Source organism: Azospirillum rugosum (assembly GCF_017876155.1).
Taxonomy (GTDB): Bacteria; Pseudomonadota; Alphaproteobacteria; order Azospirillales; family Azospirillaceae; genus Azospirillum; species Azospirillum rugosum.
In genome coordinates this window covers 54962-165594 of the sequence record NZ_JAGINP010000017.1, presented here as the reverse complement: position 1 = coordinate 165594, position 110633 = coordinate 54962, and the positions used below count along the sequence as shown (strand labels likewise).

At 67.9% G+C, this 110633-nt stretch carries 113 protein-coding genes, 4 tRNA genes and 1 riboswitch (1 of these 118 cut by a window edge); of the genes, 48 read left to right on the top strand and 69 right to left on the bottom strand.

The annotated features are described in order from the left end of the window. The 14 genes from J2851_RS22510 to J2851_RS22445 form a co-directional block, all read right to left on the bottom strand. Positions 1–386: the 5' portion of an MBL fold metallo-hydrolase gene (locus tag J2851_RS22510; protein WP_209769033.1), read on the bottom strand. The gene continues 406 nt to the left of window position 1, outside the view; only the first 386 of its 792 coding nucleotides appear in the window; its start codon is at positions 384–386; its stop codon lies beyond the left edge, outside the window. Then, the gene (locus tag J2851_RS22505) at positions 383–1180 is read right to left on the bottom strand and encodes a TatD family hydrolase (RefSeq protein ID WP_209769032.1); all 798 of its coding nucleotides are present in this window, start codon (positions 1178–1180) and stop codon (positions 383–385) included. Before J2851_RS22505 ends, J2851_RS22510 begins: the two co-directional genes overlap by 4 nt. 6 nt (positions 1181–1186) lie before the next feature. Continuing rightward, complete coding sequence (gene metG / locus J2851_RS22500) at positions 1187–2737, bottom strand: methionine--tRNA ligase (RefSeq protein WP_209769031.1); 1551 nt, start codon at positions 2735–2737, stop codon at positions 1187–1189. 81 nt (positions 2738–2818) lie between these two features. Then, the gene (locus J2851_RS22495; RefSeq protein WP_209769030.1) at positions 2819–3937 is read right to left on the bottom strand and encodes a DNA polymerase III subunit delta'; all 1119 of its coding nucleotides are present in this window, start codon (positions 3935–3937) and stop codon (positions 2819–2821) included. Between the two features lie 100 nt (positions 3938–4037). Continuing rightward, the gene (locus J2851_RS22490) at positions 4038–4493 is read right to left on the bottom strand and encodes a DUF2147 domain-containing protein (protein WP_209769029.1); all 456 of its coding nucleotides are present in this window, start codon (positions 4491–4493) and stop codon (positions 4038–4040) included. Positions 4494–4533: 40 nt separating this feature from the next. After that, positions 4534–5178, bottom strand: a complete 645-nt coding sequence (gene tmk, locus J2851_RS22485; protein WP_209769028.1) for a dTMP kinase — start codon at positions 5176–5178, stop codon at positions 4534–4536. Positions 5179–5183: 5 nt separating this feature from the next. Continuing rightward, positions 5184–6320 carry a D-alanyl-D-alanine carboxypeptidase family protein gene (locus J2851_RS22480; RefSeq protein ID WP_417281619.1) on the bottom strand — a complete coding sequence of 379 codons (1137 nt, stop codon included), beginning with the start codon at positions 6318–6320 and terminating at the stop codon, positions 5184–5186. Between the two features lie 103 nt (positions 6321–6423). Beyond that, a complete protein-coding gene (locus tag J2851_RS22475; protein ID WP_246500845.1) occupies positions 6424–7359 on the bottom strand; it encodes a septal ring lytic transglycosylase RlpA family protein in 936 nt (311 codons plus the stop codon). Between the two features lie 131 nt (positions 7360–7490). After that, positions 7491–8282 (bottom strand): YdcF family protein, encoded by a 792-nt coding sequence (locus J2851_RS22470; RefSeq protein WP_246500844.1) that lies wholly within the window; start codon positions 8280–8282, stop codon positions 7491–7493. A 241-nt stretch (positions 8283–8523) separates the two neighbouring features. Further along, positions 8524–11175, bottom strand: a complete 2652-nt coding sequence (locus J2851_RS22465; RefSeq protein ID WP_209769025.1) for a valine--tRNA ligase — start codon at positions 11173–11175, stop codon at positions 8524–8526. Positions 11176–11232: 57 nt separating this feature from the next. Beyond that, positions 11233–11934, bottom strand: coding sequence for a DUF2497 domain-containing protein (locus J2851_RS22460; protein ID WP_209769024.1), 702 nt, complete (start codon positions 11932–11934; stop codon positions 11233–11235). A 97-nt stretch (positions 11935–12031) separates the two neighbouring features. Beyond that, positions 12032–13441 (bottom strand): TolC family outer membrane protein, encoded by a 1410-nt coding sequence (locus J2851_RS22455; protein ID WP_209769023.1) that lies wholly within the window; start codon positions 13439–13441, stop codon positions 12032–12034. A 2-nt stretch (positions 13442–13443) separates the two neighbouring features. Further along, a complete protein-coding gene (locus J2851_RS22450) occupies positions 13444–13770 on the bottom strand; it encodes a rhodanese-like domain-containing protein (RefSeq protein ID WP_209769022.1) in 327 nt (108 codons plus the stop codon). Positions 13771–13864: 94 nt separating this feature from the next. Further along, the gene (locus J2851_RS22445; RefSeq protein ID WP_209769021.1) at positions 13865–14521 is read right to left on the bottom strand and encodes a protein-L-isoaspartate O-methyltransferase family protein; all 657 of its coding nucleotides are present in this window, start codon (positions 14519–14521) and stop codon (positions 13865–13867) included. 213 nt (positions 14522–14734) lie between these two features. Between J2851_RS22445 and J2851_RS22440 the strand changes: the two genes are divergently transcribed. The 3 genes from J2851_RS22440 to J2851_RS22430 all read left to right on the top strand — a co-directional run bounded on the left by J2851_RS22440 (position 14735) and on the right by J2851_RS22430 (position 15484). Further along, positions 14735–14808 (top strand) — tRNA-Cys (locus J2851_RS22440). Positions 14809–14997: 189 nt separating this feature from the next. Beyond that, positions 14998–15073 (top strand) — tRNA-Asn (locus J2851_RS22435). A 186-nt stretch (positions 15074–15259) separates the two neighbouring features. After that, positions 15260–15484, top strand: coding sequence for a hypothetical protein (locus J2851_RS22430; protein WP_209769020.1), 225 nt, complete (start codon positions 15260–15262; stop codon positions 15482–15484). 32 nt (positions 15485–15516) lie between these two features. Here J2851_RS22430 and J2851_RS22425 read toward each other — a convergent pair whose 3' ends face one another. Beyond that, a complete protein-coding gene (locus J2851_RS22425; protein WP_209769019.1) occupies positions 15517–15753 on the bottom strand; it encodes a hypothetical protein in 237 nt (78 codons plus the stop codon). Between the two features lie 156 nt (positions 15754–15909). Then, on the bottom strand, positions 15910–16086 hold the full coding sequence (locus J2851_RS22420; protein WP_209769018.1) for a hypothetical protein: 177 nt from the start codon (positions 16084–16086) through the stop codon (positions 15910–15912). A 188-nt stretch (positions 16087–16274) separates the two neighbouring features. On the opposite strand from J2851_RS22420, the gene J2851_RS22415 reads away from it, so the two are divergent. The 8 genes from J2851_RS22415 to J2851_RS22380 all read left to right on the top strand — a co-directional run bounded on the left by J2851_RS22415 (position 16275) and on the right by J2851_RS22380 (position 22840). Further along, complete coding sequence (locus J2851_RS22415) at positions 16275–17300, top strand: S1C family serine protease (protein WP_209769017.1); 1026 nt, start codon at positions 16275–16277, stop codon at positions 17298–17300. Positions 17301–17388: 88 nt separating this feature from the next. Further along, positions 17389–18015: an NUDIX domain-containing protein gene (locus J2851_RS22410; RefSeq protein WP_209769016.1), complete on the top strand. Its 627-nt coding sequence runs from the start codon at positions 17389–17391 to the stop codon at positions 18013–18015. A 118-nt stretch (positions 18016–18133) separates the two neighbouring features. Next, the gene (locus J2851_RS22405; protein WP_209769015.1) at positions 18134–19138 is read left to right on the top strand and encodes a cysteine synthase A; all 1005 of its coding nucleotides are present in this window, start codon (positions 18134–18136) and stop codon (positions 19136–19138) included. Positions 19139–19164: 26 nt separating this feature from the next. Beyond that, positions 19165–19872 carry an alanyl-tRNA editing protein gene (locus tag J2851_RS22400; RefSeq protein WP_209769014.1) on the top strand — a complete coding sequence of 236 codons (708 nt, stop codon included), beginning with the start codon at positions 19165–19167 and terminating at the stop codon, positions 19870–19872. Between the two features lie 27 nt (positions 19873–19899). Continuing rightward, positions 19900–20772 carry a 3-mercaptopyruvate sulfurtransferase gene (gene sseA / locus J2851_RS22395; RefSeq protein WP_209769013.1) on the top strand — a complete coding sequence of 291 codons (873 nt, stop codon included), beginning with the start codon at positions 19900–19902 and terminating at the stop codon, positions 20770–20772. A gap of 2 nt (positions 20773–20774) precedes the next feature. After that, positions 20775–21227, top strand: coding sequence for a GNAT family acetyltransferase (locus J2851_RS22390; RefSeq protein WP_209769012.1), 453 nt, complete (start codon positions 20775–20777; stop codon positions 21225–21227). Next, positions 21203–21835 (top strand): GNAT family N-acetyltransferase, encoded by a 633-nt coding sequence (locus J2851_RS22385; protein ID WP_209769011.1) that lies wholly within the window; start codon positions 21203–21205, stop codon positions 21833–21835. Before J2851_RS22390 ends, J2851_RS22385 begins: the two co-directional genes overlap by 25 nt. A 90-nt stretch (positions 21836–21925) precedes the next feature. Beyond that, complete coding sequence (locus J2851_RS22380; RefSeq protein WP_209769010.1) at positions 21926–22840, top strand: DMT family transporter; 915 nt, start codon at positions 21926–21928, stop codon at positions 22838–22840. A 7-nt stretch (positions 22841–22847) separates the two neighbouring features. Here the strand turns inward: J2851_RS22380 and J2851_RS22375 are convergent, their stop codons facing one another. From J2851_RS22375 to J2851_RS22355, 5 genes are all read right to left on the bottom strand, one after another. After that, positions 22848–23936 carry a pyridoxal phosphate-dependent aminotransferase gene (locus J2851_RS22375; RefSeq protein WP_209769008.1) on the bottom strand — a complete coding sequence of 363 codons (1089 nt, stop codon included), beginning with the start codon at positions 23934–23936 and terminating at the stop codon, positions 22848–22850. A gap of 130 nt (positions 23937–24066) precedes the next feature. After that, entirely contained in the window at positions 24067–24849 is a 783-nt protein-coding gene (locus J2851_RS22370; protein WP_281416073.1) for an amino acid ABC transporter ATP-binding protein, read from the bottom strand. Between the two features lie 19 nt (positions 24850–24868). Further along, positions 24869–25972: an amino acid ABC transporter permease gene (locus tag J2851_RS22365; protein ID WP_209769007.1), complete on the bottom strand. Its 1104-nt coding sequence runs from the start codon at positions 25970–25972 to the stop codon at positions 24869–24871. A 5-nt stretch (positions 25973–25977) separates the two neighbouring features. Beyond that, positions 25978–27174 (bottom strand): amino acid ABC transporter permease, encoded by a 1197-nt coding sequence (locus J2851_RS22360; RefSeq protein WP_209769006.1) that lies wholly within the window; start codon positions 27172–27174, stop codon positions 25978–25980. Positions 27175–27371: 197 nt separating this feature from the next. Then, positions 27372–28394 (bottom strand): amino acid ABC transporter substrate-binding protein, encoded by a 1023-nt coding sequence (locus J2851_RS22355; RefSeq protein WP_209769005.1) that lies wholly within the window; start codon positions 28392–28394, stop codon positions 27372–27374. 254 nt (positions 28395–28648) lie between these two features. Here J2851_RS22355 and metC point away from each other — a divergent pair, with 254 nt between their 5' ends. Together metC and hisI are read left to right on the top strand one after the other, a co-directional pair. Beyond that, complete coding sequence (gene metC / locus J2851_RS22350) at positions 28649–29827, top strand: cystathionine beta-lyase (RefSeq protein WP_209769004.1); 1179 nt, start codon at positions 28649–28651, stop codon at positions 29825–29827. 35 nt (positions 29828–29862) lie between these two features. After that, on the top strand, positions 29863–30291 hold the full coding sequence (gene hisI / locus J2851_RS22345; RefSeq protein WP_209769003.1) for a phosphoribosyl-AMP cyclohydrolase: 429 nt from the start codon (positions 29863–29865) through the stop codon (positions 30289–30291). 461 nt (positions 30292–30752) lie between these two features. Here hisI and J2851_RS22340 read toward each other — a convergent pair whose 3' ends face one another. Beyond that, the gene (locus tag J2851_RS22340; RefSeq protein ID WP_209769002.1) at positions 30753–31019 is read right to left on the bottom strand and encodes a DUF6460 domain-containing protein; all 267 of its coding nucleotides are present in this window, start codon (positions 31017–31019) and stop codon (positions 30753–30755) included. 567 nt (positions 31020–31586) lie between these two features. Then, positions 31587–32933 carry a tyrosine-type recombinase/integrase gene (locus J2851_RS22335; RefSeq protein ID WP_209769000.1) on the bottom strand — a complete coding sequence of 449 codons (1347 nt, stop codon included), beginning with the start codon at positions 32931–32933 and terminating at the stop codon, positions 31587–31589. A 124-nt stretch (positions 32934–33057) separates the two neighbouring features. On the opposite strand from J2851_RS22335, the gene J2851_RS22330 reads away from it, so the two are divergent. Beyond that, the gene (locus J2851_RS22330) at positions 33058–33654 is read left to right on the top strand and encodes a hypothetical protein (RefSeq protein ID WP_209768998.1); all 597 of its coding nucleotides are present in this window, start codon (positions 33058–33060) and stop codon (positions 33652–33654) included. A 23-nt stretch (positions 33655–33677) separates the two neighbouring features. Further along, complete coding sequence (locus J2851_RS22325; RefSeq protein WP_209768996.1) at positions 33678–34070, top strand: helix-turn-helix domain-containing protein; 393 nt, start codon at positions 33678–33680, stop codon at positions 34068–34070. Positions 34071–34129: 59 nt separating this feature from the next. Here J2851_RS22325 and J2851_RS22320 read toward each other — a convergent pair whose 3' ends face one another. Both J2851_RS22320 and J2851_RS22315 read right to left on the bottom strand, forming a co-directional pair. After that, entirely contained in the window at positions 34130–38275 is a 4146-nt protein-coding gene (locus tag J2851_RS22320) for a hypothetical protein (RefSeq protein ID WP_209768994.1), read from the bottom strand. A 14-nt stretch (positions 38276–38289) separates the two neighbouring features. Continuing rightward, positions 38290–40821, bottom strand: coding sequence for a hypothetical protein (locus tag J2851_RS22315; RefSeq protein WP_209768992.1), 2532 nt, complete (start codon positions 40819–40821; stop codon positions 38290–38292). A 176-nt stretch (positions 40822–40997) separates the two neighbouring features. Between J2851_RS22315 and J2851_RS22310 the strand changes: the two genes are divergently transcribed. Further along, complete coding sequence (locus tag J2851_RS22310) at positions 40998–41681, top strand: hypothetical protein (protein ID WP_209768991.1); 684 nt, start codon at positions 40998–41000, stop codon at positions 41679–41681. Positions 41682–42758: 1077 nt separating this feature from the next. Here the strand turns inward: J2851_RS22310 and J2851_RS22305 are convergent. The 6 genes from J2851_RS22305 to J2851_RS22280 form a co-directional block, all read right to left on the bottom strand. Continuing rightward, positions 42759–43061 carry a hypothetical protein gene (locus J2851_RS22305; RefSeq protein ID WP_209768990.1) on the bottom strand — a complete coding sequence of 101 codons (303 nt, stop codon included), beginning with the start codon at positions 43059–43061 and terminating at the stop codon, positions 42759–42761. 16 nt (positions 43062–43077) lie between these two features. Continuing rightward, a complete protein-coding gene (locus tag J2851_RS22300) occupies positions 43078–43263 on the bottom strand; it encodes a hypothetical protein (protein ID WP_209768989.1) in 186 nt (61 codons plus the stop codon). A 5-nt stretch (positions 43264–43268) separates the two neighbouring features. Continuing rightward, positions 43269–44117: a helix-turn-helix domain-containing protein gene (locus J2851_RS22295; RefSeq protein ID WP_209768988.1), complete on the bottom strand. Its 849-nt coding sequence runs from the start codon at positions 44115–44117 to the stop codon at positions 43269–43271. 12 nt (positions 44118–44129) lie between these two features. Then, on the bottom strand, positions 44130–44387 hold the full coding sequence (locus tag J2851_RS22290) for a hypothetical protein (protein ID WP_209768987.1): 258 nt from the start codon (positions 44385–44387) through the stop codon (positions 44130–44132). Between the two features lie 119 nt (positions 44388–44506). Continuing rightward, positions 44507–45187 carry a recombinase family protein gene (locus J2851_RS22285; RefSeq protein ID WP_209768986.1) on the bottom strand — a complete coding sequence of 227 codons (681 nt, stop codon included), beginning with the start codon at positions 45185–45187 and terminating at the stop codon, positions 44507–44509. Between the two features lie 788 nt (positions 45188–45975). Continuing rightward, positions 45976–46284 (bottom strand): hypothetical protein, encoded by a 309-nt coding sequence (locus J2851_RS22280; RefSeq protein ID WP_209768985.1) that lies wholly within the window; start codon positions 46282–46284, stop codon positions 45976–45978. Positions 46285–46444: 160 nt separating this feature from the next. Between J2851_RS22280 and J2851_RS22275 the strand changes: the two genes are divergently transcribed. Continuing rightward, a complete protein-coding gene (locus J2851_RS22275) occupies positions 46445–46969 on the top strand; it encodes a YgjV family protein (RefSeq protein WP_209768983.1) in 525 nt (174 codons plus the stop codon). Beyond that, complete coding sequence (locus J2851_RS22270; protein ID WP_209768981.1) at positions 46969–47721, top strand: hypothetical protein; 753 nt, start codon at positions 46969–46971, stop codon at positions 47719–47721. The genes J2851_RS22275 and J2851_RS22270 overlap by 1 nt, the downstream gene beginning before the upstream one ends. On the opposite strand, the gene J2851_RS22265 is transcribed toward J2851_RS22270, so the two are convergent. The 4 genes from J2851_RS22265 to J2851_RS22250 all read right to left on the bottom strand — a co-directional run bounded on the left by J2851_RS22265 (position 47665) and on the right by J2851_RS22250 (position 51938). Further along, the gene (locus J2851_RS22265; RefSeq protein WP_209768978.1) at positions 47665–48171 is read right to left on the bottom strand and encodes a hypothetical protein; all 507 of its coding nucleotides are present in this window, start codon (positions 48169–48171) and stop codon (positions 47665–47667) included. The two genes, J2851_RS22270 and J2851_RS22265, sit on opposite strands and share 57 nt — an antisense overlap. Beyond that, complete coding sequence (locus J2851_RS22260; RefSeq protein WP_209768976.1) at positions 48171–50477, bottom strand: hypothetical protein; 2307 nt, start codon at positions 50475–50477, stop codon at positions 48171–48173. The genes J2851_RS22265 and J2851_RS22260 overlap by 1 nt, the downstream gene beginning before the upstream one ends. Before the next feature lie 83 nt (positions 50478–50560). Beyond that, positions 50561–50770 carry a hypothetical protein gene (locus J2851_RS22255; protein ID WP_209768975.1) on the bottom strand — a complete coding sequence of 70 codons (210 nt, stop codon included), beginning with the start codon at positions 50768–50770 and terminating at the stop codon, positions 50561–50563. Positions 50771–50807: 37 nt separating this feature from the next. Beyond that, a complete protein-coding gene (locus J2851_RS22250; protein WP_209768973.1) occupies positions 50808–51938 on the bottom strand; it encodes a hypothetical protein in 1131 nt (376 codons plus the stop codon). 89 nt (positions 51939–52027) lie between these two features. On the opposite strand from J2851_RS22250, the gene J2851_RS22245 reads away from it, so the two are divergent. Continuing rightward, complete coding sequence (locus J2851_RS22245; RefSeq protein ID WP_209768971.1) at positions 52028–52288, top strand: helix-turn-helix transcriptional regulator; 261 nt, start codon at positions 52028–52030, stop codon at positions 52286–52288. Positions 52289–52290: 2 nt separating this feature from the next. Here J2851_RS22245 and J2851_RS22240 read toward each other — a convergent pair whose 3' ends face one another. The 4 genes from J2851_RS22240 to J2851_RS22225 all read right to left on the bottom strand — a co-directional run bounded on the left by J2851_RS22240 (position 52291) and on the right by J2851_RS22225 (position 53474). Continuing rightward, complete coding sequence (locus tag J2851_RS22240) at positions 52291–52692, bottom strand: hypothetical protein (RefSeq protein ID WP_209768970.1); 402 nt, start codon at positions 52690–52692, stop codon at positions 52291–52293. A 270-nt stretch (positions 52693–52962) separates the two neighbouring features. Then, positions 52963–53039, bottom strand: a tRNA-Arg gene (locus tag J2851_RS22235). A gap of 11 nt (positions 53040–53050) precedes the next feature. Continuing rightward, complete coding sequence (locus J2851_RS22230; protein ID WP_209768969.1) at positions 53051–53347, bottom strand: ETC complex I subunit; 297 nt, start codon at positions 53345–53347, stop codon at positions 53051–53053. Between the two features lie 50 nt (positions 53348–53397). Further along, positions 53398–53474 (bottom strand) — tRNA-Pro (locus J2851_RS22225). A 160-nt stretch (positions 53475–53634) separates the two neighbouring features. On the opposite strand from J2851_RS22225, the gene J2851_RS22220 reads away from it, so the two are divergent. Continuing rightward, positions 53635–54147, top strand: coding sequence for a hypothetical protein (locus tag J2851_RS22220; RefSeq protein WP_209768968.1), 513 nt, complete (start codon positions 53635–53637; stop codon positions 54145–54147). Here the strand turns inward: J2851_RS22220 and J2851_RS22215 are convergent. The 5 genes from J2851_RS22215 to J2851_RS22195 form a co-directional block, all read right to left on the bottom strand. Continuing rightward, positions 54109–54948: an FtsX-like permease family protein gene (locus tag J2851_RS22215; protein WP_307420082.1), complete on the bottom strand. Its 840-nt coding sequence runs from the start codon at positions 54946–54948 to the stop codon at positions 54109–54111. The two genes, J2851_RS22220 and J2851_RS22215, sit on opposite strands and share 39 nt — an antisense overlap. 69 nt (positions 54949–55017) lie before the next feature. After that, positions 55018–55473 carry a DUF192 domain-containing protein gene (locus J2851_RS22210; protein ID WP_246500843.1) on the bottom strand — a complete coding sequence of 152 codons (456 nt, stop codon included), beginning with the start codon at positions 55471–55473 and terminating at the stop codon, positions 55018–55020. Positions 55474–55572: 99 nt separating this feature from the next. Next, on the bottom strand, positions 55573–56127 hold the full coding sequence (locus J2851_RS22205) for a hypothetical protein (protein WP_209768967.1): 555 nt from the start codon (positions 56125–56127) through the stop codon (positions 55573–55575). Further along, a complete protein-coding gene (locus J2851_RS22200) occupies positions 56124–56699 on the bottom strand; it encodes a hypothetical protein (RefSeq protein WP_209768966.1) in 576 nt (191 codons plus the stop codon). Before J2851_RS22200 ends, J2851_RS22205 begins: the two co-directional genes overlap by 4 nt. Positions 56700–56819: 120 nt before the next feature. Further along, positions 56820–57959 (bottom strand): acetoin utilization protein AcuC, encoded by a 1140-nt coding sequence (locus J2851_RS22195; RefSeq protein ID WP_209768965.1) that lies wholly within the window; start codon positions 57957–57959, stop codon positions 56820–56822. 101 nt (positions 57960–58060) lie between these two features. Here J2851_RS22195 and J2851_RS22190 point away from each other — a divergent pair, with 101 nt between their 5' ends. From J2851_RS22190 to J2851_RS22170, 5 genes are all read left to right on the top strand, one after another. Beyond that, positions 58061–58807, top strand: a complete 747-nt coding sequence (locus tag J2851_RS22190) for a DUF1194 domain-containing protein (protein ID WP_209768964.1) — start codon at positions 58061–58063, stop codon at positions 58805–58807. 37 nt (positions 58808–58844) lie between these two features. Further along, positions 58845–58951: riboswitch (TPP riboswitch) on the top strand. Further along, positions 58945–59709: an ABC transporter ATP-binding protein gene (locus J2851_RS22185; protein ID WP_209768963.1), complete on the top strand. Its 765-nt coding sequence runs from the start codon at positions 58945–58947 to the stop codon at positions 59707–59709. Its footprint overlaps the riboswitch before it by 7 nt. Then, the gene (locus J2851_RS22180; RefSeq protein ID WP_209768962.1) at positions 59706–60467 is read left to right on the top strand and encodes an ABC transporter permease; all 762 of its coding nucleotides are present in this window, start codon (positions 59706–59708) and stop codon (positions 60465–60467) included. Before J2851_RS22185 ends, J2851_RS22180 begins: the two co-directional genes overlap by 4 nt. A gap of 4 nt (positions 60468–60471) precedes the next feature. After that, positions 60472–61416 carry an ABC transporter substrate-binding protein gene (locus tag J2851_RS22175; RefSeq protein WP_209768961.1) on the top strand — a complete coding sequence of 315 codons (945 nt, stop codon included), beginning with the start codon at positions 60472–60474 and terminating at the stop codon, positions 61414–61416. A gap of 243 nt (positions 61417–61659) precedes the next feature. After that, a complete protein-coding gene (locus tag J2851_RS22170; RefSeq protein ID WP_209768960.1) occupies positions 61660–62484 on the top strand; it encodes a universal stress protein in 825 nt (274 codons plus the stop codon). A gap of 16 nt (positions 62485–62500) precedes the next feature. Here J2851_RS22170 and J2851_RS22165 read toward each other — a convergent pair whose 3' ends face one another. The 8 genes from J2851_RS22165 to J2851_RS22130 all read right to left on the bottom strand — a co-directional run bounded on the left by J2851_RS22165 (position 62501) and on the right by J2851_RS22130 (position 70994). Further along, the gene (locus J2851_RS22165) at positions 62501–63475 is read right to left on the bottom strand and encodes a branched-chain amino acid ABC transporter permease (RefSeq protein WP_209768959.1); all 975 of its coding nucleotides are present in this window, start codon (positions 63473–63475) and stop codon (positions 62501–62503) included. Positions 63476–63478: 3 nt separating this feature from the next. Further along, entirely contained in the window at positions 63479–64366 is an 888-nt protein-coding gene (locus J2851_RS22160) for a branched-chain amino acid ABC transporter permease (RefSeq protein ID WP_209768958.1), read from the bottom strand. A 91-nt stretch (positions 64367–64457) separates the two neighbouring features. Beyond that, positions 64458–65675, bottom strand: a complete 1218-nt coding sequence (locus tag J2851_RS22155) for an ABC transporter substrate-binding protein (protein WP_209768957.1) — start codon at positions 65673–65675, stop codon at positions 64458–64460. Positions 65676–65742: 67 nt separating this feature from the next. After that, a complete protein-coding gene (locus J2851_RS22150) occupies positions 65743–66465 on the bottom strand; it encodes an ABC transporter ATP-binding protein (protein ID WP_209768955.1) in 723 nt (240 codons plus the stop codon). Then, positions 66458–67213 carry an ABC transporter ATP-binding protein gene (locus tag J2851_RS22145; protein ID WP_209768954.1) on the bottom strand — a complete coding sequence of 252 codons (756 nt, stop codon included), beginning with the start codon at positions 67211–67213 and terminating at the stop codon, positions 66458–66460. Before J2851_RS22145 ends, J2851_RS22150 begins: the two co-directional genes overlap by 8 nt. Positions 67214–67314: 101 nt before the next feature. Then, entirely contained in the window at positions 67315–68643 is a 1329-nt protein-coding gene (locus J2851_RS22140; RefSeq protein ID WP_209768953.1) for a cation:proton antiporter, read from the bottom strand. Between the two features lie 276 nt (positions 68644–68919). Continuing rightward, positions 68920–69393, bottom strand: coding sequence for a MarR family winged helix-turn-helix transcriptional regulator (locus J2851_RS22135; RefSeq protein WP_014240398.1), 474 nt, complete (start codon positions 69391–69393; stop codon positions 68920–68922). Positions 69394–69932: 539 nt separating this feature from the next. Further along, a complete protein-coding gene (locus J2851_RS22130) occupies positions 69933–70994 on the bottom strand; it encodes an enoyl-CoA hydratase/isomerase family protein (protein ID WP_209768952.1) in 1062 nt (353 codons plus the stop codon). A gap of 375 nt (positions 70995–71369) precedes the next feature. On the opposite strand from J2851_RS22130, the gene J2851_RS22125 reads away from it, so the two are divergent. From J2851_RS22125 to hemB, 3 genes are read left to right on the top strand one after another with little or no spacing between them, the layout of a single operon-like run. After that, entirely contained in the window at positions 71370–72278 is a 909-nt protein-coding gene (locus tag J2851_RS22125) for a diacylglycerol/lipid kinase family protein (protein WP_209768951.1), read from the top strand. 17 nt (positions 72279–72295) lie between these two features. Further along, positions 72296–73144 (top strand): metallophosphoesterase family protein, encoded by an 849-nt coding sequence (locus tag J2851_RS22120; protein ID WP_209768950.1) that lies wholly within the window; start codon positions 72296–72298, stop codon positions 73142–73144. Positions 73145–73204: 60 nt separating this feature from the next. Next, positions 73205–74218: a porphobilinogen synthase gene (hemB, locus tag J2851_RS22115; protein ID WP_209768949.1), complete on the top strand. Its 1014-nt coding sequence runs from the start codon at positions 73205–73207 to the stop codon at positions 74216–74218. A gap of 6 nt (positions 74219–74224) precedes the next feature. Here hemB and J2851_RS22110 read toward each other — a convergent pair whose 3' ends face one another. The 3 genes from J2851_RS22110 to dapA all read right to left on the bottom strand — a co-directional run bounded on the left by J2851_RS22110 (position 74225) and on the right by dapA (position 76756). Beyond that, positions 74225–75253, bottom strand: a complete 1029-nt coding sequence (locus tag J2851_RS22110; RefSeq protein ID WP_209768947.1) for a class I SAM-dependent methyltransferase — start codon at positions 75251–75253, stop codon at positions 74225–74227. A gap of 116 nt (positions 75254–75369) precedes the next feature. Continuing rightward, a complete protein-coding gene (gene smpB, locus J2851_RS22105; RefSeq protein WP_209768945.1) occupies positions 75370–75846 on the bottom strand; it encodes an SsrA-binding protein SmpB in 477 nt (158 codons plus the stop codon). Between the two features lie 34 nt (positions 75847–75880). Then, positions 75881–76756, bottom strand: coding sequence for a 4-hydroxy-tetrahydrodipicolinate synthase (gene dapA / locus J2851_RS22100; protein WP_209768943.1), 876 nt, complete (start codon positions 76754–76756; stop codon positions 75881–75883). A 30-nt stretch (positions 76757–76786) separates the two neighbouring features. Here dapA and J2851_RS22095 point away from each other — a divergent pair, with 30 nt between their 5' ends. The 3 genes from J2851_RS22095 to J2851_RS22085 all read left to right on the top strand — a co-directional run bounded on the left by J2851_RS22095 (position 76787) and on the right by J2851_RS22085 (position 79960). Next, positions 76787–78811: a lytic transglycosylase domain-containing protein gene (locus tag J2851_RS22095; protein WP_209768941.1), complete on the top strand. Its 2025-nt coding sequence runs from the start codon at positions 76787–76789 to the stop codon at positions 78809–78811. Then, complete coding sequence (locus tag J2851_RS22090) at positions 78808–79497, top strand: haloacid dehalogenase type II (RefSeq protein ID WP_209768938.1); 690 nt, start codon at positions 78808–78810, stop codon at positions 79495–79497. The genes J2851_RS22095 and J2851_RS22090 overlap by 4 nt, the downstream gene beginning before the upstream one ends. A gap of 235 nt (positions 79498–79732) precedes the next feature. After that, positions 79733–79960 carry a hypothetical protein gene (locus J2851_RS22085; RefSeq protein WP_209768937.1) on the top strand — a complete coding sequence of 76 codons (228 nt, stop codon included), beginning with the start codon at positions 79733–79735 and terminating at the stop codon, positions 79958–79960. A 34-nt stretch (positions 79961–79994) separates the two neighbouring features. On the opposite strand, the gene mltG is transcribed toward J2851_RS22085, so the two are convergent. The 5 genes from mltG to fabD form a co-directional block, all read right to left on the bottom strand. Continuing rightward, entirely contained in the window at positions 79995–80987 is a 993-nt protein-coding gene (gene mltG / locus J2851_RS22080; RefSeq protein ID WP_209768935.1) for an endolytic transglycosylase MltG, read from the bottom strand. 22 nt (positions 80988–81009) lie between these two features. Further along, positions 81010–82275 (bottom strand): beta-ketoacyl-ACP synthase II, encoded by a 1266-nt coding sequence (gene fabF / locus J2851_RS22075; RefSeq protein ID WP_209768933.1) that lies wholly within the window; start codon positions 82273–82275, stop codon positions 81010–81012. An 88-nt stretch (positions 82276–82363) separates the two neighbouring features. Then, on the bottom strand, positions 82364–82603 hold the full coding sequence (locus J2851_RS22070; protein ID WP_014240383.1) for an acyl carrier protein: 240 nt from the start codon (positions 82601–82603) through the stop codon (positions 82364–82366). A 171-nt stretch (positions 82604–82774) separates the two neighbouring features. Further along, a complete protein-coding gene (fabG, locus tag J2851_RS22065; RefSeq protein WP_209768931.1) occupies positions 82775–83512 on the bottom strand; it encodes a 3-oxoacyl-[acyl-carrier-protein] reductase in 738 nt (245 codons plus the stop codon). Between the two features lie 8 nt (positions 83513–83520). Beyond that, a complete protein-coding gene (gene fabD, locus J2851_RS22060; RefSeq protein ID WP_209768929.1) occupies positions 83521–84462 on the bottom strand; it encodes an ACP S-malonyltransferase in 942 nt (313 codons plus the stop codon). 378 nt (positions 84463–84840) lie between these two features. On the opposite strand from fabD, the gene rpsF reads away from it, so the two are divergent. From rpsF to J2851_RS22005, 11 genes are all read left to right on the top strand, one after another. After that, the gene (rpsF, locus tag J2851_RS22055) at positions 84841–85278 is read left to right on the top strand and encodes a 30S ribosomal protein S6 (protein WP_209768927.1); all 438 of its coding nucleotides are present in this window, start codon (positions 84841–84843) and stop codon (positions 85276–85278) included. Next, a complete protein-coding gene (gene rpsR / locus J2851_RS22050; RefSeq protein WP_014240379.1) occupies positions 85279–85551 on the top strand; it encodes a 30S ribosomal protein S18 in 273 nt (90 codons plus the stop codon). Between the two features lie 36 nt (positions 85552–85587). After that, entirely contained in the window at positions 85588–86559 is a 972-nt protein-coding gene (locus tag J2851_RS22045; RefSeq protein ID WP_209768925.1) for a YybS family protein, read from the top strand. Then, entirely contained in the window at positions 86559–87125 is a 567-nt protein-coding gene (gene rplI / locus J2851_RS22040; RefSeq protein ID WP_209768923.1) for a 50S ribosomal protein L9, read from the top strand. Before J2851_RS22045 ends, rplI begins: the two co-directional genes overlap by 1 nt. A gap of 239 nt (positions 87126–87364) precedes the next feature. Further along, positions 87365–88624, top strand: coding sequence for a cyclopropane fatty acid synthase (locus J2851_RS22035; protein ID WP_209768921.1), 1260 nt, complete (start codon positions 87365–87367; stop codon positions 88622–88624). A 176-nt stretch (positions 88625–88800) separates the two neighbouring features. After that, positions 88801–90333 (top strand): replicative DNA helicase, encoded by a 1533-nt coding sequence (locus tag J2851_RS22030; RefSeq protein ID WP_209768919.1) that lies wholly within the window; start codon positions 88801–88803, stop codon positions 90331–90333. Beyond that, positions 90311–91444 carry an alanine racemase gene (gene alr / locus J2851_RS22025; protein ID WP_209768917.1) on the top strand — a complete coding sequence of 378 codons (1134 nt, stop codon included), beginning with the start codon at positions 90311–90313 and terminating at the stop codon, positions 91442–91444. Before J2851_RS22030 ends, alr begins: the two co-directional genes overlap by 23 nt. Continuing rightward, on the top strand, positions 91444–92220 hold the full coding sequence (locus J2851_RS22020) for an MlaE family ABC transporter permease (protein WP_209768916.1): 777 nt from the start codon (positions 91444–91446) through the stop codon (positions 92218–92220). The genes alr and J2851_RS22020 overlap by 1 nt, the downstream gene beginning before the upstream one ends. A 10-nt stretch (positions 92221–92230) precedes the next feature. Then, positions 92231–93034: an ABC transporter ATP-binding protein gene (locus tag J2851_RS22015; protein ID WP_209768915.1), complete on the top strand. Its 804-nt coding sequence runs from the start codon at positions 92231–92233 to the stop codon at positions 93032–93034. Positions 93035–93104: 70 nt separating this feature from the next. Beyond that, positions 93105–93605 carry a DUF29 domain-containing protein gene (locus J2851_RS22010; RefSeq protein ID WP_209768914.1) on the top strand — a complete coding sequence of 167 codons (501 nt, stop codon included), beginning with the start codon at positions 93105–93107 and terminating at the stop codon, positions 93603–93605. A gap of 62 nt (positions 93606–93667) precedes the next feature. Continuing rightward, positions 93668–93883 carry a hypothetical protein gene (locus J2851_RS22005; protein ID WP_209768913.1) on the top strand — a complete coding sequence of 72 codons (216 nt, stop codon included), beginning with the start codon at positions 93668–93670 and terminating at the stop codon, positions 93881–93883. Positions 93884–93917: 34 nt separating this feature from the next. On the opposite strand, the gene J2851_RS22000 is transcribed toward J2851_RS22005, so the two are convergent. Both J2851_RS22000 and map read right to left on the bottom strand, forming a co-directional pair. Beyond that, the gene (locus J2851_RS22000; RefSeq protein WP_209768912.1) at positions 93918–94502 is read right to left on the bottom strand and encodes an NUDIX hydrolase; all 585 of its coding nucleotides are present in this window, start codon (positions 94500–94502) and stop codon (positions 93918–93920) included. A gap of 11 nt (positions 94503–94513) precedes the next feature. Continuing rightward, entirely contained in the window at positions 94514–95350 is an 837-nt protein-coding gene (gene map / locus J2851_RS21995; protein WP_209768911.1) for a type I methionyl aminopeptidase, read from the bottom strand. Positions 95351–95499: 149 nt separating this feature from the next. On the opposite strand from map, the gene radA reads away from it, so the two are divergent. The 4 genes from radA (at position 95500) to J2851_RS21975 (ending at position 99985) form a co-directional block, all read left to right on the top strand. Beyond that, entirely contained in the window at positions 95500–96897 is a 1398-nt protein-coding gene (gene radA / locus J2851_RS21990) for a DNA repair protein RadA (protein ID WP_209768909.1), read from the top strand. A 91-nt stretch (positions 96898–96988) separates the two neighbouring features. Beyond that, complete coding sequence (locus tag J2851_RS21985; protein WP_209768908.1) at positions 96989–97675, top strand: CvpA family protein; 687 nt, start codon at positions 96989–96991, stop codon at positions 97673–97675. A 70-nt stretch (positions 97676–97745) separates the two neighbouring features. Continuing rightward, on the top strand, positions 97746–99194 hold the full coding sequence (gene purF / locus J2851_RS21980; RefSeq protein ID WP_209768906.1) for an amidophosphoribosyltransferase: 1449 nt from the start codon (positions 97746–97748) through the stop codon (positions 99192–99194). An 86-nt stretch (positions 99195–99280) separates the two neighbouring features. Beyond that, entirely contained in the window at positions 99281–99985 is a 705-nt protein-coding gene (locus J2851_RS21975) for an SDR family NAD(P)-dependent oxidoreductase (RefSeq protein WP_209768904.1), read from the top strand. Positions 99986–100132: 147 nt separating this feature from the next. On the opposite strand, the gene der is transcribed toward J2851_RS21975, so the two are convergent. The 5 genes from der to J2851_RS21950 all read right to left on the bottom strand — a co-directional run bounded on the left by der (position 100133) and on the right by J2851_RS21950 (position 105170). After that, complete coding sequence (gene der / locus J2851_RS21970; RefSeq protein WP_209768903.1) at positions 100133–101530, bottom strand: ribosome biogenesis GTPase Der; 1398 nt, start codon at positions 101528–101530, stop codon at positions 100133–100135. A 40-nt stretch (positions 101531–101570) separates the two neighbouring features. Continuing rightward, positions 101571–102941, bottom strand: coding sequence for a PQQ-like beta-propeller repeat protein (locus tag J2851_RS21965; protein WP_209768902.1), 1371 nt, complete (start codon positions 102939–102941; stop codon positions 101571–101573). Beyond that, positions 102941–103585, bottom strand: coding sequence for a tetratricopeptide repeat protein (locus tag J2851_RS21960; RefSeq protein WP_209768901.1), 645 nt, complete (start codon positions 103583–103585; stop codon positions 102941–102943). The genes J2851_RS21965 and J2851_RS21960 overlap by 1 nt, the downstream gene beginning before the upstream one ends. A gap of 200 nt (positions 103586–103785) precedes the next feature. Then, positions 103786–104337, bottom strand: a complete 552-nt coding sequence (locus J2851_RS21955) for a thioredoxin family protein (RefSeq protein ID WP_209768900.1) — start codon at positions 104335–104337, stop codon at positions 103786–103788. Between the two features lie 185 nt (positions 104338–104522). Further along, positions 104523–105170 carry a response regulator transcription factor gene (locus tag J2851_RS21950; RefSeq protein ID WP_209768899.1) on the bottom strand — a complete coding sequence of 216 codons (648 nt, stop codon included), beginning with the start codon at positions 105168–105170 and terminating at the stop codon, positions 104523–104525. A gap of 736 nt (positions 105171–105906) precedes the next feature. Between J2851_RS21950 and J2851_RS21945 the strand changes: the two genes are divergently transcribed. After that, complete coding sequence (locus J2851_RS21945) at positions 105907–106647, top strand: response regulator transcription factor (protein ID WP_246500842.1); 741 nt, start codon at positions 105907–105909, stop codon at positions 106645–106647. A gap of 250 nt (positions 106648–106897) precedes the next feature. Here J2851_RS21945 and J2851_RS21940 read toward each other — a convergent pair whose 3' ends face one another. Then, positions 106898–107587 (bottom strand): LuxR C-terminal-related transcriptional regulator, encoded by a 690-nt coding sequence (locus J2851_RS21940; protein ID WP_209768897.1) that lies wholly within the window; start codon positions 107585–107587, stop codon positions 106898–106900. Between the two features lie 564 nt (positions 107588–108151). Between J2851_RS21940 and J2851_RS21935 the strand changes: the two genes are divergently transcribed. Continuing rightward, positions 108152–108325 carry a hypothetical protein gene (locus J2851_RS21935; RefSeq protein WP_209768895.1) on the top strand — a complete coding sequence of 58 codons (174 nt, stop codon included), beginning with the start codon at positions 108152–108154 and terminating at the stop codon, positions 108323–108325. Positions 108326–108413: 88 nt separating this feature from the next. On the opposite strand, the gene J2851_RS21930 is transcribed toward J2851_RS21935, so the two are convergent. After that, the gene (locus J2851_RS21930; protein WP_246500841.1) at positions 108414–109865 is read right to left on the bottom strand and encodes an ATP-binding protein; all 1452 of its coding nucleotides are present in this window, start codon (positions 109863–109865) and stop codon (positions 108414–108416) included. Between the last annotated feature and the right edge of the window lie 768 nt (positions 109866–110633).

Here is a 110633-nt window from a genome sequence, read left to right as displayed (position 1 = left end):
CGCAGCGGATCGAAGCAATAGCCGAACCGGGTTTTCAGCTCCGCAAGGTGTTCCGGAAAGGCGTGGGCGGCGATGGGCGCGTGCATGGCCCGGCACAGCTCGCGCAGCTCGTCGATTCCGTGGCTGTGGTCCGCGTGCGCGTGGGTCCACAAAACGGCGTCCAGGCGGCGCACGTCGGCGGCCAGGAGTTGCTGGTGCAGGTCCGGCGACGTGTCGATCAGGATGCTGACGGCGCCCTGCCCGCCCAGGTCTTGCTCCACGAGAACCGACGGGCGCAGGCGCCGGTTCTTCGGGTTCGTAGGATCGCAGTTGCCCCAGCCCTGGGCGATCACCGGAACGCCGCGCGAGCCACCGCAGCCGAGGACCGTGACCCGCAGGGACGTCATGCGGCGGCCTGCCGGGACGGATCGGCGCGGTCGAACAGGCGGAAAAAGTTTTCGGTGGTGCGGCGCGCCAGCTCGGCCGCGTCGACTCCCTTCACCTCCGCCACGCAGGCGGCGGTGTGGGCGACGTAGGCCGGCTCGTTGCGCTTGCCGCGGAACGGCACCGGCGCGAGGTAGGGCGCGTCGGTTTCCACCAGGATGCGGTCGAGCGGCACGTCGCGAACGATGTCCCGCAGTTCCTCCGACTTCTTGAAGGTGACGATGCCGGACAGCGACAGCGAAAAGCCGAAATCCAAAGCATCCTCAGCGAGTTGCCGGCCGGAGCTGAAGCAGTGCAGCAGGCCCTTCACCGGTTGACCGGCCGCCTCTTCCCGGACGATCCGCATGGTGTCGTCGTCGGCGTCGCGGGTGTGGATGATCAGCGGCAGGCCGGTCTCGACGCTGGCGCGGATGTGCCGGCGGAAGCACTCCTGCTGAATGTCGCGCGGGCTCTTGTCGTAGAAGTAGTCGAGACCCGTTTCGCCGAGGCCGATCACCTTCGGGTGCCTCGACAGCTCCACCAGCCGCTCCACGGTCACACCGCCGATCTCCTCCGCGGCTTGGTGCGGATGGACGCCAAGCGAGCAGAGCACGTCGTCGTACCGTTCCGCCACCGCCAAGATGCGGTCGAAGCGCGACAGGTAGGTGCAGATGGTGACCATCCGCCCCACCCCCGCCTGCCGGGCGCGGTCGACGACCGCGTCCAGCTCCTCGGCGAAGTCGGGGAAGTCGAGATGGCAGTGGCTATCGACCAGCATCGTTCGTCAGCTCTTCGCTTCGTCCACATAGCGCGGGAAGACGCCCTGCGGCGCCGGCAGCGCCGTTCCGGCGACCAGCGCGCCGCCGGGGCCCAACCGGTCGAACCCGCGCGCGTCCGGCCCCTGCCCCAGCTGCTCCAGGATCTTCGCCGACGCGTCGGGCATGATCGGCTGGGTCAGGATGGCGAGGTGGCGCACCGTCTCCGCCAGCACATAGAGGACCGTGCCCATGCGCGCCGGGTCGGTCTTCTTCAGCGCCCAGGGGGCCTGCTCGTCCACATAGCGGTTCGCGTCGCCGATCACCGCCCAGATCGCGTCCAGCGCCTTGTGGAAGGCCTGCTGGCCGATCTCCGCCCGGACGATGGGCAACAGGTTGTGCGCGGCGCCCAGCAGCGCGTTGTCGGCCTCCGTGAAGGGGCCGGGCTGCGGCACGGCCGCCCCGCAGTTCTTGTTGATCATCGACAGGGACCGCTGCACCAGGTTCCCGTAATCGTTGGCCAGATTGCCGTTGATGCGCTGGACCATCTGCTTGTGCGAGAAGTCGCCGTCGTTTCCGAACGGCACCTCCCGCAGAAGGAAATAGCGGGTCTGGTCGAGGCCGTAGGTGTTGACCAGCGTGTCCGGCGCGATGACGTTGCCCAGCGACTTCGACATCTTCTGGCCTTCGATCGTCCACCAGCCATGCGCGAAGACGCGCTTCGGCGGCGCGAGCTTCGCGGCCATCAGGAAGGCCGGCCAGTAGACGGCGTGGAAGCGCAGGATGTCCTTGCCGACCATGTGCAGGTTGGCCGGCCAGTATTTGGCGAACTCCCCGCTCTCGTCGGGATAGCCGACCGCGGTGATGTAGTTGGCAAGCGCGTCGAGCCACACATACATGATGTGGTCGGGGTTGCCGGGGACCGGGATGCCCCACTTGAAGGTCGTGCGGCTGACCGACAGGTCCTTCAGCCCCGACTTCACGAAGGCGATCACCTCGTTGCGCTTGCCGGCCGGGGCGATGAAGTCGGGGTTCTTCTCATAGAACTCCAGCAGGCGGTCCTGCCAGGCGGACAGGCGGAAGAAGTAGGACGGCTCCTCCACCCACTCGCACTCGGCGCCGGTCGGGGCGATCTTCTTGCCGGTTGGCGAGGTGGTCAGTTCGTCCTCGCCGTAGAAGGCCTCGTCACGGACCGAGTACCAGCCGGCGTAGGAGCCGAGGTAGATCTCCCCCGCGGCCTCAAGACGGCGCCACAGGTCCTGGACGGATTTGATGTGGCGCGGCTCCGTCGTGCGGATGAAGTCGTCGTTCGAGTAGTTCATCAGCGAGACGAGGTCTCGGAAGTTCTTCGACACGCGGTCGGTGAACTCCTGCGGCGGAATGCCGGCGTTCATGGCCGACTTTTCGACCTTCTGGCCGTGTTCGTCGGTGCCGGTCAGGAACTTCACGTCATAGCCGTCGAGCCGCATGAAGCGGGCCAGCACGTCGCAGGCGAGCGTGGTGTACGCGTGCCCGATGTGCGGCACGTCGTTCACATAATAGATCGGAGTCGTCAGGTAATAGGTCTTCGACCCGGTCATGTCCGATGCTCTCCCGAGAGTTCGCCGGCCCGGCCCTGGGCCGGATCGGAGTAGCGTGTCGTTGTCGTTTAAGTGGCGTCTTTATGTGGCCGCCGCTTCGAGCGTCGCCAAGGCGTTCAGGACCACCTGCTTGCGATCGAGGTTGGCCGATTCCGCACGAGCGAAGAGGCGCTGGACCTTTTCCCACACCTCCACCCAACGTTCAAGGCCGCGGGCGTTGGCCAGCCGGGTCATCAGCGCGGCCTCCCCGGCCACCACCTCCGCCGGCCAGGCGCCCCGCGCCAGGGAACGGGCGAAGCGGGCCAGCCACCAGACCAGCAGCTCGGTCGCCGTCTCGTACAGCCCCTCGTCCTGCTTGCGGGTCAGCTTGTCGCCGAAGGCATGGGCGGCGGCGATGTCCAGGCGCGGCAGCGTTCCGAGCAGACCCATCAGCTCGCGGTAGAGGTCCAGCCCGCCGGCGTCTGCAAGGTCGATGGCGCGGCCCACGCTGCCCTCCGCCAGGCGGGCAAGCGCCGCGCGGTCCTCGTCGATCAGGTCGGGCCTGTGCTGTCTCAACAGGTTGAGGACCGTTTCCTCAGGCAGAGGATGAAGGTTGAGCTTGCGGCAGCGCGACCGGATCGTCGGCAGCATGCCGCCCGGATTGTCGCTGACCAGCAGCAGCAGGGCGCCCGGCGGCGGCTCCTCCAAAATCTTAAGAATGGCGTTCAAGCCACTGAGATTCATGCGATCTGCGCCGTCGATCACCGCCACGCGCCAACCACCCTCGGCGGAGGTCTTGCGCAGGAACGGGCCGATCTTGCGGACATCGTCCACGGCGATGTCGCGCTTCAGCCGGTCGCGCTTCTCGTCGCGCTGCCGCTCCACGGTCAGCAGGTCGGCGTGGCCGCCGGACGCGACGCGGCGCGCGACGGGGTGGTCGGGCGCCAACGCCAGCGATATGGGCGCCTCCGGCGCACCGAACAGCCCGACCTCCGCCGCGCCCTGCCCCTGGGCCAGGACGAAGCGGGCAAAACGGAAGGCCAGCGTGGCCTTGCCGATTCCCGGCGGCCCGCCGATCAGCCAAGCGTGTGGCAGTCGCCCGGAGTTCCAGGCGTCGAGCAGAAGCCGCTCGGCGTCCTCATGGCCGGTCAGGTCGGGGTTTCGGCGCGGCACGAGGGCATCATCCTCGACCACCGGCTCCGGTGCACGGGCGCGGCTCACCTCAGTGGACCTTTTCGAAAGGGATCATGATGTTGCGCACAGTGGCTCATCCGGCACGTCCGGTCCAGCCCCGTCTCGCGGGATGGTTCTAGCGGGATGGTCATCGGCAGCGCTGCTGGGTGGCGGGCGCGCGGGTCCAGCGCTCGGTCCGGCCGAGGAGCGGAATGCCGATGTAGCCGCGCAGGCTGAGATGGTCCGGCCCTTCCGGCGTGATCGTCCCGCTGTAGGTGTTCCCCGATTCCGGATCGTAGAGCCACCCGCCGGTCCAGCCGTCGCCCTTGCGCCGGAAGTTGCCCAGCATGAGCACGCCGCACAGTCTCCGCGCCTGTTGCGTCTCATCGGGGTTCTTGCTGTCCAGCCCGGCGTCGGGGCCCGTCCGCTTCTCGACGTACCAGACCAGCCGGCCGCACAGGTCGGGGCCGCAGGGGGACAGTTCCACCGCCGCCTGCTGGTCGGACGTGCGCCAGAGCCCGTAAACATCCTCCGGGGCCGCGACGGCGGCCATAGGGGGGACGAACACCAGGAGGGAAACGCCGATGGCCGTTCTGATTCCCATGCCCACCCCCATGACCGCGCCACCCCAACCAGGAGCGCTATCAGGAGATGGTGACTCCGAGCCGGCGGGTCACGGCGTCAAGAACGCTGGCCTGCACCGCCTCGACGGGATGGGACGCGTCGATGACCGCGCAACGCCCAGGCTCCCGCGCTGCAATGTCGAGGAAGCCGTCGCGCAGCCGGCGGTGAAAGTCGAGATCCATGCGCTCATACCGGTCCTCGCCGCCGCGCCGCGCGTTCGCGCGGGCGAGGCCGCTTTCCACCGGGATGTCGAGGATCAGCGTCAGGTCCGGGCGGAAGTCGCCCAGCGCCGTGGCCTGGAGCACGCCGATCAGCTCGCGCCCGAGGCCGAGGCCATAGCCCTGGTACGCCATGGTGCTGTCGAAGAAGCGGTCGCAAATCACCCACCGGCCGGCGTCGAGCGCCGGCCAGACGGTGCGCTCCAGGTGGTCGCGCCGGGCGGCGGTGTGCAGCAGCGCCTCCGTCACCGGTCCCCAGCGCCCGGTCTCGCCGGACACCAGCAGGGCGCGGATTTCCTCCGCGCCCTTGGAGCCGCCGGGTTCGCGGGTCACCACCACCTCCTTGCCGCAGCCGGCCAGGGCGTCGGCGAGCAGCCGGATCTGGGTCGATTTCCCGGCCCCCTCGCCGCCTTCCAGCGTGATGAAGCGCCCGCGCGTCACAGCCATGGCAATCAGCTCGCGCCGAAGACGAGGAACTTGGCGGCGGCGAGCGCCCGGCCGACGAAACCCAGCTTTTCGACGTCCTGGGCCGCGATGACCGGCACCTCCTTGCCCGGGAAGCCGGGGGCCGAGATGACGACCTTGCCGATCACGTCACCCTTCTTGACCGGGGCGGCGACCGGGGCGCTGCTGACCAGGGACACCTTCATGCCGGCGCGGTCGGCGCGGGCCATGGTGACCTTCATGTCTTCCGGCACGGTGGCCGGGACGGTGTCCTGCGCGCCCAGCCACACGGGCACCTGCTCGATCGTCTCGCCGGCCTTGAACAGCGCGTAGCTGGCGAACTCGCGGAAGCCCCACTCGATCAGGCGGGCGGACTCGTCGGCGCGTGCCTGCATGCTCGGCAGGCCGTTGACGACCAGCACGAGGCGCCGCCCTTCCCGCTCGCCCGACGCGGTCAGGCCGTAGCCGCCGGCATCCGTGTGACCGGTCTTCATTCCGTCGACGTTCATGCCGCGGTACAGCAGCGGGTTGCGGTTGCCCTGGGTGATGCCGTGGTACTTGAACTCCCGGATGGAATAGTAGTGGTAGTATTCCGGGAAGTCCCTGATCAGCCGTTCCGCGACGATGGAAATGTCGCGCGCCGTCATGTAGTGGCTCGGGTCAGGCCAGCCGGTGGCGTTGGTCAGGTTGCTGTCCTTCAAGCCCAACTCCTTTGCGCGCTTGTTCATGCGCTCGGCAAAGGAGGGCTCGGACCCGGCCAGACCTTCGGCCAGCACGATGCAGGCGTCGTTGCCGGACTGGACGATCACACCCTTGATCAGGTCATCGACCTTGATGTTGTTGTGCAGCTCCACGAACATCTTGGAGCCCTGCATGCGCCACGCGCGCTCCGACACCGGAAGCGTGCTGTCGAGCGAGAGGCGGCCTTCCTTGATGCCTTCGAAGACCATGTACATGGTCACGATCTTGCTCATCGACGACGGCGGCATGCGCTGGTCGGCGTTCTTCTCGAACAGGACGGTGTTCGACGTGACATCGACCAGGATCGCCTGCTTGGCGATGGTCTCGATGCTGGCGGCCTGAGCCACCGGCCCCAGGCCCGCCGCGAACAGCGCAACCGCCAGACCCGTCGCGATACGGCCCATCGCGACGCGTGACGGGGACAAACGGCGGCGGGCGACGCGGCTGCGGACGACAGCGACCATGACAACTCCCTTTGGAACTCCAGAACGCTCAGGTAACGAGCGATCAATCAACCACGATTTTGGCGTCGGTAAGGCCGGCCTGAATGACTTGGTTCAGGACGGCGTCTGCGGATTCCACGCTGTTCAGCGGGCCGACCCGAACCCGCTGCAGCTTCTGCCTCCCGGTGACGGTCGGCGTGACCTGGGCCACCTGCCCCATTGCGGCCAATTTGGCGCGCGCGCGGGTCACATTGTCCAGATTGCCGAAGGCGCCGACCTGAACATAGATCTGCTCGTACGGCTTGACCGGCAACTCCGCGACGACCGGGGCGGGGACGAAGCGGCCTTCCACCACGCTGCCCGGCACGGTGCTCGGCACCGGAACGGGCGCGGCGGCGACCGCGGCGGGGCTCGGCCGGGCGGGGCCGCTGCCTTCGGCAAGCTCGACGCGCCCGCGGGGGGCGGGCTTCGGCGCGGGACCGTCGGTTTCGGCCAGAATGGTGGCGGGCGTGCCCTGGCGCGCGGCGGCCGCGATGGCGCGGCTTTCCTCCGCCAGGATCTGGACCCGCACCTTGGCGGTGCCGACCCCGTCGAACCCCAGCAGCTGGGCGCCGCGCCGCGACATGTCGATGATGCGACCGTTGGCGTAGGGGCCGCGGTCGTTGACGCGCACGACGATCGACCGGCCGTTGTCGAGGTTGGTCACCCGGACAAGGCTCGGCATCGGCAGCGTCTTGTGCGCCGCGGTCAGCTCGTTCTGGTCGTACTGCTCGCCGTTGGCGGTGATCTTCTCGTGAAAGCCCGGCCCGTACCAGGAGGCGATGCCGGTCTCGTCGTAGGAAAAGTCCTCCGACGGATAGTACCAGACGCCAGCCACCTGGTAGGGTTTCCCGACTTTGTAGATGCCGCTCTTCGGCAGTCCCGAGGAGGGCGAAGGCGGCTTCGACGCGCACGCGGCGAGCGACAGTGCCCCCAGGAGCACCACCGTCCCTCTCAGCATGTGCGCCCGACGCATCCCTTCACCCCGCAAAATCTAGTGGCGGCACTCTAACCGAGTTACTCCGGAACGCCAACAGCGCAGCGGCGGCGTCCCATCGAAGTCGCAGGGAGTCCGGGGGGAAGGCGTGGGTTTTAGGGGCCGGGGAACAGGCTGTCGGTGCGCCCCATCGCCCGGTAGGCGACCAGCCCGATCCACTCCCGCACCGAGTCGCGAAGCGTCTCCATCTGCAAGTCGAGGTCGAACCGGGTGTAGGGACGCGCGCCCGGCCGCGTGCGGTAATCGACGGGATAGGGAATGACCGGCCAGCCGACTGTGCGGAAAATGCCGACCGCGCGCGGCATGTGCATGGCGGAGGTCACCAGCAGCCACGTCTCGCCCGGCCTGGGCTGTACCATGCGCTGGCTGAAGACCGCGTTCTCCCAGGTGTTCCGGGACTGGTTCTCATAAGTCACGCTGTCCGGATCGATGCCGGCCTGCACGAGCGCGGCCCGCAGCGGAACGTCCTCGGTCGCCTCCTGCGCGAACAGCTGCCCGGTCCCCCCGGTGAAGACATGGCGGGCTGCCGGAAAGCGCCGGACAAGGTCGGCGAAGGCCAGCACGCGCTCCGCGGCGTTGTTCAGCGACGGCTCGTTCCGGTCGAGCGATAGGTGCGGATTGACGCCGCCGCCCAGCATGATGATGCCGTCGACCTGGTCGGGCAGCGACGTCTTGGGGAACCGCTCCTCCAGCGGCAGGGCGACCATGGACGAGAGCGGCGTGAAGGTGATCAGCAGGAACCCGAACGCCGCACCCACGACGAATCGCCGGCCCAGACGGGCGTGCCGGCGGCTGAACAGGAGGATCGTCCCGGCGGTGAGCACCAGGACGAGAAAGTTTCCGGGCGAAACCAGCGGCCAGAGCAGTTTCGACAGAACGAACGACAAAGCGGCCCCCTGCCCCCCTTCAGCCTCGCAGCGGAATGCGCGCGCAGCGACCATCATGCCCGCAAAGCATGCTCAACACAAAGAACGCACAACGAAGTCTGGGCAGCGGTGATACGGACGGCGCCTGAAGGCGCCGCCGGTATGACACCGCGGGCGCGGGGATGTCCACAGGTCCAAAGAAAAAGGGCAGTGGCCGAAGCCCCTGCCCTCCTTCATCAGTGGGTCAACCGGCGGCGCGGCATCACGCCGCCAGCATCTCCAGCGCCTTCTGCAGCTTGTCGCGGGCCTGCTCGGCCGCCTCGCGGCGGTCGCGCTGTTCCTCAATCACCTCTTCCGGCGCCTTGGCGACGAACTGCTCGTTGGAGAGCTTGGCGTCGATCTTCTTGATCTCGCCGGAGAGCTTTTCGATCTCCTTGGTCAGGCGCCCGCGCTCCTTGTCCAGGTCCACGATGCCTTCCAGCGGCAGGATCAGCGTGGCCTCGTCCAGCACGGCCTGGACCGCACTCTTCGGCACGGCGCCGGACAGCGGCTCGGCGCCGGCGAGGCGGCCCATGCGCAGGATCAGGTCGCGGTGGGTGTCGAGCCGCTTCAGGCTCTCCGGACCGGCGTCCTTCAGCTTCAGGTCGATCTGCGCCGCCGGCGGCACGTTCATCTCCGACCGCATGGAGCGGACCGAGGAGATCAGCCGCACCACCCAGTCCATCTCGTCACGGGCGGCCGGGTCGATCAGGTCCGCGCCATGCTGCGGCCATTCGGACGAGATCAGCCGGTTGGCCCGCTCCGGCGACAGCTGCTCCCACAGCTCTTCCGTGATGTAGGGCATGACCGGGTGGAGCATGTGCAGGATTTCGTCCAGCACCCAGGCCGTCGTGGCGCGCGTCTCGGCGATCGCCGCCTCGTCGGAGCCGTTCAGGATCGGCTTGGTGAACTCCAGATACCAGTCGCAGAAGGTGCCCCAGGTGAAGGCGTAGGCGGTGTTGGCGGCCTCGTTGAACTTGTAGGCCTCGATCGACTCGCCGACCTTCTTCGCCGCCTCGGCGAGTGCGCCGACGATCCAGCGGTTGACCGTCTGCGTCAGGCCGACCGGCTTGAAGCCGGCCACGGGCGCCACGCCGTTCATCTGGGTGTAGCGCGCGGCGTTCCACAGCTTCGTCGCAAAGTTGCGGTAGCCTTCCACGCGGCTGACCGCCAGCTTGATGTCGCGGCCCTGGGCGGCCATCGCCGTCAGGGTGAAGCGCAGCGCGTCGGTGCCGTACTGGTCGATCAGCTCCAGCGGGTCGATGACGTTGCCCTTGGACTTCGACATCTTCTGGCCCTTCTCGTCGCGGACCAGGGCGTGGATGTAGACCGTCCGGAAGGGCACGTCCTTCATGAAGTGCAGGCCCATCATCATCATCCGGGCGACCCAGAAGAAGATGATGTCGAAGCCGGTGACCAGGACGTCGGTCGGATAATAGCGCGCCAGCTCCGGGGTCTGGTCCGGCCAGCCCAGCGTGGAGAAGGGCCAGAGCGCCGACGAGAACCAGGTGTCCAGAACGTCCTGGTCGCGCGTCAGCTCGACGTCCTTGCCATAGTGCGCCTTGGCCGCGGCGACGGCCGCCTCCTCCGTCTCCTCGACGAAGAAGTGCCCGTCCGGACCGTACCAGGCCGGAATTTGGTGGCCCCACCAGATCTGCCGGCTGATGCACCAGGGCTGTATGTTGCGCATCCACTCGAAGTAGGTGTTCTCCCACTGCTTGGGCACGAACACGGTCTTGCCGGTCTCCACCGCCTCGATGGCCGGCTTGGCCAGGGTGGCCGCGTCCACGTACCACTGGTCGGTCAGCCAGGGCTCGATGGCGACGCCGGAGCGGTCGCCGTGCGGCACCATGTGCGTGTGCGGCTCGATCTTCTCTAGAAGGCCGAGCGCCTCCAGCTCCGCGACGACCTTCTTGCGCGCCTCGTAGCGGTCGAGGCCGCGGTAGGCCTCCGGCACGTCCTCGCCGGTGATGCGGGCGTCGCGGTCCATGATGTTGATGGCGGCCAGCCCGCAGCGCTTCCCGACCTCGAAGTCGTTGAAGTCGTGGGCCGGCGTGATCTTCACGGCACCCGAGCCCGTTTCCGGATCCGCATACTCGTCGCCGACGATCGGGATGCGGCGGCCGACCAGCGGCAGGAGCACATGCTTGCCGATCAGGTCCTTGTAGCGCTCGTCCTCCGGATGCACGGCGACGCCGGTGTCGCCCAGCATCGTTTCCGGACGCGTGGTCGCGACGACGATGAAGCGGTCCGATTCGCCTTCAATCGGATAGCGGAAGTGCCAGAGGTTGCCCTTGATCTCCTTCTGCTCGACCTCGAGGTCGGAGATCGCCGTGTGCAGCTTCGGGTCCCAGTTGACCAGCCGCTTGTCCTTGTAGATCAGCCCCTGCTTGTGCAGTTCCACGAACACCTTGCGGACGGCACGGCTCAGCCCCTCGTCCATGGTGAAGCGTTCCTTCGCCCAGTCGGGCGAGGCGCCGAGGCGGCGGAGCTGGCGGGTGATGGTGCCGCCGGATTCGGCCTTCCACTCCCAGACCTTGTCGATGAAGGCGTCGCGGCCGAAGTCGTGGCGCGTCTTGCCGTCCTTGGCCAGATTGCGTTCCACCACCATCTGCGTCGCGATGCCGGCGTGGTCGGTGCCCGGCTGCCAAAGCGTGTCGCGCCCGCGCATGCGGTTGTAGCGGATCAGCACGTCCTGGAGCGTGAAGGTCAGCGCGTGCCCCATGTGCAGGCTGCCGGTCACGTTCGGCGGCGGCATCATGATCGTGTAGGGCGCGCCGTTCGATTCGGTGTTCGCCGCGAAGGCGCCGGACTCTTCCCACAGACGGTAGTGCTTTTCCTCGACCTCGGCGGGGCGATACGTCTTTTCCAACATCACCAGGAACTTTCGCTTACGATCTTGACCGGAAAATAGGGCTGGGCGGATCGCCCTCTAGAATTTCTGGGACCGCCGGATCATCCGGTCGATCTCCTGCTGCACGAGCCGCTCGACGATGGTCGGCAGGTTTTCGTCCAGCCATTCCTTCAGCAGCGGCTTCAACAGCTCGCGGACCACTTCCTCCACGGTCCGAACGCCGACCGGCATCGGGCCGATGGACAGGTCGTCGCCGAGCTGGCGCGCCAGATGCGTGAAATGGTGCGACGACTCCTCCGCGACCCGGCGGGAGATCAAGCCGTCGTCGATGTCCTGCGCGCGCGGGCGGTGGCGCGGCGGCGGCGGCGGCTCGTCGTCCTCGAAATCGTCGAAACTCGGGACCGGACGGCGCGCGGCCGGGCGCGGAGGCGGCGGGGGCGGCGGCTCAGGCTCATCGTCGTGGAAATCCGGCTCCGGAACGGCAAGAGGTTCCGGAAAGGCCGGTTCATCGCGCCACGGGTCGGGTTCGAGGTCGGACTCATCCACGTCCACCACCGACCCGTCGTCGCGGACCATCTGCGTCAGTTCGAGGACGTCGTCCTCTTCCGGAAGCGGAGGCGGCGGGGGCGGCGGTGGAGGAGGTGGGGGTGGCGGCGGAGGAGGAGGCGGTGGGGGTGGTGCCGCTTCCGCCTTCGCCGGTTCGCCGTCCTCGGAGATGATGCGGCGGATGGAGGCGAGGATCTCCTCCATCGACGGTTCTTGCTGGCCTTTATCGCTCATCGTGGCAAATCCGGGACGTCATCCTGTGCGGACACTAGGGCAGGCTCCGGTAAAAAGCCACCAGACAAAAACGGCCCGCCGGGGCGGGCCGCTTCCATCACTCCGGCACGCCGGTGCCGGTCCACTTGTTCCGCACCTGCTGGTAATGCGTGTCCGGATTGTAGTACTGGACCGGAAGGCTGAGCTGCCGTGCGGTCAACTGTCCGATCGCGCCCAGGACGGTGAAGGCCTGGACCATTTCGTTGCGCTGTGCCTGCACGAGGTTCACGCGGGCGTTGAGCAGCTCCTGCTCCTGGTTCAGCACGTCGAGCACGGTGCGCGAACCGACCTGCGCTTCCTGGCGCACGCCTTCCAACGCGATTTCCGCCGCGCGGATCTGCGAATTGAACGATTCGATGCTGGCGCGGGCGGCCTGGAGGCCCTGCCACGCGCTGATCGCCGACTGCACGGACTGGGCCCGCGCGTCCTCGATCTGCAGACGCGCCTGATTCGCGGTGTGCTTCGCCTCGCGGGTCAGCGCCTCAGGAAGGCCGGCCTGGTACAGCGGGATCGTCACCTGGGCGGTGAACTGGGCGCTGTCCAGCCGGCGCGTGTCGATTCCGCTCGACGTCGAGGCATCCCACGAGCGCTGGGCCTGCGCCGACAGGTTGGCCGACGGCAGCAGCCGGCCGAACTGCTGGTCGACCGCTTCGCGCTGCGCCTGCTCGGTGTAGGATGCGGCGAGGACCGACGGGTTGTTCGACCGCGCCATCTCGACCACCTCGTCCAGGGTGGCCGGCAGCTTGAAGTTCGGCTTGGGCGCCTTGAGATTGCCGGGCATCGAGCCGATGGTGCGCTCGTAGGCGGCGCGCGACGCCTGGAGGGTGCCTTCGGCGGAGATGCGCGAGGCGATCGAGGCGGCCAGACGCGATTCGGACTGGCTGACGTCGGTGCGGGTGTACTCGCCGACGCGGAAGCGGTCGCGGGCGGCGTCGAGCTGACGGCGCAGCACCTGCTCGTTGTTCGCCTGGAGCTGCAGGAGCGCCTGGTTCTGGACCACGTCCAGGTAGGCGGTCGCGGCGGTGAGCAGCGTCTGCTGTTCCGTGGCAAGGGTGTTGGCGCGCTGGGCTTCGACGGTGCGCTCGGCCCGGCGGACCGCGGGGCCTACCGTGGCATCGTAGAGCGGCTGGGTCGCGCTAAGACCTACGGATTTCGGGTTGACCTGCGTTCCGATCGTCTGGGACGCGCCCGCCGCCCGGCTGTAGACATCCTGGCTCGTGATGTTGCGACCGACGTTGGCGGTCGCCCGGACGGTCGGACGATAGCCGGAAAGCGCCTGCGGAACGCTTTCGTCGACCGCCCGCTGGCGTGCGCGCTGGGCGCCGAGCGCCGGGTTGCTGGCGTAAGCCTGGGCGAGCGCCTCCTGGAGCGTCTGGGCGGATGCGCTTTCCATGGCACCCGCGAACAAGACGCCCAGGGTCAGGGTCGTCGTCAGCAAATGGCGCGCGAAACGGCTTCGCACAGTCATGTTCAGTAGACCTTCATGTTCGGGTCGATTCGGCGCGCCCAGGCGTCGACACCGCCGCTCAGATTGCTGGCGCGGTCGAACCCCTGGGAACGCAACCACATGGTCACCTGCGCGCTCCGGCCCCCATGGTGGCATACGACCACGATGTCGCGATCCGTCGGCAGTTCCCCGACCCGCCGCGGCACGGAGCCCATGGGGACGTGCAGGCTGTCGGGGATTGCGCAGATGGCCACTTCATGGGGCTCGCGAACGTCGAGCACCAGCGGGTCTCCTCCGGATTTGCGGATTCGGTCGAGGTCTTCGACCTCCATCTCAATCGGCGCCGGCATGGGTCGGTTCTCCGCTGCGTGCCGCCGTGACGCGGCCGTTGCAAGGCGAGGTGATCGGTTACAAACGTGATGATCTTAGAATGAAAAACGTGGTTTAGAAAACGAACTTGGGTTTTGCCTCGAATCCAGGCAACGGGCGCGAATGCGCCTCGAACAGGATCCGGCCCGACACGACGCCGCCGATGCGCTGGTAGAGCTTCACCTCGCCCACCCCGCGATCGCCCATGACCGTCGCGATGAGCCGGCCGCCGTCGGCCAGCTGCGCGGTGATCGCTTCCGGCACCTCGGCGACGAGGCCTTCGAAGACGATGACGTCGTAGGGCGCCTTGGCGGCGTGCCCCTCGGTGAGCGGGCCGGTCACGACGGTTGCGTTGACCGCGCCGACCTCGGCGAGCGCCTCGCCGGCACGCTGCGCAAGGGAGGCGTCCGACTCGACGCCGACCACGGTCGCGGCCAGCCGCGCCAGCACGGCGGTCGAGTAGCCGGTGGCGCAGCCGATGTCGAGGACGACGTCGGTCTCCTCCACGCCCACTTCCTGGAGCATGCGGGCGAACACCATCGGCTCCATCAGATAGCGGCCGCCACCGATGGCGATGTCTTCATCCACATAAGCGATGCCCCGCGCCGCCTGCGGCACGAACACCTCACGCGGGATGTCGAGCATGGCTTCGACCAAGCGGTGGTCGGTGACCTTGTTCGGGCGAATCTGCCCCTCGACCATGTTGAGACGGGCGGCGGCGTATTCTGACATGGCGGTCGCTTATTGATTTGGTGGATGGGCCCGGCACCAAGCCATGCGGGACGGCTCCGTTGCCTTGTCGCGTATATATCTTCAAAGCGGCATGAACACAACGCTACACGGGATCCTGGCTGGATCGCAGCAAGGCGCTTGACCGCCCCTGCGAAGCGCAGTATACGTCCGCTCCCACGCTGCGGCGCCCTTTCACGGGGTGCCAACAAGGATGGCGCGGTGGCAGAGTGGTGATGCAGCGGACTGCAAATCCGTCAATGCCGGTTCGATTCCGGCCCGTGCCTCCATCCTTCTTTCCTTGAACGATCCGTCGACGTGTCTTCGCCGTGCAGGCATCACCTGCAGCGGCGCGTTTTCGCGTCTTCACGGTCCGCTCCGGCGATGAAAAATCGATCCGCATTTTTTGTCATCAAAAGGCTTGGCAAGCGTCCGAGGGTTCGCTATAACGCCGCCCACGCCGACAACGGCGCGACTGATCCCGGTTAGCTCAGTCGGTAGAGCAGCGGACTGTTAATCCGCGTGTCGCTGGTTCGAGTCCAGCACCGGGAGCCACTTTGAAAAGGCCAAGTTCCTTTGCGGAACTTGGCCTTTTTGCTTTTCTCATACTCCGATCGGCGTGGGCCGAAAGATCAGGCCGCACTGTCCGGCCGTCGGATGCGGCTCCCCTGCCCCATACCCACATACATTCACAGGGCTGTCGACTTCGGTACCTGGGCGTGTATGGCGGCGGAGGGGCCCGTGACACTTCAGGACGAACACACTCATTCCAATGGGCCGGCCAACGGACCGGCCAACGGACCGGACGGCAACTGGGGTGCCGTCAGCGCCATGCTCGTCGTTTTGGTCGTCATGATCGTCGTCGTGGCGATCCTGGAGGCGGACCGGCGTCAGACGCAGGTGGGCGGCGAATTCCTTCTTTTGGAAAGCCGGCGCACGATGGTGATGGCGCCACTGCCCCGCTGACGGAGGGCAGGCGCCACATCCTTACTGACCGTTCAGGCGTCCTGGTCGTCGTAGATGATGCGGTCGTCCGCTGAGTCGCCCACCGGCTCGCCGATGTCCCGCTTCCACTCGCCGCACCAATCGGTGGACAGCGTGATCGGGAACCGGCCTTCCGGGTCGCGGGGGGTCACGACGGGCGGGAAGCGCCGGCACAACCCCTTCGGGCCGCGCTGGCGGATCCCCTGCCCTTCCCAGAACAGGCACGTGTAGCAACTGTCGATTCGCTTCATCGCGGGGGCGCTCTCCTGAACAAGCGGCGCCGGCTGAGCGGCCGGCGCGCAACGTCGCCAGTGTCGGCCAGCCGGCGCCCCCGCGTCGATGGAGAAATGGCCACATGTCCGGTTCCAGGGTCCGGTTCCCTGGCCCGGCGTCAGCGGAACGCGCGGTTACTCGTGCCGGGGCTTGGCGACGCGCAGCTCATCCATGTTCTGGACGTAGAAGGCCTTGATTTCCGCGTCCAATTCACGGCGGCGCCTTTCGTCCGGCGAGCCGGCCGGCGCGTCGGACAGGCGCTGGAACTCCTCGACGGCCCTTTCGAGGTCGCGTTCGTTGTTGATGGGCATGTCGGCTTCCTCCGTTGTCTCAGTCCCGGGTAACACCGGCGAGGGGCCGCTGGTTTCATTTCTAGACGTTCCGGTGCGATCTCCACTTGATGGCCCCACTTGATGGCGGCGTTCCCGCTCTCATCTCATTCCTGTGGACCGCGTGACGGCCGTCCGGCCCGACTCGGATCCCGGTGAAGGAGGGACGCATGACGGGTCGCTGGCGCCGCATCTCCTGGTCCATGGCACTCCTAGCCGGAGCCCTTCTCGCCGGTCCGGAGCTGGTCATCGGGGCAACGTCGCCGGCCTTGGCGGACGAGTTGAACGCGGAAGCGCTGGCCCGCGCCGTCGTGCGGATCAACGCCACCATCCTCCCCGACGCGCAGAGCGCCCAAACCCTCGGGACCGAGCGGGAGGGCACCGGTGTGGTCATCGACGGATCCGGCCTGATCCTCACCATCGGCTACACGGTCGTGGAGGCGGCGCAAATCCAGGTCACCGCCGGCGATGGCCGCGGATATCCAGCCGAATTGGTCGCCTACGACCAGTCGACCGGATTCGGGCTCGTCCGCGCCGGCCTGGACTTCGCCGCGTCCCCCATGCGGATCGGCGATTCGGAGTCGCTGAAGGAAGGCGATGCCGCGCTGATCCTGAGCCGGCACGGTCCGCAGCCGGCCCAGCCGGTGCTGGTCGTGGGCAAGCGGGAGTTCGCCGGCTATTGGGAATATCTGCTGGACGAGGCGATCTTCACCAGCCCGCCCATCGCCGGCTTCAACGGCGCCGCGCTGGTTGACCGCAAGGGCCAGCTGGTCGGCGTCGGTTCGCTGATCGTGCGCGACGCCATGCCCGGGCACGCGGCGGTGGCCGGCAACATGTTCGTGCCGGTGTCCGCGCTGAAGCCGATTCTGTCCGATCTCCTGGCCTACGGGCGCCGGCAGGACCCGCCTCGCCCCTGGCTGGGCGTGACCCTGCGCGAGGAGCAAGGCCGCTTGCTGGTCGAACGGGTCACTCCGCAGAGCCCAGCCGAATCGGCCGGGGTGAAGGCCGGCGACCAGATCGTCGGGGTGGGCGGGCAACGCTTCTCCAGCCTCGCCGACTTCTACCGAAAGCTTTGGGGCCTCGGTCCGGCGGGCGTCGCCGTCCCGCTGGAGGTGATGCGCGGCCCGAAGCTTGAACCCGTCACCGTTCGGTCGGTCGACCGGTATCGGACGCTGAAGCTCAATCCGACGTTCTGACGCAGCCACGGCTGCTCGCCCATCACCGATTGATGCGCTACATCCTTGGCTCGACCAGCCGCAGACCGCGCCAAGGAGACGAGCGCCCATGAGTGATCGGGGAATCGGCAACCACCCGGACATCGACGTCGTTGAGAAGAAGACCGCCTACGACGGCTATCTCCAGATCGACGTCTACCGCCTGCGTCACAAGAAGTTCGACGGAGGCTGGACCGACCTGCTGCCCCCGCGGGAGGTCTGCGTCCGCGGGCAGGCCGTCGGTGTGCTGCTCTACGACCCCGACCGCGACAGCGTCGTGCTGATCGAGCAGTTCCGGGTCGCTGCCGCCGCGGCCGGAGGTCCGGCATGGCTGACCGAGATCGTCGCCGGCCTGCTGGACGAGGGCGAAACGCCCGAAGACGTGGCGCGGCGCGAGGCCCGGGAGGAGGCCGGCTGCACCGTGCAGGAGATCGAGACGATCTGCGACTACTTCCCCAGCCCCGGCGCCTATGACGAGCACGTCACCGTCTTCTGCGGCCGCGTGGACTCGGGCGGCATCGGCGGCATCGGAGGCCTGGAGGAGGAGCACGAGGACATCCGCATCAGCGTCGTGCCCGCGGACGAGTCCATCCGCCTGCTCGACGAAAACCGGCTGAACAACTCGATTGCCATCATCGCGCTGGGCTGGTTCGCCCGCCACCGCGAGCGTCTGCGCGCGCAATGGCGGCGGGTATAAGTCCCGGAATTTACAGCACGACTTTGTTCAATGCTGCATTTCACGAGGTCTGCTTGAATTCCCCGAACGGGGTGCCGATAGTGTTGTGGAGATTTTCATTCGACTCGGGAGAGACTCCGTGGACATCCGCACCGGCTTCATCGGCTCGATCGGCAACACGCCGCTGATTCGGCTGGAAGGCCCATCGAAGGCCACGGGATGCGAGATCCTTGGCAAGGCGGAGTTCCTGAACCCTGGCGGATCGGTGAAGGACCGCGCGGCCCTGGCCATCGTCCGCGACGCCGAACGCCGGGGCCTTCTGCGCCCCGGCGGCACCATCGTGGAAGGCACGGCAGGCAACACCGGCATCGGCCTGGCGCTGGTCGGCAACGCCCTGGGGTACCGCACCGTCATCGTCATGCCGGAAACGCAGAGCCAGGAGAAGAAGGACATGCTGCGCCTGGTCGGCGCCGACCTTCGCCTGGTTCCCGCGGTCCCCTATTCCAACCCCGACAACTACGTCCGCTACTCCGGCCGCCTGGCCGAGGAGTTGGCGAAGACGGAGCCGAACGGCGCCGTCTGGGCCAACCAGTTCGACAACGTCGCCAACCGCGAAGGGCACCGCCTGACCACCGGGCCGGAAATCTGGTTCCAGACGGAAGGCCGGATCGACGCCTTCACCTGCGCGGTGGGCAGCGGCGGCACGCTGGCCGGTGTCGGGCTTGCGCTGAAGGAGCGCGACCCGAACGTCCGCATCGTCCTGGCCGACCCGATGGGCGCCTCGCTCTACAATTTCTACGCCCATGGAGCGCTGAAGGCCGAGGGCAGCTCGATCACCGAAGGAATCGGCCAGGGCCGCATCACCGCGAACCTGGAAGGCGCGCCGGTCGACCAGGCGATCCAGGTCACCGACGAGGAAGCTCTGCCGGTCATCTTCGACCTGATCAAGACGCAGGGCCTCGTGCTCGGCGGCTCGTCAGGCATCAACGTCGCGGCGGCCATCCGCATCGCCCGCGAAATGGGGCCGGGCCACACCATCGTGACGATCCTGTGCGACGGAGGGCAGCGGTACCAATCGAAGCTCTTCAATCCGGCCTTCCTGCGTGAGAAGAATCTCCCCGTGCCCGACTGGCTGGACTCCTGACGCACCCGAGGGCCCCCCGAGGAATCATGCAGCTGATCTTCCGCGAAGACGCCTACGCCAAGTCCTGCTCCGCCGTCGTCGCGTCGGTGGATGAGCGGGGGATTCGCCTGGACCGCACGGTCTTCTACCCCAACGGCGGTGGGCAGCCGGGCGACACCGGCGTGCTGCGCCACGCGGACGGTGCGGTGCGGATCGTCGACACGGTCAAGGGCGACGGGATCGACGACGTGGTCCATGTGCCGGAGCCCGGCGCCGCCCTGCCCGCCCCCGGCACGCCGGTTGAGGCGGAGATCGATTGGGACCGGCGCCACCGCCACATGCGCATGCACACGGCGCTGCACCTCGTCTGCGCCGTGCTGCCCGGCGCGTCGATCACCGGCGCGCAGGTGGGCGCGGAGCGCAGCCGGGTCGACTTCAACCTGCCCACCGGGGCGCTGGACAAGGACGACATCGCCGCAGCGCTGAACGCCCTGATCGCCGCGGACACGCCGGTCGGCTTCCTGTGGATCACCGACGATGAGCTGGACGCCAACCCGGAGCTGATCCGCACGCTGACGGTGAAGCCGCCCCGCGGCTATGGCCGCGTGCGCCTGGTGGACATCGCCGGCGTCGACCGCCAGCCCTGCGGCGGTACGCACGTGGCGCGGCTGGGCGAGATCGGTATGCTCGACGTCCTGAAGATCGAGAACAAGGGCAAGCAGAACCGGCGCGTCGTCGTCGCGCTGAGGGACTGACGAAAGAATCGAGAGGAAGACCGCGCCATGACCGAATCGCTTCCCGGCCCGATCGTGTCCACGGACTGGCTCAGCCGCAACCTGGGCGCCGCCGACCTGCGCATCCTCGACGCGTCCTGGTTCATGCCGGGATCCGATCGCGATCCCCGCGCCGAGTTCGCGAAGACCCACATCCCCGGCGCCGTGTACGTCGACATCGACGAGGTGGCCGAGCCCAACACCCACCCGCTGCCGCACATGGTGCCGGACGAGGCGACCTTCGGCGCCAAGGCCGGGGCGCTGGGCGTCGGGAACGACGACACGGTGGTGGTCTACGACAGCGCTGGCATGGCCACGGCGGCGGCCCGCGTGTGGTGGCTGTTCCGTCTGTTCGGGCACAGCCGCGTCGCCGTCCTGGACGGCGGCTTGCCGAAATGGCTCGGCGAGAGGCGCGAGACGGCATCCGGGCCCGCCGCCCCGGTTCCGAAATCCTTCGTCGCCAAATTGCAGCCCGCGTTGCTCCGCCGTGTGGACGACGTGCTCGCCAACATTGACCGCCGTGACGATCAGGTCGTGGATGCCCGTGCGGCCAACCGATACGAAGGCGCGGTAACGGAGCCCTGGCCGGGCCGCCGCAGCGGCCGCATCCCCGGCAGCCTGAACCTGCCCTTCAACGAGCTGATCGATCCGTCGTCCAAGACGCTGCTTCCCGCCGACGCGATCGCGGAGCGGGCCAAGGCCGCCGGCATCGACCTCGGCCGCCCGGTGGTTGCCTCCTGCGGCAGCGGGGTCACCGCCTGCGTGATCGCGCTCGGCCTCGCGGCGGCGGGCAAGGACGACGTCGCGGTCTATGACGGCTCCTGGGCGGAATGGGGGCTCCGTCCGGACCTGCCGCTGGAAACCGGACCGGCGGCGCGCTGACCATGACCGCGCCGGCAGACTGGCCAGCCGGTTGGACCATCCGCCCGTTCGCCGAGGGCGACCAGGACGCCGTCGTCGCTCTGTGGGACGCTTGCGGCTTGCTGGTTCCCTGGAACGATCCGGCGGCGGACATCGCCCTGGCCCTGTCCAGGCCGAGTTCGACCATCCTGGTGGGCACGGAGGATGACCGGCTCGTGTCCTCTGTCATGGTGGGGCACGACGGGCACCGCGGCTGGTTCTATTACCTGGCGGTCGACCCGGCCTGCCGGGGCCGCGGCTATGGCGCCGCCATGGTCGCGGCGGCGGAGCGCTGGCTGGCGGATGCAGGCATGCCCAAAGCGCAGTTGCTTGTGCGCGAGACGAACCGCAGGGTGATGGCCTTCTACGAGCGGCTGGGCTACGCCGCGTCGCCCGTTACCATGATGCAGAAATGGCTAAAGACACCTTCTCCCTGACGCCGTCGTCCCTGGCCTCCTCGCGGATTCCCGTCGCGGTCCCGCCCGGCTGCCTGTCGGTCATCGTCACCTACCTGGAGATGACCGCTCCGCCGACCCACGCGCCGCTGCCGCGGCCGGCTGGCGACGTGGCGCTGGTGCGGGCGAATCCGCCGACGGCGTCCTTCTACCGCTATCTCTACGACACCGTGGGCGAGCCCTGGCTGTGGCACGAACGCCGGCGCATGCCCATGCCGGACCTCGGCCGCGTCGTCACCGACCCGCGCGTCGAGGTGTGGGTGCTGTACGTGAACGGAGCCCCCGCCGGCTTTGCCGAGATCGACCGGCGGGAGGCCGACACCGACCTCGCCTATTTCGGCCTCATTCCGGATTTCATTGGCCTGAAGCTCGGCCCCTGGCTGCTCGACACGGCGATTCGCCTGGCTTGGCAGGGCAACACGAAGCGCCTGCTGGTCAACACCTGCACCTTCGACCACCCGAAGGCTCTGCCGCTCTACCAGTCCATGGGGTTCGTTCCGGTGCGCCATGTGACGCGCGAGATTCGGGATCCGCGCCTTCAGGGATGGCTGCCGCGCACGGCTGCCCCGCACATCCCGATCATCGAGTAGCGTTCGTCCCATCGGCCGAGTATCGATCGTTCATCCGCGCGGCCCCGCAAGGCGGGCGGCGTGGCGTGCTCTTTTCTTGGATCGCTCCTCATGCTCAAAGGTACCCTGTTCGCCTTCCTGGCCTTTGCGGTCTTCGCCTGGGGCGACGCCGTGGTGAAGGCGATCGGGCATGGGCTCGACCCCTTCGAGGTGACCTTCATCGGCTATCTCCTGCCGTTCCTCCTCTCGCCCGTCTTCATGAGGAAGGGTGACCGGCTCGACCATCTGTTCCGGTGGAAGCGGCCCTGGCTGATGGCGCTGCGGCTGCTGTTCGTGGCCATCTCGACTCCGCTCAGCGTCATGTCCTTCCGCAGCCTGCCCTTTGCGGAGGCCTTCGCGCTGCTGTTCCTGATGCCCAGCCTCGTGACGGTGATGTCCATCCTGGTGCTGAAGGAACCGGTGCGCTGGCGCCGCCGGCTGGCGGTCTGCGCGGCGTTCGTGGGCGTGCTGATCGTGGCGCGCCCGGGGTTCCGCGAATTGCTGCCCGGCCATTTCGCGGCGATCGGCTGCGCCTTCGCCTCGGCCGCGACCGTCATCACCGGCCGGATGATGGGACAGACGGAGCGGCGCTTCACGCTGATCGGGACGGTCTTCCTGTCCACCGCCCTGCTGTCCGGCGTGCTGATGGTGCCGAACTTCACCTGGCCGACGCCCACCCAGTGGGTCCTCGCCCTGTCCTTCGCCGTGACGACCTTCGCCGCCCAGGCCCTGTTCACTCTGGCCGCGACCTACGCTCCGGCGGAGCGGGTCGGCGCCGCGCAGTACAGCCAGATCCTCTGGGCGCTGGCGATCGGGGCGGCCTTCTTCGACGAATGGCCGGACGTCTGGTCGCTGGTCGGCATCACCATCGTGGTGGGCTCGGGCTTGTTCATCTTCGCGCGCGAACAGGCGGTGCACCACACGGCCGAGACAAATCCTGCCCCCGAACCCGGCCCGGTGCCGGTCCCGGTGAGCGGCAAGCCCTGAAGCCCCCTCAGCTGAGGATTTCGCCGAGAGCCGCAACCAGTGCGCGGTTCTCCTCCTCCCGGCCTACGGTGATGCGCAGGCAGTCGATCAGCCCGTAGTCGTGCACCGGCTTCACCAGGATCCCCCGCCGAGCCAGATGATCCAGGACGGCCTGCACGCCGAGCGACGGGTCGGTGGGGATGCGCGCCAGGATGAAGTTGCAGACGCTGGGGTAGACCCGCACGCCCACCTGCTCCAGCTCATGGCTCAGCCAGGGCAGCCACGCGCTGTTGTGGGCGTAGGTCGCCTCCTCATGCTCCGTGTCGAGCACGGCGGCAGCGGCGGCGGCCTGGGCGGCGATGCTGACGTTGAAGGGACCGCGCGCCTGATTGATCGCCTCGATGACCGCGGCCGGACCGTAGGCCCAGCCGACCCGCAGCCCGGCGAGCCCGTGCATTTTGGAGAAGGTGCGGACCATCAGCACGTTGTCGCAGTTCTCCACCACCTCGGTGCCGTCGCTGTAGTTGTCGCGCCGGCAATAATCGGCGTAGGCCGAATCGAGCACCAGAAGCGTGTGTGGCGGCAGGCCGGCGCGCAGGCGCTGCACGGCCTCGGTCGGAATGTAGGTGCCTGTGGGGTTGTTCGGGTTGGCGAGGAAGCAGATCTTCGTCTTCGCGTTCGCCCGGTCGATCATCGCCTCCACGTCCACCACGAGATCGCGCTCCGCCGCGATGACCGGCGTGGCGCCGGCGGCGCGGATGGCCTTCATGAAGCCGCGGTAGCCGTGCTCGTGGCACAGCACCTCGTCGCCCGGCCCGGCAAAGGCCTGTGTGACGAGGTGGATCATCTCGTCGGACCCGGCGGCGCAGGTGATGCGGTGGGGATTGATGTCGTAGCGCTGGCCGATGGCCCGGCGAAGCTGGTCCTGCGCCCAATCCGGGTAGCGGTGGATCTGCCCGGCGGCGTGCCGGTACGCGTGGAGAGCCTTCTGGCCCGGTCCCAGCGGATTCACCGTCAAGGACAGATCGACCCAGGCAGCACCCCCGTCCTGCGGCGGGCGGGCGGGCCGGTAGGGCTTAATCTGCCCAATGCCGGGACGTGGGCTCAGCAGCTCCATGACGCGGTCTCCGTTGTGCAACGCATCGAAAGCACGAACGGGCCGCATTCAACCGGAAAACGGCGCAACCCGCCAGTGCTCAGTGCGGGTTGCGCCGGTTTACCGCGCCGCGATCAGCGGCGTATCGCGATCAATGGTTCAGGATCTGGCTGAGGAACAGCTTGGTGCGGTCGGACTGCGGGCTGTTGAAGAACTCGTTCGGCGTGTTCTGCTCGACGATCTCGCCGCGGTCCATGAAGATGACGCGGTCGGCGACCGACTTGGCGAAGCCCATCTCGTGCGTGACGCAGAGCATGGTCATGCCGTCCTCGGCCAAGCCGATCATGACGTCCAGCACCTCCTTCACCATCTCCGGGTCCAGCGCGGAGGTCGGCTCGTCGAACAGCATGACTTTCGGGTTCATGCAGAGCGACCGGGCGATGGCGACGCGCTGCTGCTGGCCGCCGGAGAGTTGGCCGGGGTACTTGTGCGCCTGCTCGGCGATGCGCACCCGCTTCAGGTACTTCATCGCCAGTTCTTCCGCCTCCGCCTTCGGCTTCTTGCGGACCCAGATCGGCGCCAGGGTGCAGTTCTCCAGCACCGTCAGGTGCGGGAACAGGTTGAAGTGCTGGAACACCATGCCGACTTCGCGGCGGACCAGCTCGATGTTCTTCAGGTTGCCGGTCAGCTCGATGCCGTCGACGATGATGTTGCCCTTCTGGTGCTCCTCCAGCCGGTTCAGGCAACGGATCAGCGTGGACTTGCCGGACCCCGACGGGCCGCAGATGACGATGCGCTCGCCCTTCTGGACCGACAGGTTGATGTTCCGCAGGACGTGGAACTCTCCGTACCACTTGTGCACGTCCTGGCACCGGATGACTTCCCCGCCCGCCGGGAAGGTGCGCTTGGTGCTCACGGCTTCGGCCATGCTCATGTCTAACCCCTTTCCCTTTTTAGCGGCGGTGACCGCGACGCAGATCGCGTTCAAGCTTTTGGCTGTACTTGGACATCGAGAAGCAGAAAACCCAGTAGATGACGCCGATGAACAGGTACGCCTCGCGGTAGAAGCCGCGCCACGCCGGATCGGACAGCGCCGCCTTCGCGGTGCCGAGCAGGTCGTACAGGCCGATGATGATCACCAGCGAGGTGTCCTTGAAGAAGCTGATGAAGGTGTTCACCAGCGGCGGGATGGAGATGGCGAGCGCCTGCGGCAGGATGATCTTGCGCATCCCCTGCCAGTAGTTCAGGCCCAGCGCGTCGGCCGCCTCGTACTGCCCCTTCGGGATCGCCTGCAGGCCGCCGCGGATGGCTTCGGCCATGTAGGCCGCGGCGAACATGATGAAGGCGATCTGCGCGCGCAGCAGCTTGTCGATGTTCACGCCGGTCGGCAGAAACAGCGGGAACATGACCGACGCCATGAACAGCAGGCTGATCAGCGGGACGCCGCGGATCAGCTCGATGTAGGTCACCGACACGACGCGGATCGCCGGCAGCTGCGACCGGCGGCCGAGCGCCAGCAGGATCGACGCCGGGAAGGCGACGGACAGGCCGATCACCGACAGCATCAGCGTCAGCGGCAGGCCGCCCCACAGCGTGTTCTCGACGTAGCTGAGGCCGAACACCCCGCCCCACATCAGGATCGCCACGGCGGCGATGCCGGCGACCCAGGCCAGACCGAGCCACGGCTTCCAGAAGCGGCGGTCGCAGCTGATCAGGACCAGCGCGATGATGATGGCGATGGTCACCAGCGGGCGCCACTGCTGCTCGTACGGGAAGGTGCCGAACAGGATGAAGCGCAGCTTCTCGCTGACGAAGGTCCAGCAGGCGCCGCCGTTCGCCCGGCATTCCTGGGGCGTCGTGCCGATGGCGTTGGCGTGGAAGATCAGCCAATCCAGCAGCGGCGGAATCGCCCGCGCCAGCCCATAGATGATCAGGATCGTGAGGAGCGCGTTGTACCAGCTGTTGAACAGGTTGTTGCGCAGCCACGCGATGGGGCCGACGGTGTTGGCCGGCGGCCGCTCGTCGGGGATGCTTCCGGTGTGGACGTTCTCGGTCATGGCCGTCAGCGCTCCACCAGCGCGATGCGCTTGTTGTACCAGTTCATGAAGATCGAGATGCCGAGGCTGATCGTCAGGTAGGTGCCCATGATCATCGCCACGCCTTCGATCGCCTGGCCGGTCTGGTTCAGCGTCGTGTTGGCGATGGAGACGAGGTCCGGGTAGCCGATGGCGAGCGCCAGCGAGCTGTTCTTGGTCAGGTTCAGGTACTGGCTGGTCAGCGGCGGCACGATCACCCGCAGCGCCTGCGGCAGGACCACGAGGCGCAGCGTACGCCCGCTGTTGAGGCCGAGCGCGCGGGCGGCCTCCGTCTGGCCCCAGTTCACGGCGACGATGCCGCTGCGCACCACCTCGGCGATGAAGGCTGCGGTGTAGACGGTCAGGCCGGTCAGGATCGCGAAGAACTCCGGCGAGATCACGGCACCGCCGCGGAAATTGAATCCCTGCAGCTGCGGGACGTCCAGCGCCGTCGGCGCGCCGCCCGCGATGTAGGCGATCAGCGGGAAGCCGACCACGAGGCCCAGCGTCGTCAGGCCCGTCGGAAACGGCAGGCCGGTCCGCGCCTGGCGCGTCCTCGCCCAGCGGTGCACGAAGATCGCCACGATCACCGCCAGGGCGAGCGCGAATGCCATCTCACCCCAGACGGGGTCGGCGACGGGAACCGGCACGAACAGCCCGCGCTGCGACAGGAACACGCCCGGAATCGGGTTCAGCGCCTGGCGCACCGGCGGCATGCTGTCCGACACGATCGCGTACCAGAAGAACAGCTGCAGCAGCGGCGGGATGTTGCGCACGATCTCGACGTAGGTCGAGGCGATCTTGGCGATCAGCCAGTTGCTCGACAGGCGCGCGACGCCGACCACCGTTCCCAGCACGGTCGCCAGGACGATGCCGATGATCGACACCTTCAGCGTGTTCAGCACCCCGACCAGGAAGGCCCGCCCGTAGGTGTCGCGCGGCGAATAGTCGATGAGGCTCTCGCCGATGCCGAAGGACGCCTCCCGTTCCAGGAAGCCGAAGCCCGTGGCGATGGAGCGCCGCGACAGGTTGTCGAGCGTGTTGTGAATCAGATACCAGCCCACCGCGACGACGATGCCGACCACCAGAACCTGGTAGAAAACGGCACGCACCGTCGGGTCGCTGAGGGAAAACGATGAACCACCCTGCGCGCCGCGCACGGTGTCCCGGGTCTCGCTGGCCACGGTTCTCTCCCCTCACCATCGTGCCGTTGCCCGCAGGCCGCCTCCCAAGGTCAGCCACGGTCACGCGCGACGATACGGACATCTCCCAAACGGAGGGCGACGCAGGCCTTGTTTTTAGCGCCTTTTGCGCCGTCGCATCCGTAATCAAAAGGCGAACCGCCCGCCTCCCTGCAGGCGGGCGGTTCCAGACCAGATCCTTACCGAACCGGCATCGCGTACTGAAGGCCGCCGTTGGTCCACAGCGCGTTCAGGCCGCGCTCCAGCTTCAGCGGGGTCTTCGGACCGACGTTGCGATCGAAGATCTCGCCGTAGTTGCCGACCTTCTTGATCACGTTGTAGGCCCACTTCTCGTCGAGGCCGAGCGCCTTGCCCATGCCCGGCGACACGCCCAGAAGGCGCTGGATCTCCGGGTTCTTGGTGTTCAGGAACTCGTCGACGTTCTTCGAGTTGATGCCCGACTCCTCCGCCTGGATCGACGCGTAGACGACCCACGTGACGATGTCGAGCCACTGGTCGTCACCGTGACGGACCGCCGGGGCCAGCGGCTCCTTGGAAATGATCTCCGGCAGGATGACGTAGTCGTCCGGGACCGGCGCGACACCGGCGCGGGTGCCGGCGAGGCCCGACGCGTCGGTCGTCAGCACGTCGCAGCGGCCGGCGAAGAAGGCGGCGTTCACCTCGTCGTTCGACTCGATGACGACCGGGTTGTAGGACATGTTGTTGGTGCGGAAGTAGTCCGCCAGGTTCAGCTCCGTCGTCGTGCCGGACTGGACGCAGACGGTGGCGCCGTTCAGCTCCTTCGCGCTCTTCACGCCGAGCTTCTTGTTCACCATGAAGCCCTGGCCGTCATAATAGGTGACGGGCGCGAAGTTCAGGCCGACGGAGGTGTCGCGGGTCAGCGTCACCGTCGTGTTGCGCGACAGCAGGTCGACCTCGCCCGACTGGATGGCCGGGAAGCGCTGCTGCGCCGACAGCGGGGTGAACTTCACCTTGGTCGGATCGTTGAAGAGAGCGGTCGCGACCGCTCGGCAGTAATCGACGTCCAGGCCGGTCCAGTTGCCAGCGCTGTCGGGGTTGCCGAAGCCCGGAAGGCCGGCGTTCACGCCGCACTGAACGAAGCCGCGCCCCTTGACGGCATCCAGCGTCGGACCGGCCTGCGCGGTGGTCACGGCGCCGAACACCAGTGCCGCGGCGGCCGCGGCGAAAAGTCCCGATTTCATCGTTAAGCTCCACCCTGTTTATGCGTTTTTACGCTTTCGGTGTTTGCAATGCCGGCCCCCTGCGGGGGTCACGCGCATATCACAAGAGTGCACCAACAGGATCGGATTTGTCCAATCCTCCGTGGGCGGCACAGTAAGTTTAGCCATCCCTTACAGAGGCTTAAGACACCATCCCTGGGTTCGATTCTTCTATGGCCGATGGCTTCCCGGGATGCCAAGATGGTCCAACCATCGCCGTTATTGCGGAAAGACCCATGAAGGACGCACAAAAAGATACGATTCTGAGTCACGCCGGGCGCGACCCGCGTGGGAATCATGGAATCGTCAATCCGCCGGTCTATCACTGCTCGACCGTCCTCTTCCCGACACTGGCGGAACTGGAAGCGAGCGACCGGACGCCGTTCGAAGGTGTCCATTACGGCCGCATGGGCACGCCGACCTCCTACGCCTTCGAAGAGGCGGTGGCCGAACTGGAAGGCGCCTTCAAGTCGGTCAGCGTCGGGTCGGGCCTGAACGCCATCGCCACCGCGCTTCTGGCCTTCACCAAGGCGGGCGACCACGTGCTGATCACCGACAGCGTCTACGGGCCGACCCGGCGCTTCGCCAACGACAGCCTGGCCGCCTACGGCGTCGAGGTGGAGTTCTACGATCCGACCATCGGCGAGGGCATCGCGCGCCTCCTGAAGCCGAACACCAGCGTCGTCTTCCTCGAATCGCCGGGGTCCCTGACCTTCGAGGTGCAGGATGTCCCGGCGATCGCGGCGGCGGCGAAGGCGGTCGGCGCCACCGTCATCATCGACAACACCTGGGCGACGCCGCTGCTGTTCCAGCCGCTGCGCCACGGGGTGGACGTGTCGATCCATTCCGCGACCAAATACATGGTCGGGCACGCCGACGCCATGCTCGGCGTCATCTCCTGCGCCGACGAGGCGCATTGGCTGGCCGTGAAGAAGGCGGCGACGCGCACCGGCGCCTGCGCCGGTCCTGACGACCTCTTCCTCGGCCTGCGCGGCCTGCGGACGCTGTCCGTGCGGCTGAAGCAGCACGAGGCGAACGCGCTGGCGCTGGCGAAATGGCTGTCCGACCGGCCGGAGGTGACCCGCGTCCTGCACCCCGCCTATCCCGACTGCCCGGGCCACGCGCTGTGGAAGCGCGACATCGGCGGGTCGTCCGGCCTGTTCTCCGTCGTCATGAAGCCCGTGCCGAAGGTGGCGCTGGCTGCGATGCTCGACCATATGGAGCTGTTCGGCATGGGCTACAGCTGGGGCGGCTTCGAAAGCCTGATCCTGCCGGTCCGTCCGGGCGCCATCCGAACCGCGACGCGCTGGGACGATCCGGGCATCGTCCTGCGCCTGCACGCCGGGCTGGAAGCGGCCGACGACCTGATCCGGGATCTCGACGCCGCCTTCGTCCGTCTGAACGCCGCTCTGTAAGGGCCCTGCCAGGGCCGATGAACGAGGAACTCTCCATGACGGACGCCCCCATGAGGGACGCCAAAGCGTTCGACGACGTGATCGCCGCCATCGCCTTCAACGCCGACGGGCTGGTGCCCGCCATCGCGCAGGCCGAGGGAACGGGCGAGGTGCTGATGATGGCGTGGATGAACCGCGACGCGGTGCTGGAAACGCTGGAGACCGGCCGGGTCTGCTATTGGTCGCGCTCGCGCGGCGGGCTGTGGCGGAAGGGCGAGACGTCCGGCCAGGTGCAGCGCCTGAAGGATTTCCGGATCGACTGCGACGGCGACACGCTTCTGCTGATCGTAGAACAGGACGGCGTCGCCTGCCACACCGGCCGGCGGAGCTGCTTCTTCCGCTCCGTGCGCGGCGAGGCGCTGGAAACCAACCAGGAGGTCCAGACCGATCCGTCGGTCCTCTACGGCCACGGCCACAAGCATTGAACGGATTTCGCTGCAATGCCGAAGAACCTTTGATCTATGTCAAGGTTCCAGGCCGGGTGGCTGGGGTACAATCCTCTTGTCTCTAACCCTCCCTGTATTCGCCTATGCCGGAGGTTCCCATGGAACCTCCGGCTATTTTTTGTGTGCGAACGGACCTCGCCGCGCAGCGAAATTTCAAAACAGCATGCGTTTTGATATAGATCAACGAACCGGATATGCCGATCGGCTAGATAAGGGTTGTCTCTAACCCTCCCTGTATTCACTTAACCGGAGATTCCCTGGAATCTCCGGTTTTTTCTTGTCCGCGTCGGGATTGACTGATGCGGTGCGCTTTCGGGACTTTTGTTGATTTGGATCAAGGCTGAGGGGCTGGTGAAAGGCCTAAACCACTCAGGTCTCTAACCCTCCTTTCTTTATTCTTGGAGGCTTCGGCAACGAAGCCTCCAATTTTTTTTGCCATATCAGGGGCGGTGGCGGCTGCGCGACCAGCGCAACACGACACCGAGGAGGGACAGAGGCACGACGATCACCGCGCCGATCAGGATGTAGGGCACGGCCCAGCGGAAGGCGTCCAGAAGCGAGGCGAGCGCATCGCGCGCCAGCGTGGCAATGTCCCGGATCGTCGCCCAGGTGTTGGTCAGGATGTTCGCCGGCGTGATGTCCAGGAAGGACAGCACGAGGCCGACCACGAAGCAGAGCAGCAACGTTCTGACGATCCAACCAAACAAGACACTGTTCCTCCAACCAAGCGCGCCGCCTCTTCCCGACGCAGGGTGGGTCCCCGCTGGTTAAACGCGGGTGCCCGGCGGCTGTTCCGGGTTCGATCCACCGGAAGCTCGGCGGGTGCTTGGACATCATCCGCGTTCCCCGAAGGGAGGCACACGCACCGGCACTCCTCAAAAGTTGTTTGTCATCATCCCTTTCGGCTTATCCCCAGAATCTGTGGATAACTTTGTGGACGAGCGTGAAAGTATGATGCCCACGCCGGGAGTTGACCCTTCTGCCACCAATTTGGGCAACGCAGCATCCGCTCAATCGGGCCGGAATACCGCCGGTTTTGTCAATGTACCGGTCACGGACAGGGTGTCGCGCGGCAATAACGCCCACTCCGCGTCGTATGGGGATAACTGTGTTACCAAATGCGGAATCGCGAACGCGCCCAAGGGCGGCTGCCCGTGCGCGCAGGAATTTTTAAATGTGAGTTTTTCAACCGGCACGCGCCGGATTCCGGGATGGCGACCCCAGCAGGGCTCGAACCTGCGACCTATCGCTTAGAAGGCGAGTTTCGCGCATCACTAAGGCATTGAAACTACTTTCCCTTTTTCCTCCACCACCTCAGCGGTGTTGCATTCTGTTGCATCCCCCATCACGGAGCGTTCGGCCGCTTCGATGTGGGTGCGGTCGTGCCGCCGCGCTTGGAAGAGGTGATAGTAGGTCTTCAGCGTGAACTCAACGCTTTCGTGGCCGGCCCATTCGGACACCTGCTTCACGTCGGCGCCCTGGTCGATCCAGAGCGATACGGCGAAGTGCCGGAACTCATGAGGGGTATAGCGCGCCCGGCCGGTATGATCGGTCATCCCGGCGACGATCTGCAACGGCTTCAGGCCGCGGTTGACGATGTTGGAGTAGGTCAGCACCGTACCCGCCTCCGAAGGGAAGGCAAGCCCGTCATGCCCCTTGGTGGCCACCTTCCACGCGCTGAGGGTGTTGCGCAGATACGGGCCGATGGGAATCGACCGGACGGCGCCCGCGGTCTTCACCTCGCCTTCGACGTTGAACCGGTCGGCGGCCCTGGTGACGTGGATCCGATCTTCCTCCACCTCGGGCCAGCGCAAGCCGCGGGCCTCGCCGATTCGAAGGCCGGCGAATGCCCACGCGATGATCAGAGGGCGCAGCCAGGGCTGGGGGGTGAACAGCTCTACCTCGGCCGTCGGATCGGCCTGGTACTTCGCCTTTGCCTCGGCGAGTCGCTTCCGGGGCGTGTCCTTCGCGTCGAACTCGTGCAACTCCGCCATGGCCCAACCATCAGCCATCCGCCGGCGCACGATGATCCAGGCCCGATCGGTCCGCCCGGCCTGCTCGATCAGGGTGCGCACCTCCGCCCGCTCGGGCACGGAGACACGGGCACGGGCCTGCTCCCGGATGATTGCGCGACGGGTCCGGCGCCGCGGGCGGAGCGAGCGGACGGGGTTGGAGCCGACAAGGTGCTGGCGCAACGCCTCATCGAACAGCGCGCCCAGCACGTTCCGCGCCCGGCGCACGGTGTCGCTCGTGCGGCCCTGGGCCTTGAGCTGGTCGAGGTAGGATTGCACGTCCGCCGGCCGCACCTTGGTCAGCAGCCGGGCGCCAAGAAATGGCGCGACGTGGTTCCGGTAATAGGACTCGTGATTCTCGATGGTCGATCGGGCCGCGCCGTCCGCCTTCAGGGCCGTGATCAGCAGCTCTTTCGCGCGGGCCACCGTGACCGACGCCGAGTCGGCAACATGGGTGCCGGCCTTCTTCTCGCCGTGCACCTGGGCCTCGTAATCCTTGGCATCCTTCTTCAGCGCGAACTGCTTCGACCGACGGCGGCCCTCCCCGTCCCGGTAATCCACCTGCCAACGGATTTCCCCGCTGGGCAGCACGCGCTTGCGAACGCTCATGCCTTGTGCCTCCTCTTGGTGCTCCGTGCAGTATCCCCCATTGCACGGAGTTTCGGCAACAGTTACCATTACCACCTCTGAAAAGGGGGTGGTTTTGGTGTTTAGTTCGGAAACGTCAGGAAGTATGGCGAAGCTAAGCACCCTCGTTCCGGCGCTGGCGGAAGTGCTCGGGCTACCCGAGCCGTCCGTCGCCCTGCCCGCCCGTCGGCTGCGCGAAGCCCGGGTGATCTCGACCGGCGGGCGCGGCCCTGGCGGTGCCGACATGACCGCGTCGGACTGCGCTGCCCTGCTGGTTGCCGTGCTGGCCTCCGAGTCGGCCAGCGCTGCGCCGGCCGTCGTTCAGGAGTGGCGACGGCTGCAAAGCCGCTTCGGTGAAGGACGTAGCCGAATGGATGCCGGGATGGCTGCTGTTCTGGACCCGTCAGCCGGGTTCCTGGATCAGCTCTCCAGCATCATCGACCTGGGGCGCTCTGGTGTAATTGAACGCATGTTCTCGCACATGATGGCGCCACAGATTGTTGTTCACCTCGGGATGCCAGTACGCAGCGCCTTCATCTCCATACATTCCGGAAATGAAGATGGCGAACTCTCCGTTGTGTTCATGTGCGAATACGGAGTGATGCCCGATGAACCAGACGATGAACAAAGCGGTGATTTAACGGTCAGTAAAGTCATTACGGACAAGACGCTCCTGCGGCTTGGTCTCCTACTTCGAACATAACGACTTCTGCAATGGGGGATGCCATGAGTAAGACGGACGCGGGAAATTCCGCGAGTGCGCTTGAAATCTGCATGGGGCTGGCCCGGGCAACCGTTCAGGGTCCGATCGCACCCGGCGGAGCGCCGCTCGCCACGATCCTGGGGCCGCACTTCGCCGAAACGGTGATTCGCGAACTCGGGGAAAAGCTGGCGAACGTGATGCCGGCCGCAGTCGTGGATACCATCGGACGCGACGTGCTGCGGGGCGGTGAGGAGATCTCGAACTTCCTCTACGGCACCCCGGAAAGCGCGACCCTGGTCTATCAGCTCGCCCGCGAGGGCCGCATTCCGGTGTTCAAGATCGGCCGCGCCACCTGCGCCCGAAAGTCCACGCTCCTGCGCTGGATCGAGGATCAGGAGCAGCGCAAGGTCGGCTGAGCGCCGGCCGCATAGGATGAAGGCCCCGCCCTGGTCGCGGGGCCTTCCTGCTTTCTGGCCTACCGCCGGCCCCCTGCCCGCTCCTCCGGTAGACCCAGCTCCATCGCGGCGTTCCCTTCGGCCTTGTCGAACAGCCACCGGAGGAAGAACAGGTTCTGGAAGGGCAACAGCCGTCGGGCCTTGGACACGTCGCCCCGGCTCCATTCCCCGGTGACGGTCGCCCCGGTCACGGCGCCGATGTCCCCCACCAAGCCGGCGGTCGGGCCAAGCAACGCCTCCAGCGGGTTCTGCCCGGCGTAGCGCCCCACCTCGCCCCCGCCGGTCAGCACCTCGGGGCTGGTGAGGCCGCGGGTGAACTTGCCGGTGAGGTTCGCAGCGTCGAACAGCCATCCCAACGCGCCCGACTTGTCCAGGCCCTTCACGATCCAATAGCCGGGGTCGTCCTTCGGCTCCCGGCCGGCCAGAGTGTCGACGCAGAGCTGCGCCACCATGCCCAAGCCGACGGCCAGCATCAGCCCGTTCAGGATCGCCGCGTCGCGCCGCTGTAGGCCGGCGATCGCGATCTGCTGCGTGGTGGCGAAGCTGAAGCTCTTGAACTGGCCCACCAGCTTCCCGACGGGGGAGGACATCCACAGCGGCTTGATGCCGGCGGATGGCGTGTTGATGGTCCGGTCCACCTCGCGCACGATCGCGGCGCGGAACGTCTCCAGCGCCTGGCGGTCGGTCCACCGGTCGGTGTGGGCGATGTGCACGCCGTCCTGGCTCTCGCCATGCTGGGCGAACTGCTGGGCGATGCGCTGCGCAAGCTCGTGGTCGATCCCGGCGGCGGCAAGGCGGGTGATCCGGTCCCGCCCCAGCTTGCCGGCCGCCAGCGCCTGGGCGTCGCGGATCAGGTTGGTGGCGGTGATCACGCCGCTGAACTGCTTCAGTGCGGCGTTCCAGGGGGCCATGATGGCGATTGCCCCGAAGTGATTCGCCGTGGCGCTCAAGCCCCGCTCGAACCGGGTGCGCCGGCCGAACTCGTCGCCGATGTCGGCAAGGCTCATGGCGCGGGAATGCAGCACCATGTCGAGCGCGGTCCCGGCAGCCTTCACCTCCTCGGCGCTGGCGCGGAAGGCCGCGAAGTTCCGGACGAGCGGGGCCAAGCCGTCCCCGAACACGCGGGTGATGCCGTGCACGGCAACGGGCCGGGACAGGTCGCCAATGCTGGAAACGGTCATCTGCCCGAGCAGGCGGACATAGTTGAAATTGGCGATGACCGGCACGGCGCGGTGGAAGATGGAGTCGGGGTCGGCCGGCGCGCGATAGGTGCCGCGCACCCGGTCGCGCATGGCCTCCAGGTCGCGGACGTCGGCGCGGCGCTGGGCGTCGAGGCGGCGGAGCTGCCGCGAGTCCGTCGTGGCGCGCATCTTCTGCACGTAGTCGTCACCCACCTTCGCGATCTGGTCCGCAAGGTCGGCGCGGCCGAAGGTGCGGGCCAGTTCCACGTCCGGCGCCATCGTGTGGCGGTAATGCTTCGCCACGGCCTCCACGTCCGACTCAAGCCACCGCTCGATCAGCTCGTCGGGGATGTTGAAGGTCCGTTCCTTCAGCGGGCCGCGGGCCAGCGGCACCACGTCGTAGGGGATTCGGCCGGCCGGCGCGCCAAGGATCCGGTCGGTGATCTGCTGGGCGATGTCCTCCAGCTCCACGTCCTCGGCGCGGGCAAAGTCCACCGCCTCTTTCACCTTCGCCTCGGCCTTGGCAAGCCCGGCCTCGGTGTCGCGAAGGGCCTCCTTCCGGTTCGCCAGCCACATTTCCATCTCGTCACGCTTGGTCCGGGCCTCCGCCACCCGGGCGCGGATGTCCTCCAGGCGCTTTCCGGCGGCGGCGGTGCGGGCCTCCGCGACCTTCACCCGGTCGGTGGCCAGCGCCGCGTCGATCTCCAGCCGGCGGGCCTCCGCCTCGCTGATCGGCCCTTCGCGCTCCAGGGCGACGCGGGCCTCAAGCTCGGCGTCGGTCATCTTCGCAAGGTCGAGGCCTTCGCGGTCGAGGTCTTCCCGGAATCGGTCGATCTCCTGCTGCTGCATCAGGTAATCGAGGTCGTCCTCCCGGTAGACCTTGCCCCGGCCGGACACGTCGGAATGCAGGGCGTCCAGCAGCTCCTGAATGTCGGGCCGCTCGTCGCGGGCGCCGATGTAGCCTTCCTCCCACGCGGCGCGGGCGGCCTCGTCCAGGGGCATGCCGTTCTTGTTGATCAGGCCGGGCCGGGTCTTGTGGTCGATGCCCAGCGCGCGCAACTCGCCGCCCTGATTCTGCACGCCGCCCTTCTTCGCCAACCATGCCGAGAGGGAGAGGGGCGGCTTGCCGGCGGGGCGGCCCCGGCGCACGTCCTTCATGAACTCGCCGAACTGCGGTGTTCCGGCGCTGGTCCGCTTCGCGTCGTTGATGGCGCGGCGGTGCTCGTTGACGGCGGCGCGCCGATCAGCGCGAAGGCGGTTCAGCTCGGTCTGTGCCTTGGTCAGCGCGGCGGACGTCTCCGCCACCTGGGCGCGCTCCCGCTCGGCCTGCGGGGTCAGCGCCTCCACCTTCGCGCGGTGCTCCTCCAGCCGGTCGGCGGCGCCGTCGCGCTGGCCGGTCAACCAGTCGGTGACGGTGCGCACGAATTGCGGCCGCTCGGCCTTGATGCGCTCATGGCTGTAGACGCGGGTGAGATAGGAGACGGCGGTTTCCGGCTTCACGTCCTCGGGCAGAAGCCCGGTTTCGATGGCGCGTTCCTTCAGCGGGTCGAACAGCTTGGAGCGGAAGGCGCGCGCGGCCTCCGCCACCTCGGGCACCTGGTGCTCGTCGCCCCGGCGCATGGCCTTGCCCACCTCGCGCTTGAACTGGTCGAAGGTCAGTCGGTCGGCGCGGCGGGCTCCGCCGAACAGGTCGCCGGCCTTCACCGCTTTCATGGAAGCGTCGGGCCGCCCCGTCCGGTACTTCAGGAAGGCGGCTTCCATGCCCTCGATCGCGGACGCCAGCGGCGCGTCCCACATCTTCACGCGCGTCTCGACGGCGACGGGGGACGCCACGCCAAGGGCGTTCTTCTCGTACGTGTACGGCGTCTCGATCAGCTCCTGCGCGACGCGACGCGTCTCGATGCTGGGGGAGGTCGCGAGGCGGAGCATGGGCGCGGTCTGCGCGATTCCCTTTTCCAGGCCAAGGGCGGAAACAAGCCGCTCCTCCGCCACCGACGCGCGGGCCTGGGCGGCGCCGACGGATGACACACCATCGCGCGGGCCGGCGCTGGCCGGGTCGATCCGGCCCCCGGTGTCGCGGGCCAAGTCCTCGGCGGTCAGCTTGATCTGGCCGGGCAGCATGGGGTCGATGGGTTCGGCCCCGGGCGATATCGGATTTCCGATATCGGGTTGCCCTCGCTCGCCCGCTGGGGTGAGGTCGCGCGCGGCCTGGGCCTCCAGGTCGTGCCACGATCCATGCACGGCCCCGACGGCACCGCCAAGGATGCCGCTGAGAAGCGCCGACACGCCGACGGATGCGGGAGTCGCGTCTGGATTGATGACCAGCTCGGACGCTCCGCCCACGGCGGCGCCGGCTACCGCCCCGCGGGCCGCGTTGACGGCGCGGCTACCCGCCCCCATGGCTCCGCCAACGGCGCCGCCGAACGCCACGGCGGTTCCGACGTTCCGAAGCGATTCCTCGGGGGAGCGGGTTTCCTGCAGATCCTGCAACGCCGCTTCCTGGGCCGCTGCCCCGGCGCCGGCGCCAAGCGCCCCGGTGACGATCCGGGCGGGCACGGCGGCCCCGCGGACGGCGTTGGCGGTCACGCCAAGGGGCAACAGGTTCACCGGGTCCACGAAGCCGGCAACGAGCCCGGCCGCGAGGCCGGCGGTCCCCGATGCCGCGAGGGTCCGGCGGTCGTCCAGTTCCTGGTCGATCTGCCGCTTGATGCGCAGCACGTCGGCCGGGCCCTCGGCGTCGATGAACGAGCGGGCATAGGGCCGGTACCGGTCGCCCAGCTCGGCGAACGGGTCGAAGTCGGGGTTCGGCTCCGACGGCAGGGACCATTCCCGCGACAGGGCGGCGCCGACGGTGTTCCCCTGGCGGAAGGCGGCGGGAACCGTCTCGGTGAGGAAGGCCGGCGCCGGCTCCTGCTGGTGCTCCGGAAGGCGGGGCGGAAGGAGGCTCGCGTCCCGCTCGGCCTCGGTCGTGGTGATGAACGGCATGAAGCAGCTCCGGATCAGCGGGGGTTGAACAGGCCGGCGGTGCTGTTGGCCGGCACCTCGGACTTCAGGTCGCGGAAGTCGCGAAGGACGCGGGCGCGGTCCACGGTCTGCGCGATGCCCCGGCGTTCCTCGTCGGCCGCGGGGGAGCTGTTCCAGTCGGGCCGCCAGCGCATGGGCTTCCCGTCGGGTCCGAGCAAGGGCTTGCCATCCTTGCCGCGAACCGGCCCCCACACGCCGTTGTCGTCCTGCTCCAGCACCTGATAGGAGGGCCGGTCTTCGTGTCCGCTGGTCCGGTCGGCATGCAGCTGAACGCGGCCCTTCAGGTTTGCGATGGGCGCCGCGGTCCCGGCCTGCTCCAGGTCGTGGTACAGCTGACCTTCGATCCATGACGAGTCCCGGCCGTTGGCGTACATCGCCTCCGGGGCATAGCGGGCGAAGCGCTTCCCGCCGATCTTCGTTTCAGCCCAGACTTTCGACAGGTCGTTCCACGCGACCTTGCGGGCAACGTCGATGTCCCCGGTGGCAAGGAACCGGTCCTTCACCAGATCCTCGAACTCGCCAGCCAGCGCGTCGGGGACGGCGGTGTTGGTGCCAAACCAGTCCCGGCCCTGCTTCTTCAGCCACGACCGATTCCCTTCGGTGATCTTCTTGTCGCCGAACATCGCTTCCCGCCGCACCCGCTCAGCCGGGTCCTGGCGCATGGCGGCGTCGACGCGCTGCACGGCGATATCGGCCGGCACGCCCGCGTTGATCTGGTCGTTGAGCATGTGGGCAACGGTGTAATCGTCGGTGCCGAGGTCGCGCGCGGCCTGCGGAGCGGTGGCCTCGATGCTGCTGACGAACCGGGCGGCCTCGATCTTGTCGGCTGGCAATCCATTCCGGAGCTTGCCGCGGATGTCGCCTGCCACGTCGCTGGGCAGGAACCCGTATTTCTGGACGGCCGTCAGCGTCACGGCCTGGCGCTCGGCGGGAGGGGCGCTGCGCTGGTCGAGCCCGGCCTTGATCGCCCCGAAATGCAGGTCAACGGCGTCCCGGTCATCCTTGTTGCGGGGGTCCAGGTAGGGGACGTGCACCGCGATGGTTGCCGGGGTGGGGTCGAGCGGTTTCACGCCCATCTTCTCGGCGGCCCATGCGTGCAACTCGCCTGCGGTCCAATCGGCGAACGCCTTGCCGCCCCGCTTCATGCCGCCGTTGGCCTTGATCACGTCGGCGGACAGGACGTCGCGGACGGGGGTGTTCGGGTCCGCCTGAAGGATCGCCAGCGCCCCGGCCGGGCCGGCGAAGTGCGCAAGGTACTTCTCGCCGTCGCCAACCCGATCAACGCCGTTGGCCTTCAGGAAGGCGGCGTTTTCATTGCCGTAGGCGTCGACCATGCGGGCGTGCAGCGCGCGCCGTTCCTGCGGGGTGCCGCTGTCGCGCAAGGCCAGTACCTGCTCATCCGTCTTGCCGGCGGCGAGCTGGGGCGCGTGCTTGCGCATCACCTCCAGCCACGTCCCGTCGGTGAACTGCCCTGGGCCGGTGGCGCTGCTGGCCGGGTTCTTGTCGCGTCCGGCCGGGGACCATTCGGCCCCGATGGTGCGGTCTGCGAAGGAAGGCGCCGGCGCCGCGACCGTCTGTCCGGCTCGGTCCACACGCTGAAGGGCGAGCTGCTGGCGCGCGGCCTCCTCCGTCACCTTGTCGAGGGCCAGCGTCAGGCGCGTGTAGTCGTGCGGCTGAAGCCACCCGGCGCCGTTCTGATAGGCGTCCTCCACCTCCACACGCCCCAGCGCCCCGCGGCTGGCCCGAATGGTGAGGTCGGCATTTCTCCGGGCGTAGGTCTCGGCGTCCTGGCGGGCGGCCTCGGCGGTCTTCTGGGCGCGCGTGCGCTCCAGGTCGCCGATCATGGTGTCACTCCGGTTCTGTAGCCGGATGCGCTCCTCTGCGGAAAGGGCGAGGGTCGGGTTGCTGACGATCTCCTGATGAACCATCGCCCGCGCGAAGTCGGGGCCGCCGGCCTCATACGCCTTCGCGACGCTGAACAGGGTCAGCTCGGAACGTCCACGGCTCTCGGTGTGGTGGCGCATCAGCTGCGCCTCGTCGGGAGTGACGAACCCAAGGCCGGTCGCCGACTGCAAAATCTGGTCGTACTCGCCAAGGGCTCCGGCCATGGCGTCAACGTTGCCACCCATGGCGTGCGCCGCGATCTGGTCGCTCGCCAAGGCAAGACGGGCCTTCATGGACGTGTTGGCGTCGCTCTGCTGACGGTTCAGGTGCTCGACGGAGAGCCGACGGAAAACCGTCTGCCCGTCCCTGGAAAGCTTCGTGTCGAGGTGCGATGCGAAAAAGGCCGGCGATCCCTTGATCACGCCTTTCTTGTAGCCGTCCCATTCGCTGGAAAAGCCCTGCGGATCATTGCGGTGCTTCAGTTCCAGCTCGGTCAGCTTCTGGCCGGCTTCGAGTTCCATGTCGGCCAGCTTCCCGGCCACGATCTGCCTCCCTACTTGGGTGGCCGTGTCGGTGATCTGGTCGCCAACGCGGGCTACGGTCGCCCACAGGTCCATCGTCATGTTCACACCCTTCCGCGCATGCTTGCGGGCTTGCTCAGGGCGACTTCTTCCCACCGGCGAGAAGCGCCCCAGTGTTGCCGCCTGCCTCGGGCTACTGTATCACAACGCACAACGGTTGTTGCTTCGTGAGGCTTTTTGTTTCACGCACGCCAACAAACAGCGCAAGTGGGGGCGGTATGGCGGTGTCACCCCTGTACATCGAGTTGATGCAGGCTTTCGACGCGCGGCGGCGCGGCTTGGGCTGGTCCATGGCGAAGATGGACGACATGAGCGGGCTGCAAGACGGCTATTTCGCGAAATGCCTGCATGCCGGCAGGCCTTCCGGCCGCCGGGCCGGCTGGGAAATGCTCGGCCTGATGTTCACCGCGCTCTGGCGGGACGGGGCGCGCCTGGCGGTGTTGCCGGCGAACAGGCCGCCGGCGGCGGAGCGGGAAGCCCGCGCGATCGATCCGGTGCGGCCTGGGGCAGTCGCCAAGTGTGTCTATGCGGCGCTGCTGGAACAGATTGACGCGCGGCGGCGGGCGCTGGGCCTGACGGCGACTGATGTTGACCAGCGTTCCGGGGTTCGCCCTCTGGGCACCCTATGGCGGGCGCTTCTGCCGGAGGGCGATTCCCGGCGCGAGGTCGTTGAATGGGACGTGATGGATCTGTGGCGGCAAGCCCTCTGGCCGGCGGGCGTGCGGGTGGCGGTGTTCTCCGACGTTCCCACGACCCGGCGCGCGTCGAACGACAACGGCGAGCAGCTCGCGCTTGATCTGGAGGTCGCCGGGCCGCACGCTACGTTGACGATCTGGCGCGGTCGGCGGCGAAAGCCTCGGAAGTACACGCCGGGCGGTTGTGATCGGCGGCGGGCGGCGTGACGTTGCGGCGTCGTCACGATCATCGTTACGTTCACTCTGTGACAGCGCTGTGACAGCGCTGTGGCAGACGTTACGTCAGCGCTGCGAAAGCGTCCGGTTTTTCTGTGGCTTTGGCACGCGTAAACCCGCCCCTTTCCCTATGTCGTTGATCCGCCATAGGATGCCCCCCAAATCGCGGCGGAGTTCCGACGGCCTTTGCGGCGGAAACGGGCCGCCTTCCAGCGGAATTCCGGCGGAACTGGCCGGGGCTGAGCTGGGCCGCAGTTTCGCCAGCGCCTGGCTCATGGCTAAGCTGTGGCTGGGCTACCACTCGTCAGGATCAGGGCGTCGAGGCCGGATTCGTTGACCGTCGTCATTTCCTGATCGCCGCCAAGGGTATCGCTAGTAGCTATACCCTTTTCGTCATCGTCCAAGTTGCCGGGCGCGGATGGAGCGAGCCATTACAAGCCCGCTGGATGCGTTCTGCCGCTCTACAGCCATATGGGTAGCGGATACCTCGCCAGAACGCACCACGGGCCACGGGGCGGGCTGCGGCGGGGGTGTCTGGTGGCGGGGTTGGGTGTTGTGGAACGCTACGCGCGCGCGAAGGTCGATGCGGGTTCCTGGTGCTGGTCCTGCTGGTGGTCGATCTGGCCGGGGCCGAGTTCCCGACACAGTACGCGCGCGTGTGCGAGGGGAAATCGCTGTGGGTTCAGGGGGTTGGGGTTGGTGGTGTGGAGTTAGTGAACGAGTACGCGCGCGCACGCGAGGGAAACGGGGCTATTTGGGTCGCCGCTGGTGCTGGCCGGGTTCCTGCCTCGCGAACCAGTACGCGCGTGCGCGTGACCTCTGAACACCATGAAAAGGGGTACGGTGAAACCGTAACCCCTGAACCGCTACGTGCGCGCGCCCCCTGGCCGGACCTGGATCGGTCGATTCCGTGCACGGACGAGCGGGAAAGGCGTCGAGAACCGGCGCGGATCGCGACAAGACATCAAGGGGTTGATCACGCCCGCGATCTGCTGGCCGGCCTGCGCAACCCGCTGAAGGGGAACGGGAAGCGCCTGGGCGTGGGCTGGAGGAATGTCGCGTTCCGGGTCAAGGGCGGGCCTTCCTGCTGGTCTTCGCCTGGGAGCGGTTCTCGTTGGCCGCTTCGGCGCGGCGGCGGTGCATCTCGGTCGTGTAGGCCTTGCGCAAGGCATTTATCAGATCAGGGAGCGCGTCGACCGCGACGGCAACGCCGCGTCTGGTCGGCACGCGGCCCAGGGCTGACCGGTCGCTCGGCGGGTCGCTGAAAATCCGCACGTCGGCGAAGCGGTGCCCCTTGTAGGTCCCGATGCGCACGCGGATTTCCTGGCGCCGGTTCTTGGGCAGGGTGGCAATCAAGGTCGGGTCGGACACGCGGGCTCCTCCAGGATCAGGCGAACAGGTCGAGCTGCACGGCGCGCTTGCCGCGTTTCCGGCGCTGACGCGGCGGCTTCGGGCGCGGCGCCCGCATGGTGAAGAAGCCGATGATCAGCGCACCCTTGCGGCGGCGCTGACCAGACTGCTGCTGGGCCTCGACGTCCGGCGCAATGCCGGCGGCGTTCGTGTTGGAGTTCATGCTGTTCACCCCGCCTTCAGAAGATCGCGCAGCGCCTGCGCCGTCGGTTCGGCCAAACTGCGCCGCCCGGATTTAAAGTTCGCAAGTTGGGGCCGGCTTAGTCCTATGCGGTCAGCAATCCGTTGCAACTCGCCCGGCGGCGCATGCTCCACGTGATCCCGCAGCTCGCCGCGAAGCCCGTCAAGCCAGCGCTCAAGGTCGAGCTGCCGGTCGTCGTTCGCCGGGGCAGGGACGGAAACAGCCGGCATGCCACGGCCTTCCGCTCCATCACCACATGGTAGATTATAAGTGTCCCGCTGGTGGGACTGTGAAGACCCTGAAACAGCGGATGACGGTCCCGCTGGCGGGACTGAAACAGGCAATGTTGTTGCGGAACCTTGTTTCATGTCCCGCTGGTGGGACTGTGGGTCCCGCTGGTGGGACTGTGTTTTGTTTCCGGTTGGGTTTGAAACAGCGGTGCGCTGTGCCGGCTGCCACCGCATGAAGTCCTTCGACGGTGTTGCATCGCCGAACCGCTCAGCGGTCAGTTCCCAGGTACTGGCCTCTTTGGTCTTCAGCGTGAACGTCGACGCCTTCCGCTGCTTCAGAAAGCCCAACTCCACCAACTCTCCAAAGGCACGACTCGCAGACGAACGGGAAATGCCGATCCCCTCGGCCTCTCGCACGGCATAGGCGATTTCTCCATTATTGGCTCCGTTGTGCCGCTGCCAGACGTCGATGAGCAACGCTTTCGCATTCGGGCTCAAGGCTCGCCATGCTGGACACTTCAGCATGTAGTGCGGCAACGCGATGAACCGGACGGTTTCGTTCCGGCCGGTTGCGTTGGATCGTGAGCGGCGGGGCTTCTTGAGCATCGGCGCTCCGAATCAAGCCGGGGTGTTCTGGTTGGCGGCTTGGGTACCGAACGCGGGCGCTCGCTGCACCCGTCCCTTTTCGGCCTGCCGCACATTCCAGGCCTCAGCGTCGGCACGGCGGATCAGAAGGCGCCCGCCGTCGCGGAAGAACGGCGGCGGATCGTCGCCCGCCAGCCGGCGACTTAGGGTTCGGTCGCTGTAGGCGTAGAGCTTGCAGAACTCCGCCTTCGTAATATTGCCGATAAGATCCCCGGCGGGTGAGCTTGCCATAGGTTGCACCGTCCCCAGAACGAACACGATAGGAGCCTACCACGTTCGAGCGGGGTTCGCCATTCCTCGCCAAGCATCGCCACCGCACGCCAGAAAAAGATGGGCAGCGAATCCACCCCTTACTCTGCCGCGCGCTCCAGCGCGGTCTTCACCGCCATGTGCGAGACTTTCAGCCCGTGGCGTTCCTCCACCTGGGCGGCGATGGCACGGAAAGACAGGCCTGCCGCTCGCAGCTCGCGCATGGTGGCAAGGGCGACCTGCTGCTCCGGGATCGGGAAGAGGCGCGCGTCCCGGCCGGCGCCCTCCACCCGGTAGCCGAAGGGCGCGGTTCCGCCGATGTGCCCGCCCTTCGCCTGCTTGCCGGCTCTGCCCTCCGCCAACCGCTCCTTGATGCGCTCCCGCTCGAACTCCGCGACCAAGGCCAACATGCCGAAGAACATCTTGGACACGCCGTTTTGGGTGACGGGCTCGGCCCCCATGTCCGAAACAATCAGGTCAATGCCACGCTCCTTCCATGCATTGACGGTCGCCAGCGCGTCGGCCGCGTTGCGGAACCCGCGGTCCAGCTTGGCAATGATCACGGTGTCGCCTGGGCGCAGGACTGAAAGCAGCTCCTGCCCTGCCGGCCGCTCGGCCAGCGCCTTGCCCCCCGACGCGCCCGGCTCCTCAAACATGCGGTCCACCGTCCGGTCACCACAAACGGCTATCGCCTCGATCTTCCTCCGCTGCGTCTCCAGGCTGCTCTTGTCGTCTGCCGCCTGCTCCGCCGTGCTGACCCGCGCATATCCGTAAACCGCCATGATCGCCCCCCGTGTAAGACACTTACACGGTAATCAGCCTTACAGAGAGTGTCAAGCCCGTAAAGGGGCCTTACATCGCGACTGTTCAGAACTCGCCGTGTGGATCACGCGGCGCTTGGGTTTCGAGTTCGTGTTAGTGGCTGAGTGTCGGTATGTGCCCTGCCGGGCTTGTCGCCCACGCCCGGTCTATGCGTGGGGGTGCTGAACGAATTCCCTGCGCGGGAACCGGAACCGCCAACCGGCACAGCACCCGGCACACCAGCCGAACGCGACCGACACTCGGAACCCGTTGGTGCGCACGTCCTTTCCGGCGGCTGCGGCACAGCGCCGACACGCGAGCGACACACTGACCGGCACATCTGGGCCGAAGCGGGACCGCAACCGGGTCCGCTGCCTCGCCCCTGCCTCACCGCTGCCTCGGTCCCTGCCACGCTGCTGTCTCTCTGACACCGAAAGTCTGCGCTGCGTCAGATGGTTGCGGCTGGTCGCCCTGCCTCGGTTGGTGTCTCGGTGCGTCGGTCCTGCGTCACGCCTGCGGCGGACCTGGCTGGCGCCGGTCGTCCCTGTGCTGCCGGGCCGGCGGCATGGCTGGCGGGCGGGACGGGCGGCGGCCAGGGGCCAGGGCCAACCCGGATCGGCCGGCGCTGCCCGGGGGGCCGCGCGCGCCGCCGCAGAGGGGGGGGTGCCTTCGCGCGCGGGTGGGGGGTGGGGGGGCAAAAACGCCGACGACGAATCCCGCCGGGTCATCTCCTCACGATTTTGCCCCCAAACCATGGACCGAAATTTTCTTACGCGGTCCCTACTCCATAGACCAATGCGGCGGCGGCGAACGGGTCCACGCCCTGCGGGACGGCGCGGATCGCCTCCAGGTACCGGCGATGCGCGGCTTCGGTGATCGGCTCGAACTCCTTCACCAACCGCCATGCCTCCGTCCATTGGAAGAACAGCGCGTCGTTCCGGAACCCGGATTCCTCCAGCTCGACCCGTAGACGCTCGGCGCTATCACGAAGGGCGCAGTCATCCCTGACGGACGCGTGCCATGCAGCCTCGGCACGGAGCATCTCCAGGACGGCGAAGCCCCCGTGAATGCAGGTCATAACTGGTCCCCTTTGCGCTGGTCGATCTGCTGCGCCCGATGATAGCGCGGCGCACGGATGGCTCAATGGCGCCGTGCTGCGGCTGGCCGATTTCGTGCGTTGGGTTGGCCGGGTTGCGTCGGGCGTCGTGCCTGCGTCGCAACTACCGCGGGCCGTCTCAATGCTTCCCCTCTCCGCCTCCGATCTGGCCGGCTTCGTCGGCCTCGCCCTGGTCGCCGTCTGGCCGCTGCTGAAAGGCCGGCGCGCCCTGCTGGCCGGACAGTCCGCCAGCACCGGGGCCTTCCTCGTGCACTACCTGCTGGCCGGCTCGGTGACGGCCGCCGCGATGTGCGGCCTCTCCATCGTCCAGGCGGGTGCCGCTTGGTCCGATGACCGGAGCTGGTGGCGCAAGGCTCTCTTCGTCGCCACCCTGCCCGCTCTGGCCCTGCTGGCGTCCCTCACCTGGGCGGGGCCGGCCTCGGCCTGGTCGGCGGCGGGCCTCGCCCTCGCGACCGTGGCGCGCTGGCAGGTCCGGCCTGACCGGCTGCGGCTGCTGTTCCTGCTCGCCGCAGCCGCTTGGATCGTTCACGACGTGCTGACCGGCAGTGTGCCGGGTCTACTGGCGGACCTGCTGTGCGCGGCCTCGCTGGCCTACGGATGGGCCCGCGGCGCTGGCCGGGCTGCGCCGGCCGGGGGTGTAGCGTGATGGCCCCGCAACGCCTCCTGATCGAAACCCTGCCCCTGGGCTCCGGCCCCCTCGCCCCTGCCCTGGCCATCGCCCGCGACACGCTGTGCGCCCGCGCGCTGGCCGCCGGTATGACGCTGGTTTTGTCCGACGATTGGGCGGAACTGGAGCGGCTGAACCTGCGGAACCGGGATGGCTGGTTCCCGCTGCTGCCCAAGCCCGCCAGCGCGCCGGCCTTCTGGATCGGCGGCGTCGATGCGGACGGGTCGGTGATTGCCACGCATGGCGCCGTGCTGGTCGACTGCTCGGCCGCGAGCTTCGGCGCGCGCCTGGCGGACCTGTCGGCGATGCACGATCCCGGCGATGCGCCGGCGGACGAGTGGGCCTTCGTCGCCAGCGAGGCCGCGCACGACACGACCGGGTCGGTGGCCTGGATCACGTCCGGCTGGAACCGGCCGGACTGGCGCGGGCGCGGGCTGTTCCACCTGCTGGGCGCCGTGGCGCGGCTGGTGGCGCTGGTCCGCTGGTCGCCGCGGTGGGTGGTCGGGCTGGTCGACCCGGAGACGACGACGGCGTGGGCTGGCCGCTGCGCGGGCCGCGCGCGCCTGGAGCCCCGCCCCGGCGTCCTCTACCACCAGAACGGCGTCGGGCGGCTCCCGCTGCACGTCATGCGCTGGAGCCGCCCGGCGGTGCTGTCGGACCTGGGGATTCCCGGTTCAGTGAATGGTCAGCACGTCGATCGCCGACAGGACGGCGCGCCGTCCGCCCTCTGACCAACCGACCACGGCCCCGGTGTAGACGAAGGGCCGGCCAAGCCCGGTGACCGAGAAGCGGTTGAACACCGCTTCCCCGGCGCCCATGGCCTCGGCGTACTCCGCCCCAACGCGGTGCGCGAACTCCTCGTGCGGGTCCAGGTCCACCGGCTGGTTGAGGACGGAGCGGCCCCACGCCCGTCCGAGAACCCGGAGCGTGGGCGCGCCGATGTAGCAGAACCGGAGCGGATCGGCCGGGCCTTCCGACGCGAGGAAGGTGCACCGGTCCAGAAGCCCAGCGGTCTTCAGGTAGGCGAAGACGGACGGCGTGAGGGTCCGCTGCCGGCGGCATTCCTCAATGATCGCCCGCTGCCAATCCGCGGCGGTGTGCATGGGAAGGCGCTGGGCCTCAATGTCGAGGGCTGCGGGACGCGGTGCGGCGCCCTGGCGGGTGAACTGCAGGATGGACATCACGCGGCCTCCTGACGATAGGCGCCGGCCATGGCGGCGTAGATCGCGCGGGCCTGCTCCGGGTTGATGCCGCCCGCGGCGGCCCCGGCCTCCAGCATGGCGTCGGTTGGCGTGTCGGGGATGCACAGGCTGGAAGGGGCTGCGCCCTGGAACGCCGCGATGGCGCTGGCGAAGCCGTCCGTTCCCTTGGGCTGGTCGAACGCTGCTGCGGCGCTCTCCGGATCGATCCGCGCGAACACGGAACACAGGCGCACCGCAGCTGTCTGCAACAGCTCATCAATTGCCCGAAGGCTATCCAGGGCGCGACCAACGCCTTCCGTGAGTATCACGAACGCGCCTTTTCGGTCGTCGCGAATTCTCAGTTCCAGCTCGCGGTCATTCCATTTCAGCATTGCGACGGACGCCCGCGCGTGAACGCTGACGCATTTGAGGTGGCCGTCTATCCCCTCGCGCACCGACTGGAGTTGTTCAGGCGGAAATGCGGCTTCGAAAGTCGTCGCGGCAACACCGGTGGCGGTCAACCGGTCGTCGCTCTGGGCCTGCTGGCCGAGCACCTCGTCCAAACCCCGTCGGATTTCATCCTGAGTGCCCGGCGCAAAGCGCCTGCCGATGCTGGGGAAGTCGAGGTTGCGCAGCGCCTCGGCCTCGGACTGCTGGAGATTCCGCAGATCCTCCAGCATGCTCCGGCGTGACACCGCGGCGAACTCCGCCGAGTAGATGGCCCCCGCTGCCGCTTTACGTGCCTCGTCCGTCGAGCTGGGCATGAGCGGGCACAACTGTTCGGCCAAGGGCGGGCCGCGCTTGGCGCGCTCGTCCGCCTCCAGCTGCTCCTTCTGCCGCCGCTCATCCGCTCCGCGTTCCGCCTTCCGCAGCTCGGCGGCGTCGTCCAAGCGCTTCACGGTGGGTTCGGGCAGGTAGCCATGCTGTGCCAGATAGGTGCGCTCGTTGTCCGTCAGCACAACCCCGGCGATATAGCCTTCCTCCCTATCCAGGGTGCCCACCTCGCTTGCGAAATGTCCGTAGGCTGCCAGCGACTCCAGCACCAGTGGCAGAACGTCGAGGGCGCTGGCCTTCGCCTGCACGTAGCTGGCCAACAGTGCGAACACCTCCGCACCCTGCTCGGGGGTGAACAGGCGCAACAGGTCGGCGGGGGAGGTGTTGACGACATCCCCCGGGCGGGCGGTGAGGAAGGCGCGGCGCTCGTCGTCCGTGCTGGGGGCCTCGGGCGCGTCCAGGTCCGGCGGCGGCGGGACCGTGCGCACGATCTCCGTCAGCGTCTCGCCAGCGTCGGTGCGGATCGTGTCGAAGGCCCCCCCTTCCTCGTCCAGGATGACGCGGACCTTGAACAGCCGGCCAGCCATGGTTGGTGACGGGGTGTCGTGGAACTTGCCCCAAAGTCGGTACTGAAGCTGCGAGACGGCCTCCCCAAACCAAGCCAGCGCGTCGGCTTCGTCGCCTTCGGCCGCGTCGTCGTCCAGGCGGCTGAGGGCCGCGCGCACCTCGTCCGCACGGCGCCATTCGCGGTAGGCGGTGACGACGGCGGGGGAGAGTTCCCCGAAGTTCAATCCGGCCGGCGTGCGAGACAGGATGGCAAGCGCGCGCTGGATGGCCGGGGCGTCGTTCGGGCCGTCGCCCGCGGCAAGCCCGGTTTCTGGATCGGCCAGCAGTTCCAGCAGCGCCAGCGCGTCGGCCGTGGTGACGGGCTCGGCCGCGAGGATGGCGGCGGCCAGCTTGCCGCGCTCCAGGTTGATCGCGTCGCCCGCCTGGTCGTCGGCCTCCCGCTCGGCCCTCCCCATCTCCCGCCACTTCTCCAGCGCCTGGGCGAACGTCATGGAGAGTTCGGGAATGGTGGTGCCGCCCTCCGCGGCTTGGGCGGCGTCCAGCGCGTCGCGGAATGCGGGCGCCCCGCGCGTCCGCAGCGCGTCGAGGGCGGGGAACAGGCGCAGCGCGTCGAAGGCCATGCCGGCGGCAAGCCGTCCGTCCTGCCCAACGGCTTCGGCGATTCCTTCCGGAAGGAGGATGCCGTTGATGTTACCGGCGGGCCAGCTGTGGGCGCCCTGGTAGGCGATGTACGCCTTAATCGACATGCCCACCGGGCCGCTGGCCGGCGTTCTGGCGATGGACTCGGTAAAGTCGTCGTCCGCGTCGGCCAAGGCCAAATACACGGGGTCATCGTCCGGCGCCGTCCGGCCAATCTCGGCCCACTTCTCCCGGTTGCTGACCATTTGCTTGAACAGGTCCAGGATCGCGGCGTCGCCCGATCTTCCCGGCTGCTGGTGGGGTGTGGTATCGTCCTGGTGCTGCATGTTGATTGGCCTCTTCGTGCAGAGTTGCGATAGGCGCCCCGGCTGTTGGTAGCGGCCGGGGCGTCGTCGTTTCTGGCGTCGCGTCACTCGTGCTGCGTGAAAGCGGTGTCGATGCGTGCAAAGAGGACGACGGGCTGGCACCCGAAATCCATCCCGCACAGAATACTCGCCTGCTCGGGTTCGGCGATGGGGGCGGTCTTACCCGTCGAGACGCGCAAGGCGGCAGACGATCCGACAACACCGGCAACAATTCCCCGCATGAAGCTGCGGCGCGGCATGTTCTTGGTCGGCATAGGTTCTTTCTCCAAATGGCCTGTGAAAATCAGGGCTTCACTGACGCTTCAAATCCGAACTACCGTTTTCCTTCCTCCTGCTGGTGATCATCCGTTCAAGGTCGGCAAGCGCGCCGTGCAGGAGCTGTTCGGGCTCCTGTCCTGCCCCGGTGCCGTGCGGGCCAAGGGCAAGCCGCAGCTTCACGGCCAAGCCCTCCAGGTCGGTTGCCGGTGTGTCCGCGATCTGTCGCTCAACCCGGCGCATGGCACGCCACAGCGGGCGCCACGCGCGGCGGGGAGCGTCGGCGGGGAGAGCGTCATAGGCGGCGGACAGCTCGTGCAAGCGGGCCTCCAGGTCCTGCAGGACGGCGCCGCGGGCGGCCTGGGCGTCGAGGAAGGCGGACAGCCTTTCCAGCACGGGCACATCCGAACGGTTCATCTCGTCGGCGCCCTGGATCAGCACGCCCCGGAGCACCGCGGCGGCGTCGGCCATGGTGTTGATGGGCGCGCCGTAGATCGCCTTCACCTCGGCGTCGATGGCAAAGCCACAGGCCGCGCATTCCGCGCTGCCTTCGTCCGCTTCCCACAGCTGCTCGAACTCGTCTCGAAGGCGCACAAGGTCGGCGACGCGCTGCTCAACCGGGGAGCCGTCGGCGCCATTCCGCCCGCGGCGCTGGCCCCGGAGCGCGCGGCCGATGTCGCGGCGGAGGGACTGAAGCGCACCATCGGGATCTTCGCACGACGCCTTGGCATCGGCGAAGCGCAGCCCCACGGCCGTCTTGGCGTGCATCTCCTCCAGCGTGCGGGCTGGGGTCGTCATGATCTGCGCGGCCAGCGTTGAGGCCTCCCGCTCCCAGCGCACCGATTCCGCGTGGGCAGCCTCGGCCCCGCACGCCTCCTTGGCAGCTTGGTAGGCGGCCCACTTCTCGCGGTATTCCGCCGTCAGCCGCTCCCGGTCGATGTCGAGAAGGCGTTCCTCCTGATCGATCCGGTACAGCCCCTCCACGATCCCGCCACCGGCATAGGACGGCATGCAGACCAGCGGCCACGGCGTGTCCATGGCCTCCTCGAGGTCTTCACCGATCCGAGCGAAGCGCGCGCCCTGCCGGATGGCGTGGCGCCACTGGCGGTACAGGCCCAGGACAGAGGGGGCGGCGCTGAGCGCGGCAGCTTGAAAAGCATCCCGCATTGTGGCTTCCATGTCTCCCGTGATGTGTTACACATAACGGGCGACGGGAACACCGTCAAGCGAAACGCATTACGGATGATGTGAAAAGCATGATGACCTCTGCACAGCTCAAGGCGGCGCGGGCGCTTCTCGATTGGAGCCAGCCGCAGCTTGCCGAAGAGTCGGGGCTATCGCTGCCGACGATCCAGCGAATGGAGAAGCTTGGGCCGCAACGCAGTGTGGCGGCGAACGTCGATGCCGTCCGGAAGGCATTCGAGGCGAACGGCGTCAAGTTCATCGCCGAAGGCCCCTACCACGGCGACGGTGGGCCGGGCGTGCGCTTGGACAAGGGTGGGCCCCTGTTCGGCTGAGCCTAACGCTTCCCGCCCTGGCCGCTGCCCTGCCCCTGGTCGCCATCTTCCGGAATGCGCGCGGACGCCAGCGCCTGGGCAATGTCGCGCATGCCCGATCGGTAGCCGTCGAGGGCAGCGGCGAACTGATCCGCCGTCAGCTCCGATTTTCGGAGTGCGACAATCACGGCCTGATCGGGCGCCTCGCAATAGGCCATCATGCGCGCGGCGGCGTGCCTCCTGTCGGTCGCACCCTCGGCCGCTGCATCGGCCCAACGATGCAGGCAAGCGCGCATGACCCCTGTTCGGCGGTCAACCTCCTCGTCGCCCTGGTAACTCGGGGCGGTGACGAAGGGGGCCGGCGCTGGCGATGCAGCAACCATCATCATGAACAGGATGGAGCCGAACAGGGCGCGCGACTGCATGGCGGGTTCCTCGGCTGGGGCAGGCCAGCGTACTGCCTGCAATCGAGCTGGCGCAACCGGACGGGATGCCCGCGCGACCCGCGAACGGGCGGCGAACGAATCGGCCATTCCGTGTTGCGCCCGTGTTGCACCGAGCAACACGAACTAAATGCAACTCGTCCGAAAATGGCGTGTTTCAGCGGTTTTCAGTTAGTGCGAGTTGGCTTCAATCGGAAACGAAAAAGCCCCGCCAAAGCGGGGCTAATCCATTGATCTGTAATCGCTTTCGGATGGCGACCCCAGCAGGGCTCGAACCTGCGACCTATCGCTTAGAAGGCGATTGCTCTATCCAGCTGAGCTATGGGGCCCCGGCCCGAGGTCAGAAACGCGGCCGATCGGTGCGGAAGTTGTCGGCGTAGTTGCGCGGACGGACGCGGCGCACCGGGGCATCCTGGACGGTGTAGTCCCACCCCTTGCGCTCGGCGAAGGCGACGGCCTCCTCCTGCGTCTCGAAGCCGATCTTCACCTGGTTCAGGGTGTCGCCCGAGCTGATCCAGCCCATCAACGGCTCCGGACGGCGCGGAGTCTCGATTTCGTATTCGAGCTGCCAACGATGCGTCTTCGCGCGCCCGGACTGCGTGGCCGCCTTGCTCGGCTGGTAGATCCGGACCTTCATGACGCGGCATCTCCTCTGATACGTGTGCGTTGCATCTTCGTTCACGTTCTTGGTCGGGGCGCCCGGATTCGAACCGGGGGCCTCCAGTACCCAAAACTGGCGCGCTACCAGACTGCGCTACGCCCCGACGACGCGGAGTGAAATACACGAACCCCGCGAGAACAGCAAGGAGCAGGCGCGACTATCCGACTGGGCAGCCCGTCCGTATGATGTAGCACGGCGCCGGCCATGCCGCACTGCGTCCTTCCGCCACGATCCGCCCCCTATCCTCTTTTCCGCAGACCGGAATGCCAGCCCCCCGCCTCGCCCTCTTCGTGCCGAATCTGCACGATCAACCGCAGCAGCGCGCCATGGTCGCCCTTGCCAACGCCATGCACGGACGGGGCTTCGCGGTCGATGCCGTCGCGCCGATGGGCGGCGGGCCGCTTCGCACGGCGCTCCGGCGCGGAATCGGCCAGATCGACTTGGCGAAGCGCCACACGCGCACGTCCGTCCTGTCCCTGGCGCGAATCCTGGCGGAACGGCGCCCGGCCGGCCTTCTGGCGCCGGGGGGTGACGCCGGCCTGGTCGCCCTGGCGGCCGCGATGCTGTCCCGCAGCGGAACGCGCGTGGTGCTGGTCGGCCGTGCGTCGGACGAGGCTGGCGGGATGCGCGCCCTCCTGAGCCGGTTCCTGCTCCCGCGGGCCGCGGCGGTGCTTGAGGACTCCGGCGATCCGCACGCCCTTGCCGAGCGCTGCCTGAGCGCCCTCGGGCTGCCCTCGTCACTCGTGGCGCAGGGCGTCGATGGGGTTCAGCAGTGAGGCACGCCGCGCCGGGTAGAGGCCGAAGAACACCTCGACGAGTCCGCTGACCACGACCGCCAGCACCACGGCATCCATCTGGATCAGCGTTGGCCAGCCGGCGAACTGCGCGACCACCACCGCGGTCCCGACGCCGTCAACCACGCCGATTCCGGCCCCAATGATCGACAGGGTGGTCGACTCGATCAGGAACTGCATCAGGATGTCGCGCCGCGGCGCCCCCACCGCGAGCCGCAGGCCGATCTCCCGCGTGCGCTCGGTGACGCTCACCAGCATGATGTTCATGATACCGATGCCGCCGACCAGCAGCGACACGGCCGCCACCGCGGCCAGCAGGAAGGACAGGGCGCGGGAGGACGCGTCGCGCGTGGCGGCCACCTCCGACAGGTCGCGCATCCAGAAATCGTCCTCCTGCTCCGCGTCCTTCAGCGCAAGGTCGGAGCGCAGGATCTGCGCCGCCGCGTTGGCGGCGTTGGCCCGGGCGTTCGCGACCTCGGCCCGCGCCCGGTCGAGCTGCGCCACCTGCTGGTTCAGCGTCGCCTTGGCCGCCTCCCGGTCGGCGCGGGCCTGGGCGAGCCGGGCGTCGATCTGGTCGCCGTTCAGCCGGGCCAGCACCTGCCCTTCCCGCACCTGCCTGTTGAAATCCGCGTACAGCTCCGCGATCTGGCCCGAGAGCTGGGAGCCCACCTCCACCGTCACCAAGGCACTCAGCGCCCCGGTTGCCGTGATGCTGCTGACGAGCGGCCCTTCCTCCACCCGCGCGGTGCGGTAGGCCGGCGCGGGCTCCGCCTGAGCCAGCACGAACCGGAGAACACTGTGGGCAATTCCCGCGGCGAAGTCACGAGGTCCGCAGGAGACCTCGCGGAGGCGTTACTTCGCGGTGCCGAAGGCCTTGTACAGCACGCGGTCGCCGGCGCGGATGCCCAGGCGCGCGCTCATGCCACCGTTGATCTCCAGGATGCCCTTCACCGGCCCGGCGGAGTTGACGGCGTCGAGCGAGTGCGGCACCGCGTTCTGGTGGATGTTGACCACCTTCCCGTCGGCGCCGATGAAGATCATGTCGAGCGGGATCAGCGTGTTCCTCATCCAGAAGCTGGCCGGCTGCGGCCGGTCGTAGAGGAACAGCATGCCGGCGTCGGGGGCGAGCTTTTCCCGGAACATCAGCCCCTGCATCTGCTGCATGGGGGTTTCCGCCAGTTCGATGTCGAAGCGGTAGTGCCCGCCGGCCGCGGTTTCGATGACCAGGGACGAGCGCGCGAAGGTCTCCAGCGCCGCCGCCGGGAGGGCCGTCAGCAGAATCGCCATGCCGAGGAAAAGGCCCCGCAAAGTCCGTCCAATCCCCATCCTTGCAAGCATGGCACCCAATCCGCGTTGAACCCTGTGGAGCGGGACGATGCCGCTGCGCCGGGCACCTGTCCAGTGCCGTTACGCGGCGGACCGGTCAGCGGTCGACGCATAGAGATTCTCCTTCACCGCCGTCACCGACCGGATCTGGTAGCCGGGCCTGGCGCTGAACCGGCGCGCCGTCCGTTCCGACGCCTCGCGCTCGGATTCGGCCCAGACCAGATACTCGCGCCCGCGCGCCCATTCGACCGCCAGCGGGTGCATGGCGTCGATCTCCCCGATCTGCGTGTTCACCACGGTGACCAGCCATTCCTTGTCGCTCGGGTTGCGGCGGTCGGTGAGGATCAGCATCTGCGGGCGCCGCCTGGCTTTCGCCTCGGCGAGGCGGCGCTGGATCTCCGACTGCTTCTTCCGCGCCTCGACCGTCTCGGCGAGGATCGACTCGATCTCCTTGGTCAGGGCCTCTTCCTCGCGCTGGAGGCGGGACAGCGTGGCTTCCAGCTTGCCGGTGGTGTCGCGGGCGGCACGGACGCGGGATCGGGACTGGGCCATGCCGCCCTCCATCATCAGCAGCACGTTGCCCAGCCAGGCGCCGATGGCGATGATCGCCAGGATGATCAGAAAGTTGATCATCATGTCGCGGTGGCCTTCGCCCTGGGCGCGCCGGCCTTGCGCGGCACCTGCGAACGCGGGAAGGCGGTCGTGAAGCCCATCTTGAAGGGGAAGGCGACCTCGACCAGCTGCTTGGCCTCGTCCATGCTGGAAGCCCAGACCTCCGCGACGTTGGCGCAGCGCCAGATCGGGTTGACCTGCGCGCGCTCCCCGGCGGCGCGGGCGGCCGAGGACGCCTTCTCCTGCGCGATGGTGACCAGGAACTTGGTCATGCCCGCCTGCGGATCGCCCACCTCGTGCACGAACAGCGGCGGCTGCTCGGCGATTTCGGCGATGGCGCGCTCCATCTTGCGGTTGTCCGTGTCGATCCGGTGCTTGTCCGCGGCGACCTGGTTGCGGCGCTGGACCATGACGTTCACCCGGTCCTGGATGTCATGGGCCTGCGCGTGAAGCACGTAGATGCGGTTTTCCAGCTGCTCCAGTCCCGCGCTGCGCAGGACGAAGCCGGGCAGGAAGTCCTTCATCATCATGGCCACGGGAACGGCGACGAGCATCATCACGGCGATGGCGACGAGGAGCAAGGTGGTGTTCGACATCGTCCTGCTCCTCCTTCCGTTTGCGCGTGGTCATGCCGCCGCTTCTCCGTTCCTCCGGCAGCGCGACTCGGAGTCGAAGAGTCACCGATTCACCCTGAAACGTCAACGCGCCGTCGCCGTTCAGCCACTGGGCAAAGCCCCTTCCATGGCCACAGCGACAACGCGCCGCACAGCGTCGCGCACCGGTCCCGGCCGCGGTGCATCCGCCAGTGTGTTGAACCAGTGCTCCGGCGGGTTCCGCCCGGCGGCGCGGTGCCAGGTCAGGCCGCGCAGGACGCGCTCCGCATCCGGGGTCGGGGGCACGGCGGGGTCGATGCCGTTCAGCACGGCCCACACCCCGGCCCAGCAGCGCCCGACGGACCACGGGTTGTAGCCCCCGCCGCCGACCACCAGCATCTTCGGGGCGAGCCCGATCAGGTCCCGCACGGCGCTCCACAGCGCGGTGTTGGACAGCTCCAGCCGGCTGAGCGGGTCGTCGGCGAGCGCGTCGGACCCTGTCTGCACCACCACCACCTGCGGCCGGAAGGCCCGACCCAGCGGCAGGACGGCGTTCGCCATCAGGTAGGCCAGCTCCGTGTCGTTGAAGCCCGGCGGCACCGGCAGGTTCCGCGCCATGCCGCCGGCCCGGTCCTCCGCCTTGCCCGTGTAGGGCCAGCGCCCGTCCTCGTGCACCGACAGGGTCAGAACGCGGTCGTCGTCGGCGAAGGCGTATTCCACCCCGTCACCGTGGTGGGCGTCCAGGTCCACATAGTAGACGCGCTCCACCCCCGCGTCGAGCAGAGCCAGGATGCCCAGCACCGGCGCGTTGAGATAACAGAAGCCGCTCGCCCGGGCGGGGTGGGCGTGGTGCGTGCCGCTGGCGGGGCTGTAGACGATGCCGGCGTCGCTCTCCACCAGCAGCCGGGCGGCGAGGATCGCGGCGCCGGTGCTGATGGCCGGGCGCCGGTACATCTCCGGAAAGATCGGGTTCTCCAGCCGGCCGAGGTTGTAGCGCTCCCCGGTCTCCGCATCGACTCGCTGGGCCGCCTCGGCGCGGTGGAGGGCGGCGATGTAGTCGGGGGCGTGAAAGCGCGCCAACTGCTCCGGCGTTGCCTGCGGGCTGTCGCGGTAGACCGGGTCGGGCAGCCAGCCCATGGCGCGGCTGAGGTCGATGGTGGTGGAAACGCGCGGGATGGCGAGCGGGTGTTTCGGGCCGTAGCTGGAGCCCCGGTAGATCTCGCTGCCGATGAAGAGGGGGCGTGTGGTCGCTGCTGTGGTCATGGGGTGTTGAGGTGGCGCGACCCGGGCTTTTCGTCAACGCTCCCTTGCCCCATCCCCATTCCGCCCTTTTTTCATCAACGGATACCGGGGAGGGTCGCGCAATGACGGGTTACGGCCGGATCGCGGGCATGGTGCTTCTGCTGACGCTGCTGGCAGCGGGGGCCGCCCGCGCCGAGGAGCCGGTCGACCTCGAACTCGTCCTGGCCGTCGACGTGTCGGGCAGCGTCGACCCGGAGGAGGCGCGGCTGCAGCGCGACGGCTATGTCGGCGCGCTGACCAACCCCAAGGTCCAGGCGGCGATCCACGGCGGGCCGTATGGCCGCATCTCGGTGGCCTATGTGGAATGGGCCGGCGACAGCTTCCAGCGCATCGTCGTACCCTGGACGATGCTGAGCGACCCGACGAGCATCGAGACCTTCGCGTCCTCCGTCGCCGAAGCGCCGATCGCCTCGGCGCAGTGGACCTCCATCAGCGGCGCCATCGACTTCTGCACCCGACTGTTCAACGACAACGGCTTTGAGGGCACCCGGCGGGTGATCGACGTGTCCGGCGACGGGGTGAACAACCGCGGCCGCCCGGTGGAGTGGGCGCGGGACCAGGCGGTGGCCGCCGGGATCACCATCAACGGCCTGCCCATCCTGAACGACCGCCCGAACCCCTGGGGCGGGTCGCCGACGCTCGACCTCGACGGCTATTACCGCGACCATGTGATCGGCGGGCCGGGCGCCTTCCTGGTGCCCGCCGTCAACTTCGAGGCCTTTGCGGACGCGATCCTTGCCAAGCTGCTGCTGGAGATTTCCGGGCGGACACCGGGCGCTCGGCCGGGGAACGATGTCGCGGCCCGCTGAGCCTTGCCCGGCGGTCGCCGACTTGTCATAGTCGCGTCTCTTCACTGGGGGGAGCCGATGGTCGGCTGAGAGGTCCCGGAACGGGACGACCCCTGGAACCTGATCCGGATCATGCCGGCGAAGGGATCAGTGAGCCGATGAACGCGCCCCTCCGCCCGAACACCCTTGCGCCTGACCCGCTGTCGATCACCGTGACCGGCGCGCGCCTGACCTATGGCGGAACGGAGCTGTTCGCCAACCTCGCCCTGACCATCGAGGCGGGGATTACCACCTGCCTGCTGGGGCCGAGCGGGGTCGGCAAGACCACGCTGCTGCGCATGGTCGCCGGCCTCGCCGAGCCGGAACCCCCGACCGCCATCGACACGAGCGACGGTGCGCCGCTGCACGGGCGCGTCGCCTACATGGCGCAGCAGGACCTGCTGCTCCCCTGGCTGACGGTGCTCGACAACGTCCTGCTCGGCGCACGGCTGCGGCATGAACGGCGGTCCCCCGCCCTGGTCGCCCGCGCCCGTGCGCTGCTGGACCAGGTCGGGCTCGCGGGGCGGGAGGCGGACCGGCCCGCGACCCTGTCCGGCGGGCAGCGGCAGCGCGTCGCCATCGCCCGCACGCTGATGGAGGACAAGCCGCTGGTCCTGATGGACGAGCCCTTCTCCGCGCTGGACGCGCTGACCCGCCTGCGCCTGCAGGACGCGGCGGCGGAGGCGCTGGCCGGGCGCACGGTGCTGATGATCACCCACGACCCGCTGGAGGCGCTGCGGCTCGGCCACCGCATCCACGTCATGACCGGGCGCCCGGCCACGATCGGCCCGGCGCTGGAGCCACCCGGCCTTCCGCCGCGCGCGGTGGACGACCCGGCGCTGCTGGCCTTGCAAGCCGAACTGCTGCGGAGGCTGGCGGGATGAGGCTGTTGCGCGCGCTGATCACCGCGGCGGTTTTGTTGGCGCTCTGGCAAGGCGTCGTGTCGCTCACCGGGGTGCCGCGCTACATCCTGCCGGGGCCGCTGGCGGTTGCCGACGCGCTGCAACGGCAGGCGCCGCTGCTGGTCCGGCACGGGGCGACGACGCTGACGGAAATCCTGCTGGGCCTCCTCCTCGGCGTGGCGCTGGGCGGGGCGAGCGCCCTGACACTGGCGAGCTTTCGCACGGCCCGGCGCTGGCTGATGCCGCTGCTGGTGGTCAGCCAGGCGATCCCGGTCTTCGCGCTGGCGCCGCTGCTGGTGCTGTGGCTCGGCTACGGCATGGCGTCGAAGGTCGCCATGGCGACCCTGGTCATCTTCTTCCCCGTCACCACCGCCCTGTTCGACGGGCTGCGCCGGACGGAGCCCGGCTGGCTCGATCTGGCCCGCACTATGGGCGCGTCGCGCCGGTCGGTGCTGTGGCACATCCGCCTGCCCGCCGCCCTGCCCGCCTTCGGGTCCGGCCTGCGCGTGGCCGCCGCCGTGGCGCCGATCGGCGCGGTGATCGGGGAGTGGGTCGGATCCTCCTCCGGCCTCGGCTACCTGATGCTGCACGCCAACGCCCGCATGCAGATCGACCTGCTGTTCGCGGCGCTGGTGGTGCTGGGCGTCTTCGCGGTGGCGCTCTACGCCGCGGTCGACGCCCTGATCCGCCGGGCCCTGCCCTGGCAACCCGACACGCACCCTGCTGAGGAAAAGGACTGATCGCATGAAACGCACTTTCGCGGCGGCGGCGCTCGCCGCTGGCCTTCTGACGGCGCTTCCGGCCGCGGCGCAGGACAAGCTGAGCGTGCTGCTGGACTGGTTCGTGAACCCCGACCACGCGCCGCTGGTCGTCGCGCAGGAGAAGGGCTTCTTCAAGGACGTCGGGCTGGACGTGACGCTGACCGCCCCCGCCGACCCGAACGACCCGCCGAAGCTGGTCGCCGCCGGCCAGGCGGACCTCGCCATTTCCTACCAGCCGCAGCTGCACATCCAGGTCGGCGAGGGACTGCCGCTGGTCCGCGTCGGGACGCTGGTCTCCACCCCGCTGAACTCGGTCGTCGTGCTGAGGGACGGGCCGGTGAAGACCATCAAGGACCTGAAGGGCCGCAAGATCGGCTTCTCGGTCGGCGGGTTCGAGGACGCGCTGCTCGGCGCCATGCTGGAAAAGCACGGGCTGACCCTGAAGGACGTGGAGCTGGTGAACGTCAACTTCTCCCTCTCCCCGGCCTTGCTGGCGGGGCAGGTCGACGCGGTGGTCGGCGCCTTCCGGAACTTCGAGCTGAACCAGATGGACATCGAGCGGCATCCCGGCCGCGCCTTCTACCCGGAGGAGGAAGGGGTGCCCGCCTACGACGAGCTGATCATCGTCGCGCACAAGGACAAGATCGCCGGGGATGGCCGCATCAAGCGCTTCCTCGACGCGGTGGAGCGCGCCACCCTCTACATCCTGAACCACCCGGAGGAGGCGCAGGCCGCCTTCGTCAAGGGCCGCCCGGAGCTGAACGACGACCTGAACCGCCGCGCCTGGGCCGACACGCTGCCGCGCTTCTCCCACAGCCCGGCGGCGCTGGACGCCGCGCGCTACACCCGTTTCGCCGAGTTCCTGAAGGCGCGCGGGCTGATCAAGACCGTCGAGCCGGTGGAGCGCTACGCGGTGGTGGTGAAGTGAACGGGGATCGCGCCCAAAGTCCCCTCTCCCCTCTGGGGAGAGGGTTAGGGTGAGGGGGTCCCGCCATGTTGGTACGTCGGACAAAAGCGCAGCCCCCTCACCCGACGCCTACGGCGTCACCCTCTCCCCAGAGGGGCGAGGGTACAACCCGTTGCCATCCGGCCTTGTTGGACGTTACCTATGATCCTCAGGGGAGCGCCTACAGACCGTAGGTGGGCGAAGCCGGAAACAACGGGTGCGGACATGCCGATCAAGACCATCCTTCTTCACATGGCCAACGACGACCGGCACGGCGCACGCCTCCAGGCCGCGGTCGGGCTGGCGGAGCGCTTCGGCGCCTTCGTCGAGGTGCTGTACGTGGCCACGCCCGTGTCCATGCCCGCCGCGGTGACCGGGCGCGGCGCCTCCTACGGCTACATCGCGGAGGCGACGGCCATCGCCCACGAGAAGGCGGAGCAGATCGAGCATGAGGTGCGGCAGGCGCTGAAGGACTGCTCCTACTCCTGGGCGGTGGTCGAGGGCGACCATGTGGAGCTGCTGGCGGAGCGCGCCACCTACGCCGACCTCGCCATCGTCACGCAGAGCCAGGGCGACAGCCTGGACGACCGGGTGGTGTTGCACGTGCCGGACCGGCTGCCGCTGGAGACGCCCTGCCCGACCCTGGTTCTGCCGCACGACTTTGCGCCGGACGCGGCCATCGGCCGCCACGCGGTGATCGCCTGGAAGAACACGCGGGAGGCCGGGCGCGCCGTGCGCAACGCCATGCCCTTCCTCCAGGCGGCGGAGAAGGTCACCGTGCTGACCATCGACCCGCCGGGCCACACGCTCGACAGCGGGCGCGACCTGATGGTCTGGCTGGAGCGGCACGGCGTGCGCAGCCATCATCAGGCGAACATCCACCAGGGCGGCGACGTGGGCGAGGTGATCCTGACCTGCGCCCGCGACCTGGACGGCGACCTGCTGGTGATGGGCGCCTACGGGCATTCCCGCCTGCGGGAGATGGTGCTGGGCGGCGCGACGCGCACGGTGCTGGGCCAACTCGCCCTGCCCGCGCTGATGTCGCACTGACGGGTGCGAAGCGCCGCTACCCGCGGCGCTTCATCCGGGCGGCGATCTCGCCGACGATGCCGCGGCGGAACACCAGCACGCAGACCACGAAGATCGCGCCGATCACCACGGGGACCGGCAGGTTGGTGGCGGCCAGATAGTTCTCCAGCGTGACGACCAGCGCCGCGCCGATCACCGGGCCGAACAGCGTTCCCATGCCGCCCAGCAGCGTCATCAGCACCACCTCGCCCGACATCTGCCATTGCACGTCGGTCAGGGTCGCCAGCTGGAAGACGATCGCCTTGGTGCCGCCGGCGAGCCCGGCGAGGCTGGCCGACAGGACGAAGGCCAGCAGCTTGTACTGGTCGGTGCGGTAGCCGAGCGAGATGGCACGCGGCTCGTTCTCGCGGATCGCCTTCAGCACCTGCCCGAAGGGGGAATGCACCGTGCGCCAGATGACCAGGAAGCCGAACAGGAAGACCACCAGCACGGTGTAGTACATGGTCAGCGGCTGACTGAGGTCGAAGACGCCGAACAGCGTGCCGCGCGGCACCGCCTGGATGCCGTCCTCGCCATGGGTGAAGGGCAGCTGAAGAGCCATGAAGAAGACCATTTGCGACAGCGCCAGCGTGATCATGGCGAAGTAGATGCCCTGGCGCCGGATCGCGATCATCCCGAAGACCAGCCCCAGCGCCGCGGAGAACAGCGCGCCGAGCAGGATCCCGATCTCCGGCGGCAGGCCCCAGACCTTCACCGTGTGCGCGGTGATGTAGGCCGCTCCCCCGAAGAAGGCGGCGTGGCCGAAGCTGAGCAGCCCCGCGAAGCCGATCAGCAGGTTGAAGGCGCAGGCGAACAGGGCGAAGCACAGCACCTTCATCAGGAACACGGGGTACAGCAGGAAGGGCGCGCCGAGCAGAACCGCCAGCAGCACGCCCATGGCGAGCAGGCCGGGCGTGGCCGGGCCGGTAGCGGACGCGGTTTCGCGGCTGACGGCGTGGGTGTCGGTGGCCATGCGTTACTTCTCCCGCCCGAACAGGCCGGCGGGCTTGATCATCAGCACCACGGCCATGATGACGAACACCACGATGTTGGACGCCTCGGGGTAGAAGACCTTCGTCAGGCCCTCCAGCAGCCCGAGGCCGTATCCGGTCAGCACGGCGCCGAGGATCGAGCCCATGCCGCCGATCACGACCACCGCGAACACGACGATGATGAGGTTGGAGCCCATCAGCGGGCTGACCTGGTAGATGGGCGCGGCCAGCACGCCGGCCAGACCGGCCAGCGCCACGCCGAACCCGTAGGTCAGCGTGACCATGCGCGGCACGTTGATGCCGAAGGCCTGGACCAGCACCGGATTCTCCGTGGCCGCGCGCAGGTAGGCGCCGAGCTGAGTCCGCTCGATCGCGTACCAGGTAGCGAGGCAGACGACCAGAGACGCCGCAACCACCCAGCCGCGGTAGTTGGGCAGGAACATGAAGCCCAGGTTCTGGCCGCCGGCCAGCTCCCGCGGGATCGGGTAGGGCTGGCCCGACACGCCGTAGAGGTGGCGGAACAACCCCTCGATCATCAGGGCGATCCCGAAGGTCAGCAGAAGGCCGTAGAGGTGGTCGAGCTTGTAGAGCCGGCTGAGGAGCGATTTCTCCAGCAGCACGCCGACGGCGCCCACAGCCAGCGGCGCCAGCAGGAGCGCCCACCAGTAGCCGATCCCCACCTGCGTCATCAGCAGCCAGGCCACGAAGGCGCCCAGCATGTAGAGCGCGCCGTGCGCGAAGTTGATGACGTTCAGCATGCCGAAGATGACCGCCAGCCCGAGGCTGAGCAGCGCGTAGAAGGACCCGTTGATCAACCCCAGCAGAAGCTGACCGAACAGCGCCTGGGGCGGGATGCCGAAGATGGTGGGCATGGCTGGCCTCCCTGGCTCGCGCTATGGCCTCTCCCTCATGACGGAGGCCGCCCCTCCCGGTGGTGCCGAAGAGGGGCGGTCGGATGGCGGATTACTGGCTGGCGATCTTGCAGCCGCTCTCCGCGACGGTGGCGAAGGCCTCGTCGCCGGGGATGGTGCGGATGATCTGGTAATAGTCCCAGGGGCCCTTCGACTCGCTCGGCTTCTTCACGCGGGCGAGGTACATGTCGTGCACCATGCGGCCGTTGGCGAGGATCTTGCCGTTCTTGGCGAACATGTCGTTCACCGGCATCTCCTTCATCTTCGCCGCGACGGTCGGGCCGTCGTCGGTGCCCGCCGCCTCGACCGCCTTCAGGTAGTGGCGGACGGCGGAGTAGCTGCCGGCCTGGACCATGGTCGGCATCTTGCCGGTCTTCTCCATGAACTTCTTCGACCAGGCGCGCTTCTCGTCGTCCATGTCCCAGTAGAATCCGGTGGTCAGCACCAGATCCTGCGCGACCTGGAGGCCGAGCGCGTGGACGTCCGACAGGAAGATCAGCAGGCCGGCGAGCTTCTGCTGGCCGCTCTGCGTCAGGCCGAACTCGGAGGCCTGCTTGATCGAGGTGATGGTGTCGCCGCCCGCGTTGGCGAGGCCGATGACCTGCGCGCCCGACGACTGGGCCTGGAGCAGGAAGGAGGAGAAGTCCGCCGTGTTCAGCGGTGCGCGGACCGCGCCCTTGATGGTGCCGCCGGCCTTCTTGATCTCGGCCGAGGTGTCGGCCTCCAGCTGGTGGCCGAAGGCGTAGTCGGCGGTGATGAAGAACCAGTTCTTGCCGCCCTCCTGCACCATGGCGCGGCCGGTGCCCACGGCCAGCGCGCGGGTGTCGTAGGCCCAGTGGAAGCCGGTGGGCGAACAGGCGCTGCCGGTCAGGCTCGACGTCGCGGGGCCTTCCATCAGGAAGATCTTTTTCTTCTCCCGCGTCACCTCCTGCACCGCCAGCGCGACGCCGGAATTGGGCACGTCGACGATGACGTCCACGTTGTCGCGGTCGATCCACTGGCGGGCGAGGTTGGAGCCGATGTCGGGCTTGTTCTGGTGGTCGGCGGCGATCACCTCGATCGGCTTGCCGAGCACCTTGCCGCCCATCTCCTCCACCGCCATCCGGGCAGCGACGGCGGACCCCTCGCCGCCGAGGTCGGCGTACAGGCCGGAGCGGTCGTTCAGCACGCCGATCTTCACGACGTCGGCGGACACCTTGCCCTGCTGGGCCTGCGCCGTGCTGACCGACAGCGCCGCGAGAGCCGCGCCGACAAGCAGTTGCTTCACCATGTTTTTCCTCCCCGTTCGTTGATTATGGACGTCAATTGCGCCGCCGTTCGTGGGCGCCGCTTCACCATCAGACACCAAGATATTCGTGGAGTTTCTCCATGTTCTGGGCGAGCTGGTCGTTGGGGATCATGTCCACGACCTGCCCTTCCTCCATCACGTAGTGGCGGTCCGCGATGGTGGCCGCGAAGCGGAAGTTCTGCTCCACCAGCAGGATGGTGAAGCCGCGCTGCTTCAGCTTGCGCACCGCCACGCCGATCTGCTCGATGATCACCGGGGCGAGGCCTTCCGTCGGCTCGTCCAGCAGGATCAGGTCCGCCCCGGTGCGCAGGATGCGGGCGATGGCCAGCATCTGCTGCTCGCCGCCGGACAGGCGTGTTCCTTGGGTGGAGCCGCGGCCCTGGAGGTTCGGAAACAGCTCGTAGATCTGCGGCACGGTCATGCCGCCCTCCTTCACCACGGGCGGGAGGGTCAGGTTCTCGTCCACCGACAGGCTGGCAAAGATGCCGCGCTCCTCCGGCACGTAGCCGATGCCGAGGCGGGGGATCTTGTGCTGCGCCATGCCGATCAGCTGCTGCCCCTGGAACTCGATGGAGCCGGTGCGCTTGCCGACGATCCCCATGATGGAGCGCATGGTCGTCGTCTTGCCGGCGCCGTTGCGGCCGAGCAGGGTGACCACCTCCCCCTGCCGCACCGTCAGGCTGACGCCGTGCAGGACGTGGCTTTCGCCGTAGAAGGCGTGGAGGTCGGCGATCTCCAGCATCGCGGAGCGGCTGTGCGAGGCGTCAGGCATGGCCGGTCCCCATGTAGGCTTCGCGGACCCGCGGGTGCCGGGACACCTCGGCGTAGGGCCCCTCCGCCAGGATCTCGCCGCGGGCCAGCACGGTGATCCAGTCCGACAGGTCGGAGACGACGGACAGGTTGTGCTCCACCATCAGGATGGTGCGGTTCGCCGACACGCGCTTGATCAGCGCGGCGATCCGGCCGATGTCCTCATGGCCCATGCCGGCCATCGGCTCATCCAGCAGCATCATCTCCGGCTCCAGCGCCAGGGTCGTCGCGATCTCCAGCGCGCGCTTGCGCCCATAGGGAAGCTCCGCCGCCGGAAGCTGGGCGTAGACGGCGAGCCCGACGTCCTCCAGCAGCTCGTAGGCGCGGCCGTTCAGCCGGTTCAGCACCGACTCGGACGTCCAGAAGCGGAAGGAGTTGCCGAGCGGCCGTTGCAGGGCCACCCGGACATTCTCCAGCACCGTCAGGTGCGGAAAGACCGCCGAGATCTGGAAGGAGCGGATGATCCCCATCCGCGCGACGTCCGCCGGCTTCACCGCGGTGATGTCCGTCCCGTTGAACAGGATCTGCCCGGTGGTGGGCTGGAGGAACTTGGTCAGAAGGTTGAAAACGGTGGTCTTGCCGGCCCCGTTCGGACCGATGAGCGCGTGGATCGACCCGCGTTGGACGCGCAGGCTGACATCGCGGACCGCGACGAAGCCGCGGAATTCCTTGGTCAGGCCACGCGTCTCCAGAATGACGTCACCCGACATGTCCTCCCCGTTCCCTTATGCGCGGCGCTCCTGGCGGGACCGCTTATCGTTGGTTCCGGATCACAATTTGGTTGTGACACTGATAGCTTACGGAAAGAACATCATTCCGTCCATCCGGAACGACCAAGTGTGTGACATTCCACCACAGGTTCGGCCACCACAGGTCCGCCCACCACAGGTCCGCCCACCACAGGTCCGCGCCGCCCGCCCTCGCGCGCCCGGTCGAGCATCCGCATCACCGGGGTCACCGTCGTCCCGTGCACGATGATGGAGACCAGGACGACGAATCCGACCAGGGCCCAGAGCTGGTTCGGCACCCCGAAATGCGCCGCGTTGAGCGCGAAGGCGAGATAGTAGAAGGACCCCATCCCGCGTATTCCGAAGAAGCCGATGGCCAGCTTCTCCCCGAACGGCATCGACAGGCCGGACAGCCCGACCAGCCCCGCCACAGGGCGCACGGCGAAGAGGATGATGACGGCGGCCAACACGTCGATCCAGCCCAGCGGCACCAGCAGCCCGTGCGCGACCGCCCCGCCGAACAGGACGAGGAGGAGCATCATCAGCAACCGCTCGGTCTGCTCGATGAAGTCGTGCAATTTTTCGTGGTACTTGTGGTTGCGCTCCTCGTGACGCAGCGACAGGGCGGCGACGAAGACGGCCAGGAAGCCGTAGCCGTGCACCAGTTCCGTCAGGCCGTAGGCGATCAGCGTGATGCCCAGCGACACGAACCCGTCGCCGGTGCGCGACAGCTTCGCGCGATTCGGCAGGCGGAAGGCGGCGATGCCCAGCACCTTGCCGACCAGCCAGCCCATGCCGACGCCCGCCGCCAGCTTCCACAAAACGTCGACCGCCAGCCACTCCAGCGTCCAGGCGCCCGGCACGGGGCTGTTCAGCGCCATGGCGATGGCGAGGTTGGTGAAGGGGAAGCCCAGACCGTCGTTGAGCCCGGCCTCCGACGTCAGGCTGAAGCGGATCTCGTCCTCCTCCCCCGACCGGGGCGGCCCGACCTGGACGTCGGAGGCGAGCACAGGGTCGGTCGGCGCCAGGGCGGCGCCCAGCAGCGCGGCCGCCGCGACGGGCAGACTCAGCACCCACCAGCCGATCACGCCGATCGCCAGGATCGACAGCGGCATGGTCACGCCAAGCAGAAGCCACGTGATCTTCCACGACCGCCAGCCGGGCGGGCGGTCGAGCTTCAGCCCGGCCCCCATCAGCGCGACGATGACGATCAGCTCCGTCAGCCGCTCCGCGGCGACCGGGTATTGGAGCGGGTCGGGGGCCTGCAACCCCGGCGCCTGAAAGACCAGGAAGCCGAAGGCCACGCAGACGATGGGGAGCGAGAGCGGCAGTTCCTTCAGAACCATCGGCAGCCAGGCCACCATCAGGATCAGGAACCCCAGGCAGACCAGGGCGACGATGTAGGAGGACATAAACCATCCGAAAGGCTGCGTTCACCTGAGAACGACAACGGGCAATCGGACAGGTCGGCACGGGCTGTGGTCGGTCGGGCTCCATGCGGTGCCGGCACGCACGGACCAAAGGCCCCGGATTCCGGGCAGAAAAAAAGCGGCCACGCGTGGCCGCATACCGACTCGCGGCGCGCCCCGGGCTGCATGCCCAGGGCGCGCCATCAGACGCAGGAGCCGGAAACCGCGGTTGTGCAGCCCTCGAACCGGCCCTCGAACCGGTTAAGCCCGGGGGCGCAATCAGGCCGCGGAGGTCAGCGGAAACCCGCTGTAGTCGAGGGAGGCCGACCAGAAGCGTTCGAGCTTGCGCAGGGTCTCGTTCGCCTTGACCAGTTCCTCGTCGCTGAAGCCCGCCTTCTCCAGCGCCGTGAGGTGGCGCTCGAACATGCGGCTGATCTTCTCGCGGAGGTCGAGCCCCTTCTCGGACAGGCGGACGCGCACCGACCGGCGGTCGTGCGGCGAACGCTCCTGCCCCAGATAGCCGTTCTCGACCATCTTCTTGACGTTGTACGACACGTTGGAGCCGAGATAATACCCGCGCGCCGTCAGCTCGCCGACGGTCATCTCGTCCTCGCCGATGTTGTACAGGATCAGGCTCTGGACGTTGTTGATGTCCTGGATACCGAGCCGGTCCAGCTCGGTCTTAAGCACCTCGAGAAAGTGACGGTGGAGCCGTTCGATCAAGAGGATGCTTTCGTAGTAGGGTTTGCGCACCGCGGTCTCCTTTGGCTCGTACCGGACGTGGGCCGACCTGTGGCCATTCCGGGTCCTTAAGATGAGATTAACCGATCATTCGACCGTAATCATCTCAATAATGCCGGAAAAGCCCATCCGCACCGTCCTGAGTTGCAGAATTGAAGCCCGGGCACGCCGGCCACTTCGCAAGGCGAAGGTTTCGCCGCCGCTGCCCGTTCATTCGTTCTTTGTCATGAGCACACGCATCTTGCGGCGCTGCAGCGACGGCAAACGCACCAAATGCGGAATTCCGATGATCCGGCGCGCCGCTTCCTGACCGAACGCCTTGCCCGTCCGGCCGCATGTCGCACCGACTTTTCCCCGCCGCCGCTTCCTGCATCACCGCCCTCCCCCCCTCCGGCGTCTTCTTCGTTGCCCGCCGATTCCGACAACCGGCGCGTTTGAGACAAGTCCCGCAGGGATTTCCCGATACTAACGCAAAAGGACGCGGAAAGTGCCCGCGTCCTTGCACGTTCTAAGTGCGATTTAGGGGCACTTCAGCACCCGCCGCGCACCGATCATTCAGAGAAGATCAAGTCGCCGCCCGCCGGGACCGCGAAATGCCGCTCCACGTCGGTGTCGGCAACCTCGGCGAGCGACGCGGGGTTCCAGCGCGGGTTCCGGTCCTTGTCCACCAGCGCCGCCCGGATGCCCTCGTAGAAGTCGTGCCCGGCGAGGAAGGCGAGGCTGAGCCGCAGCTCCTGCACCATGCAGGCGTCGAAGTCCAACCGGCCGCCGCGGCGGATGGCCTCCAGCGTAACCTTCAGGCTGGTCGGGGACACGCGCTTCAGCGTGGCGAGCTGGCCGGCCGCCCACTCCGTGCCTTCCGCCTCCAGCGCCGCGACGATGGCTTCGACCGTGTCGTGGGCGTAGCAGCGGTCGATGGCCGCGCGGTTGGCCGCGACCGGCGGCTCGCCCGCCGATTCCGCGTGGCGCGCGATCGCCTCGCCGGCCGGCACGCCCTCGGCCAGGTCGGCCACCAGCGCCTCCAGCTTGGCGCTCGGCACGAAGGCGTCGGCGGCGTTGACGGCCAGCATGTCCGCCGCCTTCAGCCGATCGCCGGTCAGGCCCAGCCACGTCCCGACCTCGCCCGGCAGGCGCGGCAGGAAGTAGGTGCCGCCGACGTCGGGGTAGAGGCCGATCCCCGTCTCCGGCATGGCGAACAGCGTGCGCTCGGTCACCACCCGGTGGGTGCCGTGTTCCGACAGGCCGACGCCGCCGCCCATGGAGATGCCGTCGATCAGCGCGACGTAGGGCTTGGGCAGGTTCTTGATCAGGCGGTTGAGGACGTATTCCTCGCTGAAGAAGGCGCGGATGCTCGCCCCGTCGCCGCGCCCCTCGCGCGCGGCCTTGCCGGCCTCGTACAGGCTGACGACGTCGCCGCCGGCGCAGAAGGCCTTCTCGCCTGCGCCCTGGATGACCACCGCCTTGATCGCGGGATCGGCCGCCCAGGCGCGCAACTGCGGGTCGAACAGGCGAATCATGCCAAGCGTCAGGGCGTTCAGCGCCTTCGGGCGGTTGAGCGTCACGAGCCCGATGGAGCCACGGCGTTCGAACAGGATCTCGGCAGCGTCGGTCATGGTTGTCGTCGTTTCCCGATGCAAATTGTTGGGGCGGAGTTGTTTTTGCGCCGCGATGATACGGCCGTGGTGCGGTGTGTCAAATTGCCCGTGACGAACGCCCCCGGCGGAGCGCGTAGGTTGGGTGGAGCGGCAGCGGAACCCAACATTGTCGGCATGGCGGGGTGTGTTGGGTTGCGCTGCGCTCCACCCAACCTACGAACGTTCCTGGGACGGGAGCGGGATTGAACCTCACGACTGGCGGACGCCCGCGTGTGGACGCGACGGAACACCGCCCCCGCTTTTACCGTTGCGCGGCACAGCTTATGTCGATGATCGGCAGCACCGCGGAAGGACGCGCACACTCATGACGATCCCCAGCTGGACGAGTTCCAGATGAAGACCGCCATCATCCTGAACCGATCCGCGGGCACGCTGGCCGGCCAGCCGATCGACGATACCGTCGCGGCGATCCGCCATGCCTTCGAGAAGCACGGGGCCGAGGTGGAACTGGCCGCCGCCGAACCGGCGGCCTGCCACGGCGAGATCCAGAAGGCCATCGACTCCGACGCCGACGTGGTGGTGGTCGGCGGCGGCGACGGGACGATCCACACCGCAGCCAACCTGCTGCTGCCGACCGGCAAGGCGATGGGGATCCTGCCGCTCGGCACGCTGAACCTGCTGGCCCGCGACCTGCAGACTCCGCTCGACCTCGACGCCGCCTTCCAGGCACTGGCCGACGGGGAGTTGCGCGCCATCGACGTGGCGGAGGTGAACGGCGAGCTGTTCCTGAACAGCTCCGTCCTCGGCTTCTACCCCAACGTCGTGCAGGAGCGGGAGGAGAAGCGCAAGCGGCACCGCCTGCTGAAGTGGCCGGCCATGGGGGTGGCGCTGGCCAAGACGCTCTACCGGCTGCCGCTGCTCGACGTGCGGATCGACTGGGGCGAGGGGCCGCGGCGGGTGCGCACCCCGGTGCTGGTGGTGTCCAACAACCCCTATGACGGCGAGGCCGGCAGCATGCTGCTCCGGCGCAACACGCTCGATTCCGGGCAGCTGGGCGTCTATGTGGCGCGCCACCGCGACGCGTGGGGCCTGATGCGGCTGATGGGCCGCAGCGTGATGGGAACCTGGCAGCATGATGAAGAGTTGGAGACGCTGACGGCCACGCAACTGACGGTGCACAGCCGGCGCCGGCGGCTGAAGATGGTCAACGACGGGGAGGTGCAGCAGTTGGAGCCGCCGCTGAACTACCGCATCCGCCACAAGGCGCTGACGGTGCTGGCCCCCCGGCGCAACGGCACGTGAGGGGAGCGTAAGGGGCCGTGAAGACCTTGGCGCACATCTCCGACCTGCATTTCGGGCGCATCGATCCGCGCGTGGTCGAGGGGCTGCTGGCCGACCTGACGGCGCGGCGGCCGGATTTGATCGTCATCTCCGGCGACCTGGTGCAGCGGGCCAAGGTCAGCCATTTCCGGCAGGCGCGCGCCTTCCTGCAGCGCCTGCCCTTCCCCTATCTGGTCGTGCCGGGCAACCACGACATCCCCGTCTACAACGTGGTGCGCCGCTTCCTGAACCCGCTCGGCAACTACAAGCGCTACATCAGCAAGGATCTCAGCCCCTTCCACATCGATTCGGAGATCGCCGTCCTGGGCATCAACACCGCGCGGTCGGTGATCATGGACTTCTCCGAAGGGCGGATGAACAAGGCCCAGATCCGCCGGGTCCGCGAGGTGTTCTGCGAGGTGCCGAACACCGTCTTCAAGGTGCTGTTCACCCACCACCCTTTCCTGCCGCCGCCCGACGCGCCGAACACCAAGCTGGTCGGCCGCGCCAAGATGGCCCTGCCCGCGCTGGAGACCTGCGGTGTCGACCTGCTGCTGGCGGGGCACCTGCACCGGGCCTATTCCGGCGACATCATGACCCATCACACGCAGGTGGCGCGCTCCATCCTGGTGGCGCAGGCGTCCACCGCCACCTCGACCCGGCTGCGCAACGAGGCCAACGCCTACAACCTGATCACCATCGCCCCGCCGCGCGTGACCTTCGAGGTGCGGTCGTGGGAGGGGGCGGCCTTCACCGGCGGGCTCGTCTCCGTCTGGCGGAAGGACGGGCAGCGCTGGGCGCTGGAAATGCAGGACACGGGATTCAGACCTGTCAGCGGTGCGGCTTGAGTCGCCGGCGCCAAGAGGCGTAGGATCGCCGCGCACGTATTAAGAGCACTCAGGTACCCGATGTCCGCCTCGCACTTCCGGTCCCAGGCCGCCTTCCCGCGCACCCGTCTCCGCCGCAACCGCGTCGACGGCTGGACCCGCCGTCTCGTCGCCGAACACACCCTGACCGTTGACGACCTGATCTGGCCGGTCTTCGTGATCGAGGGCCAGAACCGGCGGGAGCCCGTCGCCTCCATGCCGGGCGTGGAACGCCTGACCATCGACCTGCTGATCGAGGCGGTCGGCGAGGCCGGCAACCTCGGCATCCCCTGCGTGGCGCTGTTCCCAGTCGTGGGATCGGAGGGCAAGTCGGAGGACGCGGCGGAGGCCTACCGCCCCGACAACCTGATGAACCGCGCCATCCGCGCGCTGAAGACCGCGGTCCCGGACGTCGGCATCCTGGGCGACGTGGCACTGGACCCCTACACCACCCATGGGCACGACGGCATCCTGCGCGACGGCTACATCCAGAACGATGAAACGGTGGAGGTGCTGGCCCGCCAGGCCCTGTCGCAGGCCGAGGCCGGCGTGGACATCGTAGCACCCTCGGACATGATGGACGGCCGCATCGGCATGATCCGCGACCGGCTGGACGCGGGCGGGCACGAGCGGGTCCGCATCTGCTCCTACGCCGCCAAATACGCCTCGGCCTTCTACGGGCCGTTCCGCGACGCGGTGAACTCCGGCAGTTTCCTGAAGGGCGACAAGAAGACCTACCAGATGAACCCCGCCAACACCGACGAGGCCCTGCACGAGGTCGCGCTCGACCTCCAGGAAGGCGCCGACATGGTGATGGTGAAGCCGGGCCTGCCCTACCTGGACGTCATCCGCCGCGTGAAGGACGCCTTCGCCGTCCCGACCTTCGCCTACCACGTGTCGGGCGAATATGCGATGCTGCGGGCTGCGGCGCAGAACGGCTGGCTGGACTACGACAAGGCTCTGATGGAGACGCTGACCGGCTTCAAGCGCGCCGGCACCGACGCCATCCTGACCTACGGCGCCGTGGACGCGGCGCGCCTGCTGAAGCGGGGGTAAGCCCCCCTACTTCGGGGTTCCCTTCCAGACCTGGAACTGCGGCGTTTCCAGCAGCAGGTCGGCGTGGCCGAAGGCGGTCTTGAACAGCTTGCCCACGCCGGCCGTCCGCTGCGTGACCGCGACCAGGGAGCCGCGCAGCTTCAGGTATTGCTTGGTGCCGACGACCAGCGCCTCCAACATGCCGAAATCCTCGTCCTTGCCGCGGTGGAGCGGCGGGTTGGAGAGGATCAGGCCGAACCGCTCCCGCGCGCCCAGCCCGGCCAGCCCGTCGCTCAGCACGCACTCGGCATCGGGCACGTTCTGGCGGGCGGCGTGCAGGGCGACGGCGTCGACGTCCAGCAACGTCAGCTTGGCGTCCGGCACGCGCTCGCGCACCGCGCGGGCGATCACGCCGGCGCCGCAGCCGAAGTCCAGCACGGCCGTGCCCGCCGCGATCTCCGGCAGGACCTGAAGCAGGCATTCCGTGCCGGCGTCCAGGCGACCGTGCGCGAACAGGCCGGGGTAGGAGACGAGGTCGAGCGCCCCGTCGTTCCCCGGAACGTCCACCGCGACCGTCTCCCGCCAGTCCTCCAGATTGCCCCGGGCGGATGCGGCGGTGCGGCGCGTCTCCAGGACTCGGGCGCGGCGCTTGATGGCCAGCGTTTCCAGCCCGTCCAGCAGGCCGTCGAAGCGCTTGGGCGCGGAGGTGATGCCCTCGTCGTTGCTGCCGACGATCCACAGCGGCGCACCGACGGGTAGGCGGGCGGCGAGCGCGTGCAGCGCCATCTCGAACGCCGCCCAGCCCCGCGGCAGTCGCAGCACCGCTCCGTCGAAGGCCCCGTCAGGGGCCCACGCCGCGGCGGGCTTGCCGTCGAGCGCGAGCCGGTTCCAGGAGGAAACCTCCGCCCCGCCCTCCTTGAGCGCGCGCGCCATCGCGCCGTCCGCATCGCCGGCCACGAGGATGCGCCCCTGCGGGCGGCGTTCGGCGAACAGGTCGGCGGCGACGCCGGACACGGTGGCTTCCCGGTCGCCGGCGCGGTTGGACAAGCGGCTCACGTCAATTCTCGTCAATGGTCGTTTTGGAAAAGGAATTCACCACAGAGACACGGAGACACGGAGAATGCACGCTCTCTGTGTCTCCGTGTCTCTGTGGTGAAGTACGTTCCTTCCTGTCAGCCCTTTTCGCGCATCAGGCGGGCCTTGTCGCGCTGCCAGGTCCGTTCCTTCTCGGACTCGCGCTTGTCCTGCTTCTTCTTGCCCGTCGCCAGCCCGACCTGGACCTTGGCGATGCCGCGGTCGTTGAAATAGACCGACATCGGGATCAGCGTGATGCCCTTCTGCTTGATGGCGCCCATGAGCTTGTTCAGCTCACGGCGGTGCACCAGCAGCTTGCGCGGCCGCTTGGTCTCGTGCTGGAGCCAGCGGCCGGCCTGCCCGTACTCCGGGATGTACGCGTTGAACAGGTACAGTTCGCCGCCCTTCAGGCCGGCGTACGCCTCATTCACGCTGGCACGCCCGCCGCGCAACGACTTCACCTCGGTGCCGGTCAGCATCACGCCGGCCTCCAGGGTGTCTTCGATGAAAAAGTCGAAGCGTGCGCGGCGGTTCTGTGCCGCGATGCGCCTTGGTTCGGGCTCGCGGGGGGCCACGTTTTTCTCCTCCTCCGCGGGTTGGTGCCGTCCCTTAGGACAGCACCCCCGCCTTCGTCATGGCTTCGCGGACGATCGTCCGCGTGTTCTCCGACGCGGCGACCAGCGGCAGGCGAACCTCGTCCGTGGACTTGCCGAGCAGGCTGGCGGCGTATTTCACCGGGGCCGGGCTCGTCTCCACGAACATCGAGTCGTGCAGCGGGGTCAGCAGGTCGCGGTACTTGAACGCGGTGGCGTAGTCGCCGTTCCGCCAGGCGTTCTGCATGGCGGCGCACTGCGCCGGCGCGATGTTCGCCGTCACCGAGATGCAGCCGACGCCGCCCTGCGCGTTGAAGGCGAGCGCGGTGATGTCCTCGCCCGAAAGTTGAATGAAGTCGGGACCGGCCTCCTTCAGCAGGCGCGCCGGGCGGGCGAGATCGGCGGTCGCGTCCTTCACGCCGATGATGTTCGGCAACTTCGCAAGACGCGCCATCGTTGCCACCGACATATCCACGACACTGCGGCCGGGAATGTTGTAGATAACGATCGGCAAATCCGCCGCGTCATGGATCGCTTTGAAATGCTGGTACAGACCTTCTTGCGTCGGCTTGTTGTAGTAGGGAGTCACCACAAGCGCCGCCGTGGCGCCCGCCTGCTTGGCGTGGCGGGTGAGGGCGATCGCCTCCTCGGTGGAGTTGGAGCCGGTGCCGGCGACGACCGGGACCTTTCCGCCCGCGGCCTCGATGCACAGCTCGATGACGCGGTTGTGCTCCTCGTGGGACAGCGTGGGCGACTCGCCCGTCGTGCCGCACGGGACGAGACCGTGGGTGCCCTGCGCAACCTGCCACTCGACGAAGGACTGGAAGGCGGCCTCGTCCACTTTCCCGTTTTTGAACGGGGTCAAAAGAGCGACGATGGAACCGTACAACATGCCTGCCACCTCCGACGGACTGCAAGAAAAGTGTCGCGCACCTTAGCCGCACGCGTGCCCCTGGGCAAGAGCGCCCGAATCTTCACCCGCTTCCCGTTCCCGCTCGCCCCCCGGCTGGCCGCGGCGGCGCTGGCCGGGTTCCTTCTGTGCACCCTTCCGGCCGCGGCCGGAAGCCTGACCGCGCAGGATCTGGCCGTTTACCGGCAGGCCTTCAAGGCCGCCGACAACGACCGGCTGGACGAGGCGCTGGAGATCGCCGGGCAGGCGAGGGACAAGCTGCCCGCGAAGATCCTGCGGTGGATGGCGCTGGCCACACCGGGCGGCGGCAGCTTCGACGAGATCGCGGCCTTCATCCGCGAGAACGGCGACTGGCCGAACCAGGCGCAGCTGCGCCGGCAGGCCGAGAAGGCGATGCCCATCGACCTGGACGAGGACAAGGTGCTCGCCTGGTTCAAGCAGTATCCGCCCCTGTCCAACGAAGGCTTCATGCGCTACGCCGACACGCTGATGGCGACCGGCAACGCCGAGCGGGCCGTGAAGATGGCGCGCGACCGCTGGGTGGAGGCGAGCTTCAGCGCGGCGGACGAGGAGGAGTTCCTCGCCCGCTACCGCTCCCACCTGCGTCCGCAGGACCACAAGGCGCGCATCGACCGGCTGCTGTGGGAGAAGCAGGAGGCGGCGGTGCGCCGCATGCTGCCCTTCTTCGACGACGCCTACGACCGGCTGATCGAGGCGCGGATCGCGCTGGACGGCGACGCGCGCAACGCCGACGCGGCGCTGGCGAAGGTGCCGGACAGCCTGCGCAACGATCCCGGCCTGCTGTTCGACCGCGCCCGCTACCGCCGCCGCAAGGGCGACGACGCCGGCGCGCTGGAGATCATCACCCAGGCGCCGAAGGACATGGGCCGCCCCCAGGCCTGGTGGACGGAGCGCCACATCCTCGCCCGCCGGGCCATCGAGAAGGGCGACTACAACCTCGCCTACCGGCTGGTGAAGGCGCACGGCCAGACCGAGGGCAACGGAGTCGCCGAGGCCGAGTTCCTGGCCGGATTCCTGGCCCTGCGCTTCCTCGACGACCCGTCGAGCGCCTTCGGGCATTTCCATAAGCTGTACCGCTCCGTCGGCGCGCCGATCAGCAAGGCGCGCGGCGCCTACTGGTGCGGCCGGGCCGCGGAGGCCCTGGGCGAGACCGCGCAGGCGAAGGATTGGTACGCCAAGGCCGCGCAGTACGGCACGACCTTCTACGGCCAGCTCGCCGCGCGCCACACCGGCAGCAACGGCCGCATCGCCCTGCCCGCCGAGCCCCGCGTGTCCAACGCCGAGGCGACCGCCTTCGAGCGGCGCGAGGTCGTCCGCGCCACCAAGCTGCTGGCGGAGATCGAGGGCAAGGACGACGAGCGCGTGACCGCCTTCCTGCGCCGCATCAGCCTCGATTCGAAGGATCCCTCCTCCTACGTGCTGGCCGCCAAGCTGGCACGCGAGGTCGGGCGGCGGGATCTCGCCGTCGCGGCGGCCAAGGACGCGGCCCAGAGCGACGTCTTCCTGGTGGAGGCCGGCTATCCGATGATCGAGGCCCGTCCCTCGGCGCCGGAGATCGCCCTGGTCCACGCCATCATCCGGCAGGAGAGCACCTTCAGCACCGGCGTCGTCTCGTCCGCCGGAGCGCGCGGGCTGATGCAGCTGATGCCGGGAACGGCGCAGCTGGTGGCGACCAAGCTGGGCATCAAGCACAACAACGCCAAGCTGACCGCCGACCCCGAATACAACGTCAAGCTCGGGTCGGCCTACCTGGCCGACATGATCGACCGCTTCAACGGCTCCTACATCATGGCGATCGCCGCCTACAACGCCGGCCCGACGCGCGTGCGGCAATGGATCGACTCCTACGGCGACCCGCGCGGCGAAGCGATCGACCCGGTGGACTGGCTGGAACTGATCCCGATCTACGAGACGCGCAACTACGTCCAGCGGGTGATGGAAGCGATGCTGGTCTACCGCGCCCGCATCCAGGGCGCCAAGGCGGACCTGAACCTCGACAGGGAGCTGCGCCGATGACCGTCCCCTCCCCCATCGCCGGGATTCGAGCCTGCGTGTTCGACGCCTACGGCACGCTGCTCGACGTCAACGCCGCCGCCCGCGGCTGCCGCGACGGCCTCGGCGACCGGTGGGAGGAACTCGCGGCACTCTGGCGGGCCAAGCAGCTGGAATACACCTGGCTGCGCAGCCTGATGGGGCGCTACGCCGATTTCTGGCAGGTCACCGGGGAGGCCCTGGACTACGCGATGGAGCGCCAGGGTCTCGCCGACCCGGCGCTGCGCGGGCGGCTGATGGACCTCTACCGCCGCCTCGACGCCTACCCGGATGCCGTGGCGACGCTGTCCGCGCTCCGCGCCCGCGGCCTCCGGACGGCGATCCTGTCCAACGGCTCCCCGTCCATGCTGGCCGAGGCCGTGGACAGCGCGCGGCTGACACCGCTGCTGGACGACGTGCTGTCGGTGGACGGGTTGCGCGTCTACAAGCCCCATCCCTCCGTCTACCAGCTCGCCTGCGACCGTTATGGCCTGCCGCCGGAGGCGATCCTGTTCGTGTCGGCCAACGGGTGGGATGCCGGGGGTGCTGCGGCCTTCGGCTTCCGCGTGGCGTGGCTGAACCGGGCGGGGCTGCCGGCGGAGCGCTTGCCGGTCGCGCCCGCCGCTGTGGTCGGCAGCCTGAGCGCCGTTCTGTCCCTGGTTGCTGAATAGCGCGATCCTTTTTTCGTCCCATCCGGTACCCGCCAAAGGCCACATCCGCGTTTGACTGTGCCAGGCACAGACGAATCGAAAATGTTTTGAATTGGGAACTTGTCGTCGAAAGTGTTAATCCGTTATCCTCTTGCCGGGATTAATTGCATTTAATCTTCCATTAACCGTAAATCGCCATAACTCCCCTCACAAGGACGCTTAGCGTCAACACCACTCCGTGAGATGGGAGCAAGATATGCCCGCACCGAAAGTCGCCGATGAAGTCCGCAAGGCCTGCCGAATCCATGCGCGCCTGCTGGACGCCTTCATCGCCATGACCGAACAGGAGCTGGCGCAGCTCACCCCCGGTTTCGCGGAAGAGAGCCTCGTCGAATCGCTGGAAAAGATGCGCGCCGCGCGCAAGTCCTACGGCGGGCTTGCCGGCGTGATGGCCGTGGACCTGGAAACGTCCAACGCCGCCTGACCGCCGCCCGGGTGAGGAGCGGCCGGTTGGCCGCTCACTCCGGTGGCGTGTCTCCGCCGCCGTTCTGGCGGCGCTGGACGTCGCGCCATTTGGCGACGTTCTTGTTGTGGTCGGGCAGCGTCTTGGCGAACACATGGCCGCCACCGCCGTCCGCGACGAAATACAGGAACTCGTGCCGTTCCGGATGCAGGGCCGCCTGGATGGACGCCCGGCCCGGATTGGCGATCGGCCCCGGCGGCAAGCCGGTGACCTGATAGGTGTTGTAGGGCGACTCGAACTTCCAGTCGTTGCGCGTCAACGCCCGCCCCAACTCCCCATTTCCATCGGTCAGCGCGAAGATGACCGTCGGGTCCGACTGCAGCTTCATGTCGGCCTGAAGCCGGTTCACGAAGACGCCCGCCACCTTCCCCCGCTCCGCCGGAATGCCCGTCTCCTTCTCGACGATGGAGGCGAGAGTCAGCGCCTGCTGGGGCGTGTCGAAGGGCAGGTTCTGGTCGCGCGCCTTCCACGCCTCGGCCATCGCCTGGTCCATGGCGTGCTGCATGCGGTCGATCAGGCCCGCGCGCGTGTCCCCATAGGAATAATGATAGGTTTCGGGCAGAAGGCTGCCGTTCTTGGGCACCGCCTTGACCTCGCCCGACAGCGCCGGCTCCTTCTCCAGCAGCGCCAGGACCTGGGCGGAGGTCAGCCCCTCCGGCACGGTGAAACGGCGGACGACCGTGTGGCCCTGCCGCATCATCTCCAGAATGCCGTCGATGCTGATGCCGGCCGGAAAGGCGTACTCGCCGGCCTTCAGCGGGCCGGTGAACTTCGCGCCGGCCACGAACAGCAGCGGGGAGTCGATGACGCCCGCGTCGTCGAGCGTCAGCGCGATCGCTTCCAGGCCGCTGCCGCGCGGGATCACCACCGTTTCGGCGTGGTCGAGCGGTCCGGGGGCCATGACTCGCAGGGCACCCCAGAACACGATCCCGCCGGCGGCGGTCAAGGCGACGAGCCCGGTCGCCGCAATACGGAGGCCCCAGCCCATGGGGTGACTCCTCAATCGCCGATCAGGAGGCGAATTCCTTGAACACCAGGGAGGCGTTGGTGCCGCCGAAGCCGAAGGAGTTCGACAGGGCGGCGCGCACGCGACGCTCCTGCGCGACCTTCGGCACCAAGTTGACGCCCAGGCAGCTCTCCGACGGGTTCTCAAGATTCAGCGTCGGCGGAACGATGCTGTGGTTGATCGCCTTGATCGAATAGATCGCCTCGACCGCGCCGGCGGCACCCAACAGATGGCCGATCGCCGACTTGGTGGAGGACATAGCGACCTTGTCCATCGCCTCACCGAACAGGCGCTTCACCGCACCCAACTCGATCTCGTCGCCGAGCGGCGTCGAGGTGCCGTGGGCGTTGATGTAGTCGATGTCCGCGGGCTCGAGGCCGGCGCGCTTCAGGGCGCCGCGCATGGCGCGGAAGCCGCCGTTGCCGTCCTCCGCCGGGGCGGAGATGTGGTAGGCGTCGCCCGACAGGCCGTAGCCGACCACCTCGGCGTAGATGTGCGCGCCGCGCTTCTTGGCGTGCTCCAGCTCCTCAAGGACGAGGACGCCGGCACCTTCGCCGATGACGAAGCCGTCGCGGTCCTTGTCGTAGGGGCGCGAGGCCTTTTCCGGCGTGTCGTTGAAGTTGGTGGACAGCGCGCGCATGGCGGCGAAGCCACCCACGCCCAGCCGGCTCACCGCGGCTTCCGTGCCGCCGGCGACCATCACGTCGGCGTCGCCCAGCATGATCAGCCGGGACGCGTCGCCAATGGCGTGCGCGCCGGTCGAGCAGGCGGTGACCACCGCGTGGTTCGGGCCCTTGAAGCCGTGCTGGATGGAAATGTGTCCGGAGGCCAGATTGATCAGGCAGGCCGGAATGAAGAAGGGGGAGATGCGGCGGGGGCCCTTCTCATGAAGGGTGACCGCGCCGTCGGCAATGCCCGGCAGACCGCCGATGCCGGAACCCACCATCACGCCGGTGAGTTCGCGGTCCTCTTCCGTCTGCGGCACCCAGCCGGAATCCTTGATGGCTTCCTGGGCGGCGGCGATGGCGAAGATGATGAAATCATCCATCTTCCGCTGGTCCTTCGGCGGAACGAAGGCGTCCGGATTGAACGATCCGTCGCCCTCCCCGCGCGGGACCTGCCCGGCAACCTTCGAGGCCAGGTCAGAGGCGTCGAAACCCGTGATGGCGCGGATGCCCGATTGGCCGGCGATCAAACGCTCCCAGTTGAGCTTATGGCCGACACCGAGCGGCGTGACCAGACCGAGGCCGGTAACGACGACACGTCTCATGGGGTATTCCTTGACCTTTCCTCGAGAAACTCAGCGACGGCCAGGCCTCCGGTGAAGAGGTGCCTGGCCCTCTCAGCGCCTACGCCGGTCAGGCGGCGGCGTTCGCCTTGATGAAGTCGATGGCGTCCTTGACCGTCAGGATCTTCTCCGCGGCGTCGTCCGGAATCTCGCAGCCGAACTCTTCCTCGAAGGCCATCACCAGCTCGACCGTGTCCAGGCTGTCGGCGCCCAGGTCGTCGATGAAGGAGGCGTTCTCCGTCACCTTCGACTCCTCGACCCCGAGGTGGTCCACCACGATCTTCTTCACGCGCTCGGCGACATCGCTCATTTTTTCAGACCTTCCAATCCTTGAGACCGCTCGGGCGAATGTGGCGGACCCACCACGCAAGGCGCGCGTGCCGTCCTGCCGCAAAAAGTCCCGTCCGATAACACATTTTAACAGCCTTGACCAGCGCCCGCGGGAGCCGGCCTTCGCTGTGGTTCAGGCGACGATTCCGCCTCAGATCATGGCCATGCCGCCGTTGATGTGCAGCGTCTGGCCGTTGACGTAGGCGGCCTCTTCGCTCGCCAGGTACACGACCCCGGCGGCGATTTCCCCCGGCTCGCCCATGCGGCCGGCGGGAATGGCGGTGAGCAGCTTGTCCTTCTGCTCGGAATTCAGGGCGTCGGTCATCGCCGTGGTGATGAAGCCGGGGGCCACGCAGTTCACGGTGATCCCGCGCGACGCGACCTCGGCCGCCAACGACTTCGACATGCCGATCATGCCGGCCTTGGAGGCGGCGTAATTGGCCTGGCCGGGGTTGCCGGTCACGCCGACGATGGAGGTGATGCCGATGATGCGGCCCCAGCGGCGCTTCATCATGCCGCGCATCACAGCGCGCGACAGGCGGAAGGCGGCCGTCAGGTTGACGTCGATCACCGACTGCCAGTCGTCGTCCTTCATGCGCAGCGCCAGCTGGTCGCGCGTCAGGCCGGCGTTGTTGACCAGGATGTCGATCTGGCCGAGCGCGGCCTCCGCGTCCTTGGCCAGCTTCTCCGTTGCGGCGGCGTCGGCGAGGTTGCCCGGCACCACCACGGCGCGCTCGCCCAGCTCGGCGGCCAGAGCCTCCAGCGGGGCGACGCGGGTGCCCGACAGGGCGACGGTGGCGCCCTGCGCATGAAGGGCGCGCGCGATCTCGGCGCCGATGCCACCGGAAGCCCCGGTCACCAGCGCCTTCTTGCCGGTCAGGTCGAACATGGAAAGCCTCACAGCGTCTTCAGGAACGATTCGACGTCGGCCGGCCCCTGCACGGACGTGCCGGCCAGTTCCTTGTCGATGCGCTTGGCAAGGCCCGACAGCACCTTGCCCGATCCCAGTTCAACCAGCGAATCGACGCCCTGCTCCTTCATGAAGAGCACGCTTTCGCGCCAGCGGACCATGCCGGTGACCTGCTCGACCAGCAGGCGGCGGATCGTGTTGGGGTCGGACACGGCCGAAGCGGTGACGTTGGCGACCACCGGAACCGCCGGCGCGCCGATCGTCACGTTGGCGAGCGCGTCGGCCATGGCGTCGGCGGCCGGCTGCATCAGCGGGCAATGGAAGGGGGCGCTGACCGGCAGGCGGACCGACCGCTTCAGGCCGCGCTCCGCCGCCAGGACGATGGCGCGGTCGATGGCCTCGGCGTGGCCGGAGATGACCACCTGGCCCGACGAGTTGTCGTTGGCGACCGTGCAGACGTCGCCCTGGGCGGCGTCCGCGGCGATGGACTGCGCCTGCTCCAGCTCCGCGCCCAGCAGGGCGGCCATGGCGCCCTTGCCCACCGGCACGGCCTTCTGCATCGCCTGCCCACGCAGCTTCAGCAGGCGCGCGGTGTCGGCCAGCGAGAAGGCACCGGCGGCGCAGAGCGCCGAATATTCGCCGAGCGAGTGGCCGGCGACGAAGGCGGCGTGCTTGCCGAAGTCGAGGCCGCCCTGGTCCTTCAGCACGCGCATCACCGCGACGCTGACGGCCATCAGGGCCGGCTGGGCGTTCTCGGTCAGGGTCAGGTCCGCGTCGGGGCCTTCGAACATCAGGCGGGACAGGCGCTGGTTCAGCGCGTCGTCAACCTCTTCGAAGGTGAGCCGCGCGACCTCGAACGCCTCGGCCAGCTCGCGGCCCATGCCGACGGCTTGGCTGCCCTGGCCCGGAAAGACGAACGCCCTGGTCATGCTGTCTTGGAACCCTGGTAAAGGCGCGCCGTCCGTCGGCGCCGCCGTGGAATTGGGCGACAGTCATACCCTGCCTTTTGTGCAAGTCAAGCGACAGCCAACGCGGAAAGCCATCGCCGGGCGACGTGTGGCAACTTTTTTCGCATGGTGACGCGCCAGGACACCCCGTGGGAGCCCTTTATATAAGGTGTCGCCATCAACGCTTCGCGGGGGCCGCGCGGCCGGCTATGAAAGCGCTTGCCCGGCAAGGGCTTTTGTGCATACTGCGCCGCTTCACAACTCCTTGCCGACGGCATGCCGCCGGCTAGGCCCGGGCGGCTGTCCTTTCCATCGGGGAACGGGTGCAGCGCCGGACCATGAACAGCCATGGGGAGTACAATGGCTCTTTACGAGTGCGTGCTGATCGCGCGCCAGGACATCTCGGCCGCCCAGGCCGAGCAGCTCGGTGAGCAGTTCGCCCAGATCATCCGCGACAACGGCGGCCAGGTCACCAAGACCGAGTACTGGGGTCTGAAGACGCTCACCTACAAGATCAAGAAGAACCGCAAGGGTCATTACACCCTGTTCAACGTCGATGCCCCGGCCGCCGCCGTCCTGGAGATGGAGCGGAACATGAGCATCAACGAGGACGTGCTGCGCTTCCTGACCCTGCGCGTCGACGCGCTGGACGCCAACCCGTCGGTGATGATGCAGAGCCGCGGCGAGCGTGGCGACCGCGGTGACCGCGGCGACCGCGGCCCGCGCCGCTTCGAGGATCGCGGCCCGCGCCCGCCGCGCCGCCAGGAAGCCACCGTTGCCGAAGGGGAGAACGCCTAAATGTCCGACAAGCAGACCTCGGGCGCTCCCGCCCGCACCGGCGGTGGCCCGCGCCGTCCGTTCTTCCGCCGCCGCAAGACCTGCCCGTTCTCGGGCGCGAACGCCCCGGCGATCGACTACAAGGACGTCAAGCTCCTGTCCCGCTTCATCTCCGAGCGTGGCAAGATCGTGCCGAGCCGCATCACCGCGGTTTCCGCGAAGAAGCAGCGCGAGCTCGCTCGCGCCATCAAGCGCGCCCGCTTCCTGGCCCTGCTTCCCTACGTGGTGAAGTAAGGATCTGAAGCGGACGACGAAGGCAAAGGTACCCCCATGGCCTCGCCCCTGGCTGCCCCGCCCCTGGTGTTTTACCTGGCGGTCGCCATCGGAGTCGGCGTGGTCAGCGCGATGTTCTACCTCTCCGTCCTGTTCGGCGGGGTGGGCGCGCTGATCCTGGGCTATCTGGCGCCGCTGCCGCTGTTCCTCGCGGGACTGTGGCTCGGCTCCACCGCCGCCATCATCGCCGGAACGGCGGGGACGGTGGCGGTCCTGGCGGTGTCGTCCAGCCTGCTGGTCGCGCTGGCTTACCTGGTGACCGGAGCCTTTCCGGTCGTGCTGGTGGTGCGGCAAGCCATGCTGGCGCGGACGGCAGCAAGCGGGGGGATCGAGTGGTATCCTCCGGGCCGGCTCCTGATGGGGCTGGTCGGGATGGGACTGGCGGCCCTCCTGGGGGCTGCGGTTCTGACGCTCGACCAGCCCGGCGGGCTGGAAGGGGCGGTGCGCGAGACCCTGGCCCGCATGACGGACCAGATCTTCGCCACGCAGGGCCAGCAGGCCCCGGATCCGCAGGACTTCTGGATGGCCGAGGTGTTGCCGGGCCTCGCGGTGATCTCGTGGCTGACCATGACGATCGTCAACGCGGCCCTGGCCCAGGGAGCGCTGATGCGGTTCAACCGCAACCGGCGCCCGCCCATGCGGCTGGTCGACCTGGAATTGCCGGCCTGGTTGCCGCCGGTGTTCCTGGCGGCCGTGCTGGCGGCGTCGGTGGCACCGGATCCGGTGTCCTTCCTGGCGGTGAACACCGCGCTGGTCCTGGCCCTGCCCTTCGCCTTCGTCGGGCTTTCGGTGGTGCATGCAGCGGCCCGCGGGCGGTCGGCCAAGGTGCCGGTCCTCGTCGGGTTCTACATGTTCCTGTTTCTTTTCGGTTGGCCGATCGTGCTGATGGTCGGCCTTGGCATGATCGAGCAATGGATTGGGCTGCGTCGCCGTTTCCGGACCGCCGGCCCCGATCAGGAGGACGAGTGATGGAAGTTATTCTGCTGGAGCGGGTCGAGAAGCTCGGCCAGATGGGCCAGGTCGTGAAGGTGCGGCCGGGCTTCGCCCGCAACTATCTGCTGCCGCAGAAGAAGGCGATGCGCGCCACCAAGGCGAACATGGCCGTCTTCGAGAAGCAGAAGGCCCACCTGGAGGCCATGAACCTGGAGCGCCGTAAGGACGCCGAGCAGGTCGCCTCCCAGATGACCGACGTGACGGTCGTGGTGATCCGTCAGGCCGGTGAGACCGGCGTGCTGTACGGCTCGGTGACCCCGCGCGACGTCGCCGACGCGCTGGCCGCTGCCGGCTACAAGGTCGACCGCAAGCAGGTCATCATCGAGCAGCCGATCAAGACGCTGGGCCTGTTCAAGCTCCGCGTCGTCCTGCACCCCGAGGTCGCCGTCACCGTCACGGTGAACGTCGCCCGTTCGCAGGAAGAGGCCGAGCTGCAGCGGGCTCGCGGCGGCATGGTCACCGCCGCCGACCTGCGCGACGAGGAAGACGAGGTCGAGGAGGCCCCGGAGGCCACCGAGACCGAGGACTCCGAGCAGGCCTAAACCGCCCGCTCAACGGGTTCGACCCGCTCGTCCGGAAGCCGCCCGCCCCCCGAAATGGGGGTGGGGCGGCTTTCCGCTTTTTACCGTTACGCCGCTTTCTCGCAGGATCGAATCGCATAGAAGTCCGTGGGCATGCGTCCGATGCGCAGCAGCATCGTCCGTCGGAAACGTTGTCCTGCCCATTTCCGCGTCCGACCTTCCTCCCACGTGAGATGCGATGGCTTATGCGGAGGAACGGTATGCTGCTTGCCCGTCTGCTCAACCCCGTCGTCACGACCGGCGCCTTCGACATCATCGATGCCGACGGTCGCGCCCATCACGTCGGGAAGGGCACGCCGACCTTGGCACTCCGTCTGCACGACAAGGCCGTGCAGCGCGACCTTGTGATCAACCCGCGCCTGCGCTTCGGCGAGGCCTACATGGACGGGCGCCTGTCGATCGACGGCGGCACCATGTACGACTTCCTCGACGTCCTCTGTTCCGGGCCGGAGAATGTGCAAGGCGTGCTTGGAACGATCCAGGAAGCCCTCGGCCCCATGCTGCGCCTCGCCCAGCAGCACAATCCGCTGAAGCGGTCGCGCAAGAACGTCGCCCACCATTACGACCTGTCGCGGGAATTCTTCGCGCTGTTCCTCGACCGGGACATGCAGTACTCCTGCGCCTACTTCCCGACCCCCGAGACCAGCCTGGACGACGCGCAGGAGGCGAAGAAGCGCCACATCGCGTCCAAGCTGTTGCTGCGGCCGGGCATGCGCGTGCTCGACATCGGCTGCGGCTGGGGCGGCATGGCCCTGTACCTCGCGCGGACGACGGGCGCCGATGTCACCGGCATCACCCTGTCCACCGAACAGCTCGCCGTGGCGCGGGAGCGGGCGGCCAGGAGCGGCCTGTCCGACCGGGTACGATTCGAACTGCGCGACTACCGCCTCATGGAAGGCACTTTCGACCGCATCGTCTCCGTCGGCATGTTCGAGCATGTCGGCAAGCCGCACTACGACGCCTTTTTTGCGAAGGTCCGCGCGCTGCTGGCCGATGACGGCGTCGCCCTCCTGCACGCCATCGGCCGGTCCGACGGGCCGGGCGCCACCAACCCGTGGATGCGCAAGTACATCTTCCCCGGCGGCTATTCCCCGGCCCTGTCCGAGGTGATTCCGGCGGTGGAGAAGGCCGGCCTGTGGAACACGGACATGGAGATCCTGCGCCTCCACTACGCCGAGACGCTGCGCCACTGGCGCGAGCGCTTCCTGGCGCACTGGGACGAGGCGAAGGCGATGTACGACGAGCGGTTCTGCCGCATGTGGGAGCTGTATCTGGCGGGCTCCGAGATCGCCTTCCGCTACCAGGGGCACATGGTGTTCCAGGTACAGCTCGCCCGTTCGGCGAAGGCGGTGCCGATGACCCGCGACTACATGATCAACGCCGAGCGGGCGCTGCTCCACCCGACGCCGGTCGCCGTTCCGCAGCCTGTGGACAATGAGCCACGGCGTCACGCCAGTTAAGGCGTCCGCGGCAATTCATCCGCGCCCCTAGGATCGCTTAACCCGTTGTCATTGAAGCTGATTCCGGGTTGTCCCCAATCTTCCCACCCTGTGGAAGAAAGTTATCCACACGATTTCGAAGACACGGTCGCCGATCGCACAGCTAAGCTGCCCTGCCCTTTGGTAGAGTGCCAGCCATGGACGACAAGACCACCCAGCTTTTCGAGCCGCGTTCCCTGGACGGCGGCTCTCCCCGTGCCGGTGCCGTCAAGCCCACGGCCGAATACCGCACGCCGCCTCACAACGAAGAGGCGGAGCAGGCGCTGCTCGGCGCCATCCTGGTGAACAACAAGGCGTACGAGAAGGTCGGCGAGTTCCTCCGCGCCGAGCATTTCTACGACCCGGCCCACCAGCGCATCTTCGGCGCCATCGCCAAGATGGTGGAGCGCGGCCAGATCGCGAACCCCGTCACGCTGAAGGCCTATTTCGACAACGACCCGGAGTTGGCCCCGGACGGCGGGGCGAGCTATCTGGCGCAGCTGGCGGGCAACGTGGTCACGGTGGTCAACGCCGGCGACTACGGCAAGACAATCCATGACCTGTTCCTGCGCCGGCAGCTGATCGAGGTCGGCACGGACATGGTGAACGAGGCGTACCAGCACGACCTGGACGTCGACGCCATGGACCAGATCGAGACGGCGGAAAAGCAGCTGTTCGACCTCGCCTCCACCGGCGACGTGCGCGGCGGCTTCATCCCCTTCTCCGAATCGCTGAAGGCGGCCATCGAGACGGCGGAGACGGCCTTCCGCCGGTCGAGCCACGTCACCGGCGTGACGACGGGCCTGCGCGACCTCGACCGCAAGCTGGGCGGCCTGCACCCGTCGGACCTCGTCATCCTCGCCGGGCGCCCCTCCATGGGCAAGACGGCGCTGGCGACGAACATCGCCTTCAACGCCGCCAAGGCGCACATGCGCACCAACGGCGGCGAGGGCGCGCCGGTCGGCTTCTTCTCGCTGGAAATGTCGGCCGAGCAGCTGGCCACCCGTATCCTGGCCGGCGAGGCGGAGGTGTCGGGCGACAAGATCCGCCGCGGCGAGATCAAGGACAGCGACTTCCCCAAGTTCGTGGCGGCGAGCCAGGATTTGAGCCGGGTCCCCTTCTTCGTGGACGACACGCCGGCCCTGACCATCGCCGCGGTGCGCACCCGCTGCCGCCGGCTGAAGCGCACGCACGGGCTGGGCATGGTGGTGGTCGACTATCTCCAGCTGCTGCGCGGCAGCTCGACCCGCGGCAACGAGAACCGCGTGCAGGAAATCTCGGAGATCACCCGCGGCCTGAAGGCCATCGCCAAGGAGCTGGAAGTCCCCGTGCTCGCCCTGTCGCAGCTGAGCCGCGCGGTGGAGATGCGCGAGGACAAGCGGCCGCAGCTGGCCGACCTGCGCGAATCGGGCTCCATCGAGCAGGACGCCGACGTTGTGATGTTCGTTTACCGCGAACAGTACTATCTTGAGCGCGCCGAGCCGGCCCGCCGGCCGGAGGAGACGGAGGACAAGTACAACGACCGCTACGCCAACTGGCAGAATCGCTACGCCGAGGTCCACAACACGGCCGAGGCGATCATCGCGAAGCAGCGCCATGGCCCGATCGGCAGCGTACGCATGTTCTTCGACGGACAGTTCACCAAATTCGGCGACCTCGACACGACCCATGATTTCGGACCTACGGAGTGACCCGGCGCAGCGCGCCGGTGCGGTTCTGACCATCGACCTCGGCGCGGTGGTCGCCAACTGGCGAAGCTTGCGCGACCGGGTGGCTCCGGCCGAATGCGCGGCGGTGGTGAAGGCCAACGCCTATGGCCTTGGGGTGGCGCGGGTCGTCCCGGCGCTCGCCGCGGCCGGCTGCCGGACCTTCGTGGTCGCCCAGTTCGAGGAGGCGCTGGCCGTCCGCGCCGTGGCGCCTGACGCGCGGATCCTCTGCCTGGGCGGCCTGCCCGCCGGCACCGCGCCGGACTTCACGGCGAACCGCATCCTGCCGGTGCTGAACCACCTGGGCGACATCGCGGCGTGGCAGGCGCACGCGCGGGCGCAGGGTGCCGCATTGCCAGCCGTCGTCCACATCGACACGGGCATGAACCGACTCGGGCTTGGCCCGGACGAGCTGGACACGCTGGCCGGCGATCTCGCCCGGTTGGAGTGGGTCGACGTCCGCGTGTGGATGACCCACCTCGCCTGCGCCGAGGCCGATTCGCCGATGAACGGCCGGCAGTTGGAAGACTTCCGCGCGGCGGTCGCGCGACTCCCCGCTGCGGAGCGCAGCTTTGCCAATTCGTCGGGCATCTTCCACGGCCCGGCCGCCCATTTCGACCTCGTCCGGCCGGGCTGCGCGCTCTACGGCGTCAACCCAACGCCCGCAACAGCGAACCCGATGCGGGGCACCATCCGCCTCGACGCCCGCGTGCTCCAGGTGCGCAACGTTGACAATGCTATGACCGTTGGATACGGTGCGACGCACCGCGTTGAAGCGAGAGGAAAAATCGCAACCATCGCAGTGGGTTATGCCGACGGATACCTGCGATCGCTCAGCGGGCGCGGACATGTGTTCGTGGATGGCGTGGCCGCACCGGTGGTTGGTCGGATTTCGATGGATCTGGTTACGGTGGACATCAGCCACCTCCCCGACGGCGCGGTCACGCCCGGCGGGCTGGTCGAACTGATCGGCCCCAACCGCCCGGTTGATACCGTGGCGGACGAGGGCGGCACCATCGGCTACGAGATCCTGACCTCCCTTGGCGCGCGCTACCACAGGGTCTATCGCGACCCGCCGCCGCCTGAGGTCGCTTGATGGGTTTCCTTGCCGCCACCGGCCGGGCCTTCCTGGTTTTCCTGGAAGCGACCGGAAAGCTCGGTCTGTTCACCATCGCCGCGCTGTCGCACTGCGTCCGCCCGCCGCTGTACCCGCGGCAGATCATGCGGCAGATGATCGACATCGGCTATTACTCGCTGCCGGTGGTGGGGCTGACCGCGCTGTTCACCGGCATGGTGCTGGCCCTGCAGAGCTATTCCGGCTTTTCCCGCTTCCAGGCGGAGGGCGCCATCGCCACCGTGGTCGCCCTGTCGGTGACGCGGGAGCTTGGGCCTGTGCTGGGCGGCCTGATGGTCGCCGGCCGCATCGGCGCCTCCATGGCCGCCGAGATCGGCACCATGCGCGTGACGGAGCAGATCGACGCGCTGTCGACGCTGTCCACCAACCCCTTCAAGTACCTGGTGGCGCCGCGCCTGCTGGCCGGCCTGACCATGCTGCCGCTGCTGGTGCTGGTGGCGGACATCATCGGCGTGTTCGGCGGCTTCCTGGTCGGCGTCTACCGTCTGAACTTCAACCCGTCCTCCTACATCAGCCGCACCTGGGAGTTCCTGGAGCCGATCGACGTCATCTCCGGCCTCGTGAAGGCGGCGGTGTTCGGCTTCGTGGTGGCGCTGATGGGCTGCTACCACGGCTACCATTCCCGGGGCGGCGCGCAGGGCGTCGGCACGGCGACCACCAACGCGGTGGTGTCGGCCTCCATCCTGATCCTGGTCTGGAACTACCTCATCACCGGCATCTTCTTCTCGACGAAATGAGCGAAGCCCCATGAGCGCACCCGTCTCCCAGGTCCCTCCCGCTCATCCGCCGAAGATTTCGCTGAAGAACGTGCACAAGCGGTTCGGCCCGAAGGTCGTGCTGAACGGCATCGACCTGGAGGTCGGGCGCGGCGAGTCGCTGGTGGTCATCGGCGGCTCGGGCACCGGCAAGTCGGTGATGCTGAAGTGCATCCTCGGGCTGCTGCACCCCGATTCGGGCTCCATCCGGGTGGACGGCCAGGAGACGACGAAGCTCCGCGCCCGCGACCGGGAGAAGCTGCTGCACAAGTTCGGCATGCTGTTCCAGGGCGCCGCCCTGTTCGACAGCCTGAAGGTGTGGGAAAACGTCGCCTTCGGCCTGATCCAGGGCGAGCACATGCCGCGCGCCAAGGCGAAGGAGATCGCCATCGCCAAGATGGGCGCGGTCGGCCTGGGCCCCGAGGTGGGGGAGCTGTTCCCGTCGGAGCTGTCGGGCGGCATGCAGAAGCGCGTCGGCCTCGCCCGCGCCATCGCCGACGAGCCGGAAATCATCTTCTTCGACGAGCCGACGACCGGCCTCGACCCGATCATGGCCGACGTCATCAACGAGCTGATCGTGAAGTGCGTGAAGGACCTGGGCGCCACGGCGGTCACCATCACCCACGACATGGCGTCGGCCCGCAAGATCGCCGACCGTGTCGCGATGATCTACCAGGGCCGGATCATCTGGACCGGCCACGCCCAGGACATCGACCATTCCGGCAACCCCTACGTGGACCAGTTCGTCCACGGCAAGGCCGACGGCCCGATCAAGATGCAGGTGCGGGCGCTCTGACGGGGCGGTTTGCGCCTTGCCCGTGTTCCGCCTATGATCGAGGTGTAAACGTCGTTCCTTGGGTGCTGAGATGGGCCGCCTGTTCACCTTGCGCGACGAAGACTTCCACGCCTGGACGCAGGAGCAGGCGACTGCGCTGCGTCAGGCGGCCGAGTCGCGGATCAACCTGCCCGTCGACTGGGAAAATCTCGCGGAAGAGGTGGAGGAGATGGGCGGGCAGCTGCGCACCGAGATCGCCAGCGCGCTGGCCCGCATCATCGAGCATCTCCTGAAGCTGGAACACTCCCACGCCGCCGATCCACGCCGGGGCTGGGTCAATTCCGTCCTGGAGCACCGCGACCGGATCGCCCTGCTGCTGGAGGACAGCCCGAGCCTCCGGCGTCATATGGACGACCTGCTGGTGCGCGGCTGGAAGCATGGCCGCAAATACGCCCTGCGCGGCTTGGCACAGGACGAAATCGGCGACAAGGACCTTCCCGCCCTGTGCCCCTATCGCCTGGATGAGGTGCTGGACGATGGGTGGTGGCCGGAAAATCGCCACGGCCTGCCGCCGGTGGAAGCGATTTCTTAATCCTGTTGGACAACAACACTCTGCGCAGTGCGGCTGATTCCGCTGCGAACCGGAGATCATAGATGGCTGAAGTCACCACCAACGGGCTGGCGTTCGCGTCCTTCATGCTGAGCGCCAAGATTCTGGAGACGCTGCAGGCGAAGGGCGTGCTGACCAACGAAGAGGTGGTGAAGACCATCCAGGCCGCCCACACCCAGCTGGTCAGCAACGACAACCCGCTGGCGAGCGAGGCCGCCGTCGCCCTCGCCCACTTCTTCGCGCCCGCGCCGAAGGAATGAGCGGCCGGCGCAAGGCCGGGGCGTCGCCGCGGGGTTACCCGCGCGGCGGCGCCTTCGCCAGGGCCTCCCGCAGGTCCGGCATCAGCACCGCGCCCAGAATGGCGATCATCGGCAGGAGCGCGTAATCGCCAGCCGCGGCCGCCTCGATCAGTTCGGCGCGGGTCAGCAGTTCCAAGCGCATTTCCTCCAGGTCGCCGGAGTCCGGCTCCCTGACCTTGCGCGCGCCGCGGGCGTGGAACATGTGACAGGTGCAGCCCCGCTGGTTGCCCTGGACCACGTAGGACCCGAGCGCCGTCCAGTCCGCCGCCTCGTAGCCCGTCTCCTCCATCAGCTCGCGCTTGGCGGCGAGCAGGGGTTCCTCCCCCGGAGAGATCATTCCGGCCGGGAAGGTCTGGCTGACCCGGCGCGGACCGTGCTTGTACTGGCGCAGCATCAGCGCGCGGCCCTGCTCGTCCTCGGCGAACATCAGGACGAAGTCGTGCTGCTCGATCTGATAGTAGTTCTCCACCCGGCGCCCGTCCGGAAGCTCGACCGTCTGGGCATGCACGCGCAGGAAATGGCCGGCGTCCAGGAGCACACGGCTGTCCAGGACGGTCCAGGGCTTCAGCTGGTCACTCATGCAGCCATCGTTCATGTGCTTGGGGCTCCGTAGGGCGGCTGCGTGTAACCGGCCGGGGACAGGGTGAAGATCTCGCAGCCGGTCTCGGTGATGCCGACCTGGTGCTCGAACTGGGCGGACAGGGAGCGGTCGCGGGTCACGGTGGTCCAGCCGTCGGACAGGATCTTCACGTCGGGCTTGCCGGCGTTGAGCATCGGCTCGATGGTGAAGACCATGCCGGGCTGCAGCAGGACGCCGGTGCCCGGCTTGCCGAAATGGTCGACGTGCGGCGCGTCGTGGAAGACGCGGCCGATGCCGTGGCCGCCGAAGTCGCGCACCACGCCGTAGCGGTGGGATTCGGCAAGCGTCTGGATGGCGTGGCCGATGTCGCCCAGGTGGTTGCCGGGCTTGGCCTGCGCGATGCCGGCCATCATCGCCTGATAGGTGATGTCGACCAGCTTGCGCGCCTTCACGCCGATCTTGTCGCCGACGAAGAACATGCGGCTTGTGTCGCCGTACCATCCCTCAAGGATCACCGTGACGTCGATGTTCACGATGTCGCCGTCGACCAGTTTCTTGTCGTCGCTGGGGATGCCGTGGTTGACGACGTGGTTCGGCGAAATGCAGCTGGCCGCCGGGTAGTCGTGATAGCCCAGCGTCGCGGGAATGGCGCCGTTGTCCCGCATGTAGGTCTCGATCAGCCGGTTGAGATGCCCGGTGCTGACACCCGGCACCACGTGCGGCGTGATGTGGTCGAGCGTCGCCGCGGCCAGCCGCCCGGCCTTCCGCAACGCCTCGAACTCCTCCGCACCGTGCAAGGGAATGCGCCTACCGTCCTTGTCCGCCACCGCGTTACCTTCCTTCCTCATGTCAAGCCAGGCTTCGGGCCAGAACCTACCACCGGAGCCGCCCAAGAAAAGCCCCAGGATTTTTATCGCTTCAGCCATAGGATTTATGACCGGGGCTTGCTATATGTGGGGCGCCTTCGGAACCCGCTGCCCCAAAGCCTGTTAGACCCTTGGCCAAGCCCTCCACCCGCTACGCCTGCCAGTCTTGCGGCGCGACCTTCCCGAAATGGGCGGGGCGTTGCGACGCGTGCGGCGAATGGAACACCCTCGTCGAGGAAACGGCTCCGGAGAGCGCGCCGAAGGGACTCGGCGCCGCGCGCGGTCGCCGGATCGACTTCGTCGGGCTGGCCGGCAGCAGCGAGGCGCCGCCCCGCCGCCTGACCAACATCGCGGAGTTCGACCGCGTCTGCGGCGGCGGCCTCGTCCCCGGATCGGCCATCCTGATCGGCGGCGACCCGGGCATCGGCAAGTCGACCCTTCTCCTCCAGGCCATGGCGCGCCTGTCCCAGGAACACCGCTGCGCCTACGTTTCCGGCGAGGAGGCGGTGGACCAGGTGCGCCTGCGCGCCCAGCGCCTGGGCTGCGCGGCAGCCCCCGTCCAGCTCGCCTCCGCCACCAGCGTGCGCGACATCGTGGCCTCGCTGGACAGCACCGACGGGCCGGACGTCGTCGTCATCGACTCCATCCAGACCATGTATGTGGACAACCTGGACAGCGCGCCCGGCACGGTGGCGCAGGTCCGGGCGAGCGCGCAGGAGCTGATCCGCGTCGCCAAGCGGCGCGGCGTCGTGCTGCTGCTGGTCGGCCACGTCACCAAGGAAGGCATGATCGCCGGCCCCCGCGTGCTGGAGCACATGGTGGACACGGTGCTCTATTTCGAAGGCGAGCGCGGCCACCAGTTCCGCATCCTGCGGGCGGTGAAGAACCGCTTCGGCGCCACCGACGAGATCGGCGTCTTCGAGATGACCGACGGCGGCCTGGGTGAGGTCTCCAACCCCTCCGCCCTGTTCCTGGCGGAACGGCGCGGCGACGTGTCGGGTGCCGCCGTCTTCGCTGGCATGGAGGGCACGCGGCCCGTTCTGGTGGAGGTGCAGGCGCTGGTCGCCCCCTCCCCGCTCGGCACGCCGCGGCGCGCCGTGGTCGGCTGGGATTCGGCGCGGCTCGCCATGGTGCTGGCTGTGCTGGAGGCGCGCTGCGGCGTGCAGATCGGCGCCAACGACGTCTACCTGAACGTAGCCGGCGGCCTGCGCATCACCGAGCCCGCGGCCGACCTCGCCGTCGCCGCGGCGCTCGTGTCCTCCCTGACGGGAGAGCCCGTTCCGGCCGACGCCGTGGTGTTCGGCGAGATCGGCCTGTCCGGCGAGGTGCGCGCGGTCGGCCAGAGCGACACGCGGCTGAAGGAAGCCGCGAAGCTGGGGTTTTCGACGGCGATCTTTCCGGCCCGACGGAACGGCCAGAAGGGCGGCCGGGGCGACGGCACCCTGAAGACGGTGGAGCTTCAGCAGTTGGGCGAGCTGATGCCCCTGTTCCAGGCCGGGGGCGGGCGGCCGCCGCGCGGCAGGGATTAGGGCTCTGTAGAGGATTGGGCTCTATAGAAGAGTGCCCACAGGAGGCGCCCGGAACCGGGCTTTTGAGAGAGCACGAGGCGTAGCGGAGTCCATGGATACCTTCCCGATCAACCCGGCGGACCTGGCGGTCATCGTCGTGCTTCTGCTGTCGGCGTTGCTGGCCTTCACCCGCGGCATGGTCGCCGAGGTGCTGTCCGTCGCCGCCTGGGCGGGTGCGGCGCTGGTGACGCTGAACGCCCTGCCCTACGCCCTGCCCATCGCGCAGCGCTACATCCACGTGGAGATGGCGGCCTACGCCGCGTCCGCCGTGGCGCTGTTCGTGGTCAGCCTTGTGTTTTTCACAATCCTCGGCCGGGCGGCCTCGCGCGGGGTGCAGAACTCCGGCCTTTCGGCGCTGGACCGGTCGCTGGGCTTCGTTTTCGGGCTGCTGAAGGGCGCCATCCTCGCGTCCGTCGCATATCTGTTCTTCGCCTGGCTTGTGCCGAACCCGGCCGAGCATCCGGCGTGGCTGCAGGCAGCCAAGACCCGGCCCTTGCTGGTGACCGGGGCCGGCATGATCTATGAGGTCATGCCGGAGAACCTCCGCAAGGATGGCCTCGGCCAGATGGACATGGCGCGCGAGCGTGCGCGCCAAGCCATCGAAGCGAAGGAGGCGCTCGACCGCCTGTCGACTCCGGTGCCCGGAGCGACCAAGACCGGTGGTGCGTCCCAACCCGATACCGGCTATAAGGACCGCGACCGCGGTGACCTTGAGCGATTGATCCAGAACGCGCGCTGAAAGGCGCCCGTCAACACGCCCCCGATCGGGCTGAGTGAGACCGACGCCTGTGCATGACGAGGATTCCCCGATGCTGACGACGCATCCGTTCGACGACGACAAGCTGCGCGAGGAGTGCGGCGTGTTCGGCATCCGCAGCCACACCCAAGCGGCGGCCATCACGGCGCTGGGCCTGCACGCGCTGCAGCACCGCGGACAGGAGGCCTGCGGCATCGTCAGCTACGACGGGGACCGCTTCCACCTGCAGCACGCGCTGGGGCTGGTCGGCGACCATTTCTCATCCGAGTCGGTGATCGCCAAGCTGAAGGGCGTCCAGGCCATCGGCCACGTCCGCTACGCCACCACGGGCGACACCACGATCCGCAACGTCCAGCCGCTCTACGCCGACTTCGAGTTCGGCGGCTTCGCGCTGGCCCACAACGGCAACCTGACCAACGCGCACACGCTGCGCCGCCAGCTGGTCCGGCGCGGCTGCCTGTTCCAGTCGACCACCGACACCGAGACCATCGTCCACCTGATGGCCATGGCCCGCGGCGGCTCGCCGGTCGACCGGCTGATCGAGGCGGTGCGGCAGGTCGAGGGCGCCTTCTCCCTTGTGGCGCTGACCCCGAACGAGGTGATCGGCGTGCGCGACCCCCTGGGCGTCCGCCCGCTGGTCCTGGGTAAGCTCGGCGATACCCACATCCTGACCAGCGAGACCTGCGCGCTGGACATCGTCGGCGCCGAATATGTCCGCGACGTCGAGCCGGGCGAGATGATCGTGCTGAACGACCAGGGTATGCAGAGCCTGCGTCCGTTCCAGCCGCAGGGTCGCCGCTTCTGCATCTTCGAATACATCTACTTCGCGCGGCCGGACAGCGTGATGGAGGGCTCCTCCGTCTACAACGCCCGCCAGCGGATCGGCGCCGAACTGGCCCGCGAATCGGGCATCGAGGCCGACGTGGTCGTGCCGGTGCCGGACAGCGGCGTGCCCGCGGCCATCGGCTACGCCACGCAGAGCGGCGTGCCGTTCGAGTTGGGCATCATCCGCAACCATTACGTCGGCCGCACCTTCATCGAGCCGACCGACCAGATCCGCCACCTGGGCGTGAAGCTGAAGCACAACGCCAACCGCGCCATGATCGAGGGCAAGCGGGTGGTGCTGGTGGACGACAGCATCGTGCGCGGCACGACGTCGAAGAAGATCGTGGAGATGGTGCGCGCCGCCGGCGCCAAGGAGGTGCACATGCGCATCTCCAGCCCGCCGACTTCGCACCCCTGCTTCTACGGCATCGACACGCCGGAACAGAGCAAGCTGCTGGCCCACCGCATGTCGGTCGAGGAGATGCGGGACTTCATCCAGGCCGACAGCTTGGCCTTCATCTCGCTGGACGGCCTGTACCGCGCCATGGGCGAGGAGCGCCGCGACCCGAACAAGCTGCGCTTCTGCGACGCCTGCTTCACCGGCGACTACCCGATCCCGCTGACCGACGCGGTGGACAACCCGCCGGTCGAGGCGAACGTCCGCATCCGCGCGTAACACAGCACCGCTTCCCGCAAGGCCGGCCGCTCCCTCAAGGACGGCCGGCCTGTTTCGCATCCACCCTCAGCCTGTCGAGCCGCATCATGTCCCGTCTGAACGGTCGCATCGCCCTCATCACCGGCGCATCGCGCGGCATCGGCGCCGCCGTCGCCAAGCGCTTCGCCGCCGAGGGCGCCCACGTCATCCTGACCGCCCGCACCGTCGGCGGGCTGGAGGAAACCGACGACGCGATCTTCCAGGCGACCGGCCGCAACGCGACCCTGGTCCCGCTCGACCTGCGGCAGTTCGACAAGATCGACCAACTCGGCTATTCCATCTACGAGCGGTTCGGCAAGCTGGACATCCTCGTCGGCAACGCCGGCGCGCTGGAGGCCCTGGGCCCGGTCGCCCATTACGATCCCAAGCTGTGGCAGCGCGTGATGGACGTGAACGTCACGGCCAACTACCGGCTGATCCGCTCCTTCGACCGCCTGCTGCGCGCGTCCGACGCCGGCCGGGCCATCTTCGTGACGTCCGGTGCGGCGTCCGCGCCCTATCCCTACTGGAGCCCCTACGGCGCCAGCAAGGCGGCGCTGGAAATGATGGTGAAGACCTACGCGATGGAAATCGCCTCCTCCAACCTGCGCGTCAACCTGATCGACCCGGGCATCGTCGCGACGAAGCTGCGCATGCAGGCCTTCCCCGGCGAGGACCAGACCAAGCTGGCCCAGCCCGACGACGTGGCCGGCCGCTTCGTGGATCTGGCCGAGGCCGGCTACACCGGGAATGGTGAGGTGGTTTCGGCGTAGGGCGATTGGTGGTCGCGTTGGGCCCCCACCCAACCCTCCCCCACCTTCGGCGGGGGAGAGCTTTCAGGAACGCGCGGCGGAGTTCCCTCCCCCGTCGAAGATGGGGGAGGGTTAGGGTGGGGGCCCAGTGAGACCACTCACCCCCGATCAATCGTCGGCGTAAGGGTTCTTCTGCTTGCGCAGCAGCAGGCGGACCGGCACGCCCGGCAGTTCGAACGTCTCGCGCAGGTGCCCGATCAGATACCGCTGGTAGCTTTCCGGCAGGTCCAGCGGCTTGTTTACGAACAGGGCGACGGTCGGCGGGCGGGTCTTTACCTGGGTGGCGTAGCGGATCTTCACGCGGCGGCCTTCGACCAAGGGCGGCGGGTGATGCTCCAGCACGCCCTCAATCCAGCGATTCAGCTGGGCCGTCGGGATGCGGCGGTTCCACTGGGCGTAGGTCGACAGGATCGAGTCGAGCAGCGTGTCCAGCTTCTTGCCCTGGAGCGCGGAGATGGTCACGACCTCAACGCCCTTGATCTGGGCGAGCGTCGCCTGGAGCTTGTCCTCCACTTGGCGCAGCGCCATGGCGCGGTCGTCGACGGCGTCCCACTTGTTCAGCGCGATGACCAGGGCGCGGCCTTCCTCCACCACCATGCGGGCGATGGTCAGGTCCTGCTTGTCCAGGATCTGGTTGGCGTCCACGACCAGCAGAACGACCTGCGCCATGCGGATGACGCGCAGGGCGTCGGCCACCGCCAGCTTCTCGACCTTCGCGTCCACGCGGGCGCGCTTGCGCATACCCGCCGTGTCCACCAGGCGGAACTTGCGGCCGCGCCACTCCCAGTCCACGCTGATGGCGTCGCGCGTCATGCCGGCCTCCGGGCCGGTCAGCACGCGCTCCTCGCCGATCAGGCTGTTCAGCAGGGTCGACTTGCCGACGTTGGGACGGCCGACGATGGCGATCTGGATGGGCTTCGCCAGATCCTCGGCGGGCTCCGGCTGGTCGCCGATGGGGAGGTCGCTGCCTTCGGCCGGGGCGGCCTCGACCTCGTCCTCTTCCTCGTCCTCCTTGGGGGCGAAGGGCAGCAGGGCCTGGACGAGGTCGGCCATGCCCTCGCCATGCTCCGCTGACAAGGGAATCGGCTCGCCGAGGCCAAGCTCGAACGCCTCGTAGAGGCCGGGCATTCCCGCCTTGCCTTCCGCCTTGTTGGCGACCAGCAGGACCGGAGTCTTGCCCTTGCGCAGCAGGGAGGCGAAATGCCGGTCCAGCGGCGTGATGCCGGCGCGGGCGTCCACGATGAACAGCGCCACGTCGGCGCGGTCCAGCGCGCGTTCGGTCTGGCGGCGCATGCGCGCCTCCAGGCTGTCGTCGGTGACGTCCTCAAGACCCGCGGTGTCGACCACGGTGAAGGACAGGCCGCCCATACGGGCGGGGGCCGAGCGCCAGTCGCGCGTCACGCCCGGCGTGTCGTCGACCAGCGCCAGCTTCTTGCCGGCCAGACGGTTGAACAGGGTCGACTTGCCGACGTTCGGCCGGCCGACGAGAGCCACGGTAAAGGACATCGGGCCGGAGGCCTCACTCACACAGGAATTAAAAGAGCGGTCAACGGTACGCGACCAGCGTCCCGTTGTCGCCCAGAACATATAGGGTGTTGTTCGCGACGATTGGAGGCAGGTAGCTGCCGGACTGGAGCGAATAACGGGTGACGATCTGCCCGTCGGACGGCGACAAGGCCAGCATCTGGCCGTGCGATCCGGTGACGTACAGCTTTCCGCCGGCCAGGACCGGGCCGGACCAGGTGATCGGGCCCTTCTTGTCCTCCATGTCCTTGAACCGGTCGAGCGAGGTCACCCAGCGGATGCGCCCGGCCTGCCGGGACATCGCCACCACCTCCGAATCGTTGGTGATGACATACAGGTAATCGCCGGCCAGCCACGGGGTCTGTGTCCCGCCGATCTCCGCCTCCCAGACCCGGACGCCGATGCGCTCGTCGATCGCCACCGTGCGGCCGGAATGGCCGATGGCGTAGACGATGCCACGGTCGATGACCGGGAGGCCGCGGATGTCGGCCAGGCTGCTGAGCGCGCCCGCGCGGCGGATGGCCGCCAGGCTCTCCTGCCAGGCGACACGGCCGTTCTCCGGCCGCAGCCCGTACAGCTCGCCGGAGGAATAGGGGGCCACGACCAGGGTCGACGTCGCCGCCGGGCTGACGGCGCCCAGCAGGCCGGCGGTTTCCAGGATGCCCTGGTGGGTCCACTGGACGGCACCATCGGTCGCCGACAGGGCGGCCAACTGGTTGTCGAGCGTCAGCACATAGACGCGCCCGCCCTCCACCGTCGGCGCGCCGCGGACCGGACCCGGCACGCGCTTGCGCCAGATGACGTTGCCGTTGGCCGGATCGAGCGCCAGAACCTCGGCGTAGCCCGTCGCGGCGAAGATCCGGCCGTCGGCGTAGGCCACGCCGCCGCCGCTGGCGCCGCCGCGCTCGTTCTCCGGCTTGGTGTCGACGCGCCACAGCTGGCGGCCGGTCTTCTCGTCCAGGGCCGCGACGTGCGAATCCGCGTCCATGGCGACGATCTTGCCGTCGGCGACCACCGGGGTGGACAGCAGCATGCGCGAGCTGCTGGAGCCCGAGCCGATGTCGCCGCGCCACGCTTCCGCCGGGTTCGCCGACAGGGCGAGGTGCCCCAGGGCATGGTCCGGCGTGCCGCCCGCCTGCGCCCAGGCCGCGTTGGCGACGGCCGGCGGCAGGGTCACCGCGGTGTCGGCGATGCGCGGGTCCACCTCCAGCTTGCGCTCGCGGGTCAGCACGGCGACGCGCTGCCCCGGCAGGGGCGGATCGGGCGTCTTGCCGAACCAATCGTTCACGGTGTCGCAGCCGGCGAGCAGCACGGCGAGAAGCGAGGTGGACAGCAGCGCCGCGCGCGACAGGGCGCGGGCCTTGGCTTTCTTGGCCTTGGGAGTGCGGGTCATCAGGACTTGCCGTAGAGGGTGGCGAGATCCGCGGCGCGCGAGCGGACGCCCGCCGGAGCCTGAGAGTCGTCGGCCAGTTGCTGGAACAGGGTGCGCGCCTTGTCCTTGTCGCCGGCGCGGGCGGCCAGGACGCCGCTCATCTCGCGCGCGGAGAAGCGCCAGGGGCTGGACTCGGCGGTCAGCGGCTGGAGGCGCGCCTGAAGCTGCGCCGGATCGCCGCTGCCCAGCTGGTGCATCACCGACAGCAGGGACGCGAGGTCGCGGTAGACGCCGTTGACGGCGCCGTTGGCGGCGAGCTTGTCGTAGACCTCCACCGCCTCGGCGGTCTTGCCCTCGCGGGTCAGGAGAGCGGCGGCGTTCAGCTGGGCCAGCGCCGCCATGCCCGGATCGGCCTTTCCGGCGAAGGCGGCCAGCGCCTCCACGCCCTTCTCCGGCCCCTGCCCCGTCTGGGAGAGCGCCGCGGCCAGGGCCGCCGTCTCCTGCTGGTGCTGCGACTGCTGCCAGCTGCGCCACGCGGTGTAGCCGCCGGTGCCGGCGACGATCACCAGGGCGCCGGCAAGCATGATCCCGCCATAGCGCTTGAACAGGCGCTCCATGCGGTCTCGGCGCAAATCCTCGTCGACTTCGCGGAAAATATCGCTCATGGCCCTACAGCGGCGTCCGACGGCGCGAAGGCCGTCCTTGCGTGTGTCGTGCACCCGCACGCGAATGCGGCGGGCGATTGCTAGTGCTTCACAGGGCCGGATAGCATTGGCCGACGCACGCGGTCAAGGCGCAAGGCTGCCTTTTGGATATCGGTCCTCTCTGGCAGCCCTCCCCCGTGGGGGGAGGACGCCGTTCTCCGTCAGGCCGGGTCACGCCATTTGATCGAGCAGCCCATGCTGGGGATCTGGTCGGCCGGCCCCTGCCCCGTGTCGGCGATTCGGACCATGGCGTGGTACAGCTCGCGCGGGGCATCGGGGATGAGCTGCGTCTTCGAGGCGTCGAGCCGCCCCCGATACTGCAGGCACAGGTCGGCGTTGAATCCGAAGAAGTCCGGCGTGCACACCGCCCCGTAGGCCCGCGCGACCTCCTGGGTTTCGTCGAGCAGGTAGGGAAACGGAAAGCCGTTCTCCTGCGCGAAGCGCTTCATGTTGTCGAAGCCATCCTCCGGATAGCGGTCGGTGTCGTTCGACATGATGGCGACGGCGTTGATCCCGTGCGGCTTCAGCGCGTTCGCCTCGTCGACGATTCGCCCGATGACGGCCTTCACGTAGGGGCAGTGGTTGCAGATGAACATCACCAGCGTCCCCTTCGGCCCGCGCAGGTCGGCGAGGCTGTAGGTCTTGCCGTCGGTTCCCTTGAGGCTGAAGTCCACCGCCTTCCAGCCGAACTCGCACACCGGGGTTTCCGCCATCGTCGTTTCCTCTTCCTGGGCTCTGATTCCCGTCACTGCCGGACGGCAATATAAGACGTGAGGCGAAACCCGGAATCGGAAAGGCCGCGGGGGCACGTTCGTCGCACCCTCTCGCGGCCTTCCGCGGTCGTCGTTTCCATCCCTTTTCGTGTCGAAAAGGTCCCTGCCGGGGTCTCAAGCCCCGGTCAGGACGCCATCGCCGCAGCGGCGATGACCGCCTGGGTGCGGTTCTTCACGCCGAGCGACTTGAAGATCGCGGTGACGTGGATCTTCACCGTGCCTTCCGACAGGCCCAGCTCGTAGGCGATCTGCTTGTTCGACTTGCCGGCGCGCAGGCAGTCGAGGACCTCGCGCTGGCGCTGGGTCAGGCCATAGCCGGAGTTGCGGTCCACGCCGTCCATCGTGCGGCGGCGCGGGGACTGCTCGGTGGCCACCGCCGCGGCCAGGGCGTTGGGCGGAACGTAGATGCCGCCGGAGAAGACGAGGTTCAGCGCGCCCATCATCACCTTGACGCTGCTGGACTTCGGAATGTAGCCCGTCGCCCCGTGGTCGAGCGCGCCGCGGATGTCGCTCAGCTGCTCCGACGCGGAGATCACCACGACGGGGACGCCCGGCTGCAGGGCCTGCACGTCGCGCAGGCCGTCGAAGCCCGGCCAGCTCGGCATATGGAGATCCATCAGGACGATGTCGAAGCTGCCGCCGGTGCGGCACTGCTCGACGACCTCGTTGAAGGTGCCGGCCTCCACGAAGGTGGCTTCGGTGTGAAGCTGCTCCAGCAAACGACGCAGGCCTTCACGAAAAAGGAGATGGTCATCGCCGATCAGAATTCTCATGGTCCCCGTCCACCCTGTTTTTGCTGCCGAATTCTTCTGGAGCCGATCGCCCCTCCTGTCCGGGTCACCCCCACGGTGACTGGACCATTCCCCGCCTAGATGGCTTGAGTGTTAGCTACCACATTCGGGCGAGTACCGACATACCGACAACGGCCATAGGTCATTTGCGGTTGCGGAAAGACCTTCGACACGGGTACGGCAGCGGGAACAAAAGGGGAAATACGCCACAGGTCATAGGACCCAGCCGGAAAGTAAAGCCGCGGCGTTCGGCGGTGGCGGGTCAACCCGGGAACCCGCGCGCAGGCGGCCTGTTTCCGGACGTGCGAAGCGCACAAACCCATTGCAGCCGGAAATAGTTAATTTTTTCCAAACGGGACAATTTCACGCCGTCTGGGCTTATCCGATCGGCATTGAAGCCACAGCCCCGCCGAACAGATGCCCCATGGCCTTTCTGGCAGGCTCGTCGCGAAAGTATTATCGCTCCGAGGGGCTGGATCGCCATTCAGATGTGCTTGACGATCTTGAGTGATCGTCTATCGTTTGATTTACGCAGCACAGTCCTAATTTATAAAATCATAGATACAGTGTCAAGTTTTTTTCCAGCTTTGAAAGACATATCCAAGATATTCGATGCAGTCTTTAACCGAAGTCGTTCGTGTTTCAACCAACCTCAACAGGCGGCGACAATGCCCGTCAAGGGCCTGCCGTGGATGCCTCCTCCAAACAGAGCTGACCCATGCACATGAACCATGAGTACGCCCAAGAGAAAGCATCGCACTCGACCCGCAACGCGGTGACCCCCATGCACGTCTGCCTGATCCTTGACAACAATTCCCTGACCGACACCGTGGTGCAGGCGCTGGACAAGGCAGGCCGTCATCGCGTGACCGTCTTCCACGACATCACCGAACTGACGCAGAGCACGCTGACTCCTGACGCGATTCTGATCGGGCTTCAGCAGTTCACCGCCCTGCGCGAGAACGAGCCGATGGTGTACCTGCGCCTGTCGCGCCGGTCACGGATCGTCGTGGTGCTGTCGTCGCGGGAACTGCTCGATGCCGCCCACATCCTCGCTTTCGCGGACGCCTGGGTGTTCGAGGACATCAACGTCGACCGGATCAACGAGCTTCTGGACCTCGGACTGGAGGGGCATTGCCTGATGCCCAAGCAGTTCCTGTCCCGTCTCGGCGTCGACGAGATCAGGCTGACGCTGCTGCCGCGGCTGTCGGAACCGGAGTTCGAGACGCTGCGCCTTCTCGGCCAGGGCCTGAACAACCGGACGATCGCCAACCAGCTCGACTTGTCCGAGGCGGTGATCAAGTCGATGGTGCGCAGCGTGCTGTCCAAGCTGCACTTCCGCAACAGAACGGAAGCCGGCGTCTTCGCCGCGCGCCAGCAAAGCGCGCTCCAGTCCGCGCGCGAGGGCATGGTCCCGCACCACATGCACGCCCCCCAGGCCCACCGTCCAGGCGCCTGACGGCCCATTCCCTTTTCCCCTCCCCCATCTCTCTCTGCATCCCGGCCACCGCGCCGGGATATTCTTTCACTCCACGCACACAACAAAGCGGCACAGCGCGCAGCGCGTCCTGTGGGTGGAACCACGTCGGACGCGCTGCGCGCTGTGCCGCTTGGGCGGTGCTATGCGTGCGGGGGACGGTGGAAACGGCCACCGACCGGCTGCGCGCTTGGCACAGCCGGTCCGGTTGGCCCCGGGATGACGCCAGAGGTTACTGGTTAGCGGCCGCCGCGACGGCCCCGGCGCCGGCCAGTTCGCCGCCGATGCCGTTGTTGAGCGCCCAAATGGCCGCCTGGGTACGGTTCGACGCGTTGATCTTGCGCAGCAGGCTCTTCAAGTGAACCTTCACCGTGGCCTCGGTGATGTTCAGGTGGTTGGCGATCATCTTGTTGCTGTCGCCGTTCAGCAGGCAACGCAGGATCTGCACCTCGCGCTGCGACAGCCCCTTGCGCGACACCGGCATGTCGGTGCCGTTGCCGTTGACGCGGCCGGAGATGAGCAGCGCCGCCAGGTGCGTCGGGAACACCTTCTCGCCCATCATGACGAGACGCAGGGATTGCGCCAGGGCGTCGGACGACAGATCCTTCATCAGGTAGCCGTCGGCCCCGGCCTCCAGCGCGTTGGCGAGGCGCCGGGTGCACAGGTCGCTGGTCAGGATGACCATGCGTGCTTCCGGAAGCTGCGCCCGCAGGCGGCGCATGCCCTCCGCTTCTTCTTCACCACCGTTCACGAGGTCGAGCAGGATGAGCTGGGGACGCAATCCGTTCTCGACGGTGTTCAGCGCTTCACGCAGGTTGCCGGCCTCGGCGACGATCTGGAACGGTGAGTCGTCCAATAGCCGCTTCAGGCCCTCGCGGAACAGCTTGTTGGAGTCGATCAGAAAAGCACGCACTGGTTCCATTGGTCAGCTCCCGCGAATTTTGGAAAGTTGCTCAGACTCCTTGGGCAATCTTGTAGGCTACCGGTTACCCGAGGTTTCCTCACTCCGTGCCCCCTGATGGCATCGACGTGCCGATATTTTGGATGACCTTACCCCTGTGTCGTGCAGAACGGTACCACTCTGTGGGATTAAAAGAAGAACGCATTAGGCATATGCGCAAAGCTACTTTCGAATCATGGGTGACACGTTCACTTTAAAAGTAACCGACCTATCTTTTCGAAAGTATAGTTTTGCTGATCTCTACCCCTATTTTGCAGCGGCACGCGCGTTTTGGGGGAGCAAAGGTGCTTTTGTGCGCAAATCAGTTGCGTGCCTGCTCGCACCCACGGCGACCTGTTGGACTCTGCATGGATGTTCCTCGCCCGTAACCCGGACGGCGGACACCAACCAACGGTTAGGGTTTAGTCCGAACGTCATATGACCATGCTTCGGGCCCTTGACGCGGGCCGCCCGGCGGTGGCCGTCTGCGCCGGTGGAACGCGCGGCGCTGGGCCGGTGCGGCATGGGCACGGTCGGATCCGGTGCATGACCAAGTGGCACATGATCGAGGCGGTGGTGGCCGGCTACCTGCTGCTGCTGGCGCGCAGCGCATGGAAGCAGGGCGAGTTCCGGCAGTTCCTGCGCAGCCTGCTGATCGTCGCCGTCCTGTGCGCGGCCATCGCCGGCGCGGTGATGCTCGCCGCGGCGCTCGATTCGTAAGCGGAGCCTGAAACGGCGCCAGAAATGGAAAAGGGCCCTTCCCGCACAACGCGGGAAAGGCCCTCCCCATCGCCGTTGGGCGAACGACTCAGATCTGGCCGCGCTCGTGGGCCTGACGCATCAGGACATACTGGCGCATCATCTGGTTCCGGAAGCGGTACCGGGTCCAGCCCGGCTCGACGACCGGAGCCAGGATCCCGCCGTAATCCTCGCGGCACAGCCGCTCCAGGATCTCCAGGGCCTCGCGCGACGGCTCGGCGCCGTTGGGCCCGGCGAGATCCTTCGGGTCGAAGGTGCCGTAGGAGTCGGCCGGGCACAGCGCGCAGCCCAGCAGTACGTCCTCCAGCTCGGCCCGCCGCTCCGCGGCCAGGGCGCGGGCGTAGGAATCGACGATGCCGCGTTCGGCCTCCTGGAGGCAGCGGGTGACGGCGTAGGCCAGGTCCTCGCGCTCCACCTGCGTGGCCCCGCGGCTGACCGCGCTGCGCGCCGCGTGGAGGCCGAGCAACTGGGCGTAGTAGGGAAGCCCGCGCACGAACTCGCAGATGCGGTCCACCACGTCCGGCGCGAAGGTGATGCCGGCGTTCTCGGCGCCGGCGTTGATCAGCCGGCTGATCTCCACGTCGGTCATCAGCGGCAGATGCACCGGCACCAGCGAGCGCTGGATGGAGGGGTGCTTGCCGAGCAGCTGGTCCAGGTTCTCGGCCACGCCGACCACCAGCAGCGTCACGGGGATCGAGCTGTCGGTCAGGTTCTTGAACAGTTCCGCCAGCTTGTTCCGGAAATCCTCGTCGGTGACGCGGTCGTACTCGTCCAGGATCAGCAGGACGTGCGTCGCGTGGATGCCCGAAAGCACCTCGTTCAGCTCCGTCACGCTGAAGCCGCCCTCCGGCAGCAGCTCGTTGAAGCTGGTGAAGCTGCGCCGCGAGGCGAAGGGGTTGTCGATGCCCGAGCGGTAGTAGGTCGACGGGATCTTCTTCAGGAAATGCCGGAAGATGTCCTCGAAGCTGAGTTCCGCGCTGCAGGTCAGCTTCAGCGACAGGTAGCCCGCCTGCCCGGCGATCTTCTCGATCGCGTTGGCGACGGAGGTCTTGCCGCGGCCGCGGTCGCCGAACAGGATGACGTGCGCCCGCTCCTCCTCGATGGCGGAGATGATGCGCTTCAGCGTGTCCGTCCGGCCGATGAACAGCGAGTTCAGCTGCTGCTTCGGCCGCGTCGGCGTGAAGGCCTCGCGCAGCAGGCCGTTCAGTTCGGGCGTCAGCCCCTTCAGCATGGCCGGCGAGCCGACCGCGCCGGGAGCGCGCAGCCCGCCGTTCACCGTCATGGTGAAGCGCGGGAGTTCATGGTCGCCCGCCGAGGCGGCCGGGTTCGGCCGGTGACCGCCCAACGGCGCGTAGGCCTGCGCACCGGGCGGCTGGTACGGACGTCCGCGCGGATCGCCGCCGGGATCGCCCCGGAACGCGTCCGGGCCCCGCATGCCGTCGCCCGGGCCGCCGCCCACAGGCCGCAAGTGCGAGGCCGGGCGGGCCATCTGCGGGGTCATGGAAGGCGCTTGCCCCGGATTGCCACCCGTGCCGCCCGGTCCGGTTGGTCCGCCGCCCGTGATGCCGCCACCCATGGACACCCGGTCATCCGCATTGGCGATTGCCCGCCGCTTCCGAAAGAAGTTCCGCATCCGTCGCGATTCCCGAACAGTCCGCGTTGTCATCACCGGCCGGCCCCCCGGCCGGTGTCGTCGCGCCGCGGCCGACCGGCCTGCGACGCGTTTCTCGTGCGCTGTCCCGACCCTGCCGAAGACGACGGATGCGGAACACGCCCTCCGGATGTAGGTGATGCGGTGCGAAGAGGGGCTTGGGATTTCGGGTTATATACCGAGGAGAACCAACCCTTTCGGCGACTCCCTTCGGTGACGGGGCGCGCCGGCGGCGGCCGTAAGGGGGCGCGGCGCCCCGAGGCCGGCCTTGCTCAGAAGCCCAGGACGCGGCCCACGACGGTCCACACGAACAGAGTCCCGAACAGGGCCGTCAGACCGGCAAGCTCACGCAGGAAAACCAGGATCGACATGGCCTTTTCCCTCCTGTTTTGAACGACCGTGCTTGATGTGTTGAGGGATACAGGAACAAAGAACGAACATCAAGCGCCAAGTTCATGCTTCGTTCCGTAATGGACCGATCCCATCTATGCGGAGGGGGTTCCGGCGGCTTCCGGTCCAGCTTTTCCGCCCGGTTTTCCCCCTGCGGAATGCCACGGAATTTCAATCGAATGCGTCGGGTTTGCCTGAAGCGCGGCGCGGAACGTATGATGCAATGGG

Coding starts and splice junctions, on each gene's coding strand:
- J2851_RS22505 (WP_209769032.1), bottom strand. CDS start 1,180: ATGCTGGTCGATAGCCACTGCCATCTCGACTTCCCCGACTTCGCCGAG.
- metG (WP_209769031.1), bottom strand. CDS start 2,737: ATGACCGGGTCGAAGACCTATTACCTGACGACTCCGATCTATTATGTG.
- J2851_RS22490 (WP_209769029.1), bottom strand. CDS start 4,493: ATGGGAATCAGAACGGCCATCGGCGTTTCCCTCCTGGTGTTCGTCCCC.
- tmk (WP_209769028.1), bottom strand. CDS start 5,178: ATGGCTGTGACGCGCGGGCGCTTCATCACGCTGGAAGGCGGCGAGGGG.
- J2851_RS22480 (WP_417281619.1), bottom strand. CDS start 6,320: ATGGGCCGTATCGCGACGGGTCTGGCGGTTGCGCTGTTCGCGGCGGGC.
- J2851_RS22475 (WP_246500845.1), bottom strand. CDS start 7,359: ATGCTGAGAGGGACGGTGGTGCTCCTGGGGGCACTGTCGCTCGCCGCG.
- J2851_RS22465 (WP_209769025.1), bottom strand. CDS start 11,175: ATGTTGGAAAAGACGTATCGCCCCGCCGAGGTCGAGGAAAAGCACTAC.
- J2851_RS22460 (WP_209769024.1), bottom strand. CDS start 11,934: ATGAGCGATAAAGGCCAGCAAGAACCGTCGATGGAGGAGATCCTCGCC.
- J2851_RS22455 (WP_209769023.1), bottom strand. CDS start 13,441: ATGACTGTGCGAAGCCGTTTCGCGCGCCATTTGCTGACGACGACCCTG.
- J2851_RS22450 (WP_209769022.1), bottom strand. CDS start 13,770: ATGCCGGCGCCGATTGAGATGGAGGTCGAAGACCTCGACCGAATCCGC.
- J2851_RS22445 (WP_209769021.1), bottom strand. CDS start 14,521: ATGTCAGAATACGCCGCCGCCCGTCTCAACATGGTCGAGGGGCAGATT.
- J2851_RS22425 (WP_209769019.1), bottom strand. CDS start 15,753: ATGAAGCGAATCGACAGTTGCTACACGTGCCTGTTCTGGGAAGGGCAG.
- J2851_RS22420 (WP_209769018.1), bottom strand. CDS start 16,086: ATGCCCATCAACAACGAACGCGACCTCGAAAGGGCCGTCGAGGAGTTC.
- J2851_RS22415 (WP_209769017.1), top strand. CDS start 16,275: ATGACGGGTCGCTGGCGCCGCATCTCCTGGTCCATGGCACTCCTAGCC.
- J2851_RS22410 (WP_209769016.1), top strand. CDS start 17,389: ATGAGTGATCGGGGAATCGGCAACCACCCGGACATCGACGTCGTTGAG.
- J2851_RS22400 (WP_209769014.1), top strand. CDS start 19,165: ATGCAGCTGATCTTCCGCGAAGACGCCTACGCCAAGTCCTGCTCCGCC.
- sseA (WP_209769013.1), top strand. CDS start 19,900: ATGACCGAATCGCTTCCCGGCCCGATCGTGTCCACGGACTGGCTCAGC.
- J2851_RS22390 (WP_209769012.1), top strand. CDS start 20,775: ATGACCGCGCCGGCAGACTGGCCAGCCGGTTGGACCATCCGCCCGTTC.
- J2851_RS22385 (WP_209769011.1), top strand. CDS start 21,203: ATGGCTAAAGACACCTTCTCCCTGACGCCGTCGTCCCTGGCCTCCTCG.
- J2851_RS22380 (WP_209769010.1), top strand. CDS start 21,926: ATGCTCAAAGGTACCCTGTTCGCCTTCCTGGCCTTTGCGGTCTTCGCC.
- J2851_RS22375 (WP_209769008.1), bottom strand. CDS start 23,936: ATGGAGCTGCTGAGCCCACGTCCCGGCATTGGGCAGATTAAGCCCTAC.
- J2851_RS22370 (WP_281416073.1), bottom strand. CDS start 24,849: ATGAGCATGGCCGAAGCCGTGAGCACCAAGCGCACCTTCCCGGCGGGC.
- J2851_RS22365 (WP_209769007.1), bottom strand. CDS start 25,972: ATGACCGAGAACGTCCACACCGGAAGCATCCCCGACGAGCGGCCGCCG.
- J2851_RS22355 (WP_209769005.1), bottom strand. CDS start 28,394: ATGAAATCGGGACTTTTCGCCGCGGCCGCCGCGGCACTGGTGTTCGGC.
- metC (WP_209769004.1), top strand. CDS start 28,649: ATGAAGGACGCACAAAAAGATACGATTCTGAGTCACGCCGGGCGCGAC.
- hisI (WP_209769003.1), top strand. CDS start 29,863: ATGACGGACGCCCCCATGAGGGACGCCAAAGCGTTCGACGACGTGATC.
- J2851_RS22335 (WP_209769000.1), bottom strand. CDS start 32,933: ATGAGCGTTCGCAAGCGCGTGCTGCCCAGCGGGGAAATCCGTTGGCAG.
- J2851_RS22330 (WP_209768998.1), top strand. CDS start 33,058: ATGGCGAAGCTAAGCACCCTCGTTCCGGCGCTGGCGGAAGTGCTCGGG.
- J2851_RS22325 (WP_209768996.1), top strand. CDS start 33,678: ATGAGTAAGACGGACGCGGGAAATTCCGCGAGTGCGCTTGAAATCTGC.
- J2851_RS22320 (WP_209768994.1), bottom strand. CDS start 38,275: ATGCCGTTCATCACCACGACCGAGGCCGAGCGGGACGCGAGCCTCCTT.
- J2851_RS22315 (WP_209768992.1), bottom strand. CDS start 40,821: ATGACGATGGACCTGTGGGCGACCGTAGCCCGCGTTGGCGACCAGATC.
- J2851_RS22310 (WP_209768991.1), top strand. CDS start 40,998: ATGGCGGTGTCACCCCTGTACATCGAGTTGATGCAGGCTTTCGACGCG.
- J2851_RS22300 (WP_209768989.1), bottom strand. CDS start 43,263: ATGAACTCCAACACGAACGCCGCCGGCATTGCGCCGGACGTCGAGGCC.
- J2851_RS22295 (WP_209768988.1), bottom strand. CDS start 44,117: ATGCTCAAGAAGCCCCGCCGCTCACGATCCAACGCAACCGGCCGGAAC.
- J2851_RS22290 (WP_209768987.1), bottom strand. CDS start 44,387: ATGGCAAGCTCACCCGCCGGGGATCTTATCGGCAATATTACGAAGGCG.
- J2851_RS22285 (WP_209768986.1), bottom strand. CDS start 45,187: ATGGCGGTTTACGGATATGCGCGGGTCAGCACGGCGGAGCAGGCGGCA.
- J2851_RS22280 (WP_209768985.1), bottom strand. CDS start 46,284: ATGACCTGCATTCACGGGGGCTTCGCCGTCCTGGAGATGCTCCGTGCC.
- J2851_RS22275 (WP_209768983.1), top strand. CDS start 46,445: ATGCTTCCCCTCTCCGCCTCCGATCTGGCCGGCTTCGTCGGCCTCGCC.
- J2851_RS22270 (WP_209768981.1), top strand. CDS start 46,969: ATGGCCCCGCAACGCCTCCTGATCGAAACCCTGCCCCTGGGCTCCGGC.
- J2851_RS22265 (WP_209768978.1), bottom strand. CDS start 48,171: ATGTCCATCCTGCAGTTCACCCGCCAGGGCGCCGCACCGCGTCCCGCA.
- J2851_RS22260 (WP_209768976.1), bottom strand. CDS start 50,477: ATGCAGCACCAGGACGATACCACACCCCACCAGCAGCCGGGAAGATCG.
- J2851_RS22255 (WP_209768975.1), bottom strand. CDS start 50,770: ATGCCGACCAAGAACATGCCGCGCCGCAGCTTCATGCGGGGAATTGTT.
- J2851_RS22250 (WP_209768973.1), bottom strand. CDS start 51,938: ATGCGGGATGCTTTTCAAGCTGCCGCGCTCAGCGCCGCCCCCTCTGTC.
- J2851_RS22245 (WP_209768971.1), top strand. CDS start 52,028: ATGATGACCTCTGCACAGCTCAAGGCGGCGCGGGCGCTTCTCGATTGG.
- J2851_RS22240 (WP_209768970.1), bottom strand. CDS start 52,692: ATGCAGTCGCGCGCCCTGTTCGGCTCCATCCTGTTCATGATGATGGTT.
- J2851_RS22230 (WP_209768969.1), bottom strand. CDS start 53,347: ATGAAGGTCCGGATCTACCAGCCGAGCAAGGCGGCCACGCAGTCCGGG.
- J2851_RS22220 (WP_209768968.1), top strand. CDS start 53,635: ATGCCAGCCCCCCGCCTCGCCCTCTTCGTGCCGAATCTGCACGATCAA.
- J2851_RS22205 (WP_209768967.1), bottom strand. CDS start 56,127: ATGATGATCAACTTTCTGATCATCCTGGCGATCATCGCCATCGGCGCC.
- J2851_RS22200 (WP_209768966.1), bottom strand. CDS start 56,699: ATGTCGAACACCACCTTGCTCCTCGTCGCCATCGCCGTGATGATGCTC.
- J2851_RS22195 (WP_209768965.1), bottom strand. CDS start 57,959: ATGACCACAGCAGCGACCACACGCCCCCTCTTCATCGGCAGCGAGATC.
- J2851_RS22190 (WP_209768964.1), top strand. CDS start 58,061: ATGACGGGTTACGGCCGGATCGCGGGCATGGTGCTTCTGCTGACGCTG.
- J2851_RS22185 (WP_209768963.1), top strand. CDS start 58,945: ATGAACGCGCCCCTCCGCCCGAACACCCTTGCGCCTGACCCGCTGTCG.
- J2851_RS22180 (WP_209768962.1), top strand. CDS start 59,706: ATGAGGCTGTTGCGCGCGCTGATCACCGCGGCGGTTTTGTTGGCGCTC.
- J2851_RS22175 (WP_209768961.1), top strand. CDS start 60,472: ATGAAACGCACTTTCGCGGCGGCGGCGCTCGCCGCTGGCCTTCTGACG.
- J2851_RS22170 (WP_209768960.1), top strand. CDS start 61,660: ATGCCGATCAAGACCATCCTTCTTCACATGGCCAACGACGACCGGCAC.
- J2851_RS22165 (WP_209768959.1), bottom strand. CDS start 63,475: ATGGCCACCGACACCCACGCCGTCAGCCGCGAAACCGCGTCCGCTACC.
- J2851_RS22160 (WP_209768958.1), bottom strand. CDS start 64,366: ATGCCCACCATCTTCGGCATCCCGCCCCAGGCGCTGTTCGGTCAGCTT.
- J2851_RS22155 (WP_209768957.1), bottom strand. CDS start 65,675: ATGGTGAAGCAACTGCTTGTCGGCGCGGCTCTCGCGGCGCTGTCGGTC.
- J2851_RS22150 (WP_209768955.1), bottom strand. CDS start 66,465: ATGCCTGACGCCTCGCACAGCCGCTCCGCGATGCTGGAGATCGCCGAC.
- J2851_RS22145 (WP_209768954.1), bottom strand. CDS start 67,213: ATGTCGGGTGACGTCATTCTGGAGACGCGTGGCCTGACCAAGGAATTC.
- J2851_RS22140 (WP_209768953.1), bottom strand. CDS start 68,643: ATGTCCTCCTACATCGTCGCCCTGGTCTGCCTGGGGTTCCTGATCCTG.
- J2851_RS22130 (WP_209768952.1), bottom strand. CDS start 70,994: ATGACCGACGCTGCCGAGATCCTGTTCGAACGCCGTGGCTCCATCGGG.
- J2851_RS22125 (WP_209768951.1), top strand. CDS start 71,370: ATGAAGACCGCCATCATCCTGAACCGATCCGCGGGCACGCTGGCCGGC.
- hemB (WP_209768949.1), top strand. CDS start 73,205: ATGTCCGCCTCGCACTTCCGGTCCCAGGCCGCCTTCCCGCGCACCCGT.
- dapA (WP_209768943.1), bottom strand. CDS start 76,756: ATGTTGTACGGTTCCATCGTCGCTCTTTTGACCCCGTTCAAAAACGGG.
- J2851_RS22090 (WP_209768938.1), top strand. CDS start 78,808: ATGACCGTCCCCTCCCCCATCGCCGGGATTCGAGCCTGCGTGTTCGAC.
- J2851_RS22085 (WP_209768937.1), top strand. CDS start 79,733: ATGCCCGCACCGAAAGTCGCCGATGAAGTCCGCAAGGCCTGCCGAATC.
- mltG (WP_209768935.1), bottom strand. CDS start 80,987: ATGGGCTGGGGCCTCCGTATTGCGGCGACCGGGCTCGTCGCCTTGACC.
- fabF (WP_209768933.1), bottom strand. CDS start 82,275: ATGAGACGTGTCGTCGTTACCGGCCTCGGTCTGGTCACGCCGCTCGGT.
- J2851_RS22070 (WP_014240383.1), bottom strand. CDS start 82,603: ATGAGCGATGTCGCCGAGCGCGTGAAGAAGATCGTGGTGGACCACCTC.
- fabG (WP_209768931.1), bottom strand. CDS start 83,512: ATGTTCGACCTGACCGGCAAGAAGGCGCTGGTGACCGGGGCTTCCGGT.
- fabD (WP_209768929.1), bottom strand. CDS start 84,462: ATGACCAGGGCGTTCGTCTTTCCGGGCCAGGGCAGCCAAGCCGTCGGC.
- rpsF (WP_209768927.1), top strand. CDS start 84,841: ATGGCTCTTTACGAGTGCGTGCTGATCGCGCGCCAGGACATCTCGGCC.
- rpsR (WP_014240379.1), top strand. CDS start 85,279: ATGTCCGACAAGCAGACCTCGGGCGCTCCCGCCCGCACCGGCGGTGGC.
- J2851_RS22045 (WP_209768925.1), top strand. CDS start 85,588: ATGGCCTCGCCCCTGGCTGCCCCGCCCCTGGTGTTTTACCTGGCGGTC.
- rplI (WP_209768923.1), top strand. CDS start 86,559: ATGGAAGTTATTCTGCTGGAGCGGGTCGAGAAGCTCGGCCAGATGGGC.
- J2851_RS22035 (WP_209768921.1), top strand. CDS start 87,365: ATGCTGCTTGCCCGTCTGCTCAACCCCGTCGTCACGACCGGCGCCTTC.
- J2851_RS22030 (WP_209768919.1), top strand. CDS start 88,801: ATGGACGACAAGACCACCCAGCTTTTCGAGCCGCGTTCCCTGGACGGC.
- alr (WP_209768917.1), top strand. CDS start 90,311: ATGATTTCGGACCTACGGAGTGACCCGGCGCAGCGCGCCGGTGCGGTT.
- J2851_RS22020 (WP_209768916.1), top strand. CDS start 91,444: ATGGGTTTCCTTGCCGCCACCGGCCGGGCCTTCCTGGTTTTCCTGGAA.
- J2851_RS22015 (WP_209768915.1), top strand. CDS start 92,231: ATGAGCGCACCCGTCTCCCAGGTCCCTCCCGCTCATCCGCCGAAGATT.
- J2851_RS22010 (WP_209768914.1), top strand. CDS start 93,105: ATGGGCCGCCTGTTCACCTTGCGCGACGAAGACTTCCACGCCTGGACG.
- J2851_RS22005 (WP_209768913.1), top strand. CDS start 93,668: ATGGCTGAAGTCACCACCAACGGGCTGGCGTTCGCGTCCTTCATGCTG.
- J2851_RS22000 (WP_209768912.1), bottom strand. CDS start 94,502: ATGAGTGACCAGCTGAAGCCCTGGACCGTCCTGGACAGCCGTGTGCTC.
- map (WP_209768911.1), bottom strand. CDS start 95,350: ATGAGGAAGGAAGGTAACGCGGTGGCGGACAAGGACGGTAGGCGCATT.
- J2851_RS21985 (WP_209768908.1), top strand. CDS start 96,989: ATGGATACCTTCCCGATCAACCCGGCGGACCTGGCGGTCATCGTCGTG.
- purF (WP_209768906.1), top strand. CDS start 97,746: ATGCTGACGACGCATCCGTTCGACGACGACAAGCTGCGCGAGGAGTGC.
- J2851_RS21975 (WP_209768904.1), top strand. CDS start 99,281: ATGTCCCGTCTGAACGGTCGCATCGCCCTCATCACCGGCGCATCGCGC.
- der (WP_209768903.1), bottom strand. CDS start 101,530: ATGTCCTTTACCGTGGCTCTCGTCGGCCGGCCGAACGTCGGCAAGTCG.
- J2851_RS21965 (WP_209768902.1), bottom strand. CDS start 102,941: ATGACCCGCACTCCCAAGGCCAAGAAAGCCAAGGCCCGCGCCCTGTCG.
- J2851_RS21960 (WP_209768901.1), bottom strand. CDS start 103,585: ATGAGCGATATTTTCCGCGAAGTCGACGAGGATTTGCGCCGAGACCGC.
- J2851_RS21955 (WP_209768900.1), bottom strand. CDS start 104,337: ATGGCGGAAACCCCGGTGTGCGAGTTCGGCTGGAAGGCGGTGGACTTC.
- J2851_RS21950 (WP_209768899.1), bottom strand. CDS start 105,170: ATGAGAATTCTGATCGGCGATGACCATCTCCTTTTTCGTGAAGGCCTG.
- J2851_RS21945 (WP_246500842.1), top strand. CDS start 105,907: ATGCACATGAACCATGAGTACGCCCAAGAGAAAGCATCGCACTCGACC.
- J2851_RS21940 (WP_209768897.1), bottom strand. CDS start 107,587: ATGGAACCAGTGCGTGCTTTTCTGATCGACTCCAACAAGCTGTTCCGC.
- J2851_RS21935 (WP_209768895.1), top strand. CDS start 108,152: ATGACCAAGTGGCACATGATCGAGGCGGTGGTGGCCGGCTACCTGCTG.
- J2851_RS21930 (WP_246500841.1), bottom strand. CDS start 109,865: ATGACCCCGCAGATGGCCCGCCCGGCCTCGCACTTGCGGCCTGTGGGC.